This window comes from Pseudomonas sp. 10S5 (assembly GCF_035019745.1).
Lineage (GTDB): Bacteria > Pseudomonadota > Gammaproteobacteria > Pseudomonadales > Pseudomonadaceae > Aquipseudomonas.
Map to the genome: position 1 here is coordinate 1 of NZ_JASJVL010000011.1, position 115343 is coordinate 115343.

A 115343-nucleotide genomic window follows, 5' to 3' on the forward strand; every position below is an offset into this window, starting at 1 on the left:
GCGGTAGGGACGGCAGTTGCCTGCCGCCCCCCGCCCAGATCCGTACGTGCGGAACTACCGCATACGGCTCCTGCCTTAGGTACGTGACGCGAAGCGATCCTCAGGATAAGGATGTGCATTTCTGGGTTTTGGTATGTAGAGGTCGGCAAGGCGTCCGTAGCGTGACCATTGAAGCCGATGACGCTGGCTGCGACGTTTGGTCGCGGTAGGGACGGCAGTTGCCTGCCGCCCCCCGCCCAGATCCGTACGTGCGGAACTACCGCATACGGCTCCTGCCTTGGGTACGTGACGCGAAGCGATCCTCAGGATAAGGATGTGCATTTCTAGGTTTTGGTTTGTAGAGGTCGGCAAGGCGTCCGTAGCGTGACCATTGAAGCCGATGACGCTGGCTGCGACGTTTGAGGGCTTGCCGCCATAGACGGCAAACCGCCGAACGAAAACCACCAAGACGTATCAGGTTTCCCGGCACCGCGTGGTAATTGAAGTAGCCCCTGACCACCCGGGTAAGCCACTGACCCACGACTTGAACAGATTCGTGGCGTCGGCGTTTCAGCTCATCCCGAATTGCCAGCAGCGTCGCACGCATTCGCTTCTTGACCGTCAGTCGCAGTATTTGAAAACCACCGCTTCTGTTGGTACTGCAACAGTGCGTGAAGCCCAGGAAGTCAAAAAACTCCGGTTTACCTAACCCTCTCTTTCTGCGATTTCTCTCAGCAAAACGACCAAACTCAATCAGTCGTGTCTTCGAGGCATTGAGAGATAAACCGAAACGGGCCAAGCGTTCCTGCAACTGCACCAGAAACTGATGAGTCTGCCATTGCGTCCTGAAACCCACCACGCTGTCGTCCGCGTAGCGCACAACGATCACATCGCCACGGGCGTGGCGTTGGCGCCACTGCCTTGCCCACAGATCCAGCACGTAGTAAAGATAGATATTCGCCAACAACGGCGATATCACTGCGCCTTGGGGAGTCCCCTTGGTCGCAGCCACCCTACGGCCGTCGTCCATTACGCCTGCCTGAAGCCATTTGCAGATCAGTCCGAGCAGGCGCCGGTCTGCAACCCGGTGTCCCAGAAACATCAGCATCCATTCATGGTCGATCTCATCAAAGAACGACGTGATATCTGCATCCAATATCCAGTTCACCTTCTGGCCTTTCAGCGCGACCGTCAATGCATCCAGCGCATCGTGCTGGCTCCGCCCCGGCCGAAACCCATACGAGAATCCTAGAAAGTCCTCTTCATAGATCGCATTCAGAACGGTAACAACCGCCTGCTGAACGATCTTGTCCTCCAGAGAGGCAATGCCCAATGGGCGCAGTCTACCGTCGGCTTTGGGTATGAAAACCCGCCGCGACGGCGTTGCCCGATAGGCTCCAGTGTGGAGCCTTGCGTGCAAATTGGTCACACGCTGGAGAAGACCTTCCTCATATTCTCGCCACGACATGCCGTCCACGCCCACCGCAGCATCGCGGCGCAGTGCATAGAAGCTCTGCGCCAATAACTGCGGTGTGATGTGGTGCAGCAATGCCGTGAACTGCATGCCCTTTTCCCTTCGGGCTGCTTCACGTACACCTTCAAGTCCCATCGACGCGCAACTAATCCGACTCTGTGTTCGGGGCGCGGGGGACGTGTCGGTGTTTCCCTTGGCTACGTCCCTTTCCTCCACCATCTCCGCAGGGCTCGGCCCTTTGTTCGACGGCTTCTCAGGTACTACGGACGTATCCGACTTCTCAGCGACGTAGACAGCAGGGTTACGGCTTTTGGCCTTTCCTACTCCGCCCGGTGCTTGCGCACCGGGCATCGCTGAGATCTCCCAGTTTCTGTGCGAAGGACTTCCCGACGTGCACAGGGTCTCCGACCGCGCGGGATCAGAGCATGACTGGCGTATAACGCCATGCTCCGTGTTGCCTTCTGCTTCGCTTAACAGCATCGGCATCCCGGACTTGTGATTTCGCGGCTCAATGGCTGGCCCATCGGTTTCCCCTGTCAACGCTTCACCCTGCACCTCACGGTGCAACATGCATGACTCGGGGTCTGGTTGATTCGCCATTTCTTACCAGTATCGAACTTTCATCGACTATCCTCCGCCAGCTTTAACTGGCGCACTAAGCGATCCATCACACCCACATTCAAAGCCGCCACTTATTAGCTGACGCTGTGCTCCCGATCTCTTTCTGGAGCCTGCACTCATGATGCGACCCGACGCTAAAGTTGAAAAAGTCTACCTCTACCCCAAGCCGGTGGACTTTCGAAAATCCATTGACGGCCTCTCGGCTCTGGTCGAACTGGATATCAAAGTGACAGTGTTCGATCCGGTACTTTTTGTCTTCCTTAATAAACCCCGTAATCGCGTGAAAATTCTTTATTGGGAGCGCAACGGCTTTTGCCTGTGGCTTAAGCGTTTGGAGTCCGAACGTTTCAAAACCTCACCCGATATCACTGACGAAGCCATCGTGCTGACCGTTCAGGAACTGAACTGGTTATTGGATGGTTTTGACCTGTGGCGCAACCGTCCACATCAAGTTTTGACGCCGCGATTTGTCGCATAGTTGGTATAATCCTCGGCATGGTGCGACACGAGATCGCGTGTTCAACTGTTTAACTTCAATAGGTTAGCAGTCAAACACGAGTCGTAAGCTCTGGATCTCATTGCTCAACTCCGCTTTCTGGAGTAACGAGCCTGACGTGTATCCGTCAGTTCACTAGATCGGCATGCGTCAGGAGCCAATCTTGGGGTGTGAAGCCCGATCAACAATGTCCCTCCCGCAAGAGAGTGCAACCCGGTAACGGGATGCGCAGCACAACCGAATTGCACGGTAGTACGGGGACTAGTGACCCAACCCGCATGGCTAACATATGTGAATCGTCGACAGAACCCTCGTAAGGATTGACGGGCCTACGGCAATTATCGGCCCCAGCCAAAATGGCATTGTAGCCAGCCATTCCTGTCATGTAATGGGATGCGGTACTAGAAGCGCTGCCGGGGGATAGACGAAGCCTAAACGGGGAATTGATGCGATTCAGGGAACGTGGCAATCCCGACCACTCGCCTTACCAGCCACATCGGCGGCAGACTTTCCGCAAGGGACGTTGATGAGTGTGGGGAATAGGAGGATGCAAAAAGCAAAGGACCGTCTGTAACGGATGGCATACCGGTTTCAACATTACCGGCAGGGGAAACCCTGGCTGACGTGCATCTGGTTTACGAGCGCAAATACAACTGTTGATTCCGTCGAACTATGAAGTTGGCACGGGTACACGCTAAGAGATCCTGTGCAAACAGTTTCTAACTTCGAGCAGGACTGTATGAATACGCAACCACCGACTTCGGTTACGTCTGCGTCCTTGGATGGGGCCATGAATTGGTACGGTCTTGATTGGGCCAGAATTCAAACCTCCGTTCGGAAAACACAGTTGAAAATTGCGCAGGCAACAAGGAAGGCCGACTGGCGAAAGGTGAAGCGCCTGCAACGCATGCTGACTCACTCGTTTCATGGGCGATGCTTAGCTGTGCGGCGAGTCACGGAGAACCGGGGTCGCAGGACGCCGGGGGTCGATGGCGAAACGTGGGAGACGCCCCAAGCCAAACTTCGAGGGGTGATGTGTCTATCGATCAAGCGGGGTTACTGTTCTAAACCGTTGAGGCGGGTATGGATACCGAAACCTGGTAAACAGGAGAAACGCCCACTCGGAATTCCCACGATGTTGGATCGGGCCATGCAAGCGCTTCATCTGCTGGCAATTGAACCTGTTGTAGAGAGCCAGAGCGACCCCCGAAGCTACGGCTTCCGACCAGATCGCTCGACGGCCGACGCAATGGTAGAGCTGTTTCATTTGCTGGCCGCCCAAGTAGCCCCTGTCTGGATTCTGGAAGGGGACATCAAAGGTTTTTTCGATAACATCAGCCATGATTGGCTTTGTCAAAATATCCCAATGGATAAGACGATACTGCGCAAATGGCTGAAAACCGGGGTTGTTGACCGGGGGCAATTTGTTGCTACGGAGGAAGGCACGCCACAGGGCGGTATCATCTCTCCCTGTCTGGCAAACGCCACCTTGAATGGTTTGGAGCTTTTGCTGAAAGATCACTTGAAAAAACGCTTTGGCACCATGGAAGCGAAGAAAACCAAGGTTCAGGTTGTGCGCTATGCAGATGACTTTGTGGTTTTGGCAAACTCGAAAGAGTTGCTTGAAAACGAAATCAAGCCTTGGATAGAGCAATTTCTGTCTGTACGAGGGGTTGCATTATCGCAAGAAAAAACGCGCATCGCACACATCCATCAAGGCTTTGATTTTCTTGGGTGGAATTTTAGGAAGTACGTCCCGAAGTCGCCGCACAGAAAGGCAAAGCTGTTTATCAAGCCTGCGAAGAAGAATGTTTCAACGTTCTATCGGAAAGTGCGAGATATTATAAAAAACAGCGGAACCCTTACTCAGGGCGCACTGATGGGGCGACTGAACCCAGTGCTGCGAGGGTGGGCGCAATATCACTCCCCGGTTGTGGCGAAAGCCACCTTTAACAAGCTGGACCTTATCTTCTGGCGGATCTTGAGGTGGGCAAAGCGTCGGCATCCGAGGAAGTCTGTTGGTTGGCTTAAACGACGATATTACTGTTCCGGAATTCACCGGGCATTTGTATACCCAGTAAAGGGGATCGACGGGACAGTAAAGTTTCGCCAGCTATACATGCTGGCGGATACCGTAATCGTTCGTCACAAGCGCTTGCCGGGTGCGTATCAGCCGTACGATGCAGAACAGGAGTTCAAGTGGGAAGCATTAAGGGTTCAACGGATGCTACATAAGCTCCGGTATCGGCGGCAGGTACTGAGTCTTTTCAGGCGGCAACAGGGTAAATGTGCTTTATGCGGGCATGCCATCAGCAAGGATACCGGCTGGCACGATCACCACGTTGTCAGGCGGGTGGATGGCGGCCCGGATAAACTAAATAACCGTGTACTGCTCCATCCCGACTGCCACTTACAGTGCCACAAGCAGGGATTCAAGGAGCCACTTAAGCATAGCGGTTTGCAAAAACCACCTTCCGCGTGACCGGCCAGTAATAGACTGGCTTTCGTAAGCTTGAGCCGTATGCGGGGAAACTCGCACGTACGGTTCTAAGGGGGCCCCGGATCAGTAATGATCTGGGGCTACCCGACATTACCATGCCCAACAGCCTTCCAGAAGACCCGACTGTGCTCAAGCAATTGCTTGCTCAGCTGCAGTCTAAGGTCGTTCATCTTGAAGAAGAAAATGCGCTGCTTCGCCAGCGCCTGTTCGGACGTAAATCAGAACAAACGGTTGATGCCCTGACGCCACAATTGGCGCTTTTTAATGAGGCTGAAAGTGCTGCCGAACCTGCGGCAGAAGAATCAGAGGAAGAAGTCGTAGCGCCGATCAAGCGCCGTGGAAAACGCAAGGCTCTTCCCGCTGATCTGCCACGTATCGAAGTTATTCACGAGCTTCCTGAGCACGAACTGACCTGTGCTTGCGGTTGCCGCAAGCACGCCATCGGTGAAGAGACCAGCGAGCAGCTGGAGATCGTGCCGATGCAAATCCGCGTGATCAAACACATCCGTAAAGTGTACGGCTGCCGAGGGTGCGAAGCGGCGCCAGTGACGGCTGATAAGCCGGCGCAGCTGATTGAAAAAAGTATGGCCAGTCCAAGTATCTTCGCGATGTTGCTGACCACTAAGTATGTTGATGGTCTGCCACTTCATCGTTTCGAGAAAGTTCTGGGTCGTCACGGTATTGATATCCCACGTCAGACTTTGGCCCGCTGGGTCATCCAATGCGGCACACATCTGCAACCGCTGCTCAATTTGATGCGCGACCGGCTATTGGAAAGCCGCGTCATTCATTGCGATGAAACGCGGGTACAGGTGATGAAAGAGCCTGGTCGGGAGCCGACCAGTCAATCTTGGATGTGGGTACAAACAGGAGGACCGCCGGACAAGCCTGTCATCCTGTTTGACTACTCGACCAGCCGTGCGCAAGAGGTGCCGTCGCGCCTGCTTGAAGGCTATCAGGGTTATTTGATGACCGATGATTATGCCGGTTACAACGCATTAGGTGCGCGAGCTGGAGTTGAACGACTTGGGTGCTGGGCCCATGCCCGGCGTAAGTTCGTGGAAGCACAAAAAGTACAACCGAAGGGTAAGACGGGTCGTGCCGATATGGCACTGAACTGGATTAATAAGCTGTACGGTATCGAGCGCGACTTAAAAGACGTCGGCGATGAACTTCGCTACAAAAGCCGACAGGAACAAAGTCTTCCTGTGCTGACGCAGCTACACGCATGGCTAGAGAAAACAAAGCCCCAAGTGACCGCGCAAAACGCGCTGGGGAAAGCGATCAGCTATCTGGCCAGCAACTGGCATAAATTGGTGCGCTATACCGAAGCCGGATATTTGCCGATAGACAATAACCCAGCAGAGCGTGCCATCAGGCCTTTTGTGATTGGTCGCAAGAACTGGCTGTTCAGTGACACGCCCAAAGGCGCGACGGCAAGTGCTCAACTGTACAGTCTGGTCGAAACGGCTAAAGCCAACGGCCAGGAACCCTATGCCTGGCTGCGCCACGCACTTGAGCGGTTGCCACAGGCCCAGACGGTAGAAGACTTCGAAGCGCTGTTGCCATGGAATTGCACACCAGCGATTTCACGGTAACCCATCCAGCCCACCCTTGTTAGGTGGGGTTTATGGAGCGGTTACAATCGAGCGCGATCTCAAAGACGTCAGCGTCGAGCAGCGCTTTATCGGGCGTCAGGAATTAAGCCTGCCGGTATTGGCACAGTTAAAAAGCTGGCTGGATAAAACACAACCGCACGTCACGCCGCAAAGCGTGTTGGGTCGTGCAGTTAATTATCTGGCGAACAACTGGAGCCGGTTGAAGCGCTATGTGGAGGCGGGCTTTTTACCCATAGACAACAACGCAGCTGAGCGCGCGATAAAACCGTTTGTCATCGGAAGGAAAAACTGGACCTTTAGCGACACGCCCAACGGCGCCACCGCCAGCGCTCAAATCTATAGCCTGGTCGAGACCGCCAAGGCTAACGGCTAGGAACCTTATTCGTGGTTGCGCCACGTACTCGAGCGCTTGCCGCAAGCCGCTTCGGTTGAAGACTACGAAGCACTGCTGCCATGGAATTGCTCACCAGAGATGCCAAGATAAACGAACCGCCAATCTTGCGACAGGTGTGGTTTATGGATCGCTTACAAATTAATGACGCTCCCGATATGGTGGATCGCTTACTACTCTTTTGCCCCTCCCTCAAACTTATACGCCAACACAATCAACGGCAAATAAGCTAGCAGAAGGCCAAACAAGCCATCCAACCCACCAAGCCCCACCCAAATGGAAATCGGCAGTAGCCAGAATAGGTTGATAGTCGCCACCGCCAATGTCACCGGAGAGTGCTTACCCACTTTGCGGGAAGCAAATTGATAGGCGTGGCTGCGATGAGCTTCGTAAACCTTGTCACCGCGTAATAAACGCCGAAGCAACGTCCAAGTGGCGTCTACGACAAATACCCCGAGTAGAATCAACCAACTCCAAAATAACTGCGACGCAACCCATGCAGCTTGCAAGGACAACACACCTAGCGCTATTCCCAAGAAGCCGCTGCCGGCGTCACCCATGAATATCCGTGCTTTCGGAAAGTTCCAGTACAGGAAACCTGCTACAGCACAAGCTAGGAGCAGAGGCAGTAACGCTAACTCACCATGACCCATTAGCCAGTACAGCAGCGCGCCGCCCAAGCACACGCAAATAGCCTCGAGGCTGGCAATGCCGTCGATGCCATCCATGAAGTTGTACAGATTCAGCAACCACACTAGGTAAACCGCTGCCAACACATGACCAACCCAACCCAGGTCAAGTGCGAAACCAAAAAGCAGCAATGGAGGTAAACCGCCTAGCCACAACAACCCCCAAGAAGCCCCGATGAAGTGTCCCAGCAGCCGCCATCTTGCGACGATATGACCGTGATCATCAAGAAAACCCAGCAGAGCCACTCCGGCTCCGGCCCCAAGCAATGCCCAAAGCAAAGATGAGGCGACAAAGCCTTCGCTCGCGGCCAATATCAGGGCCAACAAAAAGCTGATGACAATGGCGACTCCGCCTCCCCGCGGGGTGGGCACTACATGTGAGCTCCGAGCGTTAGGTATATCGATCAAGCTTCGAGCCAATGCATATCGACGCAGGGCACCCGTCAACATAAGTGCAACGACCGCTACAACCGGTAAAAGCCACCAGATACTCATTTAGTATTGTTATCCAAAAAATGTTTAGCCGTTTTGCGTAAGGCTTCTTCAACGCTGACCGGCGGCGTCCAACCTAATAGTTCACGCGTCTTACTAATGTCGACCTGTAGTGAGCCGCACAACCTCTGCGCTAGCGCCTGCTTACCCAATAATGTTGCGCCCATTTCAAGCATCCAACTGGGTACCGGCAGTAAACGCGCTCGCTTATTCAATGCACTGCCCATTCTGCGCAGGAGCATAGTCGTGGACATATCGTCTCCGTCGCTCACCAGAAAGGCTTGGTTTGCTGCCGCTGGGTGATCGACGCACGTTACAATCAAATCAATCAGATTGTCCAAAGCAACCAGACTGCGTCGGTTATTAATTGCACCCAAGGGTAAAGGCACACCTTTGGACAACCAACGCATCATGCTCAGGAAATTGGCCTGCACACCGGGGCCATAGACCAATACCGGGCGAATGATCACCACTTCTATACCAGTCTGAGCAGCCAAGGTTTGCAATCCTTGCTCAGCTTCCAATTTAGAGATTCCATATGGATCCGAGGGTGCTGCTTTAGCATCGGGAATGTAGGACGCACCTAACGTGGTGCCTTCACCATTCACTTTGATGGAGCTGATAAAAATAAAACGTTTCACACCGGCTGAAGCCGCCTGTCGTGCGAGATTAAGCGTCCCTTCAACGTTGATCTTACGGAACTCGGCAAGCGGATCGGACGACTCCTCATTCATAACATGGACGCGGGCAGCGACGTGGATGACCAACTGCTGACCAGCCAGCACCGACTGCCAGTCTTGTCGGCCTGACATCCCTTCTATTACACGCTGCGTCACACGCGAATCCAAATTGGTCTGTTGCGAGCGCATCGCAGCGGTAACCTGATGACCGCGTTCGAGTAGGGGAGCAATCAACCCGCCGCCAACAAAACCGCTGGCGCCTGTCAAAACAACGCGCATGATCACACCCCTTCGATTACAGACATTATGTCTTTTGCCATATCGCGCTGAATGTTTGCACGGGCGAAACGCTCAACGAAGGTCACTCGTGGGCAAGTTACCATCTGCAGACGCTCAAAAGACTTTGCTGCACCCACCACATCACAAGGCGCAAATACCGCCGAATTATCAATGTGCTCCGATACGAAATCAGCTGCATAGCCAGCAACACCCGACCAAATGGGTTTGCCTAGTGCTGCATATTCAAACAATTTGGAAGGTAAAACCTTGCGAAAGGCATCGTAGTCATTGAGGTGTAAGAACAACACATCTGCTGACTTATAAACCTGAATCAATTCATCGCGCTTGACCGGACTCAATAGCTCGACGTTGGTACAACCCATCGCGGTGATAGCCTCTCTTAGCTGTGGGAGTCTACCGCCATCACCGATGAGCCGAAACCGCAATTTACCTTCAAACTGCTTGGCCAGTTGCGGAATGATATTATGCAATCCCTGCCCTTCACCTATGTTTCCCGCGTAGACGACTTCCAAAACCTGATTCGTGTTCGACGTCTCTTGTACCGGCTGAACGCTCAGAAATTCATCATCGATTCCATTGGTAAATACCGAATACACTTGATTGGGATAGTGGGCCTTGAAGTAAGGCAAGAAGCCGGCCGAAACCAGATTGACCTTTTTTGCGGTTTTAATCGTAAAGCGTTCAACCAGGGAGAAGAAAGGTTTGACCAGCCAAATTAGTTTCTTGGGCAGAACGTCCTTGATCGTATCAACAAAAATATCCCGAATATCCAGGTACAGCGGTATCCTCAGACGACGAGCTATGACAGCCCCCAGCGAAGCAGACATCAAACGTGATGAGGTAGCGTAGACAAGGTCATAGTTCTGCCTCTGAGCGATGCCCCGCACACGATTCGCATAGACGAGAAAAGCCTTGGCTTGATCGAGCATACCGCTCTTGTGGGCTGGCAAAGCAATACGGCGGACAGTCAGACGTGGAAACTCTTCCAGCTCTGGCGCTTCGCTGCTGAACGAGCTATAGCGGTTGGGTAAGGTAGTCACCAACTCAATATGGGCATCCGCGGGCAATTCATCCAAAAGAGCCTTGACCAGCGCTGTAGTACGAAACGAACCAGCTGAGAGATCGGGCTGATAGTAGAAGCTCAAGATTAAAATTTTCAAATAAACATTACCAGCTTATGGTTGTCGTAAGGGTTTCCGATGAAAGACCAGCAATAATACACTTGTTGGAAACTGACTTACCAAACTCAGGATGCCATGTAGAGTCAACCAGATTGATGCTGGAAGCCCCCCCAATACAAATACTGACTACCTCTCCCCTAGGCAGCGTTGCAATCAGATTTTCGCCATTTTGTACAACGCGGACCTCGGGGTGTACGAAAAGTCTGGCGACAGCCTGACCAAAAACCCCAGTGAGTCGATCAGTAACCTGCAGTTCCCCTACCTTCCCCAGCCATTCTCGGGCGTGTAGATTTTTGCCCTTTAAGCGCACGTAACCGTCGTGATGACAACTGATTCGCGCGCTATCAGCAGAAGACTCAAAAGTGTCCAACATGGCACGCGCGCGTCGAGCCACCCGGAACCCAGCCCACACCTCAGACGAATTTTGACCGTCGACTTCGACCGTGTTGTGCGCTGCAGTACTACGCTGACGTTTACGCTCGCTGTCTTCACCGTATTGGGAAGTTCCAGAATTGACAAAAATGCGTTGTCCGAAAAGGCTGAGTTCAAAACTGAGCGTATCAGCGTGGCTGTGTCCGGGCTGATAATCAGGGGCGATTTGAGCAAAATTCAACAGCGCTTTGCAGCTATCGCCGAAATCCATGACGGCATATCCACTTTCGATGTGGCATCTCATCGACACGGATGACCTGTCAGAATCACTATCATCCGGAAGGCAACCAATCAGCCTCGCATAGCCCTCCAGATCGTTTAACGTCGGTGCGATGCCAAATGCGGCGTCGTTAAAGAAGGGAATACCACCATCCGGGTGCTGAATGCTACGTAGCCACAAGATGCCAAGTTTGACAACTTGCTGCCATCGAACCAACCGTGACCTCAACGGAGCCAGTGGAGTGTGAAGCGCCAAATTAACCAGATCACACATGTCCCATAACAACGAAGCGTGATACATGGGTGAAAGTTCGAAGTGTGCTCCATCCGCCAGGAATTGCTCGGAGACTTCAGCGTCTAGTATCTTCAATCCTAGCGCTTGCCAGGATTCAGCCTGGGTGCCCTCCATAAAACAGCCAGCAATTACCAAGGCCTTCCCGTTTACAAACAGATGATTTGCCAGGATGTGGTATTCAACCTGTTCCGATAATGCATGGGTTTGGGCGGCCAAGCTGTCTAGCCACCGCGCCTGTAACGTCGATTGACGTTGAAACCACTTGATCAGATTCACAATGCGTAGCGAAAGCGGGTAAGGCTCCCATCCGATACCGACAAACGGAGGGTTACCCGAAATCCAGCTGTTGACCAAGTCGCCAGCCGCCGAGACGTCTTCATCTGAAGAAGCCAAATTGTCGAGATAGTGCAAATTGTAGAGCCAGATTTTTGGAAGGTTCGTGTTATCCCACTCCACCGGGCCTTGAATACCCATGAAGTTAAACTCTCCATTCGCCAAATAACGGGAAGCGTTCCACTTCGGAACCGCAGACAAACTAAATAAATCCCGTTTGCTGAAACCCGTCGAGGTAAATGGCGACACTTTGAAAAAGCGGTAGTAGATCCGGTAAAAAATCTGCTTGGACCTCAACATTTTAACCGTATAATAAAATTTCAGAAGTCGAGACATCAATGTTCTGTTCATAATAATACCGTAGCGCTGGCTAAAAACTTAATACCCTTCGAAATTCAGTTTTAACCAGCGTTCGAAATATAACAACTGCCACAGCTTGTACGTATTATTTACACCGCCAGAAAAGTGATTTTTTACCAATTTCGCTACCTCCTCGCGCCCGACATACTGATAGACCCGGTCGAACTCGGAAGATAACCGATCCAGGCCAATTCGACGGATCAGACCGTCCAAAGGAGGGTTAAACCCGGTTTTAGGTCGATCCACCAGAGAGGCAGGAAGCAGCTTTTTCAGGAGATGTTTAAGCGGTGCTTTTGTTTCACCACCCTCTAGCAGCTCATTACTTTTGGCAGTCAATCCATTAGCAAACACCCGTTCATCCAGCAAAGGGACACGTAATTCGATGCTAGCCAACATACTGGCCTTATCGGAAACGCTCAAGTTATGGCTTAAAAACCCGGTTTGATCCAGGTGCTGAGCGCACTTTACCTTATCGTCCGGATCCCCTTTATATTTAAGGATCAAGCTATCAAGCCTTTTGATATAGGTCTGCTCCAACCTCGAATATTCAGGAAAAAAACCTACCAATTCTTGTTTGGAAAAATACCCTAGCATACGAGAATAAGCCAATGGCCAGTAAGTCTCTTGAGCATAAGAGACAAGCCGCTCAAACTTTTTGTCCAAACGTTTGGGGAACAGCTTCATTTTCAACGCAAGCCGAAATATAGGATATAAAAGTCGAATTAGTTTGTGATGCTTAAGGACTGTGTACCGAGGATATCCGGCAAACGCCTCATCTCCCCCCATGCCGCTGAGCATGACCGTGTACCCATTTTTTCTAGCAGCAGCAGATAACTGGTACGTCGCCCAGAATGTATAGTCCGACACCAGTTCCTCAGTGTTTGCCGCGACGAAATCTATAGACTTAAAAACATCTTCATCTGAGTCCGACACCTCAGTCACGACAAGCTTTTTGCCCAGATACTTGGCAATATCACCTGAAAACCGCATATCAATAGCAGAATCCGCAGTTGCTTCGTATTTGGCAAAAAACAGATCTGCATTACCGGTGAAGCTGGCGAGGATACTCGAATCCGCCCCACCGCTGAAAAAAACACCAACAGGAACGTCTGCGACCAACTGTCGCTGGATAGCAAATTTCACACTATCGTATAAAATGTTTTCAGACTTAAAGTTCAATATGTCTTGATAAACCTTTGCCTGGCATTCGCCGGTTGTTAAGTCATATTCAAGATACGATCCCGGCAGCACTTTTTTAATAGCTTTATAACCGGTGTTTGGCTCATATAGGAAGCCATTATTAAAGAACTCAAACACATCGTCGCGATCGACGTCCGCGACCACTTCCGAGTAACTTTTTAGCCCTCGAATTTCTGAGCAACCATATATACCATTGACGTCGGAATAATAATAAACAGGCTTAATACCCACAACATCCCGGACAATGAACGTCTTCTTTCTGAGCTCGTCGAGAATAACGAATGTAAACATACCTTCAAGAAGCTTAAACGCGTGCTCTTTATACTCAACATAGAGCTTAAGGATGACTTCAGTGTCCGAACTACCATTGAAGCTGTAGCCTTTGCCTATCAAGTCGTTACGCAATGCACGAAAGTTGAAGACCTCACCATTGAAAATAATACTAATCCCACTACCGGAAAACATCGGCTGACTGCCTGCCGCCGATAGATCCAAAATGCTCAACCTGTTGTGGCCGATACCCACCTGGTAATCATCGACGCTAGTGAAGTAGGTCCCGGAGGCATCTGGCCCACGATGTTTCGTGACGGCCAGACTTGCCGCCATTTGCCCCTCCAAGCCTATAACATCACTCTTTACACAAAAGAAGCTTAGACCACACATTATAAGGATGCTCCCGCATTCTTTTGGTTTACAGACTCTGACCCAGGGAGTACAGCTTCAACCGGGTGCAAAATACGACCTGAGTTATTATCGTTATTAACGCTGCCCTGCGTCTTTTGATGACGGGTCAATAGTTGCGAAAATACGGTTCCCCAAGCCGCCGCAAGTAATAGATTGAAGGTAATCAGACGAAAGACAGCAAAAAACAAGCCATATACGACCATTGTTAAAATAGTCACGCGAATAACTGTCCAGTGACTTGATTCAGACCTGATTGAACTTAAGCGAAAAAGAGCCGGCCCCAATAAAACCAGTCCATAAATCAGTAGGCCCACTCCGCCACCGACCATCAATATGTACAACGGCCAGTTATGCACATAAGCGACGAATTGAGTAAATGAAACACCCTCCGACGTTTCCCAACGCATCTCGTGCTTAGCGCCAAGCCCATTCCCCAGAAACGGGTGCGACAAGAACATTTTCCAAGCAATGCGATATTCATCGAGGCGGGACGAGACGTTAAAATCAGTAGTTACTTTTTCAGGCGCTGGGGCGTCTCCAGTATTCGATACATCAAGTTTTGAAATACTAAGTTTTGGACCCACAGCTTCAATAACTGTTTCAGCTCCCGACTCCATCAACAGGCTCATCCGCCCGAACCATATTTCTTGCATGCCGGTAGCAAAAATGAATAAAAACCCAAGTACGCTCATCGCAGCTAAGGTCGTTAATACCTTCACTCGCAATGCCTGGCGGTAGTGCATGACGAAGACCAAAAACAAAACCAGTACCAAAAGCGCACTCAGTAACATACTTCTCGTGAAAGTGATAAGTACCGCAAACATAGAAACAACAGACATCAATAGTCCAACTAAAGCAATGATTCTACTGCGCGCTAATGTACTGATCACGACTCCTGCAACCAACCCCGCCGGCAAAAACACGTCTGTGGCTTGTGCGACCAACATTGTTATCCGATCCCGCATTGGACCTACGGCCTTTAAATTATCCAGCGCCGCTTCCTGGGAAATTCTTACGGACTCCCCATTGACTGAAACAAGCCAGTATGGTTGCCATATACGATGATAGAAATAATAAAAAACTACAAAACCAGCTACCAAAAAACCCAACGTAACAACAGAGCCTCCAAGCCAGCGGATTCTACTTTCATTGCTGCCAACCAGCACCGATATAGGCAACAGAGTAAATAAAAACAAAAATGGAATAACCCCTCGGACCCAATCTACCAGCGGGACGTTATTATTTACGGCTACCGCTAGGTTGACACATAATATTACCAGCCCGATCAGAACAGGGTAAAAGTAAAACTCACCCACAGACCTTATTTCTGAGGAGCGCAAGACCCTCACGAACGTGCCAATAAATATTACCGCCAAAAGCGCGACAAAGGTAAGTTCCGGTAACCCCATAGAAGTCGGCGCTGGGGGCAGCATGAATGCGAGAGGATAAAGTGCTAACAAACCTAACCAAGGTGAAACGGCAGCCATCAAAAGTAAAAAACAAATCCCGACTATACCCGCGTAAAAAAGACTACCATTTCCCTGCAAAATAAGAATGGCAACACAGGCTGCAAGCGCTATTGCCAACCCATTTTTAATACGATCATTAGCATCTGTCATAACATTCACCCTTCGTATTAAGAGCGTATAGCCTTAAATTCAATTGAAGTCTGCCCCACCACGCGGGCAGGAATACCAACAACGATAGCGTTGTCGGGTACGTCCTTTAGCACCACCGCGGAGGCGCCTATTTGACAGTTATTGCCGACCTTTATGTCGCCGATAATTTTTGCACCCGCCCCAATGTAACAATTATCTCCAACAACAGGGCACCGATTGATCTCACGTGACACGTAACCTTCGGCGGCTCCGACAGTGACACCTTGGCCGATGACACAACCGCGGCCGATCTGCGCATTTGCGTGCAATACCACTCCAATTGCACCGTAAGCAAAGATTGAATCCCTTCCTATAGTGGCCGAGACCGGAATATACGAGTTAAACAACAAAAATATTAAATTACGCACGATACCGGGGACGAATGGAATTCGCTTCTTATAGAACCAGTTCCCTATACGATACAGTTTCACTGCATTCATTATTAAAACCTCAAATTAAGAATGTCTCTCGGTCGAAGGCGAAGAATCCCGACCGAAATAATGAAGAGTGAGCACATGTAGGCCGCCCCCCCCATCAGGTTAATATTCTTCATGAAGATTGCCAGCGGCGAAAGTAAGGCCACCCAGCAAACGACCATGAGATTGACCCCCGGCCGACAAACCAAGTGTAAAAGTAATAAATAGGTGGAAAACCCTAATGCATATAGTAATTCTGCGTGTTTAACTTCCTGAGCGTAAACAACCATGAACAGCACGGCAATCACACCTATAACCAAATTTATAACCATGACCTTCCGATAAAACCCGGAGGCGACGAGGTATCTCTCTGACACTACGGCCCAATAGAGAACCGGAAGGCAAGGCAGCATCGCCAGATACGGCGTAAATTTCGGGAACAGCCAACCCACCGCATAGCCACACAGCCCTAGTAGGGCAAAATAGCAGATGGCAACAGACATGATCGTTTTAAACTGGACCTGACGCTGCTCACTGTGAACAAAGGAAACAAACACGGCCCGCACGTTTACAGGAAACAGGCTAGTAGCCGCTTGAATTATGGAAACGACGACACGAAAAAGCCCAAGGTCTCGACTGGAAAGACTCCGGGAAAGGATATAAGGGAGAATATTAGTAAACAGGTTGAAGACTAGGGTAATCGAAATCATACGGGGTAATAACATGGCAACTTGTCTGAATGTAGATAGCCACTGCCGGCCTAACGGCAACCTTGCGCCATTGAAAATCAATACAACAAAAGCAAACGCACAGGGAACCAAATTGGTAAGAATTAGAACCTCAACAATACTCAGTGGAAAAAAATTCTGATAACTTATAATTAAGGATATAGAAAAAATACCGAGAAACAAAACAAGGTATCCGACAATCCAACTGTAAAGCCTTAGACCAAATAATGAGAGCAGGCAGGCCGAACTCAACAACATTACACTTAGCATCCAAGGGTTCCCGATCTCGCTCACTGCATTGAATGCACTAAATCCGCAAAAAACTAAGACAGCCATGCATAATGACATCGCAAAAATATACTGGGCTTCCACACTACCCAAGAGCTGCTCGTTTATTATGTCCAACAGTTTCTGGAATAAAAAAACGAGTACGTTAGCCTTGATGAACTCGCCATAAGCGTCCAAGCCATAAAGGCCAGGTATGACAAAATTTACAACAAGACCACTTATCAGCGTCAGCACCTGAATCAGCAGATTGACCATCGTAGAATCCTTTCAGCTTCATCAGAGCACATTCGAAGACACCATCATTTACGTTAAGAATTATAGTGACGTTGTGGCGCGGAATGAAGCGCAGCGCCACATCTATCATCCGCACGATTGTCAGAAGCTCAAATCAAGTCCAGATACCCCGAGTATCGATAAGCTCAACCGAACTCAAACGGTTCTTCGGGATTGCCTTGAACACACTGTGGTCAACGAGCAGAACGACGATATCTGCATGTGACAACGCATGGTCAATATCGCACAGCGTTGCTTTGCCCTTTAAAGAATCAGGAAGGCTGTCAATATTGGGTTCTACGGCCAAAACTGCACCCGGATGGGCTTTTATTATCCGTCGGGTAATCTCCAAGGATGGGCTTTCGCGAAGGTCATCGATGTCCGGCTTGAACGCCAGACCTAGACAAGCAACAGTGGTATCTGCAGATGTCTTGGATGGATTCTCTTGAAGAAATTTACCTATTGCTAGTCGAACCTGATCAAGTACCCATTCAGGCTTGCTCTCGTTTACTTCCCGGGCTGCACGTATCAACCTTGCTTCGTCTGGAGTTTTACTCACGATAAACCAAGGGTCAACAGCGATACAGTGTCCTCCAACTCCTGGCCCGGGCTGAAGGATATTAACTCGCGGATGATGGTTAGCTAGACGAATCAGTTCCCAGACGCTTATATCAATCTTATTGCAGATCATCGACAATTCGTTGGCGAATGCAATATTCACATCGCGGAAACTATTTTCCGTAAGTTTGCACATCTCTGCTGTACGGGCATCAGTTGTGATGCACTCTCCTTCGACGAAGGTTTTGTACAAGCGTACGGCAGCGGCAGAACACTTTGCAGTCAAACCGCCAATAATTCGGTCATTCTCAATCAGCTCGCGCAATACATGACCTGGTAACACGCGCTCGGGGCAGTGGGCCAAGCGAATGTCTGAATCTTCGCCATGAGTCCGCGGAAAGCTCAGATCTGGCCGTGCGTCTGCAAGCCAAGCTGCCATTTGCTCAGTTGCGCCTACCGGTGAAGTTGACTCGAGTATGACTAGATCACCTTTTTTCAGAACGGGAGCGATAGCTTTGCTAGCCGACTCGATATAAGACAGGTCGGGTTCGTGATTACCTTTGAAGGGCGTCGGTACAGCGATCAGAAAAGCATCGGCCGGCTCAGGAGTTGTGGTAGCTCGCAGATACCCGCCATTCACAGCTGCCCGTACAACGATATCCAGGTCGGGTTCAATAATATGAATTTCGCCACGATTTATCGTATTAACAGCGTGCTGATTTACATCAACACCTATGACTTTCTTTTTACGTGCTGCAAAAACAGCCGCTGTGGGCAACCCAATATAGCCAAGGCCGACTACAGAAATAGTTTCAAAGCTCATAGTTTCGCCCTACTAAATTTTGGAAAGAGTTTCAAGAATACGAGCACAAGCTTTACCGTCACCATAAGGATTGTGGGCAAAGCTCATCCGTGTATAGGCTTCGGTATCTGTAAGCAGATACTTCAAGCTATCCTTGATGACTTTGACGTCTGTGCCAACCAGCTTCACAGTACCCGCCTCAATAGCCTCCGGACGCTCGGTGGTGTCACGCATTACAAGGACTGGCTTGCCCAGCGATGGAGCCTCTTCCTGTATGCCGCCTGAATCACTCAGGATCAAATAGGCGCGATTCATCAAATAAACAAATGGCAAATAGTCCAGCGGTTCAATCAGGTAAATATTTTTGACGTCCGCCAAGAGTCGATTCACGGGCTCGCGCACGTTCGGATTAAGGTGTACGGGATATACGATCTCGACATTGGGAAATGCTGTTGCCGTTTCAAGTAGCGCTTGGCAGATATTCTCGAAGCCCCCCCCAAAACTTTCGCGACGGTGGCCCGTTACAAGGACGATACGCTTCCCGTCACCGAGAAATGAGAATTGTTCGTGAAACTGCTTTTGAAGGATTGGACTGTCAGTAACCCTCGCGACTACGCCCAGTAAAGCGTCAATAACAGTATTACCAGTAACATGAATGCACGCTGGATCAACGCCCTCCCTCAGTAAATTCTGTTTAGACGTCTCTGTTGGCGCGAAATGCAAAGCTGCCAACGCACCGGTCAACTTGCGATTAGCCTCTTCCGGCCAAGGCGAATAGAGGTTGCCCGTACGAAGCCCTGCTTCAACGTGAGCCACGGGAATCTGCTGATAGTAAGCCGCCAAGGTAACTGCAAACGTAGTGGCAGTATCACCGTGTACAAGAACTAGATCAGGCTTGAACCTCGCAAAGACTGCTTTCATTCCCTGCAAAATAGCAGTAGTCACGTCTGTCAAATCTTGGCCAGGCTTCATGACATTTAAATCGAAGTCAGGCGTCAGTTCAAATAAATCCAAAACCTGATCCAGCATCTCACGATGCTGTCCGGTTACGCACAGCTTTGCTTCGAAGCGTTCGTCGGCCGCAAGACTCAAGGCTAAAGGAGCCATTTTTATTGCTTCAGGTCGCGTGCCAAACACACATAAGGTTTTCAAGGTCATCGCTACACCACTATTAAGAGAACACGCGCCACGGATAGACTGGGACCGACACCATATACTTCACCATCAAACGGCGCTCACCGGGTATTCGTTTACTCTCGCCAGTGCACTTGACATCAGGAGAATCATTCTCACCTACGGTATTGTCCCGAGGGTGACGAAAAATGTATTCATCAAGGCTATACATTCATTCGAAAGCCCTGAATGCAATCAATGGTCGCTAGGTTGACACCCCGGATAGGCGGAAGAAGCCGGAGATGTATACAATCGGACAATGGCTGTCGCCTACATGAAAAGATAATGATTTACTAAGAACGGCATTTTCACTCCAAGTCTCCCTAAGCCAGAAAGCAGAGGGATCCTTCCCTACAACCTGGTCGTTAACATCGCCCTGTGGGAGCATTAGCTTTCAAAGTTCTGAGCGGCGCTGCTGATAAATCCAGTCAACGATTTCTCCCTCCGGTGAATAACCGCTCACCGTTTCCCGCAACAGCTGACGAACTTTATTGTAATCGTCATTTTCAACAGCACCAAGAAGCTCTGATAGCTTCACTTTTAGCACGTCCCAAGGTAGATGATCCTCGTTAGCGCTCATGATCATAGGGTGCTTTGTGGCGACTACATTTTCCCCAATCAGAAGCTCCTCGTAGAGTTTCTCGCCAGGGCGCAGGCCACTAAATTCAATAGCAATATCACCGTGTGGATTTCTTTCAGACCGGATGCTAAGCCCTGACAAATGGACCATTTTTTCAGCAAGTTCAATTATTTTGACCGGCTCGCCCATATCCAGCACAAATACGTCGCCACCCAACCCCATCGAACCGGCCTGGATGACCAGCTGTGCCGCTTCGGGTATGGTCATAAAATAACGGGTTATTTTGGGATGGGTGACTGTCAAAGGCCCCCCGGACTTGATTTGCTTATAAAACAGCGGGATGACGGAGCCAGAGGACCCGAGAACGTTTCCGAAGCGAACCATCGTAAATCTTGTTTTGTTGACCCGAGAGACATTCGATTTATCGCCAAACATTACCGGTGCAAGCTCGCGGCTTAATGCCTGTAGCGTAAGCTCCGCTAGCCGCTTTGTGCTTCCCATCACGTTAGTCGGTCGGACAGCCTTATCCGTAGAGATGAGTACGAAGTTAGAAACCCCGGCCTGCACAGCCGCTTGAGCAGTGTTCAGTGTGCCTATGACATTATTCAGTACACCCTCAGCAATATTGTGCTCCACCATCGGCACATGCTTGTAGGCGGCAGCGTGGTAAACAGTGTCTACCTGCCAGGTCTTCATCACACTTAAGATCTTATCCTTATTTCGAACGGAACCTAGGATCGGCAGCAGTTTAACCTCAAGAGATTCGCGCGCCACGTGCTGCTCAAGCTCTGAAAGAATACTGTAAAGGTTGAACTCACTGTGTTCGAACAATAGCAGTATGGTTGGCTTAAGCGTAAGGATCTGGCGACAAAGTTCCGAGCCAATCGAACCTCCGGCCCCCGTTACAAGTACCACTTGCCCTGTTATGCAATGCTCAAGCAGATCATCTTGGGCAGGCACAGAGTCCCTACCGAGCAAATCGGCGATATTGACCTCTTGAATATCGTCCACCTTGACCCTACCGCTGGCCAAGTCCATGAAGCCTGGCACGCTTCGCACATGCAAAGGGAAGCCTTCCAGGTAACCTAATATTTCCCGGCGACGACCGCGAGAGCAAGAGGGAACGGCAAGCAGTATTTCCTGCGCCCCAGTAACTTCAAGCATCCTCTGAATATGACGAGGCTTATAAACTTGAAGACCCGAAATTATACGATTTGAGATACTGTGATCGTCGTCGATAAAGGCAACAGGTCGCATCAAACGTCCCATTCGCAACGCAGCCACTAGTTGATTACCAGCGGCACCCGCCCCATAAATTGCAACCTTGGGAAGGCCATCATCCCTACTGGTAAACGGGACGTGTCGCACGGCTGCAAACCAATCACCCAAAAAATATTGGCGCATCGCTAAACGCAATCCACCAATCATGACCATGCTCAACCACCAGTAATTAAAAATTATAGAGCGCGGCACAATATTATGATGGTCACCAAACAAATAAACTACTAATGCGAGTATAAGGGAAGAAAGACTCACGGCCTTAATGATTGCTATTAAGGCATCATTACCAAAATAACGCATTACCGCTCTGTACATGCCAATACGAATAAATAGGGAAACGGCCACTACCGGTGCACTGAGGAACAACCAAAGATAATCAACCGGATTTATGAGATCGTCGATGCCCAATCGAACGACAAACGACAGCCACAAAGCCGTCCAGATCAAAATGACGTCCGTAAATACTTGGATCATCCGTTTCCGGCGGCGTGGCAGGCCTAGAAGTCCTGTCCGTATCCTATCCATAACACCTTCACTCACCTCGAACAACTCCTCTGGCTGATTCCAGCCTCTCTATCGCCCGTATTTGAACATCTCAGAACACTTTTCAAAACAAAAAATTCATCATTTTGAGTCCGATCAAGCTGGATAGTTTCAAGCTAACCTGCAGGAACTCCCGAGCCCGGGCATCCAAACACACGACTGGCACAATCAAATTAATAGGCCCAACCGTCAACGTCAGTAGCTGGTTACGTCGCCAAGACTGTAGATCGCCGGGCGGCATTCTAGGATCAACCCTGCATCGACAGGCCTCACGAGTCCTTCAGTTGACTGCAATCACAATCGCATGAGCGCGCTTTTCTAATTGATACTTTCTTTGCAATATTCTCTGGAGCTCCCTCGTTGCCTTAGGCTCCCATGTACCAACCTAATATCCGCAGGCCCTTCCTGCATCCCCTTCACAAAATCCACCAGCCCTTGCTGACCGGCATGCGCCGAGTAGCCACCTAGCGTGGTGACACCAGCCCGGACCGGGTAGCGCTCGGGATCAAGTTCTACATAGCCGCCTTTGGGCTCATGAGCCGGAAGGGCTGCGCCGGGGGTGCATTTGGCCTGGTAGCCGCCAAAAACCACGTTATAACGGTTATCGCCGAGCATGGCTTTCAGGTAGTTTATGATTCGGCCGCCGGCGCACATGCCACTACCTGCGATCACAATAGCAGGACGCCCAGTGCGGGAAGGTAGTTAACCATCTGTAAATGCCGGGCGTGGCTGTCGATCTTGATCAAATGTTCGAACTGCAGAGGTCGATGATCGCTGCTGAGGCGCTCCTGCGCATCGTCATCCCAGATGTCGTTGAATGCCCGGTATACCTGGGTGAAGCGGCTTGCTAGGGGTGAGTCGAGAATTATCCGCAGTTGCGGCCAATCGATGGTCAGGACCGCACTGTCGTTGTCGTCTTCTGCATGGATCTTCTCGGGTAGCGCCTTGCGATGCAGGATGTCTTCAATCTCGTACAGCAACTCTTGGGTGCACCTAGGCTGAATGCCGGAATCAGTATCGTGCCGCGGTCGGCCGAAGCTTTATCGATGACCTGTTCCAGTCGCACTTGTCGCGTGTTGCGGTCTTCGTGCAAGTGATCGCCATAGGTGCTCTCCAATACCAGGATGTCGGCGCGCTCGGGTGACCGAGGGCTCGGCAATATCTGGGCATGGGAAGAACCGAGGTCACCCGAGAACACGATGCGTCGGGTTTTATTTTCCAGGTGGTAAGCCAAGTCAAACTCGACGTAGGCCGATCCGAGGACGTGCCCTGCTCGTTGCAATCGAACGCGACAATTGAGTTCGGGGGTTTGCAGGATGTCGAACCAGGAATCGAACGACAGGGCGATGGTGCTTAACGCTACGCGTTTGAGGTAGTGATCAATATCGTCCTGGCTGCAACCGCGTTCGAGCTTGAATGCATCTCCCAGGACCAACGGCAGCAGTTGCGCTGAAGGTTCGCTGCAGAGGATCAGACTGGTATAACCTGCCGCCAGTAGCTGGGGAATTCGACCGACGTGGTCGGCGTGGACGTGGACGTGGGTCACGATCAGCGCTTTGAGGGTGTCGGGGGATAATCCTAGGGCAGCGCGATCTGCGTTGGGCCTTGCATCGCTGTCCGCTTCGTGGCCTTGAAACAAACCGCAGTCAATCAAGTAGCTGCAATCGGCACTGACGCTCAGTTGGTGACATGAGCCGGTCATGCTTTCAATAGCGCCGTGATGAAGTATTTCTGGGTAGAGCATTCGACTTCCTTGCGAGGGACCATGAAGGGACGCGATTACCCCATAAAAAGCCAACCAATGCAGCCGAGGCAGGCTTAAATGGGTTCCTTAACGTTTTGCAAGATTTTTCTAAGCGGGGCGGATAAAGACGTCAGAAGATCAGACGGGTCTGATCCTTGGCTTTGCTTTTTTGCCTAACGATAAGACGGCGCTGATGACAGGCCCAATCACCATCCCAACCAGCAACGCCAAAATAACTGGTACTGCCACCGACATCTGCGGACCTGTCCAACCCAAAAACACCAACGCAATGGGCTGTTGGTTTTCTAACAGAAACACTACCGTTGCCAAAGCAATCAGCAGAATAACTGTGACCAATATAATGCGCATTAAGTTCCGCATCTGCACCTCCTGCCATCAAGGGTATTCATAGCCCTCTTCCTCTTCTTCGTTGACCCTGTCACGCAGTTCTTTACCCGGCTTGAAGTGAGGGACGAATTTGCCGTCCAGACTGACTGACTGACCGGTCTTGGGGTTGCGTCCGACGCGTGGTGAGCGGTAGTGGAGGGAGAAGCTGCCAAAACCACGTATCTCGATGCGATCACCAGTGGCAAGGCATTGGGACATTTGCTCAAGCATTGTCTTGATGGCCAGCTCTACATCCTTGGATGACAGCAGCCCTTGATGGGTGACAATTCGTTCGATCAACTCCGACTTCGTCATATTTTTCCCTTCTTTTTCAAGCAGCTAGGTAAAGCGCTTCAAAGGTTTTAGCATGACTTGAGGGATTTGAACAGTCTAAGCATTGACTTATGTGAATTGATGAGTCGGAGCAGGTATTTGATTTGCGGCGTCAATGCTGAGTACAGGCTGGCACGATTACCTGCAGATGATCAGCATGCGACGACTAAAGTAGCCCGCAGGATTCCAGCCAAACGGATAGTCTTCGGGATCTTCTTTCACATCGCTAGACTTGGCGACGACTTTGAACGTGCCTGGACGACATTCGTGGGCAGCCCTTGTGTAGCAACGATCCCAGTTTGAAAACATTCCCGAACACTCAATCCGCAAGCCGCTCTGGCCTCGTATTGCTTTAGTTTTGTGGGCCGTAGAACAGCCTGCAAGGGCGATGATGATCAATACGACTATTACTTGGCGCATGTATTCCCTTATGCGAGCGTGAGCCCAGCGACTGCCCGGAGACAGCCAGAGTCTAGCCGCGTATGGGCCGCGTTGTCTGCATCGGAAATTTCAGCGTGTAGATGAGGATAGGTCTGACAGACAGAATTGCAAGGCATCCATCTGGGTTACCACAGGAATTGTAGGCACAAAAAAGGGCGACCGAAGTCACCCTTTTTCTAATGGTTAATCAGAACTTAGTTCTGTTTTTCCATTTGTGCGCGAAGCAGGTCACCAATAGTGGTAGGACCTGTGCTTTCCGCAGCTTCTGGCTTAGTGCGCAGACTTTGGATTGCTTCCTTCTCGTCTTCAACGTCTTTCGACTTGATGGACAATTGGATTACGCGGCTCTTGCGATCAACGCTGATGATCTTGGCTTCAACTTCTTCGCCTTCTTTCAGAACGTTACGCGCGTCTTCAACGCGGTCACGGCTGATTTCGGAGGCTTTCAGAGTAGCTTCGATGTCGTCGGCCAAAGTGATGATGGCGCCTTTGGCATCTACTTCTTTAACGATACCGCGAACGATAGCGCCTTTGTCGTTGACCATCACGTACTCAGAGAACGGATCGCTTTCCAGCTGCTTGATACCGAGCGAGATGCGTTCGCGCTCTGGATCAACAGACAGGATGACGGTGTCGAGCTCGTCGCCCTTCTTGAAGCGACGCACGGCTTCTTCGCCCACTTCGTTCCACGAGATGTCGGACAGGTGAACCAGGCCGTCGATGCCGCCGTCCAGACCAATGAAGATACCGAAATCGGTGATCGACTTGATGGTGCCGGAGATTTTATCGCCCTTGTTGAACTGGCCAGAGAAATCTTCCCATGGGTTAGATTTGCACTGCTTGATGCCGAGGGAGATACGACGACGCTCTTCGTCGATGTCCAGAACCATAACTTCCACTTCGTCGCCAACTTGTACGACTTTTGAAGGGTGGATGTTTTTGTTGGTCCAGTCCATTTCGGAAACGTGTACCAGGCCTTCAACGCCTTCTTCCAGCTCAGCGAAGCAGCCGTAGTCGGTCAGGTTGGTAACACGGGCGGTAACGCGAGTGCCTTCTGGGTAGCGAGCTTTGATAGCGACCCATGGATCTTCGCCCAACTGCTTCAGACCCAAGGAAACACGATTGCGTTCGCGATCGTACTTCAGGACTTTTACATCGATCTCATCGCCAACATTGACGATTTCCGATGGATGCTTGATACGTTTCCAAGCCATGTCGGTAATGTGCAGCAGGCCATCGACGCCACCCAGATCGACGAATGCGCCGTAATCGGTGAGGTTTTTGACGATACCTTTGACTTGTTGGCCTTCCTGCAAGGATTCCAGCAGAGCTTCACGCTCAGCGCTGTTCTCAGCTTCAAGGACGCTACGGCGAGAAACGACAACGTTGTTGCGTTTCTGGTCGAGTTTGATGACCTTGAATTCGAGTTCTTTACCTTCCAGGTGAGTCGTGTCACGCACTGGGCGGACGTCAACCAGAGAACCAGGCAGGAACGCACGGATGCCGTTAACGTCGACAGTAAAGCCGCCTTTAACCTTACCGTTGATAACGCCCTTGACCACTTCTTCAGCTGCGAAAGCCGCTTCCAGAACGATCCAGCACTCAGCACGCTTGGCTTTTTCGCGGGACAGCTTGGTTTCGCCAAAGCCATCTTCGACCGCGTCCAGTGCAACGTGCACTTCGTCGCCGATCTTGATGGTCAGCTCGCCAGCATCGTTGTGGAACTGCTCTAGCGGGATGAGGCCTTCAGATTTGAGACCGGCGTGAACCGTAACCCAACCTGCTTGGTAATCGATATCAACGATGATCGCGGTGATAATCGAGCCAGCCTGAAGGTTCAGGGTCTTTAGGCTTTCTTCAAAAAGTTCTGCAAAGCTTTCGCTCATTTTAATTCCTGTTGATCAAGGGCGAAGAATACGCCCATCTGCCACATTCCAGACAACGTGGGTTTCGTTCAAGTAAAAGAAGCCTGTGGGACTATGACTGGTCTCCCACACGCTTCTTCTCGTCATCCGGCGATATCGCGAATCGCGACTTCACTCAAGATGCGTTCCAACACCTGCTCAATCGATAATTCGGTGGAATCCAGCTGAATGGCGTCGTGCGCCGGCTTTAGCGGGGCTACCGCTCGCTGGGTGTCACGCTTATCGCGTGCACATATCTCATCTAGCAGACTCGACAGACTAACATCATCACCCTTGGCCTTCAACTGCAAGTAACGGCGGCGTGCACGCTCTTCGGGCGTAGCAGTCAGAAAAATCTTCAGCGGCGCATCAGGAAAAACTACCGTACCCATGTCGCGACCGTCTGCGACAAGGCCCGGCATTTCAAGGAAGGCACGCTGACGCTGGAGCAAAGCGTCGCGCACCGCCGGCAGTGAAGCGACTTGCGAGGCCCCATTGCCGATCGTTTCGTTGCGAATGGCGTGGGTAACGTCCTCACCTTCAAGGGTAATGCGCTGCCCGTGATCGTCGTTGCCCGCGTTGAATTGCACATCCAGATGAGCGGCCAGAAGTTTCAACGCTTCTTCGTTGGTCAGGTCGACCCCATGGTTGCGCGCTGCGAAAGCCAAAAGACGATAAAGCGCCCCGGAATCGAGCAGACACCAGCCCAAATGCTTGGCTAACCTGCCCGCGACTGTGCCTTTGCCAGACCCACTAGGCCCATCGATGGTAATAACTGGCGGCTGAACCTTCACGACTGTGCCTCTTGTGCTAAACGCATGCCGACTTGGGCGCACAGTGCAAGAAAGTTGGGGAAAGATGTGGCAACGTTGGCGCAATCATGAATACGGATGGGCGCCGATGCGCGCAAAGAAGCAACGCTGAAGGCCATGGCAATCCGGTGATCACCGTGACCGTTCACTTCACCGCCGCTGAACGCTTCAGCACCGAAACCGGCGCCATCAATGATAATGCCATCCGTTGTCGGTTCGGCTTTAACGCCCAACGCGAGTAAGCCATCGGCCATTACTTGAATGCGGTCCGACTCTTTGACGCGTAATTCTTCCGCGCCACGCAATACGGTCCTTCCGTCGGCACAGGCTGCGGCAACGAACAGCACCGGAAATTCGTCGATTGCCAAGGGCACCAGCTCTTCCGGAATGTCGATACCTTTAAGCTTGGCCGAGCGCACGCGCAGGTCAGCCACAGGCTCGCCGCCGACTTCACGCTGATTTTCAAGCGTGATGTCAGCACCCATCAAACGAAGGATGTCTATGACGCCAGTACGGGTCGGATTGATGCCGACGTGTTCCAGCAGCAAGTCCGAGCCCTGCGCAATAGATGCCGCGACCAGAAAGAACGCAGCCGACGAAATATCTGCGGGCACTTCGATGTGGGTAGCGGTCAGCGTATGGCCGGACTCTACCGAAGCAGTGCTGCCCTGGGTGCTGACGGGATAGCCGAAACCACGCAACATGCGTTCGGTATGATCGCGGGTCGGGGCAGGCTCGGTCACACGAGTCTCGCCGTCGGCATACAAACCTGCCAGCAACAGGCAAGATTTAACCTGCGCACTGGCCATAGGCATGCTGTACGTCAGCCCAGTCAAACGCTGGCCACCACGAATAGTCATCGGTGGACGACCTTCGGCGGCGGTCTCGATTACTGCGCCCATTTCCCGCAAAGGATTGGCCACGCGATTCATCGGACGTTTGGACAGTGACGCGTCGCCGGTCAGGGTGCTGTCGAAGCTTTGAGCTGAGAGCAAACCAGAGAGCAGGCGCATCGAGGTGCCGGAGTTGCCCAGATAGATGGGGCCCGGGGCTGCTTTCAGGCCGTGCAAGCCAACACCGTGAATAGTCACGCGGCCATGGTTCGGGCCTTCGATAACCACGCCCATGTCTCGGAATGCTTGCAGGGTTGCCAGCGCGTCTTCGCCTTCGAGGAAGCCTTCGACTTCGGTCGTGCCTTCAGCCAGTGAGCCGAGCATGATCGAGCGGTGGGAAATTGATTTATCGCCTGGAACTCGGATACGTCCGCAAACGCGTCCACCAGGGTTAGCCAGGAAAATCAGGTCGTTGGTGTTCATAGCGTCCACATAGGCCCGACGGGCCAGGATTTTACTGAAATGCTCGCGAGCAACACGGGCGCGGGTGAAAACGCCCAACAATTGATGCCCATCCCCTGCATCGACCGCGTCGCGCAAGGCGTCGAGGTCGCTGCGAAATGTATCTAATGTGCGTAACACCGCTTCGCGATTGGCGAGAAAGATGTCGTGCCACATCACCGGGTCACTGCCCGCGATCCTTGTGAAATCGCGGAAACCTCCCGCAGCGTATCGAAAGATGTCTAGATTCTCGTTGCGCTTGGCCAGCGAATCCACTAAACCAAACGCCAGCAAATGCGGCAAATGACTGGTGGCGGCCAACACTTCGTCGTGGCGCTCGACCTGCATGTGCTCGACATCTGCCCCCAGCTCGGACCATAACCGGTCGATAAGGGCCACTGCCACTGGGTCAGTATCGACCAGCGGTGTCAAAATCACTTTATGCCGACGGAATAACTGCGCGTTGGACGCCTCCACTCCACTCTGCTCAGATCCCGCAATCGGATGCCCCGGCACAAAGCGCGCAGGACAATCACCAAACGCCAGCTGCGCGGCCCGAACTACATTGCCCTTGGCACTGCCTACATCAGTCAACACCGCATCACCCAAGTCGAAGGTGGCCAATAACGTCAGCAGTTTTTCCATCGCCAGAATAGGCACAGCGAGCATTATCACGTCAGCGCCGCGACAAGCGGCAGCAATGTCTTCCTCGCAGCGATCCACAATGCCCAGCTCAACGGCCATTAAACGGGAGCGAGGGTCCAGATCGACGCCGACGACTTCACCGCACAGCCCGCTTTCACGCAGACCTTTGGCAAACGAACCGCCGATCAAACCGAGGCCGATTACCACCAGGCGCCCGATCATAGGACGGACTGATTGCAGGGACGTGACATCAACCACGCGCGAGAACCTTCGCCAACGCGTCGAGAAAACGCAGGTTTTCGCTCGGCAACCCAATGCTTACCCGCAAGTGGTTGGGCATGCCATAACCGCCGATCGGACGCACGATCACACCTTCATTAAGCAGCCCCTGATAAACCGATGCGCTTTCACGACCCAGATCAATGGCCAGGAAGTTGGCTTTCGACGCAATCCAGCTCAAGCCCAGCTCGCGCAACCCTTGTTCTAAAAGATTCATGCCCACTTCGTTGAGGCGGCGACTTTCGGCCACGTATTCGACATCGTCCAGCGCGGCACAAGCGGCAGCCAGCGCAAGGCTGTTTACATTGAACGGCTGGCGGACGCGATTGAGTACGTCCGCCACCGCTGGCGACGAAAGGCCATAGCCGACGCGCAACGACGCCAAGCCGTAGGCTTTGGAGAATGTCCGCGAGACCAGCAAATTGGGATACTGCGCCAAATAATCCAGGCCGTTTGGCAAATCTGTGCCGGCGGCGTATTCGATGTAGGCCTCATCCAGCACCACAAACACGTTTGCCGGAACATCGGCGAGGAAATCAGCCAAGGCGCTCGGACCGAACCAGGTGCCGGTGGGGTTATTTGGGTTAGCGATAAATACGACACGGGTGTTGCTATCAATAGCAGCCAGCATGGCAGGCAGGTCGTGACCCCAGTCTCTGGCGGGCGCGACGTGGGCGTCAGCACCTACCGCTTGGGTGACGATGGGATAAATGGCGAACGCGTGTTCACTGAACACTGCGTTTAGTCCCGGCGCCAAGTAAGCGCGGGCGACCAATTCAAGAATGTCGTTAGAGCCATTGCCCAACGTCACCTGATTTGCCTGCACCCCACAGCGCTCAGACAGCCGAGCCTTAAGGTTGAAACCATTGCCATCCGGGTAGCGCGTCAGGCCTGTCAATTCGCGTTGAATCGCCGCCAGTGCCTTGGGGCTAGCACCTAACGGGTTTTCGTTGCTGGCCAGCTTGATGATGCTGGCCGGGTCTATATTCAGCTCACGCGCCAGTTCGTCCACAGGCTTTCCCGGGACGTAGGGTGAAAGTTTTTGCACGCCCGGCTGTGCCAGGGCAAGGAAGTCGCCGCTCATATCACTACCCTTTAAAGAACCGCTTTCGGGTATGAACCGAGCACTTTGAGTGCCACTGCTTCCTGACTGATCTGCTCTAGCACGGCTTTGATCAGTGGGTCGCGGTGATGACCGACGAAGTCGATAAAGAACACGTAGGTCCATTTACCGCTGCGTGAAGGCCGAGTCTCGATGCGCGTCAGGTCAATGCCGTTCTGATGGAACGGCACCAACAACTCATGCAACGCGCCAGGTTTGTTGCTCATCGAAACAATGATCGAGGTTTTATCGTCGCCCGTAGGCGGCACTTCTTGGCTGCCAATGATCAGGAAACGCGTAGCATTGTCTGGACGATCTTCGATTTTTTCGGCGATACGCGTCAGACCATACAGTCCAGCGGCCATATCACCGGCAATCGCGGCTGAACTCCACTCACCCTTCACCCGCTTGGCGGCTTCGGCGTTACTGGCAACCGCAATGCGCTCGACATTCGGGTAGTGCGCGTCCAGCCACTTGCGGCACTGAGCCAGCGACTGAGCGTGGGAGTAGATGCGGCTAATGCTGTCGGTCTTGGTGTTTTCACCGATCAGCAAATGATGGTGAATACGCAGCTCGACTTCGCCACAGATCACCATGTCGTGTTCAAGAAAGCTGTCGAGGGTGTGATTGACCGCACCTTCGGTGGAGTTTTCTACCGGCACCACGCCAAAATTCACGGCACCCGCCGCGACCTCACGGAACACTTCGTCGATGGCCGCCATCGGCAAGCTAATCACCGCATGACCAAAATGCTTCATAGCCGCCGCTTGGGTAAAAGTGCCTTCCGGACCGAGGTACGACACTTTCAATGGCTGCTCAAGCGCCAGACAGGAAGACATGATTTCGCGGAACAAACGCGCCATTTCTTCGTTGCCCAACGGCCCTTTGTTGCGCTCCATGACGCGCTTGAGTACTTGTGCTTCGCGCTCTGGACGATAGAAGACCGGCACTTCGCCTTCCGCCAGCGAGGCCATTTTCACCCGCGCAACTTCTTGCGCGCAGCGGGCACGCTCACTGATCAGCTCCAGGACTTTTTCATCCAGGCTGTCGATGCGTATCCGCAGCGCCTTGAGTTCTTCCTCAGACATTAGCCGTGTTCCTTCTCGAACTCTGCCATGTAAGCCACCAAGGCATTAACCCCGTGGATATCAACGGCGTTATAGATGGAGGCACGCATGCCGCCTACCGATCGATGGCCCTTGAGGTTGAGCAGGCTGCGCGCTTCTGCGCCTGCAAGAAACGGCTTGTCCAAACGGTCGTCGGCCAGGCGAAAAGGCACGTTCATCCACGAGCGGTCGGTTTTGTTGATTGGGTTGCTGTACAGCCCGCTAGCGTCGATGAAGTCGTACAGCGTGCGCTGTTTGAGGTCATTGCGCATACCCATGGCCTCGACACCGCCTTGTTCCTTGAGCCACTCAAATACCAAACCCGACAGGTACCAGGACAAGGTAGGAGGCGTGTTGTACATCGACGCGTTATCGGCAGCGACTTTGTAATTGAGCATCGTCGGGCAGATTGAACGGGCGCGCCCGAGCAAGTCTTCACGAATGATCACGACGACGATACCGCTAGGCCCGATGTTCTTTTGTGCACCGGCGTAAATCATGCCGAACTTGGAGACGTCCACCGGGCGCGACAGGATATCCGAGGACATATCAGCTACTAGCGGTACATCGCCAGTCTCGGGGATCCAATTAAATTCCAGACCGCCGATGGTTTCGTTGGGTGCGTAGTGAACGTAGGCGGCGTCTGTGGACAGCTTCCACTCGTTCTGACCCGGAATTGCGAAATAGTCATAAGGCTTGGCGCTGGCAGCGACGTTGACGTTGCCAAAGCGCGAAGCTTCTTCGATTGCTTTCTGCGACCAGATACCGGTGTCGATATAATCGGCGGTGGCGTCTTCAGGCAGCAGGTTAAGCGGAATTTGTGCAAATTGCTGGCTTGCGCCGCCTTGCAGGAACAACACTTTATAGTTTGAGGGAACATTCAACAGGTCGCGCAGATCTTGCTCGGCCTTATTGGCAATGGAGACGAATTCATCGCTGCGATGACTCATTTCCATGACGGACAGGCCTTTACCATGCCAGTCCAACAGTTCCGCCTGGGCGCGCAGCAGAACAGCTTCAGGGAGCGCGGCAGGGCCTGCGCAGAAGTTAAAAGCTCGCTTGCTCATATCCACTCTCGTCAAAGGCTTGGGCCTGTATCGAACCATTCGCAGGCAAGCCTGCTCCCACAGGGTCATGTGGGGCAGGAGATCACATTTCAATTGTAGGAGCGGGCTTGCTCGCGATCTACAGGTTTCAATCTTCTTCTGGGGTGTCGGCTTGCAGGGTATCGGAGGCTTCGTCAGCATCCAGGACGATCAAATCATCGTCGCCTTCCAGCACTTCGCCGTCGAACTCTTCACCTTCGAGCTCTTCGCCTTCAACTTCTGAAGGCTCCTGAACACGCTCAAGGCCAACCAGCTTCTCATCATTGGCCAGCTTGATAAGGGTCACGCCCTGGGTGTTACGCCCCAGACTTGAAACTTCATCGACACGGGTGCGAACCAAGGTGCCCTGGTCGGAAATCAGCATGATTTCTTCGCCATCGAGCACTTGTACCGCGCCGACCAGACGGCCGTTACGCTCGTTGCTGACCATGGCGATCACGCCCTGCCCGCCACGCTTGTACTCAGGGAACTCGGTAATCGCTGTACGCTTGCCGAAACCACGTTCGGATGCGGTCAGGATCTGGCTACCCTCTTCTGGGATCAACATCGAGATCAGTTTCTGACCCTCTGGCAGACGCATGCCGCGCACACCGCGAGCAGTGCGACCCATGGCGCGAACGTCGGATTCTTTAAAGCGCGTGACCTTGCCGCCGTCGGAGAACAGCATGACTTCGCGCTCGCCGTCGGTGATGGCGGCAGAAATCAAAATGTCGCCTTCGTCTAGCTCAAGGGCGATCAGGCCAACACTGCGTTGACGGCTGAACTGCACCAGCGGGGTTTTCTTTACCGTACCGTTGGCGGTCGACATAAAGATGAACGGTGCTTTCTTCCGGTCTTCGGCTTTGATGCGTACTTTGCGTTCTTCTTCGGTTTCGCCGGTCGCGGTTTCGTCCGATTCCACGGTGATAACGTCGTCACCGCCTTCTTCTTCGGACTTCTTGCGCATGGCTTCCATGTCTACCGGCAGCATGGTGGTGATGTATTCACCCTCACTCAACGGCAGCAGGTTGACCAGCGGACGACCACGGGCAGCGCGGGACGCTTCCGGAATCTCGTAAGTCTTGAGCCAGTAAACCTTGCCCTTGCTGGAGAACATCAACAGCGTGGTGTGGCTGTTGGCGACCAGCAGGTGCGCGATGTAGTCCTCGTCCTTGACGCCAGTAGCCGACTTGCCTTTGCCGCCACGGCGCTGTGCCTGATAGACGGCCAATGGCTGGGTTTTGGCGTAACCACCGTGAGAGATGGTGACAACCCGCTCCTCTTCGGTGATCAAGTCGCCCAAGGTCAGGTCCAGACGGGCATCGAGAATCTCGGTGCGACGCACATCGCCGTATTCTGCGCGGATCAGCTCAAGCTCTTCGCGGATGATTTCCATCAAACGCTCTGCGCTGTTGAGGATGCGCAGCAGCTCGCCGATCTGGCTCAGGATTTCCTGATATTCGGTCAGCAGTTTTTCGTGTTCCAGACCGGTCAAACGGTGCAGACGCAGTTCCAGAATCGCTTGAGCCTGCTCTGGCGACAGGAAATACTTTCCATCGCGCAGGCCGTATTGCGGATCAAGGTTATCCGGGCGGCAAGAATCAGCGCCGGCACGTTCAACCATTTCGACCACAGCGCTGGATTCCCACGGGGTCGCGATCAACGCCACTTTGGCTTCGGCAGGTGTCGGCGAGGCCTTGATCAGCGCGATAACCGGGTCGATGTTCGACAAGGCAACGGCCTGACCTTCCAGCAAATGCCCCCGTTCACGGGCCTTACGCAGCTCGAAAACGGTACGACGGGTAACCACTTCACGGCGGTGACGAACGAAGGCTTCCAGCAAATCCTTGAGGTTCAGGATCCGTGGACGGCCATCGATCAACGCAACAATGTTGATACCGAAAACGCTTTGCAGCTGGGTTTGGGCGTAGAGGTTGTTAAGTACAACCTCAGGCACTTCGCCACGACGCAGTTCGATCACGACGCGCATACCGTCTTTATCAGACTCGTCGCGCAGTTCGGTAATACCTTCGAGCTTCTTCTCTTTGACCAGCTCAGCGATCTTCTCGATCAGACGGGCCTTGTTCAACTGGTACGGCAATTCAGTAATAACGATTTGCTGACGACCACCGACCTTGTCGATGTCTTCGATCATTGAGCGCGCACGCATGTAAATGCGCCCGCGACCGGTGCGATAGGCTTCGACGATACCGGCGCGACCGTTGATGATCGCGGCAGTCGGGAAGTCAGGACCGGGGATGAACTGCATCAGCTCATCAATGGTGATGTCAGCGTTATCGATCAGCGCCAGGCAACCGTCGATGACTTCACCGAGGTTGTGCGGCGGAATGTTGGTCGCCATGCCCACGGCGATGCCGCTGGAGCCGTTGACCAGCAGGTTGGGAATGCGGGTCGGCATGACCGCAGGGATCATCTCGGTGCCGTCGTAGTTCGGCACCCAGTCCACGGTTTCTTTATGCAGGTCGGCCAGCAGTTCGTGGGCCAACTTTGTCATGCGCACTTCGGTGTATCGCATGGCCGCAGCGTTATCGCCATCGACCGAACCGAAGTTGCCTTGACCGTCTACCAGCAAGTAGCGCAGGGAAAATGGCTGCGCCATCCGTACGATCGTGTCGTAAACGGCAGTGTCGCCATGCGGGTGATACTTACCGATAACGTCGCCGACCACACGAGCAGATTTCTTGTACGGCTTGTTCCAATCGTTACCCAATTCGCTCATTGCGAACAGTACACGCCGATGCACAGGCTTCAAGCCGTCGCGCGCATCCGGCAATGCTCGACCGACGATGACGCTCATCGCGTAGTCGAGGTAGGACTGTTTCAGCTCGTCTTCGATATTGACCGGGAGGATTTCTTTGGCCAGTTCGCCCATGAGAAGCCTGATTCCTTTTTCTGGTGAAACTTCGTCATCCATGCGGGAAGAACGAAGCTAGCCGCTGCAGGCGTTTGCCATGCAGCGACTTACGGCAAATTAACGAGTTGTGCCATGGATCTGCGCATTAAAGGCAGGCGCATCGCGCGACCTTGGGAACCGCCGGATATTATCACAATGGCGATCAGGGACCTATCCCTTGAAAACCTGCCCAACCACTAATCGATGAGTGATCGGCCTTTATAGCGCCTCTGAGGGGCTTGGAGCCTATCAATGAAGGGCTTAACCTCTGCAGCGCCACTTGTTGTCGACAGGCCTGCCTCCACACGGCTTCAAAAGCTCACCACCCGCTGGCTCCTGGGGCGCACTCAATGCAGCCGCTTGCGGCACATAAGTAGCGCCATTTTTGCAGTATCTGGCCGCTCGACGATGCCTTTTTCGGTAACGATGGCGTCAATCAAATCGGCCGGGGTGACATCGAAGACCGGGTTGAAAGCGTCAACATCAGCCCCTACACGCTGGCCACCAACTTCCAGCAGTTCTCGACCGTCACGCTCTTCGATAGGAATGTCATCGCCGCTTTCGAGGGTCATGTCGATGGTTGAACTTGGCGCGACTACCATAAAACGCACCCCATGGTGCATCGCTGCGACGGCCAGTTGATAAGTGCCGATTTTGTTTGCCACGTCGCCATTGGCGGTGATGCGGTCGGCACCGACGATGACCCAGGTAATCCCTTTGGTTTTCATCAGATGCGCAGCCGCCGAGTCGGCGTTGACGGTGACCGGAATCCCTTCGTTAGCCAATTCCCAAGCGGTCAATCGCGAACCTTGCAACCACGGCCGGGTTTCATCGGCATAGACGCGTTCGATCATGCCTTCAAGGTGCGCTGCTCGAATAACGCCCAGCGCAGTGCCAAAACCACCCGTGGCCAGCGCGCCAGTATTGCAGTGAGTCAACACGGTTTGTAGGTTGCCCTGATGCTTGCGAATCAGATCGGCACCGAGCTGAGCCATGGTCAAGTTGGCTTCGCGGTCGCTGAGGTGGATGGCCACTGCTTCGGCTTCCAAAGCAGCCAGCGCCGATTCATTGCCCTTGAGTCGCGCCAAGCGATCGCGCATACGGTTGAGCGCCCAGAAAAGATTGACCGCCGTGGGGCGTGAATTGGCGAGTACCGTAAAATCTGCTACCAATGCCATGGCCCAGTCGCCGCCTTCGGCTATCCGCTGCCGTGCCGCCAACACAATGCCGTACGCCGCACAGATACCAATCGCTGGCGCGCCGCGTACGACCATTGAGCGAATCGCCTCTGCGACTCCAGCTGCCGTTGTGTAGGCGTGCCAGGTTTCCTCAAACGGAAGCGCACGCTGATCAAGCAAATGCAGGGCGTCGTCCTGCCAATCGATGGCTTTCACTTTCTCTGCAGCCAATAGTCGATCGCGCATCTCTCACCCCATACTCAAGAAACAAAAAACAAAAAACTAGAAGTCAAAAACCGCCGATTATAGCGAGCCGTCCGTCAAGACGCTCGGGTATACTTTGCCGCTTGTGTGTCTACCCCGCTATATAAAGAAAACCAAGCCACGGATGCCCGCCATGCCCAACGCTGCCACCCCCCTCGACCTGCTGCTCTTGCCCACTTGGCTGGTGCCGGTCGAACCTGCTGGCGTGGTGCTTAAAGAACATGGGCTGGGCATTCGCGATGGCCTTATCGTCTACATTGGCCCGCGAGCTGAAGCGCTTAAACAAAACGTTCTCGAGGTCCGTGAACTGCCGGGAATGCTGCTCAGCCCCGGCCTGATCAATGCTCATGGGCATGCCGCAATGACCCTGTTTCGCGGCTTGGCTGACGACTTGCCGCTGATGACTTGGCTGGAAAACCATATTTGGCCCGCCGAAGCCAAATGGGTCGATGAGGCGTTTGTCCGTGACGGCACCGACCTGGCAATCGCCGAGCAACTTAAAGGCGGCATCACGTGCTTTTCTGACATGTACTTTTACCCGCACGTGGCCAGCGAGCGTGTGCACAATAGTGGTATCCGCGCTCAAATTACTGTGCCGATACTGGATTTCCCTATTCCTGGCGCACGTACCACGGATGAAGCGCTGCACAAAGGCGTCGAGCTGTTCAACGATCTAAAACTCCATCCGCGGATCAAAATCGCTTTTGGCCCCCACGCGCCGTACACCATCTGCGATGACAATCTGGAAAAAATTCGCGTCCTCGCTGACGAACTCGATGCGATGATTCATATGCACATGCATGAGACCGCCTTTGAAGTAGAACAATCCGTTGAGCAACTTGATGAGCGGCCGCTCGCGCGCCTGAACCGACTTGGCCTCTTGGGTCCACGCTTTCAAGCGGTGCACATGACCCAAGTCAGCGACGAAGACCTCGCCTTGCTGGTAGAAAGTAATTCCAGCGTGATTCATTGCCCCGAATCGAACCTGAAACTGGCTAGCGGCTTTTGTCCGGTAGAACGGCTGTGGCAGGCGGGCATCAATGTCGCCATCGGTACGGACGGCGCTGCCAGCAACAATGATTTGGACTTGCTGGGCGAAACACGCACTGCGGCCTTGCTGGCCAAAGCAGTCGCCGGCTCGGCGACCGCACTGGATGCCCACCGGGCCTTGCGCATGGCGACGCTCAATGGCGCACGGGCCATGGGCATTCAGTCTGAGACAGGCTCATTGGAAATCGGCAAAGCCGCCGATATCGTCGCGTTCGACCTATCTGGGCTAGCCCAACAACCGGTATATGATCCGGTGTCGCAGCTCATCTATGCTACCGGCCGCGATTGTGTGACCCATGTGTGGGTTGCCGGCAGACAGTTGCTTGATGACAAACGCCTGACACGCATGGATGAACAGGCTCTGTGTGAAACCGCTAAGGCTTGGGGCCAGCGAATATCGGGGCATCAAAGCCAGATCGAACAATGACCGTGCGGGTCTAATTGCCCGGACAGGACGAAAGAATCGAGTTTTTGAGGATTACCCATGAGCAACGTCGACCACGCAGAAATCGCCAAATTCGAAGCATTGGCCCATCGCTGGTGGGACCGCAACAGCGAATTCAAACCGCTGCATGACATCAATCCGCTGCGGGTCAACTGGATCGACGAACGCGTTAATCTGGCTGGCAAAACCGTGTTGGATGTCGGTTGCGGCGGCGGTATCCTCAGCGAAGCCATGGCCCAGCGCGGCGCCATAGTGATGGGGATAGACATGGGTGAAGCACCCCTGGCCGTGGCGCGCTTGCACCAGTTGGAGTCGGGAGTGACCGTAGATTACCGCCAGATCACCGCCGAAGATCTCGCCGACGAAATGCCCGAACAGTTTGATGTCGTGACGTGCCTGGAAATGCTGGAACACGTACCTGACCCGTCATCAGTCATTCGTGCCTGCTTTCGTATGGTCAAGCCCGGCGGCCAAGTCTTCTTCTCCACCCTGAACCGCAATCCCAAGGCGTTCCTGTTTGCCATTGTTGGCGCCGAATACATTATGGGCTTGTTGCCGCGCGGCACTCACGACTTCAAGAAATTTATCCGCCCGTCGGAACTGGGCGCCTGGAGTCGCGAGGCGGGTTTGCAGGTCAAGGACATCATTGGCCTGACCTACAACCCTCTGACCAAGCATTACAAGCTGGCGTCCAACGTCGACGTCAACTACATGATCCAGACCCTCCGAGAGGCATAACTCCATGCGTTTGAGAGCGGTTTTATTCGACATGGACGGCACCCTGCTCGATACCGCGCCGGATTTCATCGCGATCTGCCAGAGCATGTTAGCTGACCGAGGTTTTGCGCCGGTGGCGGACAAGCTGATTCGTGATGAAATCTCCGGTGGCGCCAGGGCAATGGTTGCAGCCACTTTCGCGCTTTCCCCGACCGCACCTGAATTCGAAGCATTGCGTCTGGAGTTTCTCGAACGCTATCAAATTGACTGCGCTGTAAATAGCAAACTGTTCGATGGCATGGCCGAACTGTTGGCTGACATCGAAAAAGCCAATCTGATCTGGGGCGTGGTGACCAACAAACCTTTGCGATTTGCTCGACCTATCATGGAGCAACTGGGCTTGGCTGACCGTTCGGCCATCCTCATTTGTCCCGACCATGTCACTTATAGCAAGCCTCACCCAGAGCCGCTGATACTTGCTTGCCAGATGCTCGACCTGGACCCTGCCAGCGTCCTGTTTGTCGGCGACGACCTGCGCGATATCGAATCGGGCCGCGACGCTGGAACCAAGACGGCGGCAGTCCGCTATGGCTACATTCATCCGCACGACAATCCAAATCATTGGGGCGCCGACATCGTGGTCGACCACCCTTTGGATCTGCGCAAAGTGCTCGACAACGCCCTATGTAGCTGCTGACCCCGTCGCGTATGAAGGCAACCCGGTCTATCTGGATTTGTATATTTTCCACTGAGGTTTTTCATGTTTGATTATTCTGCACGCCCTGCACTGCTCAAGGACCGGGTAATCCTGGTAACCGGCGCAGGTCGGGGCATAGGGGCCGCTGCCGCCAAAACGTATGCGGCACATGGCGCCACTGTTCTGTTGCTGGGCAAGACCGAAGCCAATCTGACCCAGGTCTACGACGAAATCGAAGCGGCGGGCCATCCTCAGCCAGCGGTTATCCCCTTTAACCTCGAAACGGCCCTGCCGCATCAATACGATGAGTTGGCTGCGATGATCGAAACTGAGTTCGGTCATTTGGACGGCTTGTTGCACAACGCATCGATCATTGGCCCGCGAACGCCTATAGAGCAGCTGTCTGGCGAAAATTTCATGCGTGTTATGCACGTCAACGTCAATGCCATGTTCATGCTTACCAGTACGCTGCTGCCACTGCTTAAGTTATCCGCCGACGGGTCAGTCATCTTCACGTCAAGCAGCGTCGGACGCAAAGGACGCGCTTACTGGGGCGGCTACGGCGTATCCAAGTTTGCCACCGAAGGTCTGATGCAAACCTTGGCTGATGAGCTTGAAAACGTCGCGCCAGTTCGGTCCAACAGCATCAACCCCGGTGCCACGCGTACCAGCATGCGGGCCCACGCTTATCCGGGTGAAAACCCCAACGATAATCCCGCCCCCGAAGCCATCATGCCGGTGTATCTGTATTTGATGGGTCCAGACAGTAGAGGCATCAACGGTCAGGCCTTCGACGCTCAGTAAGCTGAGGTGCGTTAACCGCAAACGCTGCCCGCCCACCGACGGATTTATGTCTCTAGCCGGGCAGCTGTATTAAAGGGTGGATTCTTAAGTCAAATTAACGTCGTGTTTCACCGGACGCGTCTCATCATGGGACGTTAAGTCACTGTATTCTATTCGTTTTATTTAAGTGAACTGATTGGCACGACTTTCGCTCTAAGAAAGACCATTAAACACGGCCTTATCTGTTTTAGGAGTGTAAAGATGAGCTTAGCCACCCAGCCCCGCGCAATCGATTTTGACCATGCTAAATTGCAACGTCTGGGCTTTTGTCAGTTGCAGAGTGCAGCGCTGCCCCCTATTGACGTTACTGAACTACGCCAACAATTAGGTCTTCAACTGCAAACGAGTCTAGATGCAGAAAAAATTCTGACGATTTTTTTTCGCGGTATTAAACGCTTGATTGCCCTCGATGGTCTGACCTATGGGCATCGTTCATCTGACCTGCATCTGAAAATGGGTGAACGTGCCCATCATTTTGCGAGTTACACATTGAGCAGCGAAGGTGAACACCTAGGTGAACTGGTGTTTCAACGCAGCCACCGTTTCTTGGAACTCGAACTGACGCAAATAGAATCATTGCTTCCCAGTTTGCTGTTCCCCCTGCGCAACGCCCTGCTTTATCGCTCAGCGACCCAAAGTGCCCTGCGCGACCCGCTTACAAATACGGGTAATCGCGTCGCCATGGATCAGACCTTAGCTAGAGAGATCGAACTGGCGATTCGGCATAAAGGTTCGCTGTCGGTGCTGATGCTCGACATTGATCACTTCAAGCGGGTAAACGACATGCATGGGCACGCCGTTGGCGATGAGGTCCTTAAAGCCGTAGCAGGTTCAATCAAAAGTCAGTTACGCAATGTCGATAGGGTATTCAGGTTTGGCGGGGAAGAGTTTTTTATCGTGCTCTCTAACACGGACCGCGAAGCCGCAGCGATGGTAGGCGAACGGCTACGCCAGGCAGCGCAGCAACTGACGTGTTCACCCGATCATCCGATCAAATTGACGGTCAGCCTCGGAGGTGCAGCCTTGTTACCAGCTGAATCGGCCACCAGCCTTCAGCTCAGAGCTGACAGTGCTTTGTACGTGGCCAAGCGCGAAGGGCGTAATCGCCTGGAGATGGCAGGTTAAGCACCGGTTGCCCCGCGCGTTTAACCTGCTAGCCGTTGGATGTGCCTCCAGCGATGCAAATGCCTAATCGGTTTCAACCAATGCCATATTCTCGCGCAGCTGTGGCGTCATTTCCTGCTGCATGCAGCTCTCTAGAAACAGGAACATGTACTCGTAGCTTTTGGTGACGGCTTGGCGCAGCTCTGTCTGCAGCTGAACAGTTGGGTTATTGCCGGCCAGCGTGCAAATAATTTCCAACGCCTCCCACGGGTGTGCATCGTCATACTGCGCGTGCATGTTCAGCCACTTCATTGCGCGCTTGCGCTGGTCTTCCGGGAAACCCGCAGCATAGGCATCGCTGGAACAAACGATCGCTGACCACTCGCCAGTGGCACCTTCGATGGCGTAGTTGGTGGCGGCAACCGCAACAATCAACGAATCCGATGCGCTGGTGTGCCAGCACCAATGGCTGAGTGCATGCAACTGCGGCGACACATGCTGAGCCTGCAAATCTCCCAAACTAACGCCATGCGCGAGACTCCAGTTCACCCAATAATCAGCATGATTGAGCTCCACCCGAATATTACGCATCAACCAGCGACGCGCCATGTCTTCACCGGGGTGACGGGCGAAACGGGTTTTGGCCAGATTTTGTGCCATATAGACGGCAAACTGCTCGACCACTGGCCAGCCGCCAATCAAATATTGGCGCATGGTTTGAGGACTAAGACAGCCGTCACGCATCCGTTGATAAAGCACATGTTCTACCACCCGGCGCTTGGCATCACTGCAATTTTTAATCAATTGCTGTGCCCAGCCTGGGTAGCTGGTTGCTTCCATGAGAGGACCGGTTCGGTTAAAGGTATCGATCACAGTTAGGGCTCCTTTTTTATGTGGGGTAGTCCCACCAGCACTATGTTTAGCGAAAAATCCCGGGCGCCCGAAACATCAAAGGAGCAGGCCTGACTGGCCTAGAATGCAGACTTTCACACGTAAACAATTGCGGGCGTTGAATAATGTAGCCTTGTGCAAAATCAACGCCAATCTCAAGCAGTGCCTGCTCGATCTGCGGCGTCTCAACAAATTCGGCAATTGTCCTTTTCCCCATAACATGACCAATATGGTTGATCACTTCAACCATGGCTCGATTAATCGGGTCATCAAGCATGTCTTTAACAAAGCTGCCGTCTATCTTAAGAAAGTCTACAGGCAAATGTTTAAGGTACGCGAACGACGACATCCCAGCACAAAAGTCATCAAGCGAAAACAGGCAACCTAAACCTTTTAATTCATTAATAAATCGGATGGCGCTGCCCAAATCAGAGATTGCACTGGTTTCGGTAATTTCAAAACAAATCAGATCGGGGGGTATTTGATAAGTGTCAAATTGCGCCTTCAGATATCCAAGAAAGGCATCGTCTCCGATGCTGGTCCCTGACAGGTTGATGGCACACATAGCCATGGGGCCGCTGTGTTTATTCTCGTGCAAGCACTGGGAAATGATCTTAAACACGTTTCGAACCACCCAGCGGTCCAACGTTGTCATAAGACCATAACGCTCCGCCGCTGGTATAAAACTATCTGGCAGCACCATGCGCCCGGTTTCATCGTGCAATCGCAGAAGAATTTCAATATGTCCACCTGCGTGCTCGGTAACACCCCCTAAGTTTGCAATTTCTTGGGAATACAAACAGAACCGGTTCTCTTCCAGCGCCATGTGTAACCTTTGAATCCAGGCCATCTCACCGACACGTAAAGACAGTTCAGAGTCATCCGCATGATAAACCTGCACCCGGTTGCGACCTTTTTCCTTGGCCATATAACACGCCATGTCAGCCGCACGTAATGAGCCTTCTAGCGTAGCGGGGCTTTGGGCAATATTGACTAAACCGATACTGACCGTCGTCACAAAAGGTCGGCCCTTCCAAACAAAATGCAGACTTTGTACTGTCTGACGCAGGGACTCGGCAATTTTTTCAGCTACATCAGAGGGGCAATTCTTTAGAAGAATACCGAACTCATCGCCACCCAACCGCGCCAACGTGTCACCTTCACGCAGCCCCTGTTGCAGCAGTGCACAAATATGTCTAAGCAACTCGTCCCCGGCTGCGTGTCCGCTGGTGTCATTTACCAGTTTGAATTGATCAAGATCGAGGAACATCAGCGTGTGACGTCCGGACTGGCGCGAAAGATTATTGAGGGTCTGTTCTAGTCGAAACTCAAATTCACGCCGGTTAACCAGTCCGGTCAATGCATCGTGAGTTGCCTGCCAAGACAAATTAGCAATGTACTGCCGCTCCTGCGTCATATCATGCAGTACTAGTACAGTGCCGCTAGTCTTGCCTTCCGTTTGAATCGATGAACCGACCAGCGCCACCGACACCGTGCTGCCATCCAACCGTTGAATCAGTCGAGAATGCTCACTGCCGCCACTTAGCGTGCCACTGAGGATGTGCTCGATGAGTGTGAAACTGTCTTTCTGATCGTTTTCGTCCAACACGTTGAACAGTGCGGCCAACGGCAAACCTTGAGCCTGATCACTCTTCCAATGTGTCAATTGCTCGGCAGCCGGATTCATATAAGCTATTGAGCCTTCTACATCGGTAGTAATGACCCCATCGCCAATCGATTCGAGCGTGACTTGAGCGCGTTCTTTTTCCTGCTGTAAAGCGCTGGCAAACGCTTGTCGCTGCGCCAACAGTTTGTGGGCCCGCAGTAGAGCCAGCAGAATCAACACCACGGCGGTGGCTAAGTTTGTGATCAACAGCAATCGCAGAATAAACCGCGACCCCTCCCCTAGAGCATCGCTAAACGCTTTAGCCGCTGGCGTTACCTCTTCGTTGATGGCGTTAATTTGCGACTTCCAACCAGAAACGGCAGCGGCGCTGGCATTACTTTGCGTAAGGCTGCTATGCATCTGCTGGGCAATAGCATCCAATTGCACCAGATACCCATCACCGACCTTCCATAGCTCGATGGCTTTTTCAAGGTAGCTGAAATGGCGAAAATTCAAATAAAGCCAAATGATGCTCATTGCATCATCGGGATGATTTCCCCCTTGCAGTAGGCCGGCACGGGCAGCCGCCAGGTCTGGAATCGGTCGTTCAAGTGCCACGCGCAAGTCATGACCACCCTGAGGAATAGCAATCGCCTCTTTGTATCTAAGGTAGCTCTGTTCATCCCCGCCGCTGGCATACAAATTCAAGTAATAAATGGCGTCCTTTTGCCCTTTGGACCAAAGGCTTTCGCCCGCAACATAGCCCCGGACGGCCGATAACGTGTACAAGCTCACGCACCCTAGAAGCGCCTGAAAAAGCACAACTGCAATAAAGGGCCAAACAATGCCCAATAATCGAGGCTCAAGAATCAGCTTTTGCTTCATGGATTCCCTTAATAAGCGTTCCTGACTACCCACCATGCAACAGCAAAAAACTAAGTGAGCTTAGGTTAAAAAGAGACAACACCAAGGATGTTTTTATCTCAAATTTGACACACGCTACCGCCGCATCAAGAGTGATCAGCCTAAAGGTAAGAATATAAGAAGTTTGAAAAAGTTCGGTATATCAATGCTTTCATAAAAACGACGTCGGGATGCGTGATTTCCGGTATCAGATTTGCTGTAGATGGCCGTAAAGTTTTGCATACAACCCGCCGTCAGCGATCAACTGTTGATGGTCGCCCTCCTCAACGATTCGCCCTCCATCAAAAACCAATACGCGGTCCGCCTGTTTAACCGCGGACAAGCGATGCGCAATGATTAATGTTGTGCGTCCGTTAAGAAAGCGGGACAGGGCTTGATGCAAATTGTATTCGGTAGCGGCATCGAGGGCCGAAGTAGCCTCATCAAGGATCACCACTTTGGGGTCGGCCAATACCATCCGGGCAATGGCCAGTCGTTGCCGCTGACCACCGGATAAACGCACCCCTGAGCGGCCCAGAACGCTATCCAGCCCTTGGGGCAAGCCCTGGATAGTTACATCGAGCTGCGCGATTTCCAACGCCCGCCAACAGGCGTCATCCGTGCGCTCGCGGCCCATAGTCAAGTTGGCGCGTACGCTGTCATTGAACAGCGCAGGATGTTGCAAGACCACCGACACATGCTCGCGCACCGTTTCGAAACCGATTTCCTGCTGAGTCAAACCACCGAAACGGATACTGCCTGATTGCGCGGTGTACAGCCCCAGCAACAGTTGCACCAAGGTACTTTTACCACCACCGCTGGCACCGACGATTGCTACTTTTTCTCCCGGTGCAATGGACAGCTTCAACTGATTCAGCACCGGCTCTTCGCCGTAACCGAATGTCAGGTTGCGCACCTCGATGCCAACCGTTTCGCGCCCTGTGAACGGATCACCGCCACCGGGGTATTGAGGTTCATCAGCACGCGCAAGCAGCTCATTGATCCGCGTCAGCGCCCCTCCTGCAGCGTAGTAGGCATACTGCAGATTGAGCAGCTGTTCAACCGGTCCAATCATGAACCATAGATAACTGAACACCGCCAACATCTGGCCAATTGAAAGATCAGAGAACAGCACTGTGAGCATCGCTGCCGCGCGAAAAATATCGATTCCGAACTGAAATAACAGGCCGCTCGCTCGATTGGAGGCATCGCTTTTCCATTGTGAGGCAACAGCGTAATCGCGCACTTCCTTCGCCCGCATACCCAGCCTGCCGAGAAAATAACCTTGGCGGTTGCCAGCCCGAATCTCCTGAATGGCATCCAGGGTTTCAGTCAACGCCTGGGTGAAACGCGAAGTGCTATCGTTTTCCTGTTTTTTCAGGTGTTTAACGCGCTTGCCCAGCTGGACTGTGGCGTAGATTACCAGTGGATTGAAAAGCAAAATCAGCAACGCCAATTGCCAATGCATCCATAACAGAATGCCTGCCGTGCCTACCAGCGTCAGCATGGCCACTAGAAAGCGGCTCAAGGTTTCGCCGACAAACTTATCCAGGGTGTCAAGGTCGGTCACTAAGTGCGTGGTCACCGTGCCACTGCCCAGACTTTCATATTCGCCGAGAGAGATGCGCTTGAGGCGTTCGATCAGACGAATGCGAATCCGATAGACAATATCTTTGGCTAGTCGGGCAAATAGCCTCGCCTGCACAACGTTGAATACCAGCGAACCCAGACGCAAAGTAAACGTGACCAACAACATCAGGCCGATGTAACCAATCGCTTGTTGAAGCCCCTCCGGCAGCACGTGATTCATGAACTTGAGGGCTGAGTCGCCGTGCCCGAGCAGTACTTCATCGACCAACAACGGCAACAGCAACGGAATCGGCACGCTGCATAACGTTGCCAGCACAGCTACGCCATTGGCAATCCACAGCGCTTTGCGGTGATGCAGTGCCAGTCGACGAATTTCGGCCCAGCTTAATCGATCGGTACGCGGTGAGGATTGGGGGTGAACCGACTGCTCAGGCACAGGCTGCACGCTCCAACCAACGACCCAATAGCGGAGCCAATGCCTCAAGAGGCTGATAGCCATTGGTCAACAACGCCAACTGACCATTATGCTCGGCAAGCAAGGTCGGAAAGCCCGCAATACCCAAGTCTTGTACCCACGTGAAATCCGCAGCGGTGGCGGTGAGTTGTTCGACGCTATCAAACGCCTCAGCGAACACGATGCGCGGCAAACCGGCCTGATCGGCTAATTCCACCAGAACCGAAGCCTGAGTGACGTCGCGGCCCTGGGTATAAAAGGCCTGCTGAATTAATCTAGCCAAAATCCAGGCACAGTGTGGATCTAGGCTTCGTGCTGCCACTACGGCGCGGCACGCCGGCTCGGTGTCATAAACAAACCCTGTAGGCAACGCGCCTTCGAAACGAAACGGCTGACCGGTGGTGTCTGCCACAGCTTGCCAGTGTTCAAGAATGTAGCGCCGCGCGGTCGGCTCCAGCGCTGCGCCACTACCTGTGCGTAAACCACCCACCACCAGGTGCAGCTCCACGCCCGCCGTTTGTGCTTGCTGCATCAGGGCTTGTGCTACCGGGGCGAAGCCCCAGCACCAGGAACACATTGGATCCATGACATAAAGCAGCCGCGCTTGCATGGCTTAAGCCTCGGTTGGAAGACGGTAATTGCGACCAATGGGATGTGGCTCGTTTCGCGCTTTGGCCAGTTCGATCTGCTTCTGACGATCAATAGCGCTGCGTCGGGTTTTCTCGCTTAAGTTATCCCAACAGTGCGGGCAACTAATACCCGGCAAATAGTGTTCACTGTTGCGTTCATCAATGCTGATCGGCGTCCGACAAGCGTGACATTGGTCGTAATCACCTTCAGTCAGGTCGTGGCGCACGGTAACGCGATTGTCGAAAACAAAGCAGTCACCGCGCCACTGGCTTTCTTCTTGCGGGACTTTTTCCAGATATTTAAGGATGCCACCCTTGAGGTGATAGACCTCATCAAAGCCTTGGCTGAGCATGTAGCTCGAAGCTTTTTCACAGCGAATGCCGCCGGTGCAGAACATCGCGACTTTCTTGTGTTTGGCCGGATTGAAGTGAGCTTTGATGTAAGCCGGGAATTCACGAAAGCTAGTAGTCTTCGGGTCAATGGCGCCTTCAAAGGTGCCAATCGATACTTCATAGTCGTTGCGGGTATCGATCAGCAGAACTTCAGGGTCGCTGATTAGCGCATTCCAGTTTTCAGGGTCGACGTAGGTTCCGACCTGTTTGTTCGGGTCAACACCCTCAACGCCGAGCGTGACGATTTCTTTCTTGAGCTTGACCTTGGTCCGGTAGAACGGCTGATCGTCGCAATAAGATTCTTTGTGATCGATATCGTCCATGCGCGGATCATTTTTCAGCCAGGCCATCAAGCCGTCGATGCCTTCACGGCTACCGGAAATGGTGCCATTGATGCCTTCTTCGGCGATGAGCAAGGTGCCCTTGATGCCGTTGTCGACCATTGCTTGCTGCAAGGGCTCGCGCAGGTCAACGTAATCAGTGAGCGTGACGAATTTATACAGTGCCGCCACGACAATTTTTTGAGTCATGTTGCGTCTCCAGGTGGGTGCTCTCGCAAAGAGCCGACCCGATATAAAAAAAGCGCCGACTAAGCGGCGCGATCAAGATTCTAACAAAGTTTCTGCACTCCCTTCACCCTGAGTGCCCTCCACCGGCACAGGTGGGTGAATCGGGTGCGGCACCGATCTTTGCCCATTCTTCAGGCGTATAGGTGTGCAACGCCAACGCATGGAACTCGCCCATCAAATCGCCCAGCGCGGCATAGACCCTCTGGTGGCGTTTGACCGCATTCAAGCCAGTGAACTGATCGCTGACCAGCACTGCCTTGAAATGAGTCTGCAAGCCACGACTGTGCATGTGGCTTTCATCAAGCACTTTCAAGTGCTGCGGCTGAAAGGCGGCCAGCGTGGCTTCTATTCGCTGCTGCATGGTCATGTCGTCAGGCTTCGCTTAAGGCTTTTTGGCGGGTGCAGGAGGAGCAACGGCGTTCTTGCTCGGGTCCAGCTCATTGGTCATGTCGGCTAGCAGCTTATTGACAACAGGCACGGCGGCTTCCAGCTTGCCTTGAGTCAACTGAGCCGATTGCTGAGTCAGCTCAGGCATTTTAGTCAGCACTTTCTTGCCCAACGGGGACTGATAAAACGCAACCAGCTCCTTCAATTCGCCTTCAGTAAAGTTAGCGGTGTAAAGCTTGACCATATCAGGCTTGAGCTTGTCCCAACCGATGGACTGATCCAATGCAGCATTGGCCTTGGCCTGGTAAGTCTCAAGCAGAGCCTTTTTCGCCGCTGGGGCTTTGGATTCATCAAAGCGCTGCTGGAACATCTGCTGAACTTGCATGTACACCGGGGTGCCAAGCTTGTCGGCATGAGCCAGCTTGAGGAAAGTTTCGGCACTGGCGTTGTGGCTAGCGGTATCGGCAAAAACCTGGCCGCTGGCGCATACCAGAGCAACCGCAGTACAGATGGCACGAAGACGGGTCATCGAGTGTCCTTTATCATCTAGCAGGCGAGGCATAACCCCAAGGCCGGACATTCTGCGCTCATGTCAGCGTGTGGCTCAACCCCTGACTGCCTGAGTGGTTAGTTGGGGGCTAAAAAGGCCATCGAGGGAACCCATGAGGATTAACTAAGCCTAAACTGCGCAAACAGCCTAGAGGAGCAAGCCCGATGAGCCGTATCGAAACCGACAGCATTGGTCAGATCGACGTCCCCGATGATGCTTACTGGGGCGCCCAGACTCAACGCTCGTTGATCAACTTCGCTATTGGCGACCAGCGCATGCCGCTCGCGGTGTTGCACTCGTTGGCCCTGATCAAGAAAGCGGCCGCACGGGTCAATGACCGCAACGGTAGCCTGCCTGCTGACATTGCTCGCCTGATCGAACAGTCCGCTGACGAAGTGCTAGATGGCCAGCTGGATGAACAATTCCCGTTAGTGGTCTGGCAAACCGGCAGCGGCACCCAAAGCAATATGAACGTCAATGAAGTTATTGCCGGACGCGCTAACGAGCTGGCCGGCAACGGCCGTGGCGGTAAAATGCCGGTACACCCGAACGATCATGTAAACCGCTCGCAAAGCTCCAACGACTGCTTCCCGACGGCGATGCACATTGCCGCAGCGCAAGCAGTAAATGAGCATCTGCTGCCCGCTATTGTTCAATTGTCCGATGGATTAGCCGAGCAATCAGCGCGGCACATGAAGCTGGTCAAGACTGGCCGCACTCATATGATGGACGCGACGCCGATCACCTTTGGCCAAGAACTTTCGGCTTATGTGGCTCAACTTGATTATTCAGCGAAAGCCATTCGTCATACCTTGCCCGCCGTCTATGAATTGGCGCAAGGCGGCACCGCCGTAGGAACCGGTCTAAACGCGCCGCACGGATTTTCCGAGGCGGTTGCTGCCGAACTGGCCGCCCTTTCCGGTTTACCGTTTGTCACAGCACCGAACAAGTTCGCCGCCCTCGCAGGACATGAACCTCTGACCGCATTGTCTGGCGCGCTTAAAACCTTGGCGGTGACACTCATGAAAATCGCCAACGATCTGCGTTTGCTGGGTTCTGGCCCAAGAGCCGGGCTTGCCGAGGTCAAGTTGCCAGCTAACGAGCCTGGCAGTTCGATCATGCCGGGCAAGGTCAACCCGACCCAATGTGAAGCGCTGTCTATGCTCGCCTGCCAAGTGCTGGGCAATGACGTCACGATTGGTTTCGCTGCCAGTCAGGGCCATTTACAGTTAAACGTATTCAAGCCAGTAATCATCCACAACCTCCTGCAGTCGATTCGCTTGTTAGCCGATGGCTGCAATAACTTTCAGGAACATTGCGTCTCAGGCATGGAGCCTGATGCGGCGAAGATGGCTGAACACTTAGAGCGTGGTTTGATGCTGGTGACAGCCCTTAATCCGCACATTGGTTACGATAAATCAGCGCAAATCGCTAAAAAAGCCTACAGCGAGGGTTTAACCTTGCGCCAAGCGTCGTTAGCGTTAGGGTATCTGACGCAAGCAGAGTTCGATGCGTGGGTACGCCCCGAAAAAATGCTGGGAGCGGGTAATGACTGAAGTTATGCGGCGTACCCTCTGTGAGAGAGGGCACGTCTCATTTTTTTTGCTTTAAGCCTCAGCCAACCTCGCCCGTCGTGCCCGCAGGCCCGCGATCAAGGAAGGGCCTAGGGCGGTGAGTGCCGAGCCAAGCACTACCAATACTGCTCCGCTGTAACCCAATCCGTTTAGGTCTTCTGCCTGCACATAATCGGGCCATAACCAAGCCGCAGTTGCCACTGAAGCGAGGGTGACCAGAGGCGTCAGCGCCAGCGTGGCGCTGACTCGCGATGCCTCCCAATGCGCCAACGCTTCGGCAAATGCGCCATATGCCACCAACGTATTGAGGCAGCACGCTAACAATAACCAACCCTGTAACCGGCTAAGCTGCAAGGCTTCGGACGGGTGTGCCCAAGGCGTGATTAATAGCGCACAAAACAGGTAAATGATCATCATCACTTGCAGTGAATTCCAGACGGTGAGCAACTGCTTCTGACTTAATCCATAAAACGTCCAGACAGCTGACGCCAGTAATACCGTGAGTATTCCCGCCGTGTAATCACTTAACGAGGTCAACAGTTCCTCCAAGCGCTGGTTGAAGAACAGACCAAACCCCATCAACAACACCAGCAGCCCGATCCCCTGGCCAATACCGAAACGTTCCTTGAACAGAAAAATGCTGCTGATGAGCAATAAGATCGGCCCTACTTGAATAACCAACTGCGTAGTACCAGGGCTGAGCATTCTTAAACCGATCAGATAAAGCACATAGTTGCCAACCAATCCAAAAACAGACAATGCCAACAAAATCTTGCCCTTGCGGCCAAGGAGTTTGAAGCTGGGCAAACGCCTCACCGATGCTAGCCAGATGAATAACAGCGACCCTGAGACTAAAAGCCGGAACCACGTCACCGTGATGGGGTCCATCGCTTGGAGTACCTGCTTGAGTTTCACCGGCAGAACGCCCCACAGCACCGCTGTTACAAGAGCCAAAGACAAGCCATATAACCATCGGCCAGATGAAACATGCATGAGCGTGCTCTCTGTAAAGGCAAAAACGGAAAATGCAGCAGTGATCGCCATTCTAGGCGCGGATGAACGAACGACACAGTGACAGTTGAGAGGGGAGATTCCCGAAAACTGTGTTCCGTTCTCTGTGACGTGCGGCCGCTTGACGCTTTTGTGCCACTAATGGCCAGTTTCGAGTTACTGTTTTAGCCACTAGACTTATCAGAAGGTCCAGACTCAGGATATCGACCATGTTCGGAAAGCGCTTGCAAGACCCAATCCCTACCGTTCATTACCGCAGTGATCGTGTTTCGTTGGTTAATGGGAAGTACTTTTTCAGCACCCGGGAAAATACCCTGGAAGGCCCTTACTTCACTCGTATTGATGCTGAACGCGAGACGGAGGCATATATCAACCGGATGATCGAATCCAAGGCCGCCCGCCAGTCATCACTGAACGGCTGAAGCTATAGGTGGTGGCGCTGATAAGTATCTTCGCCCATTGCTGCAATTTGACCGTCGATCAACGCATCGAAGGGCCGTAAGAGCAGCGTGAATGTCTTGGGCGACTCTAGCGTATTGAGGGCCTGCGCGATGGCTTCTATGGTCGATAACGCACTTGGATCTGGCGCTTTGCGCAGCCGATAGCGCGAGGCAACGGCTTGCCCGATCGTAACCCTTGGTAGCGCTGCTAACGCAGGATTCATATGCAGTAACTTACGCGCTTTGCGCCACGTGCCATCCGGTACGACCAATAGCAGTGGATGATCATCTTTATATTCTGCGACATTCTGATAAGCGACCAATGCCTGCGCACCCTCCCCTGGAAACAGTAGCCGCGCGTGGTAACCCGGCCGATCTAACAATATCGGCAAATCATCGAATACCTCGCCTACAACCAACTCGGCATTGATGAGTCCCAACGCCGCTAGACGGGCGGTATTGAGGGCGTGGCCTACTTCGCTGGGATGCTGGAGAATCAGCACTCTAGTATGACTGTCGAGCTGCGGAATCAATGTACACAGGCAGTGAGTCTCGGGACGCAGACAACGAGCGCATTGGGTACGGGACATAGTATTTCTCAGCTCTGCTGTTGATTGAGCTGCGTTTTCAGCAGATCACGGAAAGTCTGGATCAACGGCTCACGGCTGCGGCCACGGCGCACAATCATCGAAAACGGCGCCTGATAGCCAAAGGTCGCGGGCAACAGCACCCGTAGATGACCTGAGTCGGCCCACGCTTGCGCATAGTGCTCGGGCAAATAACCAATGTATGCGCCTGACAGCACCAATATTAGCTGGGCCTCCATACTTTCCACTGTAGCTGCGCTGTGTTTGAAACCGTGTCGCGCCAGCTCCGCTTGGCTCCAGTAACCCCGACCAACCATACGCTGCTGTGCGATGACCGGCTCGGGAACACGTCGCTCGCTAAACAAGGGATGGCGGTTGCTGCAATAAAGCCAGTGTTGCTCGCGATAGAGCGGCTGATAAACCAGTCCACTCATTCGCGTAGAGAACGCGCCTATCGCCAGGTCGAGTCGATTGTCCTGGACACCGAGTTGCAACTCATACGGACTCATAACCGACAGGTGTAAATGCACGGCCGGGTGTTCTTGACTGTAGGCGCCAATAGCTTCGGCGAAGGGCAACGCTCGATCACTCACGGTGGAATCAATCACGCCCAGATTAAGCGTTCCGCGCAGCTCGCCCTTGAGGGACGCCGCGTACTGCTCGAAACCTTCAAGCTCACCCAGCAGGCGCAAGGTTTCCTGATGAAACAACTCGCCCTTGCTGGTCAAACTGAATCCGCCACGCCCTCGATGGCAAAGTATCAGACCCAAGGCCGTCTCTAGCTGGCTCATGTACGTACTAATGGCCGAAGTAGAGAGGTTAAGTTCTTGCTGGGCGCTGGAAAACCCCTGGTGACGCACCACGCTGGCGAAGATACGCAGGAGTTTCAGGTCGGGTAACGTGCTGGCCATTAAAAATCCGTAGGCGTGATCAAATGAGTACCAGACTCCTACAGAAGAGAGTGGAATCTAAGGTGAGGAGGCCAAAAAACAGACTTAGTTTAGCGTTAGTTCCGATTTCTCTGAACTAAGTATTTTGCGTCAGCGATTCTTTCCACAGGCCAGCCTTTGCACAATCAACCTACACGACAATAACGATGAGGCAATCCTGTGGAAAAGATTTTGCACCAACCACTGGGCGGGAATGAAATGCCGCGTTTCGCCGGTATCGCCACCATGATGCGTTTACCTCACTTGCAGTCGGCGGCTGGCTTGGATGCCGCTTTCATCGGCGTCCCGCTTGACATCGGTACGTCGCTGCGCCCCGGCACTCGCTTCGGGCCACGTGAAATTCGTGCCGAGTCCGTGATGATTCGCCCCTACAACATGGCTACTGGCGCTGCTCCGTTCGATTCGCTTTCCGTGGCCGATATCGGCGATGTGGCGATCAATACCTTCAATTTGCTGGACGCCGTACGCATCATCGAGGAATCCTATGACCAGATCCTCGAACACAATGTCATCCCGCTGACCCTGGGCGGCGATCACACCATCACATTGCCCATCTTGCGGGCGATGCATAAAAAGCACGGCAAAGTCGGGTTGGTGCATATCGACGCCCATGCTGACGTCAATGACCATATGTTCGGCGAGAAAATTGCTCACGGCACGACGTTCCGCCGCGCGGTAGAAGAAGGCCTGCTCGATTGTCAGCGGGTTGTTCAGATCGGTTTGCGAGCTCAGGGATATACCGCTGAAGACTTCAACTGGAGTCGCAAACAAGGCTTCCGCGTGGTCCAGGCCGAAGAGTGCTGGCACAAATCTCTGTCCCAACTGATGGAAGAAGTCCGCGAAAAAGTCGGGGGCGGCCCGGTTTATCTCAGCTTCGATATCGACGGTATCGATCCGGCCTGGGCGCCAGGTACTGGCACTCCTGAAATCGGTGGTTTGACTACAATTCAGGCCATTGAAATCATCCGGGGCTGCCAAGGTCTTGAATTGGTCGGATGCGATCTGGTAGAAATCTCGCCGCCTTATGACACCACCGGTAATACCTCATTGCTGGGCGCCAACTTGCTTTACGAAATGCTTTGCGTGTTGCCTGGCGTAGCGCACCGCTGAAACATCACAGCCTGATTCCGCTACACGATCGACTGGGCTTCCTCGAATGCAAGCAATTTGCCGGCGGGGGCGTCTGAATGAAGACTGCGCTCGACAGTCGACGAACCACTATAAAAATAATGATTGGAGACACCCTGCCATGGCTTTAGATATTTTCGTTGTCCTCATATATGCCGCCGGCATGTTGGTGCTCGGCTGGTACGGTATGCGCAAAGCAAAAACTCACGAAGACTACTTGGTCGCAGGACGCAACCTCGGCCCCACTTTGTATATGGGCACGATGGCCGCCACAGTACTCGGTGGCGCGTCAACGGTTGGCACCGTTCGCCTGGGTTACGTCCACGGGATTTCCGGTTTTTGGCTATGCGCAGCCTTGGGCCTGGGCATTATCGCGCTCAACTTGTTTCTTGCTAAACCGCTACTTAAATTACGCATTTTTACCGTCACTCAAGTGTTGGAAAAACGCTACAACGCGACGGCCCGCCAGGCCAGTGCAGTGATCATGCTCGCCTATGCACTGATGATCGGCGTGACCTCGATTCTGGCCATAGGCACAGTGATGCAAGTGTTATTCGGGTTGCCATTTTGGGTGTCGGTATTACTCGGCGGTGGCGTGGTGGTGGTGTATTCGGCGATTGGTGGCATGTGGTCACTGACTCTGACCGATATTGTCCAGTTCGTGATCAAGACCGTCGGCCTGATGTTCATCCTATTACCCATCTGCCTGTACCGCGTTGGCGGTTGGGACCAGTTGGTGGCCAAGCTTCCAGCGTCGAGTTTCAGCTGGACGACTATTGGCTGGGACACGATCATCACTTACTTCTTGATTTACTTTTTCGGAATCCTGATCGGCCAGGACATCTGGCAGCGCGTGTTCACTGCGCGCACGGACAAAATCGCCAAATACGCAGGGACCGTCGCAGGTGTGTACTGCATTTTTTATGGCTTGGCCTGCGCGCTGATCGGCATGGCTGCCCACGTTTTACTGCCCAATCTGGACAATGTTAACAACGCTTTTGCGGCCATTGTTAAAGTCTCACTGCCCGATGGCGTGCGTGGTTTGGTGATCGCTGCTGCGTTGGCGGCCATGATGTCCACCGCCAGTGCTGGCCTGCTTGCAGCATCGACCACTCTGACCGAAGACCTGCTGCCACGCTTGCGTGGCGGCAGACAATCGAGCCTGGGCGTCAACCGGCTGTTCACTGCGTTGACAGGCTTGGCAGTACTCGCTATTGCGCTGGTAGTTCATGACGTGATAAGCGCGCTGACTCTAGCCTACAACCTGTTGGTAGGCGGCATGCTGGTTCCATTGATTGGTGCGATTTACTGGAAACGGGCGACCACCGCAGGCGCGATAACCAGCATGGTCCTCGGGTTTTTGACGGCGTTGGCTTTTATGCTCAAGGACGGATTCGATGCCAACACACCGATTTACTACAGCTTATCGGTGGGCCTGATCAGTTTCGTAGTGGTCAGCCTGTTGTCACCGCGACCGGCAGCCGTCGCGCAGCCTATTTAAGGCGCAAAGCCCCTGGAGTTACCCTGTGGTTGCTGCGCCTCGGCCAACAATCACAGAGTGAGCTAGCCTTACTGACGAGGGCCTTGGGCAGGAAAGTACGAGGCTCATTTCTGTCAGTGACGGAAGCGGAATTGTCATGGAGCGACTAGATATTCAGCAACACCTCTACAACACGCTGGGCGTGATGCTAATTGACAAGCAAGAAATTCACGAAAACGCAACGCTCAAAGACTTGGCGTTGGAACACCCCGAGATCGAGGATCTGCTCGATCGACTGGAATCCGAGTTTGATATCGTCTTTCCCACCCGAATCAAAGTCCGAATCCACAAGGCGCCTGAATACCTAACGCTGCAAATTCTAGTGGATGTGATTCTGGTACTCACCGGAACCGATTGAATGCCGAGCAGCTATCGACGAGGGCGCCGACGCTCTTCATCCGTACGAACCGGGATAGGCTGTAGCTTTGGCCGCTCGATCAGGCCAAGGGCAACGCCGAAATCATGGAGCCATTCTTGCAATTTACTGTTCATAACGCCCCCCTTCAGGGAAATGCTCCGCGACTGACATACGCCTTGCCGCGTCTTACTAATCATAGTGCGATGTCGTACTTTACGCCTGCTTCCGAATGTCGCGGGAAGAATTTGTGACATAACGTCTCAACGACTAAGCCACTCGTCGACTAGTACAGCCGCAATTCAGCAATTTTCATTTCACTCCGGCAACTGCCGTCCACCGTCTTCGTCGGTCATGGCTTTTTCCAGCAAATCAGCGGGAAGGTTTTTACTGGCGCGCGCGCCGAGCAACTTCAATTGCTCGCTGCGGCTGACCAGATTACCCCGGCCATCAGTCAGCTTGTTACGAGCTGCACCGTAGGCTTTATCGAGTTGCTGCAAGCGATTGCCCACTTCGTCCAGGTCCTGGATAAACAACACAAACTTGTCGTAGAGCCAGCCCGCACGCTCTGCAATTTCGCGGGCGTTCTGGCTTTGCCGCTCTTGCTTCCATAAGCTGTCAATCACGCGCAGTGTCGCAAGCAAGGTAGTCGGACTGACAATAACGATATTACGGTCGAACGCTTCTTGAAACAGGTTCGGCTCCGCTTGCAGCGCAGCAGAAAAGGCCGCCTCGATGGGCACAAACAGCAGGACGAAATCTAGGCTGTGCAGACCTTCGAGACGCTTGTAATCCTTGCCTGAGAGGCCTTTGACATGGTTACGCAAGGACAGCACGTGTTGTTTCAGCGCAGCTTGGCCTATCTCCTCATCATCGGCTGATACGTATTGCTGATACGCAGTCAAGCTGACCTTGGCGTCTACCACTACTTGCTTATCGCCAGGCAGCATAATCAAAACATCCGGCTGAAAACGCTCGCCGTCCGGCCCTTTAAGGCTGACCTGAGTTTGATATTCACGGCCTTTTTCCAAACCAGCGTGTTCCAAAACTCGCTCAAGAATCAGCTCGCCCCAGTTACCTTGAGTTTTTTGCCCTTTGAGCGCGCGCGTGAGGTTGGTAGCTTCATCGCTTAGACGCTGATTCAGCTGCTGGAGACGCTCCAGCTCCTTACCAAGCGAAAACCGCTCACGCGCTTCCTGCTGATAACTTTCCTCAACGCGTTTTTCAAACAACTGAATGCGTTCTTTTAACGGATTGAGCAACTGCCCAAGTTGTTGCTGACTCGTTTCAGCAAAACGCTGCTCCCGTTCGTCGAATATCTTGCTGGCCAATTCGGCAAATTGCGCACGCAATTCATCCCTTGATCCTTGAAGATCGCTTAAGCGCTGCTGATGGCTTTCCTGTTGCTCGCGTAACTCGGCGTCCAGCGATGCACACCGCGCACCCAGATGTCGAAGCTCAGACTCTTTACTCGCTTTCTCCAGATTCCAGTTTTGGGCAACGTCGCGCGCAAAGGCACGGTCCTGCTGCAATAGCTCAACCTCGCGACGCGTAGCTGCAAGGTCTGCTTGCTTTGCGGCGTTAGCGTGGCTCAAGTCACTGATTTCGTCGCGAGAAGCGTCAAGTTGAGCATTGAGGCCGGCCTGCGCCATTTGCGCGGTAATCAAGCGCTCGTCAAGCAAGGCAGCCTCGACGAGCTGTCGAGCTAGCCGCCGCTGCAGTTGCCACGCAAGCGCCAATAATGGCAACGCCGCCACACCCAGGCCTAGCCATACGCTGGTCAGCTCCAAAGCCATAAGAACTCCAAAACACCATCATCGAACGGGCCAGGCAAGGATACCCGCCGTTTTTGGTCACGGCGGTTCATATCCGCCGCGGGCGTGAATAAAAGCGCGCGACTGTACGCTATTTTCCAACGGAGTAAAGTCCACAACCAAATTCACCAGCACAGTGCGACATTGGTAATCATCCCAAAGACTTAATAGCGAAAATTTATACCTGTCTCCCTCTTAAAAAATGATTCCGATTTATATAATGCCGATTTGTAAAAAAACACGTGGCACCCCCGAGCTAGAGCAAGCGCTTGGGACAATCCACAGAAGCTGTGGATAACTCAGTGGACAACCCGCCTTAAACCCTCGCTAACGCAGGTGATACGGGGCCTGCGTTTAAACTGACGATTTTTTCACCAGTAAAAAAAGACGATATTTTTCATTGACTTAATTATTTGTACAATAAAACAAACCTTGGTCGTCTCGCTAAATAACGTCATTACAGAAATGAAGGGCCATGTGTGCAAATCGATTACCGGAAGTTATAACAAGGTCGATTTACCGGCAAAGGCTTGTCCGCAAGCGGTACGACGCCACAGCACTGTCGGGGGATCGAGAAGATCATTTGCATTATTTATAAGGAGGCTCTTCCCTTAATTGAATCGATCCGTTAGAATCCGCGCCGTTAGTACCAAGCTGAAAGTCAATTCTGGTCGAACAAATCCCTCGGCAAAAGCGTTTAGAACGTGAAAATATTGCTGAACAAAGGGATCGACCACCTCGATGGTTTCCAGGCGTGAACTCGATACACTGCCTTCCTCAATAACAGGAAGGGTGTTAGCAGCTCTGATGACCTGACAAAACCAGCCTGCAAATTGATCAGGATCTCCACCTCTGGCGTCGAACCTTTGCCATTGTTGTGCCGCCTGCCCTCCTAAGTACCTACCGGTCAGTCCGAGCGCCATACGATTAAGCGCGCTTCAGCTGTCTGCTTTGTTCCAGTCAGGTTAATTCGCCTTACCACGTGTATTTGTATGCACGGGCCCGCGTTTACTGGAACCTTTTATTTTTGCACGGTTCTATGCTGTGTCGCTTGTTAGGAAACACCCAACCATGACTACTCATACCCAGACCCAGGACGCCATTCGCACCCTGACTAACGCTTTTGCTCCGATGAACTGCCTTATCATGGCCGCTCGCAAAGGCTGTTTCAGTTTCACCATCGTCAATGAACACGGTATCGCTCGTCACAGCGAACGCCTGTATCCCGATCAGTATTCCAGCGCAGAGCCGCTGCAAGCCGTGATCGAACGCACCCGCCAGGCCCTGGTTGCCTGATGCAGTGACGCCTTGGCTGCTTGAAGCAGCCATCCACGAAGCCTCGCCCTTCAAAGCGGGGCTTTTTATTGGCAGCGATTTGACACATCGCGCGAATTTCTACCCTTTCACTTTACGCACACCTTGGCATTAGCTAAGCACCAAGAGATATATGAAGGATATTTGGCGGCGGTAAATGTTTTAAAAACAGTCTTTTACGGGCGCAATTTGACACTACACTTCAACTTAAGCGGCTAATAGCTGCTTCCGGCGGGTTCTATCCGATCCACTGCTGCCAAGCACCAGAGCCACGCCGGCCACTACGCAGTCCAAAGATGCCAAGAGGGCTTTATGGGAATCGCTGCCAGTGAGTTGAGTCAACATGTCATCCGTCCCACGTTGATCTATCTCGGTTGCCATAGCCTCTGTGCTGAGTCCTTACTGCTCGGAGTTGCTGCCAGCCAATCGGCGCTGGGTGACGCGCTCGATAGCCGTCGAGGTCATGGGCTCTACCGCATCACCGAATCACGTCATCAGCAGCTTTGGGACAACTATCTGGCGCTAGACCCGGATAGAGCTAGCCTGGTTCGCGGTCTCGCCAGTCAGCACGCTTTTCTAAAAGGCCCTCACCTAGAACTCACGGTCAATATGCGTTATGCCACCGCCATTGCTTGGTTGCTCATCGAGGCACAAGGGTCACCCTTACCTGCGACTTGCGATGTGTTGAGCATGGCCAGAATCTGGCGTCAGACGTTCCAACCTCAAGGTCGTTTGCGCGACTTCGCGATGGCTTGGCAAAATTGTGTAACTTCACGTCAGCAACTTGCTTGAAATTTCCGTCGACTGGACGGATTCACTGCGAATCAACGCAGTTTGGGCAAATTGTCCTACAAAAAGGCTCTATCTCGGGCAATTCAGACTATAGCGCTAAGGCGAAAATCTTGGTAATTTCCGCCCGGTGATCAACAAGGAGTTCTAATAATGAAAAAAGTAATGCTCAAGACCACACTTAGCCTCGCTGTAGGCCTTATCTCCACCCAGCTCTTTGCAAGCGGCTTCGCCCTCAACGAACAAAGCGTTAGTGGAATGGGAACCGGTTTTGCTGGACGCTCCTCCGCCGCTGAAGATGCGAGCACTATTGTCGGTAACCCGGCCGGTATGTCGAAGATCAAGCGCGAACAAGTCAGCTTGGGAGCGGCTGCTATCGATGCCAGCACCGACCTCAAACACACCAGCGGCCAACCTGGCAGCACCAACAATGGCGACATGGTTCCGTTTACCGTTGTGCCTTTTGGTTACTACGTTAAACCGATCGACGAGCACTGGGCCTTTGGTTTGGGCATCTATGCACCGTTCGGCCTCGTGACCGACTACGAAAAAAGCTTCCAGGGTCGCTATTACGGTGACAAGAGCAAGGTCTCGGTCATCACGGTTCAACCCACCGTCAGCTATGCATTCAACGACTACGTATCGATCGGTATCGGTCCGACCTTCAACCACATCAAAGGTGAGTTGACCTCGGCCATACAATTGAATCCTGCCGGCACCAACGATGGCAAAGCGCGCATCAATGGTGAAGACAACGCCTGGGGTTACAACGTCGGTATCCTCGTCACGCCGACTGCGACCACCAACTTAGGCTTGACCTACCACTCCAAGGTTAGCTACGGCCTGGAAGGTAACACCAAGTACTCTGGCGCGAATTTCGGCCCTAACGGCCTTAAGTTCGACGGCGGCCTGGATCTGACCACGCCAGAATCGGTTGACTTCTCGATCACCCAGAAGCTCAACCAAGACTGGACTGTGTACGCTGGCAGCACCTGGACACGTTGGAGCCGCCTCAAAGACATCACCGTCAACAACGAAGGTGTTCCAGCGCAGCTGGGCGGTAACGCGGGTCCTCTTGGAACGATTAGCGAGCCGGAAAACTGGCACAACACCTGGGCTCACGCCATCGGTGCTTCTTACCAGTTGAACAAAGAGATCGTGCTGCGTGCCGGTTTCTCGGTTGACCAATCGCCTACCAACAACGTTAATCGTTCGGTACGGATTCCAACAGGCGACCGCCGCATATTCAGCTTGGGCGCTGGCTGGAGCCCAACCGATAACATCACCATCGACGTTGCTTATTCTTACTTGAAAGAAGAAAGCGTGTCGGTCAATGACACCGGTAAGGGCGCGCCCTATAACGCCACGTACCACAACAGCGCCAACGGCTTCGGTTCGTCTGTGACTTACCGCTTCTGATGCTCCCATTCGCGGTAGGCTGAAAAGCCTAACAGGCGAATACGAGAAAGCCCTACCGCCAGTCATGGCGGTAGGGCTTTTTCATGGCTGCGTTTTAACCGGCTCAAGGCTTGGACGCGATAGCCTTCTCGACAGCAGCAATCATCGCGGGATCATCCGGCTTGGTTAGGCTGGAAAAATTCGCGATCACATTGCCCTGCCGGTCGATGACGTATTTATAGAAATTCCAACGCGGCGCGCTGCTTTGTTCAGCTAGCACTTTGAATAGATGCGTTGCGTCAGGCCCCTTGACCGTTTGCGGATCGGTCATGGTGAAGGTCACACCATAATTCACATAACAAACCTTGGCGGTTTCGGCGCCATCTTTTGACTCCTGCTTGAAGTCGTTTGATGGCACGCCAATCACTTCAAGACCCTCCGATTTGTAGCGTTGGTTCAAGGCCTCAAGACTTTTAAACTGAGGTGCGAATCCACAAAAGCTCGCGGTGTTAACCACCACAAGGGGCTTGCCCTCAAAACGCTTGCATAGGTCGATATTTTCTTTAGCGCGCAATTTCGGTAGCTCACCCTGCAATAGCGGGGGGCATTCGGCGGCCATTGCCGTTCCGCTAATCGCGAACAGCAATACCGGAAGTGAAAACCAATGAATTGTCATGACAGCATCCCTTGCATCGTAGAGGTCAATGTGCCTGAAAAATAAAATACTCCTTGCCGCTTAACCTGCCTAGCACAGGCTCATCCCCAGCTGCAGCGCGCCCAAGCCGACACGCTGCCAGCCCCACCACACCAACGCCAGCAGCACAACCCCAAGGGTCATGCTAGCGATCCAAGGCCAGAGCCTGTTCACGCGGGGCTGCCTATAGCCTGCAACCGCGCCACAGGCCGCTCGCGCACCGGCCAGTTCAGGGCGGCGGCCAGTACACTGAGCAAAATCGAAACCTGCCAGATCAAATCGTAGCTCCCAGTGCGGTCATACACGACACCACCCAACCAACCACCCAGGAAGGCGCCCAACTGGTGGAATAAGAAAACGATACCGCCGAGCATCGACAAATTACGCACCCCGAACAATGTCGCGACGGTACCGTTTGTCAGCGGCACGGTAGACAGCCACAGTAGCCCCATGGTGACACCGAACAGGTAGGCGGTAGTTTCAGTCACCGGCACCCACACAAACACGGTAATTACTACTGCGCGCAACAGGTACAAACTGGTCAGCAAACGCGGCTTGGATATACGTCCGCCGAGCCAACCGGCGGTGTAAGTGCCAAATACATTAAACAAACCGATCAGCGCTAGCACGGTTGTGCCAACTTTGGCAGGCAGGTGTTGGTCAACCAGGTAAGAGGGCAGATGCACGCCAATAAACACCACTTGGAAACCGCAGACAAAAAATCCCAAGGCCAGGAGCCAAAAACCCGAATGGGTGCATGCTTCGTGCAACGCTTCACGCAGTGTCTGCTCGCCACCGGTCTTGGGCAATGGCACATCCTTGAGCATGGTTACTAACGGCAGGATCAAGGCCACGAGCAAGCCCAGCGCCAACAATGCGGCGGACCAGCCGAGCCAACCAATCAGGCCAAGAGTACCGGGGAGCATGGCGAATTGGCCAAACGAGCCTGCCGCGCTGGCAACGCCCATGCCCATGCTGCGTTTCTCGGCAGGCAGTGCCCGACCTACCACCCCGAGGATCACCGAGAATGAGGTACCTGACAGGCCGATACCGATCAGTAAACCTGCGCTCAGTGATAACGACAGCGGCGAATCGGCCATGCCCATGCAGGCCAACCCCAGCGCATAAAGCACGCCTCCGACAAACACCACCTTCGAGGCACCAAATCGGTCTGCAAGCGCGCCGGCAAAAGGTTGGGCCAAGCCCCATATCAAGTTTTGAAATGCGATGGCGAACGCAAAAACCTCACGACCCCAGCCGAACTGCGCACTCATCGGCGCTAGAAACAAACCAAAACCGTGCCGCACGCCCAAGGACAACGCAAGAATTAGCGCACTCCCCAGTAAAACCCATCCACTGGCACGCAAAGCCGATGTCATTTTTCATTCTCCGACCTAATTAGGCTTATATGCCCGCAAGACAAGTGCAAGAAATTACCGGTGGATGGAGGGGGGTGTCAATAATTCCTGTAGGAGATGCCACCCGTCATCGACGCCGCGATGTCGCGCAACAAACCCACACCACGTAGGTAGCTGCCGAAGGCTGCGATAAGGTTCGAAGTATTGGCTCCGGTTCAGATATTTAAACCAACGCCAGAACCACCAGAACCGCCATTTCCAGCAACTCCAACAGCGCGCCCGCCGTGTCGCCGGTGCTGCCACCGAGCCGACGCAGCATCAGATGCCGCAGCCAGAAGAAGCAGACGCCTGCCGTCAGCAGTGCAATCAGGCCACTGAACCCCGCCACCAACAGGCAGCCCATCGCACTGATCAACAGCACCTGCCTTCCCATCGTGCGGGGAAGGTGATCAGCCAACGCTTGCCCTAACCCGCCCGCACGCACGTAAGGCGTGCCAAGGAACAAACCGAGCATGGCGCTACGGCCAATGACCGGGGCCAATAACAGGCCTACGCTGCGATGGCTTTCGATTAACGCCATCAGCGCACAGAATTTCAGCAGTAGCACCATCACCAAGGTAATCACCGCAATCGGTCCGCTGCGGGGATCTTTCATGATGCTCAGCGTACGCTCGCGGTCTCCGAAGCCCCCCAGCCAAGCATCAGCGCTGTCAGCCAGGCCGTCGAGGTGCAATCCGCCGCTGAGCAAAACCCAAGCGGTCAGTAACAGCGCGGCGTGCAACATCAATGGCGCACCGGCCAAGAGGCTGTCGAGGACCATCAACAGCAAGCCAAACACAACGCCTACCAACGGATAGAACAACAATGAGCGGCCCAACTCTTCAGATTTCGGCATGTCGGGCAAACGAATTGGCAAGCTGCTGAGAAATTGTAGGGCAATCCACATTGGCAACAGATTCATTCGCTCAATACGCCTTGGGCATTGACTTCAACCGAGAGTAGCGCGCCGTGACCGACTTCGACTTGCAATAACTGCTCACGTGGCAACCCCCGCGCTTGAGCCAATAACAAGCGCATTACCCCGCCATGGGTGACCAGCAATATCCGCTCGGTGGCGTATGTCAAGTGCAGACGTTCGACCACCGACACTACTCGAGCAGAGAACGCCAGCAGCGGTTCACCGCCCGGCGGTGTGAAAGCATACGGATTGGCCCAAAACAGCCCCAAATCTTGCGCGTGGGTTTCCATCAACTGCGCTGCGCTGCGCCCTTCCCACTCACCAAAATGCAGCTCTTGCAGACCCGATTCCATGTGCAGCGGCACTCTCAGCGTCTCGGCCAGTTCTTCGGCGAAGCGCGCACAACGTTGCAAGGGCGAACTCACTATGCGATCCCATGGTCCGCCCTCAGTCACCGCCGCACGCATTTGCGCCCAGCCAATATCCGTCAGCGCGTCATCCAGGCTGCCGCGCAAGCCGCCGCCCAACTCGGTTTCGCCGTGGCGCAACATGTCCAGGCGCACTGTCACGCCGGGCGGTCCGCTACCGCAGCTTCAGCGAACGTCGCCATGCCGTTATGCAGTTCGCAGGCCAAGCGCAGCAACGGCACCGCCAACGCCGCACCACTACCTTCGCCCAAGCGCAAGCCAAGGTCGAGGAGCGGTTCAGCCTGCAACACTTCCAACACATGGCGGTGACCGGGTTCGGCGCCACGGTGAGCAAATAGTAGCCAATCGCGGCACGACGGGTTCAAGCGCACAGCGACCAAGGCCGCGACACTGCAAATAAAACCGTCAACCAACACCGCGACGCCTTCTTGAGCACACGCTATATAAGCGCCGACCAAGGCGGCAATTTCATAGCCGCCCACACAAAACATACCGTGCAGCGGGTCACCCGCGTGATCGGCGTGCAGGGCCAACGCACGCTCAATCACCAATGATTTATGAGTAACGCCCGCCGCGTTTAAACCGGTGCCGGGACCGACCAAGAGACTGGCCGGGCGATCCAACAGCAGGCACGCCAACGCACTGGCTGCCGTGGTGTTGCCGATGCCCATCTCGCCCCCGATAAACAATTCAGCGCCGGACGCCACAGCTCGGCGCACGCTATCGCGCCCTGCGTCCATCGCCAGCAAGCCTTGGGCCTTAGTCATGGCCGGACCTTCAACGAAGTTCGCGGTGCCCGCGCCCAAATTCAAATGGCGGACGCCTGGCAGGTTCATCGGCGCAATCGTACCCAAATCCACCACGTCCAACTGTGCTGACAGTTGTTTGGCCAGCACGCTGATTGCTGCGCCTCCGGTTACGAAGTTGTGCAGCATCTGCCCGGTGACTTCTTGGGGAAACGCAGAAACGCCTTCAGCAACGACGCCATGATCGCCGGCAAAAATGGCGATCCACAGGTTATCGACCGCAGGCTTGGTCCGCCCTTGCAGGCCGGCCAGTTGCACCGCGATCCGCTCCAGTTGCCCGAGCGAGCCGGCCGGTTTGGTCAGTTGCTGCTGACGTGCCAAAGCGCTTTCGCGCGTTGGGACGCTGATTGCTTTTGCCGGTTTAAGCCACCAGGAATTAGTCATAATGCGGGTCCTTTCAACGTCAGGGGCAAGCCAGCAACCGTTAACACCACGCGTTGACAACGTTCGGCCAAGGCTTGATGCAGCCATCCGGCTTCGTCGACATAGCGGCGGGTCAGTTCACCGAGGGGCACAACGCCGAGCCCGGTTTCGTTACTGACAAAAATGATTTCGCCCGGAAGTTCAGCAAGGCAGCTCAACAGCGCCTCGCGCTCAACAACCAAGCGTTCGCGATCTTCAAGCATCAACAGGTTGGTCAACCACAGGGTTAAACAATCCACCAACAACAAGCGGTCGGTGTTTGCGTTTTCTCGCAAGACCCGCGCCAGTTCGATTGGCTCTTCAATCAGTCGCCACTGCTCAGGGCGGCGCTGACGATGGAGGGCGATGCGCTGATTCATCTCGCCGTCCAGCGATTGGCTAGTGGCGATGTACGTAACCTCAAGGCAGCTTTTGCCCGCCAAGCCCTCCGCCAAGCAGCTTTTACCAGAACGCGCGCCACCGAGGATTAATTGCAGCATGTCAGCCGACCTCCACCGGAGAATGGGCCAGACCACATAATTCAAGTAACAGCCTGCCATCCAAGTGACTTTCCACCAGATCCGCCAATCGTTCGATATCCCGCTCGCGCATGGCGTGATAATCGACCGCTTGCACATTCTCCAACCCCGCCCAGCGCAACAAGGCGCTACAGGCAGCAGGGGCCTCGAACAGGCCGTGCAAGTAAGTGCCGAGAATTTGCCCGTCTGCGCTTTGCGCGCCATCGCGCCGACCATCATCCAGTTGCACCACCGGGTGTTCCATCGCCTCACCACAAGTCACTCCGGCATGAATTTCATAACCGCTGACCGGCGCGTCCTCCAAAGCAAGCCGACCTTGCACATTGCGCAGTTGTTTCTCTTGTTCTAATACCGTGCTGATGTCCAGCAGGGCCAAACCGGCACTAGATCCCGCAGCACCTTCGAGACCTAGAGGATCGTGGACCTGCTGACCCAGCATTTGCAGCCCACCACAAATACCGATCACTTTGCCGCCATAACGCAGATGACGAACAATGGCGGTGTCCCAACCCTGACTGCGTAAATAAGCCAGATCGCTGCGCACACTTTTTGAGCCCGGCAAGATGATCAAGTCGGCGGCGGGGATGCTCTGACCGGGACCGATAAATTGCAAATTGACCTGTGGGTGCAAGCGCAACGGGTCGAAATCAGTGTGGTTGCTAATGCGCGGCAATACCGGCACCAGCACATTCAGGACTTGTTCGACTTTCTGGGTTTGGCGCTGATCAAGGCCGTCCTCGGCCTCAAGGTGCAGGTCCATAACGTAAGGCAAAACGCCCACTACCGGTTTTCCAGTGCGGGCTTCGAGCCAGTCAAGACCGGGTTGCAGCAGCGCAATGTCGCCGCGAAAGCGGTTGATGACGAAGCCTTTTACCCGTGCTTGTTCGCTGGGAGACAGCAACTCCAGAGTCCCAACCAAATGGGCAAACACGCCGCCGCGATTAATATCAGCGATCAACAAAACCGGGCAATCCACCGCTTCGGCAAAGCCCATGTTGGCGATGTCTCCCGCACGCAAATTAATTTCCGCAGGCGACCCCGCGCCTTCGACCATGACCACGGGGTAAGCCGCACTCAAACGTTGATGGGAGGCCAGCACCGCTTGCATCGCAATCTGTTTATAGGCGTGATACGCCACCGCGTTCATGGTGGTGACCACACGGCCGTGGATGATCACCTGGGCGCCGGTGTCGCTGTTAGGTTTGAGCAGCACCGGATTCATGTCAGTGTGCGGCTCAAGGCCTGCCGCTTGCGCTTGCACTGCCTGTGCTCGGCCAATCTCACCGCCGTCTGCGGTCACTGCGCTGTTGAGTGCCATGTTTTGCGGTTTGAATGGCACGACACTGACACCCTGGCGGGTCAGCCAACGGCACAACGCCGTTACCAGCGTGCTTTTGCCGGCATCAGACGTTGTGCCTTGCACCATCAGCGTGGTCATTGTGCTTCCTTGTTGTAGTCACTGAGCACCTGCTCAAGTCGTTGCCACTGCGCTTCTTGCGCCGGCAGGCCGAACCTTAAACTGCTGTGTTGCGGAGTTTGTGTGTTCATAAATAATCGCAACAGGACGCCACGGCTCCCGCAGAACTCATGCACAGAAATCGCCGATGGGGTAATAAGCCATTGAAACAGCGCACAACCGCCATCCGGCATCAGGCCGTATTGCGTCATCAGCGCAGCCAGTCGTTCGCTGGCCTGCTGCGTGCGTAAACGCTGCTGCCTGTGACCTTCGACATCGCTGAGACACGCCTGCCCAAGCACCCGCGTTGGTCCACTGATGGCCCAAGGGCCGATGTGGCGTTCCAGCACTTTAAGAAACTGCGGTTCGGCAATCACAAACCCTAGACGCGCACCCGCCAGACCGAAGAACTTACCGAACGAACGCAATACGATTAGCCCGACGCGCCAAGTCTCGGCGCTCAAACTTAACTGCGGCGTATTGTCCATAAATGCTTCATCAACTACCAGCCAGCCCCCACGCTCGGCCAACCGCGCATGCCACTCCAAGAGGCGCTCGGGCGCGATGTTTAAGCCAGTGGGGTTGTTGGGATTAACGACGACCAGCACATTAATGCTGTCGAGAAAATAATCCACTTCGTGTTCGAGCATTTCGCGGACTAGAAAACCGCTGCTGCGCCAAGCTTCAGCGTGTTCGGCGTAACAGGGGGACAACACACCGACTTTACCTGACCGACGCAAACGCGGCAGCGCTTGGATCGCACATTGGGAACCAGGCACCGGCAACACATGTTTGGCACCGTAATAAACACAGGCGGCCGCTTCAAGACCGTCCCCAGTTTCCGGCAAGCGTGCCCATGCACGTGTCGGGATCTCGGGAATTGGCCACGGCCACGGCGCAATGCCACTGGACAAGTCCAGCCAATGCTCTTCGGCGATGCCATAGCGCACAGCCGCCTCTTTCAAGCGGCCCCCGTGTTCAAGCATAAAACTCAGCTCCCACGCACACGATCAACAACCATAACCAGACTCCGCGCTGGACCAGTTGCCAGCCACGATCAATCGATTGGGCATCGGCCGCAGCGCCTTCGCCTAGCTGTGGACGCTGATGCAGCTCGCCGTGATAAATCGCCGCCCCGCCTAGCTCCACATTCAATGCTCCAGCGCCAGCGGCCATTACCGGGCCGGCATTGGGACTGTCCCAGAGTGGCGCTTGATCACGCCAGCAGCGTAACGCCAGCCGAGTGTTGCCCAACACGGCGTAGGTCAACGCCACCAACCGTGCCGGAAGGTAATTTAAAAGATCATCGATTTTCGCCGCCGCCCAGCCAAAACGCTCGAAACGTTCGTTGCGATACCCCCACATTGCATCCAGAGTATTGCTCAGGCGGTACAACACTACGCCCGGCACACCGGCAATCAAAAACCAGAACAATGCAGCGAACACTGCATCGCTGCCATTTTCCAACACCGATTCAGTCGCGGCGCGGGCCACTTCAGTTGAGTCCAGCTCCGCCGTCTGTCGGCTGACCAAGTACGATACCCGGCGCCGCGCTTCATTCAAATCATCGCCACGCAACGCCTTGGCCACCGGCTCTACATGCTCGCCAAGGCTGCGCAAACCCAGCGCGCAATACAGCGCTGTCACGTCTACCAGCCAACCGACATAGGGCAACCAACTTAACGCCGTCGCCAGCAACGTCAACGGCACAACCGCAATGAACCAGGCGGTAACGCCATGGCTGCGCCATCCACGTCCAGCCGCATTGAAGCGCTGCTCAATTCGATCGGCAAAGCGCCCGAAGGCCACCAACGGGTGTGCGCGTTTCGGCTCGCCCAGCAGCGCATCCAACGCGACCCCGGCGACGCTCAATAACGCAACACTCATCGGGTCACACCCCACTGGTTCTCATACAGCAACTCGCTCAATGGCCGTATCTGCGCCCAACCTTCCAAGGCCAGCATCGGCGCCGGATAGAATTCGGCCACCGGTCCCAGGCATAGAACTGCCAGTGGTTTGGCCCCGGCTGGCATGCCCAGTAAGTCAGCCAATGCCTGGGGCTCGAACAACGACACCCAACCCATGCCCAATCCTTCGGCGCGAGAGGCTAGCCACAGATTTTGAATCGCACAAGACAAGGACGCCATGTCCATTTCCGGCAAGGTACGGCGACCAAAAATATGCCGTTCGCGGTCGTCCATCAACGCGGCGACCAAGACTTCCGCGCATTCATTGATGCCTTCGACTTTGAGCTTCATGAAGTCGTCCGCGCGCTCGCCCAGGGCTTGAGCGGTACGAATTCGCTCTTCCTCGACTTGCGCCTGAATACGCGCGCGCAACTGCGGGTCGCTGATTCGAATAAAGCGCCACGGCTGCATCAAGCCCACGCTGGGCGCCTGATGGGCCGCTTCCAAAAGACGCGCCAACAATTGGGGGGCCACTTCGCCGCCGATGAAGTGCCGCATGTCTCGGCGTTCGGCAATTGCACGGTACACCGCTGCACGTTCGTCAGGGCTGAAAGCCAGATCATTCATGGTTTGAAAAGCGCCGCAACCGCGTGGGGGTTGGAAGGAAAATAGAAGTGGACATAAGACGCAGTCATCCGACCGTCACGGTAAACCGCCTCGGCACCGCGCCCACCGTTGGGGCTCAGGCCACGGGCGATGGGTTGCAACTCGGTGCTGGTCAGCGAATGGTGATACGTGTGCCCGCGCAAGACGCCTTCGGGCAATTCGACAGCTTGTAAGGCTAACGCGGCTAAACGCTTCTGCATCACCGCTTCGCCGGTCAATAGACCCACCAATTCGGCACGTTGGCCGTCGACGTCGGTCAATGCGTCGAGCAGATAAAGCATGCCGCCGCACTCCGCCAACAACGGCTTGCCAGCCACATGGTGCGCACGTATGGCCGCCAGCATGGGCCGGTTTTGTCCCAGTGTTACGTGGTGCAACTCCGGGTAACCGCCGGGTAGATACAGGCTGTCAGCAGCGGGAATCCGAGTGTCACGGATAGGCGAGAAAAACGACAGCTCGGCACCCATAGCCCGCAGTAAATCGAGGTTAGCGCCGTAGAGAAAGGCAAACGCCTCGTCATGGGCGACAGCAATCGTGATGCCTGCCAGCGACGGTTCAGTCTCGACAACTTTGGGGGCTGCGAACTCGACCGGCGGTGGCAAAGCTACCTCACAGGTGCTGGCTAATGCAGCTGCGGCTGCATCAAGGCGGGCGTCCAGATCATTCAGTTCGCTGGCCTGGACCAAGCCCAAATGACGGCTCGGCAATTCGATCCCGGTTTCCCGCGATAAAGCGCCATACCAACGCAATCCTTCGGTGAGGCTGCCTTCCAGCAATTGCGCATGCCGCACAGTGCCAACCCTATTGGCCAACACCCCAGCAAACGGCAGGTCCGGTTGATAAAGCGCCAGACCCAAGGCTAATGCACCAAAGGTTTGGGCCATCGCCGTGCCGTCGATCACCGCCAACACCGGCACCCCGAAGTGGCGCGCCAGGTCGGCACTTGAGGGTGTGCCGTCGAACAGTCCCATGACGCCCTCAATCAGAATCAGGTCAGCTTCGCCCGCAGCCTCCCACAACAGACGGCGACTTTCATCGGCACCGACCATCCATAAATCCAGCTGATAAACCGGCGCGCCACTGGCCCGCTCAAGGATCATCGGGTCGAGAAAGTCCGGGCCGCATTTGAATACGCGCACGGTGCGCCCTTGATTGCGGTGCAGACGCGCTAAGGCAGCGGTGACCGTGGTTTTACCCTGACCAGAGGCAGGCGCGGCGATTAACACCGCCGGGCAATGACGCGGCGCTCTCATAAAAGGTTACTCACAACTCAATGCCTTTCTGTGCGCGGATTCCGGCCTGAAAAGCGTGCTTGACGACGCTAATGTCAGAAACAGTGTCGGCCAAGTCGATCATTTCAGGTTTGGCACCGCGACCGGTTACCAGCACGTGCTGCATGGGCGGGCGGCCTTGCAGATCGCTGAGTACTTTTTCCAGATCCAGGTAACCATGTTTGAGGGCGATGTTCAGCTCATCGAGCACGATCAGACCGATGGTCGGATCACGGAGCATTTCTTGTGACACTGCCCAAGCGGCTTCTGCGGCGGTGATGTCGCGCTGGCGATCCTGTGTTTCCCAAGTAAAGCCTTCGCCCATGACGTGATACCGAACCTGCTCAGGGAAACGTCGGAAAAACAACTCTTCCCCCGTGCTGTTGCGGCCTTTGATGAACTGCACAACGCCGCATTGCATACCGTGCCCCATGGCCCGGGCGAGCATGCCAAATGCAGAGCTGCTTTTACCTTTGCCATTACCGGTCAATACCAGCAACAGACCGCACTCGTCAGGTGAACTGGCGATGCGTTCGTCGATCACGGCTTTTTTGCGCTGCATGCGCGCCAAATGGCGTTCGTCACGTTCGGGGGATTCGTTCATCTCAGCTCTCCGCTTGAGCAGGGCACGCGATAGCAAACGGAAGGCACAGAAATTGACTGCCAGCACGGCCAATGAAAAGCCCTGCGCAGAGCATCGCCCGCCGTGATGCTGTTGGATGGATCAGGCCGGTCTCCGGGCTCATGAGTGGGAACGCCCCGCTATGCGCCTTCCCATGTCTTTTTCGGACACAGTGGCTGAGTGCATAGCTTCGACTCATTTACCGTTGCGGGGGCAGCGCCGGGATCGACCGCTTGACGCGTCCTCACCGGCTTCCCTGTTTCACTTCGCCAATCGTAGATTGCGAAGCACCTGAAACATGTCGCGAAGGGTAGAGGGTTGGGGGTATAGCGTCAATCAACGCGCCATGTGCTTTGTTCACCCAGCGGTCAAAACCAGGCAGCAAGCCGTTGTTGGCTAATTTGATATCAAAAGGCCATACTTCTGATAGCATCCAAAAAACAAGGTAGGCGCCATGCGCGGCTTGATCATCAGCAACCCGAGACTGGAATTCCTTCGTCCCGCCTTAGAATGCTGGTTCGATTGCATCGACCGTTACAGTCAGGTCATGGGAGAAGGTGAATGCACGCATTGGTTTGACGAACGCACCAACCTCGGCATGCTCTCCAGCGCCGCGTGGATGGCCCGGATGGTCACGCTAGAACATGCCCCCAGTAAGAAACAACAGGACGATGGTAATCGAAGCGCCCGAACTGGCCTGTTTGTTGCGACATCGGATGACAGCGCATATATCCAAGCCACTCAACGCTGGCCATATTTTGGCGAAATAAACCTGACCCCCGCGCTGCTGGATATCGTCGGTGATGCCAAAAAAACCAGTTATGCAAACCACCTCAAACTCGGCGGTCTCTTCGTTACACCACGTAAAATCATGCAGAGCGTCACAGTCGAAGAGCTGGAAGATTTCGTCGAAGATTTGCAAAAACAACACGCCTGCGCCGTCGTGTGGTATTTCCCTTATGGTTACCGCAACCTGCACAACGAAGAGGGCCAATACTTCCCCGGCCTCGCACTGTTATTAAGAGCAGCCTGATCAGCGCTTTTCTTGCTTGATGACAAATGGATCGGAGCTCTGCGATCCATGGCTTAAACGCCGACCCACCTCTCACTCAGCCAATCCCGCGAGAAAGGTTGAACCTCGACGGTTTAATTGCCTCTATCTCCTTACGCGCCCCTTCGCCTTTATGGAGTTCAATATGCCCCTGCTCAGACCCCAGATAGTTGTTTTTTTGCTAATGGCCCTTGGCATTACTGCATGCGGTGAAACGTCCCAACTTAAAGTAGCCGATGGCATGGGTCCGACGCCGATGTTGCCAGAGCCCAACAAAACACTGATTCCGACGGTCAATATTGCCCCCGCCGTGGGCTGGGCCAAGGGCGCGAAACCGGTCGCGGCAGCAGGCACCCAGGTATCTGCGTTTGCCGAAGACTTGGACCATCCACGCTGGCTATACGTCCTGCCTAACGGCGACGTACTGGTCGCCGAAACCAATTCGCCCGCCAAACCCGATGATTCTCCGGGTATTCGCGGTTGGATCATGAGAAAAGTCATGGGCCGTGCAGGTGCAGGCGTACCTAGCGCTAACCGGATCACCCTGCTGCGAGACAGCAACCATAGTGGCGTGGCTGACACGCGCACGGTTTTTTTGCAGGGCCTTAATTCGCCGTTCGGTATGACGCTGGTGGGTAACGATTTTTATGTCGCCGACACTGACAAATTGCTGCGTTATCACTATGAAAACGGCCAGACCGCTATCCGTGGTGAACCGACAACCGTGACCGATCTGCCGGCAGGTACGATCAATCACCACTGGACCAAAAATGTCATTGCCAGCAAGGACGGCAAGAAGCTCTACGTCACCGTGGGTTCTAACAGTAACGTCGGGGAAAACGGCCTCGACAAAGAGCTAGGTCGAGCGTCGATCTGGGAAGTTGATGCCGCCACCGGAGCCCACAGAATCTTCGCCTCCGGCCTTCGCAACCCTAATGGCATGGATTGGGAGCCGCAGACCGGGAAATTATGGACTGCGGTTAATGAGCGCGATGAGATTGGCAGCGATCTGGTGCCTGACTATGTGACCTCGGTCAAAGACGGCGCCTTTTATGGCTGGCCATTCAGTTACTACGGCCAACATGTCGACATCCGCGTTAAACCACAGAACCCGCAACTGGTGGCCACGGCCATTTCGCCCGATTATGCGGTGGGCCCGCACACTGCATCATTGGGCATGACTTTCGCTGACGGAAAATCTTTACCAGCACCCTTCAACCAAGGGATGTTCATCGGCCAACACGGCTCCTGGAACCGCAATCCGCACAGCGGTTATAAAGTACTGTTCGTTCCGTTCGCCAATGGCAAACCATCTGGAACGCCGGTGGACCTCTTGAGCGGCTTTTTAAACAATGACGACAACGCCCAAGGCCGCCCGGTTGGGGTTGTCAATGATCAACATGGCGGAGTATTGGTAGCGGACGATGTGGGTAACAAAGTTTGGCGGGTGACGGCGGCCAAAACACAACAAGCAGTCGCTACGCCTTAATAGTTTGACTATCGCTGGGCCGGCTAGCTCAATGGACCGATCTTGAGCAAGCCCGCCCTTTGGTCACTGCGCAACTGCATGCGACGACGGAGCGGCAGAAGTCGTTGCTAAGGATTACGCGCCAAGTGCTCTGGATGGATCACCCGCTTGGCGTTGAGGTAGGCTTTTTGCCAATAAGGTTTGGACAAACTATCTAGCCGCACCGTGCCGCCTGTAGCGGGTGCGTGCACGAAACGCCCTTCTCCGACGTAGATTCCGGCGTGGCTCACGGTTGAGCCGCCGCCGGTGGCGAAGAACAGCAGATCACCCGACTGCAAAGCATCGCGGTCTACATTGGGCGCATGCATGCTGAGCATTTCGTGGGTCGAACGCGGTAGCGCAATGCCAGCCGCGTCACGGTAGACGTAACCAATCAAACCACTGCAATCAAATCCTGAATCGGGAGTGTTACCGCCCCAATGATAGGGCGTGCCGACCAATCCCAGTGCACGAAAGAGCACATCTTCGGCAGCCGGAGAAGAGTATTCGGAAGGGGCATAAGCCACGGACTGGATCACCCGTGGAGTTTGAGGCGACGGAGCATGGCCAGCGCACGCGCTAAGCAATGCCACCAAAACACCTAATGAGCCAAGACGTAACCTATTCGACATAAACACAACAACCTGATCTGGATGCGGCTTACTGTGCCAAGAGCCGAAAGCGCGCATAGTAAGCCGGTAGCGGCTTACCCGCCCCGGCCATTTACTGGTGTCGGGTCTGAATTGTAGTCGGAGCCATGGCTAACGCACGTTTGGCTTCGATAAATGTCTTTTTCCAGTAACTGTCATCCAGGCTATCTACCCGAACACCGCCGCTGCGCGTGCTGCTGGAATGAATGAATTGGTCATCACCCAAGTAAATACCTGCATGACTGACGCGACCACGGCCTTTGGTACTGAAGAACAGGAGGTCGCCCGGCTTGAGGTCGTTACGCGCTACCAAAGGCGCTTTTACGTTGATCATTTCGCGCGTGGAACGCGGTAGAGTCATGCCCGCTTGTTCGCGGAACAGGTACCCGATGAAACCGCTGCAATCGAAACCGGACTCCGAGCTGCCGCCTGCACGGTATCGCGTACCAATCAGCGACATCCCGCGCTCAAGAATGCTGTCCGCTAGAACGGGCATCCGATAAGGCTTACTGCTTGCGAATTCGGCCAGTTCTTTTTCGGTAATTAGCTCATCCGAGAACAAGGCGCCAGCATTATCAGACCCATCGGCGATCTGCGAAATATGTGCAGACTGCGCGGTCATTGAACCCTGAGAGTGCTGCTGTTGTTGCTGTTGCGAGACGGGCATCTGTGCCGCGCAACCAAAAAGGAATGTAACCAGTGCGAGGGGCACGAGGGGTGCGAACCGAGTTAGCATGTGCACGACCGTGGTTGATATGTAAAGAAGCCGAGACTATGCCCTCTATCGACCTCATTTGCAAATTCAATCGATCTAGATGTGACTTATCAGCGACTCCATAACCTCTAAGGCTCTACAGCCCAGAAACACATCCATTGCGGCGCTGTGATCGGTGCGCTGTGGATTTATCTCTGCGGTAAAGCCTCCGGCAACCCTTGCGCGCAATACCGGCTCGTGGATGTAAGGAAAGCTGGCTGTGGTGCCGATCGTCAATACGGCATCAAATCCCTTGCCCATCTCTTCGTACAACGTCTCTAGCGCCCGCTCGGGTAGCATTTCCTGAAACAGCACCACTGGCGGACGCAGTACCCCCTGGCACTTTTTGCACAGCGGCGGTAACGGTCGTTGCAGGTGCTCACTCAATTCGGAATCGACTTCGCCGCAGGATTGGCAAAACAACGGGGACAGCTGGCCGTGGATTTCAATCAAGCGCTCAGACGGACTGCCCGCCGCCCGATGATAGCCATCGACATTTTGCGTCAACACCCAGCATTCAGGCTTGAGTCGCTGCAACTGAGCGATAGCGTAATGTGCGGCATTGGGTTTTGCGCCGAGACAGGCTCTCCCAGCTCCGCGATGTATTTCCAGCACAAGGCGGGATCGCGGTGCAGCATCGGCCCGGACAGCGCCATTTCGATAGGCAGACCGTCCGCCGTCGTGCCGTTATAAAGACCGCCTAAACCGCGGTAGGTAGGCAAACCAGAATCAGCCGACAAGCCAGCTCCAGTTATCACCAATATGCGCTGAGCGTGCCGAAGCGCCGCCGCCGTTTGCAACAGCAGATCGCGTGCTACTACCACAGGTTTACCAACCCAGCGTCTCTTTCAAAAAAGGAATGGTCAGCTTGCGCTGTGCCTGCAACGACGCCTGATCCAGGCGCTCCAACAGCTCGAACAATGCGCTCATGCTGCGAGTGCCACGGGTCAGAATGAAATGACCGACTTCATCAGTCAGGTGCAAGCCACGGCGTGAGGCACGAAGCTGAAGGGCGCGCAGCTTGTCTTCGTCAGACAACCCGCGCATCTGGAAAACCAGGGCCATGGTCAGACGTGATTTCAGATCCAGCAGCTTGATCGGTAACTCCCGGGGCGATTGAGACGCCGCAATTAGCAAACGGCGGCCGCTATCGCGCAGGCGATTGAACAGGTGAAATAACGCCTCTTCCCATTCTGGCTTGCCAACCACCGCTTGCAGATCATCCAGACACACCAGCTCGTACCGCTCAAGGCTATCGAGGAGCTTGACCCCTTCACCGATTAGGTCCGCCAATGGCAAATAAACTGCCTGCTCGCCCAGTTGCTCGAATCGCAGGCAAGCGGCTTGCAGCAGATGAGTACGGCCGACGCCGTCTTTGCCCCATAAATAAATCAGGCTTTCGGTCCAGCCGGCATCGGCTTCGCAAAGTCGCTCGACATAGCCGAGTGCTGCGGCATTAGCGCCGGGATAATAATTGATGAAAGTGGCGTCATCACGCAGACGCACACCCAAGGGCAGCTGAATCGGTTTCATGCTGGCTGAACGGTTCAGGCGAACCGTTGGGGGCCTCTGTGTAAAGTGCGCAAAGTTTATACCGGTGACGCTGGGCACACAATGCGGTAGCAAAATCAAAGGTTTGCCAAGCCTGTCGTAACGGCGCTCATCTGTAAAAAGTGCCGAAGGCTGCGATAAGGGCGGCACCACCTTCAGTGGCGTCGCTAAAACCGACAGTGCCGTTGAATTGCAGCCTTTGGCGGTTCCTACATAGCGCTCTGATAATTCAAAAGATTGAGATTACGGAGAAATTTATCTCTACAAATCAAGATCTTCCGTTCCGTCATAGATGTCCGACTTTTTATAAGCGTCATGAGCATGGCGCACGACAACCATAATCACGGCTGCTACCGGCAGCGCCAGCAACACCCCGGTAAATCCAAATAACTCACCACCCGCCAGAATCGCAAAAATGACCGCAACCGGGTGCAGGCCGATTCGGTCGCCCACCAGCAACGGCGTCAGCACCATGCCTTCGAGCGCCTGCCCTATGAGGAATACCGCAACAATGCCAATCATCGGGTACAGATCGCCGCCAAACTGAAATAACCCGGCAATTATCGCCGCGCCGATCCCAATCACGAACCCCATGTACGGGACGATGGCGGCGAGACCGGCAATCACGCCAATCAATAGCCCCAACTCCAGCCCGACCAACATCAAGCCCGCTGCGTAAATAAATCCCAAGGCGACCATGACCAACAACTGCCCGCGAATAAATGCGCCTAAGACTTCGTGGCATTCGCCGGCCAACTTGACGATTTGTCCTTCGCGATGACGCGGCAACAGGCTACGCACTTTTGCCATCATCACGTCCCAGTCCCGCAACAGGTAGAAGCACACCACCGGGATCAGCACCAGATTGGTGAGCAACCCTATCAGCGCCAAGCTTGATGCAGTGGCTTGCGCCAGGACGACACCAACAATGTCGCCGGTCTGGCCCATGTGTTCCGAGATAGCGGACTTGACCTTATCGAACTTCCAGAAACCCTCCGCCAGACCCAACTTGGCCTGCGTCCACGGCAATGCCGTGTGCTGCAACCAATCGAGAATTTGCGGGGCAAGTTGATACAGTCGAAACAGTTGCTTGGCGAGCATGGGTACTAACACCAACAACAAAGTCATGAACACCAAGGTGAACAGCGTAAACACCACTACTACGCCCAGCGTGCGCGATAATCCGACGGTTTCCAGGCGATCGACCAAAGGGTCTGCCATGTACGCCAGAAGTAGCGCGATCAAAAACGGAGTCAGAATCGGGTGCAGCAAAAATACAAATACGCACAGCAGGGCAACCCCACCAATCCAGAACCAACGACGTGTATCAGCCATTACCGCCCCTTAACACCCGAGAATTAAAACGTTATGCAACATTCGTATCTACCAGCGGAAATTTAACTGCTGCGATGAGGACGACGGCTGTGCGGGCACAACAGGCGCTATTGCGCCAGCAACGACAGGCTGGATTGGTGCCAATGGCACTATCTCGCTGGCCGGAACTTCTTGTAACTTAGCCAGTGACAACTGTGACCGCAATTGGTCAGCACTGCCGCTAAGGTCATAGGTAATGGAATCCCCCTCCACGGTTTTCAGCTTCGCACCAAACGGATCCAGCAACCGGCCCAATTGCGCGTAGCGCTCCAGAGTCATGCCTTGCACGTGCAACACCAAACCGGTCGATATTCCGGGCTTGACCACAAAATGCGGGGCAAGGCGCTCGCTCACCGCTAGCATCACCGCGTCGGCCAATGCTGCGGTATCTACACCCGTGGCGGTGCCTTGCTCACGTTGTGACCCCAGCCATAGACGCCATACCCCCTGCCACTTCCCGTTATCTTCACGGGCATGCACGGCAAGCAAGGCATCAGCGCCGTATCGATCGGAGGCGGACTTTAAAGGAGCGGAGTCTGTGCCTTCGAGGTTCTTCGCGGTGGCGACAATTTGCTCACTCAAGTCAGCCAGTGGTAAACGTAGCGGCAGGCCACGGTGCTGCGCAGCGCGGCGCAGGGGTTCAGCCAACGCCTGTCCATCGCCAACCAAATTAGAACCGTCCGATGCATCGTTCAACCACCAGCCTAAAATGGTCGGGCGGTTAGTGCCCCACAATGGAAGGCCTGCTTTGCGTAACGAATTGTCGGCACTGACCGGGTCGAAATCCACCAGCAAGCTTTCCGGCGGGCCTGCTTCATAGCCATATTTGCTAATGATCTGCTGCGGATCTTTGCGCACCTCAGACAAACCGGCACTTTGCGCAGCCTTCGGGTCTCCGGTCAGGCGCAAAACCAGGGTTTCGAGGGCGCGCTGGGTCGCTTGCGTGCGCTCTTCAGGAGATTGCCCGGTAACCGGTTCGCGCACTTGGTACAGATTGCTGACGGTTTCGGCAAAGCCGGGCAGGCTGACAAGCGAGAGGCAGCTGGCAAACAGCAGCTTAGAAAAACACTGGGTAGGAAGACGCATTGAGGATTCCCGAAGGCCAAAAATGACAAAAAATTAAACGCATGAGACAACTAGTGCGGTTGAGACCACGCAGCAGGACGAATCATTCACAAATAATCATAGCCACACCTTATACAGGCGCCGACGAACGAGCCAGCGCGAGTACATAGATGAATTATTTTCTTCTCAGAAGCCTGTCGGTCGGCCTAAGGATGGCCGCTGCTCTGTAAGCCTGATAAAATCGCGCGCCTTCACAGACTGACGAAGGCTGCGGCCCCTAAAATAAAGCGTTATCTTGCACGCATTGTTTTTTGAACGGCCCTGTTTCGCCAGTCGAATCCCCGAATCCCCCCTAAAGGCCTGGATTATGAGCAAGCAACCCTCCCTGAGCTACAAAGACGCCGGTGTAGACATCGACGCCGGTGAAGCATTGGTTGAGCGCATCAAAAGCGTTGCCAAGCGCACCAAGCGTCCGGAAGTCATGGGCGGCCTGGGTGGTTTCGGCGCCCTTTGCGAAATCCCGGCTGGGTACAAGCAACCGGTATTGGTTTCCGGCACAGATGGCGTGGGCACCAAGCTGCGTCTGGCGCTGAACCTCAATAAACACGACACCATCGGCATTGACCTCGTGGCGATGTGCGTCAACGATCTGATTGTATGTGGTGCAGAGCCGCTGTTCTTCCTTGATTACTACGCCACCGGCAAGCTAAACGTCGAAACGGCGACCCAAGTCGTGACCGGCATTGGCGCAGGCTGCGAACTGGCAGGTTGCTCGCTGGTAGGCGGCGAAACGGCTGAAATGCCAGGCATGTACGAAGGCGAAGATTACGATCTGGCCGGCTTCTGCGTTGGCGTTGTGGAAAAAGCCGACATCATCGATGGCTCGAAGGTCGCGGTTGGTGACGCACTGCTGGCCCTGCCGTCTTCCGGCCCGCACTCGAACGGCTACTCGCTGATCCGCAAGATTATCGAAGTCGCCGGTGCCGATATCGAAGCCATCCAGCTCGACGGCAAGCCGCTGACCGATCTGTTGATGGCGCCGACTCGTATCTACGTCAAGCAGTTGCTCAAGTTGATCAAGGACACAGGCGCAATCAAGGCGATGGCGCATATCACGGGCGGCGGTCTGCTGGACAACATCCCGCGCGTATTGCCCAAGGGGACTCAGGCCGTGGTCGACGTTGCCAGCTGGCAACGTCCGGCGGTATTCGACTGGTTGCAACAGCAAGGCAATGTCGCTGAAACAGAAATGCACCGTGTCCTCAACTGCGGCGTTGGCATGGTCATCTGCGTTGCTCAAGAACACGTCGACATCGCATTGCACGTGCTGCGTGAAGCAGGAGAGCAGCCATGGGTTATTGGTCAGATCGCGAAAGCCGTTGAAGGCCAAGCGCAGGTCGAGTTAAAAAACCTCAAGGCACACTGATGTCAACGTGTGATGTGGTGGTGCTGTTATCCGGCACCGGCAGTAACTTGCAAGCCATGATCGACCGCCTCCAAGGCGTCGATCAACCGGCCAGGATCTGCGCGGTGATCTCCAACCGTGCAGATGCCTTCGGGCTGCAGCGCGCCAAAGCCGCAGGCATCGAAACCCGTGTTCTGGACCACACGGCATTTGAGTGTCGTGAGGCCTTCGATGCCGCACTGATCGAGTTGATTGACACCTTCGAACCTAAGCTCGTAGTACTGGCCGGCTTCATGCGAATCTTGAGCACCACGTTCGTTCGCCACTATCACGGCCGCTTGATCAATATTCACCCATCCCTGCTTCCACGCTATAAAGGCTTGCACACTCACCAGCGGGTATTGGAAGCTGGCGACAACGAGCACGGCTGCAGCGTGCATTTCGTGACGGAGGAACTCGATGGAGGTCCTCTGGTCGTACAGGCAGTCGTTTCGGTTAAGTCGGATGATTCAACCAGCAGCCTGGCGCTGCGCGTTCATGCTCAGGAACATGAAATTTATCCGCTAGCCATTCGCTGGTTTGCCGAAGGCCGATTGAGGCTTGGCGAACATGGCGTCTCGCTGGACGGCCAGTTACTTGAGGCCCGTGGCCACTTGATTCGAACTTAGGAGATACTATGCGTCGCGCTTTGCTGTTCGCTTTCGCCTTGCTCGCACTGCCTGCTGTTCAGGCCACTGACCTGCAACCCTACTCTGCTTCGTACACTGCTGACTGGAAGCAACTGCCCATTAGCGGCGGCACCGCTCAACGCAGCCTAGTAAAAAATGCCAACGACACTTGGACCTTGAGCTTCAAGGCTTCGATGATGATCGCTAGCCTGACTGAAGGCAGCACGCTGAAAATCGACAAAGACACGCTGCTACCTCAGACCTACAATTTTGAGCGCGGCGGCCTGGGTAAATCCAAGACCATTGAAATGAACTTCGACTGGGCGGCGAAAGTAATCAACGGCACAGACCGCGGCACCGCGTTCACCGTTCCGCTCAACCGCGGCATTCTCGACAAATCGACGTATCAGTTGGCATTGCAGAACGATGTCGCCGCGGGCAAAAAAAGCATGAGCTATCAGGTCGTCGATGGCGATGAGGTCGATACCTATGACTTCCGAGTGCTGGGCTCAGAAAAGGTTTCCACCAAGGCGGGCCAAGTTCAGGCAATCAAAGTTGAGCGCGTGCGTGATCCAACACAAAGCAAACGCACCACGGTGATGTGGTTCGCTAAAGATTGGGACTACCTGCTGGTCCGCTTGCAACAGGTTGAAACCGATGGCAAGGAATACAACATCATGCTGCAAGACGGGACTGTAAACGGCCGGACAGTCAAAGGCAGTTAATTGACTTGAAAACACGCGACTCCAGGGCCCCGCTTTTTAGCGGGGCTTTTTATGACTGCAACTTAAGCACATATTTAGAACATGCCGAAGGCTGACGATTCGTCAGGACCCCGGTGGATGGCTTAAACCGCTGGAGGTCATGCCGAGCTTATCGCGGCCTTCGGCAGCTCGCTAAATGTCCAGGGTTCGCCGCACAACAGCGCGGTGTCGAAAACGGGGCAGCATCTCCCACGTGACTTTGGCCGAAACTGACCGAGAGCTGTTTGAGTAAACTTTTCTTCATACTGACTTCTTCTGCCGCGCGCCCTTACATCTCGCGACCCAGAGCTATTTTTTCATTTTTTGCAAAGGTGAATTGCAAATAAAAGCTATTTACTTAGGTTGCTAACAAAATATATAAAAGACCCCTGCGACGCGTTGTCGCAGACATAAGTGTTAGGAGTCTTCTAGATGACCGTAAAAGTTACTGAACGCGACTTTTCCCACCTTTCCCATGAAAGCCAGGCCTCTGGCCAGCAGGTCTGGGATGTACATCAACAGGACTTGTTGGTTGGGATGTTCCATAACGAGACGGAAGCTCATCAATACAAAGCCGAGTTGGAAGACCTGGAAAGCCAGCGCACATCGTAAGACGTCATTTCGGAATCGCATTAAAAACAAAACCCGCCGCGGCGGGTTTCGTTTATTTGGCACAGAGGCTTACCACATCAGGTCATCAGGCACCTGATAAGCCGCGTACGGGTCATCCGCATCTGGCGCTTCCGTTGGCACGTTAAGCAATACAATTCGGCGTGGATCGCGCTCCTGAATCTTCAGCGCAGCTTCACGAGGGATAATCTCGTAAGCGCCCGCGTGATGAACGATGGCCAACGAACCTGCACTGAGCTTGTTACGCATCAAGGCATTGACCGAGATACGCTTGACCTTCTTATCGTCGACAAAGTTGTAATAGTCTTCGGTGGTCAGCTTCGGCAAGCGCGACACTTCGATCAACTGCTTGACCTGGGCGGCACGAGCTTTTTGCTCGACCTTCTCCTGCTGTTGACGATTGAGCTCCTGATCCCGCTTGGCCTTCTCAGCCATGACCTCCTGGGCCGCACGCTTCTGGGAATCATCAGCGTCTATCTGGCCCTTGTGCACCAGACGCTGTTCTTTCTGCTTATCTTTGCCGACCTGCTTGGCCTGCTTTTGATTGACCAAGCCTGCTTTGAGCAACTGATCGCGAAGGGAAATACTCATGGTGCGTTCTTTTCCTGACGTTTGGCTTCGCCCCACAGAGCGTCCAATTCTTCGAGGGTGCAATTTTCTATGGGACGGTGGGTTTCGCGCAATACCTGTTCGATGAATCGAAAGCGTCTTTCGAATTTAGCGTTGGCTGCACGCAAGGCCGTTTCTGGATCGATTTTGAGGTGACGGGCCAAGTTGACCACCGAAAACAGCAAATCGCCGATCTCTTCGGCAACCCTCTCGGTATCGTCATCAGCCATGGACTCCAGCACTTCGTCGAGCTCTTCGCGAACCTTGTCGAGCACCGGCAAGGCATCGGGCCAGTCGAATCCAACCTGGGCTGCGCGCTTCTGCAATTTTACCGACCGAGACAAAGCTGGCAATGCGTTTGGCACATCGTCCAGCAGCGATAATTGCTCCGGCGCCTCGGCCTTTTCCGCACGCTCTTGAGCCTTGATTTCTTCCCAGCGCTGTTTGACCTGGGCTTCGTCCAAGCGGGGAGCTTCCAGAGGCGTATATATATCGCCCGTGGGGAACACATGCGGATGACGACGTATCAGTTTGCGCGTAATGCTGTCGACCACACCGTCGAATTCGAAGCGACCTTCTTCACGGGCCAGCTGGCTGTAATACACCACCTGAAACAACAAATCGCCCAACTCGCCCTGTAAATGATCAAAGTCACCGCGCTCAATCGCATCGGCAACTTCATATGCTTCTTCCAGGGTATGCGGAACAATGCTGGCGTAAGTCTGTTTGATATCCCACGGACAGCCGAATTGCGGATCACGCAGTCGGGCCATGAGGTGCAGTAAGTCTTGGAGGTTATGCATGAACTTCCCTTCAGTTACTGCCTCAAGCGGCAATCTTCAAGCGGCAAGTTGAGGCTGTTTATTCCTTTCTTGCAGCTTAAAGCTTGCCACTTGATGCTGCTTTTAAGGCGTTCTGTTACGCCGGGTTTCGATGATGTTTGGCAACTGGGAAATTCGCCCCAGCAAACGCCCTAATGCGTCCAGCCCCGGAATCTCGATCGTCAGCGACATGAGTGCCGTGTTGTCTTCCTTGTTTGAGCGGGTGTTGACCGCCAATACGTTGATCCGCTCGTTGAGCAGAACCTGGGAAACGTCACGCAGCAAACCGGAGCGATCGTAGGCGCGGATAACGATGTCCACCGGGTAAGTGAGCACTGGCACCGGCCCCCAACTGACCTGAATAATCCGCTCAGGCTCGCGGCCACCCAATTGCAGTACCGACGCACAATCCTGACGGTGAATGCTGACGCCACGGCCTTGTGTAATGTAACCGACGATCGCATCGCCAGGCAGTGGCTGGCAACAACCGGCCATTTGCGTCATCAGGTTGCCGACGCCCTGAATTTGAATATCACCGCGTTTGCCTGGCTTGTATCCGGTGGCCTTGCGGGGGATCAGTTCAATCTGTTCGTTGCCACGTTCCGGCTCGACTAACTGCTGCGCCAAGTTGACCAATTGCGCTAAACGCAGATCGCCAGCCCCCAGAGCGGCAAACATGTCATCGGCAATTTTCAGGTTGGCTTTTTCCGCCAACTTGTCGAAGTCCACTTGCGGCAGCGCCAGTCGCGCGAGTTCACGTTCAAGCAGTGTCTTACCAGCAGCGACGTTTTGATCGCGGGCCTGTAGTTTGAACCAGTGTACGATCTTGGCTCGCGCCCGAGACGTGGTGATGTAACCCAGGTTCGAGTTCAACCAATCACGACTCGGTGTTCCGTGTTTTCTGGTGATAATCTCGACCTGCTCACCAGTCTGCAGGCTGTAGTTGAGCGGCACGATGCGCCCGTTGATCTTCGCCCCGCGACAGTTATGGCCAATCTCGGTGTGCACCCGATAAGCGAAGTCCAGCGGCGTTGAGCCTCTGGGCAAGTCAATGGCGTGGCCATCCGGGGTGAACACATAAACCCGGTCCGGCTCGATATCGACCCGCAACTGGTCTGCCAAGCCACCGATATCGCCCAGCTCTTCATGCCACTCAAGAACCTGACGAAGCCAGGAGATTTTTTCCTCGTAATGATTTGACCCGGATTTGACGTCGGTACCTTTGTAGCGCCAGTGCGCGCAAACTCCCAGCTCCGCCTCCTCATGCATGGCGTGAGTGCGGATTTGCACTTCCAATACCTTACCTTCAGGGCCAATAACCGCCGTGTGCAGCGAGCGGTAGCCATTTTCCTTGGGGTTGGCGATATAGTCGTCGAATTCTTTGGGAATGTGCCGCCACAGCGTATGCACGATACCCAACGCGGTGTAGCAATCGCGCACCTCGGGTACCAGCACCCGTAACGCACGCACGTCATAGATCTGGCTGAATTCCAGCCCTTTGCGCTGCATTTTGCGCCAGATCGAATAAATGTGCTTGGCACGACCGCTAATGTTGGACTTCACACCGGTGGCCAGCAGCTCGTTTTCAAGTTGACCCATAACATCGCTGATAAACCGCTCGCGGTCGAGACGACGTTCATGGAGCAGTTTGGCAATCTGTTTGTACTGATCAGGCTCCAAGTAGCGGAATGACAGATCCTCCAACTCCCACTTGATGTGACCAATGCCTAAACGGTGAGCCAGCGGTGCATAAATATCGAATACTTCCCGGGCAACCCGGTTGCGCTTTTCCTCAGCAGCGTTTTTCACCGCACGAATAGCGCAAGTGCGTTCCGCTAGCTTGATCAGCGCAACACGTACGTCATCGACCATGGCCACAAGCATCTTGCGCAGGTTTTCTACCTGCGCTTGGCTGCCCAGTACCAAAGACTGACGAGGACTGAGACTGGCGCTGATTGCGGCCATACGCAGCACGCCGTCGATCAGTTTCGAGACCGTCGGGCCGAAGCGTTGGGTGACCTCTGGTAGTTGAATCTTGCCTTCACGCACCCCTCGGTAGATGACCGCAGCTATCAAGGAGTCTTGATCCAGTTTGAGGTCCGCGAGGATTTCGGCGATTTCCAGGCCAGCCTGAAAACTTGAGGTGCCTTCTGCCCAAAGATTTTTTGAGGCATTGTCTTGCTGCTCGGCATGACGGGCAAACTCGCACGCTTCCTTCAATGCTTGTCGGTCTAATGCGAGGTCGACGCTGACTACATGATCGAGCCATGCATCGAGATTGATACTGCCATCGGTGTTGATCGGCTGGTGCGCTCTCACCTGTACCATGTTGCTTACCTTCCCTACGGCGCGATGAAAAGCGCCTTTAGTCGCTGACCTTCTTGAGCAAACGCTCCCTGCTAGGCTGGCGGGGGCTGTGCGTTCGCGGGTCAGTCGGATTAAACGAGATTCCCTGTAGACGGTCGACTCATTTCCTTAAGCCGTACTGCTTACTTACTCGTCTCAAATAAAGCCATCGCCTCGACATGTGCCGTCTGCGGAAACATATCGAGGATACCGGCACGTTTTAATCGGTAGCCTTGCTTGATCAATTCGACAGTGTCGCGCGCTAAAGTTGCCGGGTTGCATGACACATAAAGCAACCGTTGGGCACCTAAAGTAGAAACCTTGCGCACGACCTCAAAAGCACCATCGCGCGGCGGGTCCAAGAGTACCGCAGAAAAACGCTCTGCGGCCCAGCTTGCGTCTGCCAGCGGTTGCGATAAATCCGACTGAACGAACATCACGTTATGCAGATCATTACTCACCGCATTGGCACAAGCCCGCTCCACCATGGTCGCAACACCTTCTACCGCCACCACTTGCCGGGCTTGTTTGGCCAGCGGTAAGGCAAAATTACCCAATCCACAGAACAGATCGAGAATACGCTCATCGGCCTTCGGTGCCAGCCATTCCATCGCCTGCGCAATCATCGCCGCGTTAACAGCAGCGTTGACCTGAATGAAGTCGCCAGGCCGGTACGCCAGCTGCAAATCCCACTGTTCGAGTCGATAGCCCAAAGCTTGCGTAGGGTCCACCGGTTGCGGCGCCCCCTCACCGTGCAACCACAGCTGCGATTGATGTGCAGCGCAAAACCTGTGCAACAACGCCAGATCTGCCTCGGCTAGCGGTGCAGTATGGCGTAACAACACGGCCGTCGATGAACCACTGAACAACTCAACGTGACCCAACACCTGAGGCTTGCTGAACTGCCGCAACATGGCCGGTAACTGCGCCATGATCGGCTGCAAAGCGTGTACCAACACCGGACATTCGTCGATACCCACGATGTCTTGACTCGATGCCGCACGGAACCCCACGTCCAATCGCTTTGTTTTAGCGTCCCAACGTACGGCCACTCGCGCCCGGCGACGGTAGGCAAACTCAGGACCGGTCAACGGCACCGCCCACTCATCGGGCTCGACGCCCGCGACGCGGGTCAATTGCTCGGCGAGCATGCGCTGTTTGAGGGCAAGTTGTTCGTCATGGGATATATGCTGAACGCTGCAACCGCCACAACGACCGAAATGCACGCATGGGGCCAACCGGCGCATGGCGCTGGCTTGAAACACCCGTTCAGTGCGCGCTTCAACGACTTTGCCGTGAGCATTCAGCACACGGGCTTCCACTTCTTCTCCGGCCAGGCTACCGCTAACAAACCAGGTGCGGCCTTCAAAAAAAGCAATGCCACGGCCGTCATTAGCTAATCGCTCAATGGTCAGGCGTTGTTTTTTACCGGTAGGCACTTGCGGCGCTTTGGTGCCGCCAGTGGGCTGAAAACGAAGGCCACGTTCTTGCTTGGCCATCAGTTAGGTTCGTCGTAGACGCCGGTCGACAAGTAACGGTCGCCTCGGTCACAAATAATAGCGACCATGACCGCATTCTCGACTTCACGGGATAACCGCAACATGCCGGCCACCGCTCCGCCTGAAGACACACCGCAAAAAATCCCCTCCTCCCGAGCCAGCTTACGCATAACGTCTTCGGCTTCGGCCTGGGCCATATCGACAATCCGGTCCACGCGATCCGCTTGATAGATGCGCGGTAAATACTCTTGCGGCCAGCGCCGAATACCGGGGATCGACGCACCGTCCATGGGCTGCAAGCCGATGATCTGTACGTCGGGATTTTGCTCCTTGAGGTATCGGGAGACACCCATGATAGTGCCTGTCGTGCCCATGGAACTGATGAAGTGGGTAATGGTGCCACCCGTCTGCTGCCAGATTTCCGGGCCGGTGCTGGTGTAATGCGCTTCGGGGTTATCACCGTTTGCGAATTGATCAAGCACCTTGCCACGGCCTTCGGCCTCCATACGTTCAGCCAAGTCGCGGGCGCCTTCCATGCCCTGCTCCTTACTGACTAAAATTAACTCGGCGCCATAGGCAGTCATTGCAGCTTTACGCTCGGCGCTGGCGTTGCTCGGCATGATCAAAATCATCCGATAGCCTTTGATCGCAGCGGCCATGGCCAATGCGATGCCCGTATTGCCCGAGGTCGCTTCGATTAGCGTATCGCCCTGATGGATCTGCCCGCGTAGTTCGGCGCGGGTAATCATCGACAGCGCCGGGCGGTCTTTCACCGAGCCGGCGGGGTTGTTGCCCTCAAGCTTTAACAGCAGGGTGTTAGAGGTTTCACCGGCCAAACGTTGTAAACGCACCAGTGGGGTGTTGCCGACGCAATCGGCGATGGTTTGATACTGCAAGGTCATGGCGTTTTCGCAATCCAGACTGCGGGGCGCCTATCATAACGGCAAACGTCAAAACCCCATATCACGCAAAATGTGCGGCCTATAACTGAACGCTATAACGCAGCGTAGGTGCTCACTTTCTGTAGGGGATGCCCTAGCGTCTTCGCCGCCGCTCTGTCGCGCAACAAACGCAGGACAACTGTAGAAGCAGGCTTGTCTGCGAAAAGGTCCATCCATCGCGCCGCCGATGTCGACCTGAAACCTGGGTCGCCTGCATGGGTGCCGTCGTTGGCAAGCCACACACAGAGTTCGGCAAAGATTTGCCGAGATAGCGCGCAAGCAACTCGCTACACTGCGGTCTTGAACATGTTGGCTTGGATGCTGGAGAAATAGCGTGCTGAACAAGCTGGGTATTAAAGGCCGTGTATTGCTGTTAACCCTCGTTCCTGCCCTGCTGATGGCGGGGGTTCTTGGCGGTTACTTCACGTGGATGCAACTTTCGGACCTGCAAGCTCAGCTCATGCAGCGCGGCGAAATGATCGCCGAAGAGCTGGCACCGCTGGCCGCCCCTGCATTGGGCCGCAACGACCATGTGTTGCTCGAACGCATTGCGGGACAAGCTTTGGAAATCGGTGACGTGCGATCCGTCTCGTTTCTGGATGCAGACCGCACCTTGCTGTCCCATGCGGGGCCCAGCATGATCAATCAACAACCGGTTGGAAACAGCACACACTTGCTGCAACGCTCAGGCAACGACGCCACGCGATTTTTATTGCCGGTGTTTGGCCGCCAACGCCACCTGACGGGCGAGGTGATCCCCGCGGAGGCTGATCGCCTGCTGGGCTGGGTAGAACTTGAACTGTCCCATAACGGAACATTGCTAAGAGGCTATCGCAGCCTGTTCGCCAGCTTGTTATTGATCGCCACCGGCCTGATGCTGACCGCAATTGTAGCGTTGCGCATGAGCCGCACCATCAGCGTGCCCATTAACCGTATCAAAGTTGCCGTGGCGCAACTCAAGGACGGCAATCTGGAAGTCCGATTGCCCCCATTGGGCAGTTTGGAGCTAGACGAGCTAGCCTCGGGCATTAACCGCATGGCCGCCACCCTGCAAAATGCGCAGGAAGAACTGCAACACAGCATTGATCAGGCCACGGAAGACGTTCGGCAAAATCTGGAAACCATCGAAATCCAGAACATTGAACTGGACTTGGCGCGCAAAGAAGCACTGGAAGCAAGTCGGATCAAATCCGAATTTCTCGCCAACATGAGCCACGAGATTCGCACGCCACTCAACGGGATTCTCGGCTTCACTCATTTGCTGCAGAAAAGTGAGATGACTCCGCGTCAGCTGGACTATCTGGGCACCATCGAAAAATCCGCCGATAGCCTGCTGAGCATTATTAACGAGATTCTCGACTTTTCGAAAATCGAAGCTGGCAAGTTGGTCCTGGACAGCATTCCTTTCAATTTGCGTGATCTGCTCCAGGATACCCTGACCATTCTCGCCCCGGCCGCCCACGCCAAACAGCTGGAGCTGGTGAGTCTGGTTTACCGCGACACGCCTTTGGCGTTGCTGGGTGACCCGCTGCGACTCAAACAAATTCTCACAAACCTGGTCAGCAACGCGATTAAGTTCACTCGGGAAGGCACCATTGTCGCCCGCGCCATGCTCGAAGATGAGCAGGAAGACAGTGTACAACTGCGTATCAGCGTGCAAGACACCGGCATCGGCCTCTCCAGCCAGGACGTGCGTGCGCTGTTCCAGGCATTCAGCCAGGCGGACAACTCGCTGTCCCGACAGCCGGGCGGCACCGGACTCGGACTGGTGATTTCCAAGCGACTAATTGAACAAATGGGCGGAGAAATAGGCGTCGACAGTACGCCGGGTGAAGGGTCGGAATTCTGGATCAGCTTGAACCTGCCGAAAACTCGAGGCGATTTAGAGGACTTACCCTCTGCGCCGTTGTTAGGGCGGCGAGTCGCGGTGCTGGAAAATCACGAATTGGCGCGCCAGGCCTTGCAACATCAACTGGAAGATTGTGGCCTCGAAGCACTCACCTTCAGCAACCTCGAAAGCCTAATCAACGGCGTCACCGCCGCCCACGAAACACCCCAAGGCATTGACTTGGCCGTCTTGGGCATCACTGCCCATGAATTGCCACCTGAGCGCTTGCGTCAGCATATTTGGGACTTGGAAAACTTGGGCTGCAAGGTTTTGGTGCTTTGCCCAACCACAGAGCAGGCACAGTTCCAGTTGGCCGTGCCCAATGCCCATAGTCAGCTGCAGGCCAAGCCCGCGTGTACGCGTAAATTACGTCGTGCCCTATCTGAATTGATCCAACCGCGACAGCAACGCAGCGATACCTCCGAGCCGTTATCGAGTCGGGCGCCGCGCCTGCTGTGTGTTGACGACAACCCGGCCAATCTGCTGTTAGTGCAAACGTTGCTCGAAGACATGGGCGCTAATGTTGTAGCGGTCGACAGCGGCTACGCAGCGGTATATGCCGTGCAGAAGGAGGCGTTCGACTTGGTGCTGATGGACGTACAAATGCCAGGCATGGACGGGCGCCAAGCCACTGAAGCGATTCGCGCCTGGGAGGTTGAGCGTCAGAGCACTTCGCTGCCGATTGTCGCTCTCACCGCCCACGCCATGGCGAATGAAAAGCGCGCATTGTTGCAAAGCGGTATGGACGACTACCTGACCAAGCCGATCAGTGAGCGGCAACTGGCGCAGGTGGTACTCAAATGGACAGGTCTCGCATTGCGCAACCAAGCGCCTGAGCGCACTAATGAAAACGCACGAAACGGTGTCGACCTGCATGTGCTGGACCATGAGGAAGGTTTGCGCCTGGCGGCGGGAAAAGCCGATCTAGCGGCAGACATGCTGGCCATGCTCCTTGCATCGCTGGACACCGACCGCGAAGCGATTCGCAACGCCCGGGAATCCAACGACAAATCGGCACTGATCGAACGTGTGCATCGACTACACGGTGCGACCCGTTACTGCGGGGTCCCGCAATTGCGCGCCGCGTGTCAACGCAGTGAAACCCTGCTAAAAAAAGACGCCCCCGAAGCCGACGCAGCCCTCGACGAACTGGCCATGGCGATCAATAGGCTGGCCATAGAAGCCCGCGTGAGCGCTTGATCCAAAGCAACAACCGCGTCAAATGAATCGGTTATACCTTGTGCCGAACGAAATACTTGTGTGGCTTGCCGACGAAGGCGGTTTATCAGGCAAATCTCATTAAGCCATTCGCAGGCAAGCCTGCTCCCACCATCGACCGGGTGCCTGCGAAAAAACATCATCGCCAATGAGGTTTAGTTATGCGCACGCTCGTCTTCAGCAGCCAGAACTATGATCGCGAAAGCTTTCTCGCCGCCACGTTACCCAGCGGCGTGGACCTGCACTTTCAACCTGCACGGCTGAACCTGGACACCGTTGCGCTGGCAGACCACCACCCGGTGGTGTGCGCATTCATCAATGATGACCTCAGTGCTCCGGTATTGGAGCAATTGGCCGCAGGCGGCACGCGCTTGATAGCCTTGCGCTCAGCAGGTTTCAACCACGTCGATTTACCGGCCGCGCAAAAGCTGGGCCTCAGCGTGGTGCGAGTTCCGGCGTATTCTCCCCATGCCGTGGCCGAACACGCCGTGGCTTTGATTCTGGCGTTGAATCGACACCTGCACCGCGCCTACAACCGTACCCGCGACGGGGACTTTAGCCTGCATGGGCTGACCGGATTCGACCTGGTGGGTAAAACGGTCGGCATCGTCGGAACAGGTCAGATTGGCGCAACCTTCGCCCGAATCATGGCCGGATTTGGCTGCACCCTGCTCGCCTATGACCCTTATCCAAATCCTGTCGTTATGGCACTGGGCGCCCGATACCTGAGCCTGCCGGAGTTGCTGGGGCAAGCACAGATCATCAGCCTGCATTGCCCGCTGACCCCTCAAAGCAAACATTTGATTAACAGCGCAACATTGGCGCAGGTGCAGCCCGGCGCCATGTTGATCAATACCGGTCGCGGCGCACTGGTCGACACGCCAGCCTTGATCGAAGCACTGAAAAGCGGGCAACTGGGTTACCTGGGGCTGGATGTCTATGAAGAAGAGGCAAAACTGTTCTTCGAAGATCGCTCTGATCAACCGTTGCAAGACGATGTGCTAGCGCGCCTGCTGACATTCCCTAACGTGATTATTACCGCGCATCAAGCGTTCTTGACCCGCGAGGCGTTGGGCGCTATTGCCCAAACAACCTTGGACAACATTGCCCGCTGGGCGGAGGGGTCACCACAGAATCTGGTAGAGGGCTAAAAACTGGTAGGATGCGCGCAGATTTGGAGGACCCATGGTCGAACACGATTTCCGCTACAGCCTGCTTAACCCACAACACACCTTGACCGAAGTCCGTGCACTGGCGCCAGGGCGTTATCAAGTCACCGGCAACGGCGGCTCGATTCACGCCGACGATGTTCTTTTGGTCACGCTTAAAGGCAGCAAGGAGTTGTCCATGCGCCTGACCGTTGAAAAGGTCCGGCACTTGATCAATCCTCGTGGCCAATGGGTCGCGGTGGCTCAAGGTCCGGCATTCGCAGAATTGGCGATCCACCAATGGCAGGTCAACTGCAACGGGTGCCAGGTCGAATTGAAGTTCGAGTTTGCAGTCGACGCCAAGCTGGGCACCAAAGCACAAAAACCGGCAGCCGCTGCTCGCATTGCCGAGTTGGGCTGGAAAACCGAGGGCGATAAGCACCTTTGCCGTAAATGCCAGGAGCAAGCCGCATGAGAGGGGCCGTTTTTCTTGGTTTACTTGGCAGCACGCTGTTGGGCTGCGTTGCCCAGCCTCCAGGCGTGCAGCAAGATCAGAGCTATTTACTGGAATGGATTGGCGACCGTCCTTTGGTCGACCGTAGCCACCTGACCATGACTTTAGGCAAAGATGGCCGCGCCTATGGCAACGCCGGCTGTAACCATTGGTTCGCGCCATACGCGCAAGAAGGCGAGAAGTTTCACTTTGGCATGGTTGGCAGCACCCGTAGAGTCTGCTCACCCGCGGTGATGGAGCAAGAACAACGCTTTCTCGACGCCCTGACCAAAGTTCAACGCTGGGACATTTCCCCTATCGAGCAACTGCGTCTTTGGCCCGAACAAGGCAAACCGCTGCGGTTCTGGTTGGAGGACAGCTGATTCAGCATTGCTTGGTCTGACGCCCTCGCGAACAAGTTCGCGAAGGCCATCTCGCGGTTTACCTGCCAAACATCTCACCCCTCGCCGCGCAACGCCGCTAACCGCTGGCTTACACCTGCCGCCGTCTGCTCACCCAACAACGTTTCGCGCACTTTGCCCTTGTCGTCGATGATGTAGGTCACTGGCAGCGCTTCGCTGTGGGGCAAGTCGTAATGATCCGCCGGATCTAGCGCCAGCACCGTGAATCCAATGCCCAGCGCAGCGCTGGCTGACTTCAAATCTTCGCCCTGCAAGCCATCAAAATTAACTCCGAAAACGCTGACATGCTGATCTTTAAGCTGCTTTGCCAACGCATTGAGCTCAGGAATCTCAGTGCGGCAGGGACCACACCACTCCGCCCAATAGTTAATAACTAACCAATGCTTATCGACCTGCTCGCTAGCGACCTTCTGCCCGTTCTGATCAGGCCCTAGATCCACGCCACATCCGCTAAGCAATACACTACCTAGAAGCGTCATTATTGCTACCCATTGCCTCGCCATATGATCTTCCTTCATCAAGGTATTCACGTTAACTGTGACCAATTAACGCCCCGGCCGCCAGCAAGGTTCAGGAGCGGACGCCACGTATGTAGAATAGCCGCCACCTTACGCAAGATGCGACCCGCCAATGACCGACATGACGCTTTATCACAACCCGCGCTGTTCGAAATCTCGCGGGGCGCTGGAATTGCTCGAAGCGCGCGGCCTCACGCCGACCATCATCCGCTACCTGGACACCCCCCCGGACGCCGCGCAGCTGCGCGATCTACTGCGCAAGCTGGGTCTGAGTGCGAGGGCATTACTGCGTACTGGCGAAGACGACTATAAAACCCTCAACCTGGTCGATTCCAGCCTGACCGACGAGCAGTTGATCGCAGCCATGGCCTCACATCCAAAATTGATCGAACGGCCGATTCTAGTGGTCGGTGATAAAGCAGCAATCGGCCGTCCGCCAGAACGCGTGTTGGAGATTCTCTTGTGATTGCGCCTTATATTTTGGTTTTGTACTACAGCCGCAATGGTTCAACCGGTGAGATGGCCCGGCAGATCGGCCGCGGTGTCGAGTTAGGCGGCATGGAAGCGCGATTGCGTACCGTGCCGGCGATTTCTTCCGAGATAGAGGCCGTTGCACCCAGCATTCCAGAGACGGGCGCGTTATACGCCAGCCTCGACGATCTGAAAAACTGCTCTGGTTTAGCACTGGGCAGCCCGACACGCTTCGGTAACATGGCCGCACCGCTGAAATACTTTATTGACGGCACCAGTACCTTGTGGCTGACCGGCGCGTTGGTGGGTAAACCGGCCAGTGTGTTCACCTCCACCGCCAGCCTGCACGGCGGCCAGGAAACAACGCTGATATCGATGCTGTTGCCGTTGCTGCACCATGGCATGCTCGTGGCCGGTTTGCCTTACAGCGAAGCCGCGCTGCTGGAAACCAACGGCGGCGGCACGCCCTATGGCGCCAGCCACCATGCCGGCGCCGACGGCAAACGCCCGCTGGACCCCCACGAAATAACCTTGTGTCGAGCCTTGGGCCAACGCTTGGCTAAAACCGCCTTACTGCTGGAGAGGCCACGTGGCTAAATCACCAAAAGTACTGCCTGCGCTGGAATGGCTGGAGCCACGGGTTCGATTGACACGGGTTGTCAGCCTGATCTGTTTTTTGGGTCTGATGCTGCTGCTAACGGGGTATTACCTGATCTTTGCCGACCTGCATGGTGCCCGTCCGTGGGTCATCCTGAGCATTGAGCTGGTGCCGTTGCTTCTGCTGTTACCCGGCATGCTCACGGGCAGTGCGCGTGGCCATTCGTGGACATGCTTTGTGGTCAATCTGTACTTCATCAAAGGTGCACTGGCGATTTATGACCCCCATCGCAACGTCTTCGGCGCACTTGAAATGCTCGCCAGCGTGGCCGTGTTCACCAGCGCGTTGCTGTACGTCAGGTGGCGCTTTCAGTACAACCGCAAGTTGGCGGGTGAAGGGGAGGCGTAATGTATTTGGCTCAGAGTGCGGCGATCAATGATTCACCGTATACGCCAGCATCATCGACAACTGACACATCGGCCGCCCACTTTCGGCGTGCCATTGATTGAAGGCGCCCTGCACCGCCGCCAAGTCTTTGAGGCTGGTGGGCACACGGTCGATGATGTCCTGAGCGTTGAGCCCGGCCACCATGTCGTAGGTCGGGATGAAGGTGTCTTTGCCCACCATCCGCAAAAAACTCGGCGCCGACATGCCGCCCAACTGATAGCCGTGTTTGGACAGATACTTCCACAGGCCAACAATATCGGTCACCGGCCAGTTAGCGATGAAGTTACCAAAGCTGCCGTGTTCTTTGCTGATGTCTAGAGTCATTTGGGCATTGCGTGGCACGCTCTTCAGTTTGCCCAAATGCCGAATGATCCGCGCATCTTGCATCAAACGCTCAAGGTGTTCGGCGCCCATCAAGACGACTTTCTCGGGATCGAAACGGAAGAATACTTCTTCGAATGTTGGCCACTTGGCGTCGACCAGACTGTGCTTTAGGCCTGCGCGAAAAACGCGCTGCGCCAATGCAGACAAATAACGGTCGTTGCCGATCTTGCGCAATTGCGAGGGGGTTCTAGGGTGCGGTAGATGCGCTTCAAGGGCAGCAGACGAGCCAAAGCGATTCAGGTTGTATTCAAGTAGCCATTTGTAATCGCGCATGCCGTTCCTAAAGGTTCGTAACGTTGACGAAGCGCGAAGCTGCGGTTTCATCGATACGCAGTTGAGTGAAATCGAACAGGTTACGGTCCGCCAGTTGCGACGGCTGGACGTTTTGTAGCGCCCGAAAAATACTCTCAGTACGTCCGGGAGTTTTGCTTTCCCATTCGGACAGCATGTCTTTGACTACTTGGCGCTGCAGGTGCTCTTGAGATCCGCAGAGGTTGCAAGGGATGATCGGAAAATTCTTGAAGTCAGAAAATGCCTGAATGTCCTTTTCAGTGCAGTACGCCAACGGCCGAATCACCACGTTGCGACCATCATCAGCCCGTAGCTTGGGCGGCATAGCCTTGAGTGCACCGTTAAAGAACAGGTTCAGGAAGAAGGTTTCAATGATGTCATCGCGATGATGACCCAGCGCCATCTTTGTCGCGCCAATTTCGTCGGCATAGGTGTAAAGCGTCCCACGCCGCAGGCGTGAGCACAGCGAACAGGTGGTTTTACCTTCCGGGATCAGCTTCTTAACCACCGAATAAGTGTCTTTCTCGATGATGTGGTACTCGACGCCCAGCTTCTCGAAATACTCAGGCAGCACGTGCTCGGGAAACCCCGGCTGCTTTTGATCCATGTTCACCGCAACGATGTCGAATGTGATCGGAGCGACTTTCTGAAAATGCATTAGCACATCGAGTAATGTGTAACTGTCTTTACCGCCCGACAGACACACCATCACCTTGTCGCCCTCTTCAATCATCTTGAAGTCAGCCACTGCTTCGCCAGCGAGGCGGCGTAGACGCTTCTGCACTTGATTGTGGTGAACGCACAGCATGCCCATGGTGTTGATATCTCTAATGATCACTCAAAAAAAGTACGCATTTTACGCGACACCTCTAATGGGCGCATGTGGGAATCGTCTTATCCGATATTTGGCTTTAGCCACTTGCGCTGAACTTACTCTCAGACCAGCCACTAAGTTACACACGGCTAAATAGCGTGTCGCGATTAACAGCATCGGTTAGAGCGCGAATTGCTCTAAAGAAGCGCTATTCGCGTCCCTATACTGCGACATAAGGTCGCACACGTTTTTTTGTATGAACGCCGGGCCCTATAACTGTCGAGCGCTTGGCTCGACGGGCGCTCCGCTGGGGGGCGACAGTAAATAATAATAAAAGGAGTAACAGTATGATGAATCACGTTTTGGGATTGTTTACCCATCCTGGTCGCGAGTGGCAACAAATACGCGGTGATAAAGAAGAATCCATCGGCCACATGTACTTGACTCACACGTTGATTCTGGCAGCGATTCCCGCTGTAGCCGCTTACATAGGCACTACACAAGTGGGCTGGGTCATTGGAAGTCGAGCGCCAGTGATGTTGACCCATGAAAGCGCACTATGGATGACCGTTATGTCCTACTTTGCCATGCTGGGAGGAGTGGCGGTCATGGGCGGGTTCATCCACTGGATGGCACGTACGTATGATGCCAATCCGAGCTTGTCTCGTTGCATCGCATTTGCAACCTATACTGCATCACCGCTGTTCGTCGGTGGACTGGCCGCAATTTATCCTCATATGTGGCTGGGAATGCTCATAGGATTGGCTGCGATCTGCTACACGGTCTATCTACTGTATGTTGGATTGCCAACCTTTATGAATATCCACGCCGATGAAGGCTTTATGTTTTCGACGTCAGTACTGGCCGTAGGCCTGGTGGTACTGGTCGCAATCATGGCGTTCACCGTCGTATTGTGGGGTATCGGTGTAGGCCCCGAATACACCAACTGATTTTAATCGCAAGCCCTCACGCACGGTGACGAGCCGCCTCTTTAGGCGGCTCGGCTATTTTTGATGACCATTGGGCAGCTTCAGTTTTCAGCGGACCGGAGCTTTACGGCATACTTGCCACCTCTGGAGAGCCATTAAGAATGCCCGAGCACATCACATCCCGTGTCGAGGTCTGTTATCAGCAAGCCGAAGCCTTTTTCAAGCGAACCTTTAAACGCCCGGTGGTCAGCCTAAAACTGCGTGGTCAAAAAGCCGGCGTGGCCCATTTGCATGAAAATTTGCTGCGCTTCAATCCCCAGCTTTACCGAGAAAACCGTGATGATTTTCTTAAGCAAACGGTGGCCCACGAAGTGGCACATCTGATCGCTCATCAGTTGTTCGGCGAACGTATTCAGCCCCATGGCGAAGAGTGGCAGCTGATCATGCGAGGGGTGTATGAGTTGCCGCCTAATCGCTGTCACACCTACGCCATCCAACGCCGTAGCGTCACTCGCTACATTTACCGCTGTCCCTGCGCCAACAACGATTTTGCGTTTTCCGCGCAACGTCATTCGCTGGTTCGCCAAGGCCGAAGGTATCTGTGTCGGCGCTGTCGCGAAACGTTAGTGTTCAGTGGTGAGATGCGGGTTGAGTGAGAGTGAGACTGACCGAAACCCGTACGTAAAAAACCCATCAAAGATGGGTTTTTTTTATTGCTTGGCTTACTGAGTGTTAAACAGTTTCGCGCGATGCAGCAGATGTCGGGATCTTACCTTCGGCCACACCCAAATCGTCTTCTGGACCGGTATTGGTGATGGGACGACCACCGGAAGCCAACTCAACTTGCAACTGGGTTTCGTCCAGCTCACCGACCCACTTGGCCACGACCAGTGTCGCTACGGCGTTACCAACCAGGTTGGTCAAGGCGCGGGCTTCTGACATGAAGCGGTCGATGCCGAGAATCAGCGCCAGACCGGCAACCGGCAAGGTGCCCACAGCGGACAGCGTTGCAGCCAACACGATAAAGCCGCTCCCGGTTACACCGGCGGCGCCTTTGGACGACAACAAAAGCACAACCAACAACGTGATCTGGTGAGTGATATCCATGTGGGTGTCAGTCGCCTGAGCGATGAACACGGCGGCCATGGTCAGATAAATCGCGGTGCCGTCGAGGTTGAACGAGTAACCCGTCGGAATGACAAGACCTACGACCGACTTCTTGGCGCCCAGGCGCTCCATCTTCACCAACATGCGCGGCAAGGCGGATTCCGAAGAAGAAGTGCCGAGCACAATCAGCAGTTCTTCACGGATATAACGTATGACCTTGACAACACTGAAGCCGTGCGCACGAGCGATAGCGCCTAGTACGACCAATACGAACACTACGCAGGTGATATAGAAGCACAGCATCAACTGACCGAGCTGCACCAGCGAACCGACACCATAAGCCCCTATGGTGAAGGCCATTGCGCCAAATGCGCCCAGTGGGGCGAGCTTCATGATCATATTGATGATGTTGAACATCACGTGAGCAAAGCGATCAATGAAGTCCAGCAGCGGCTTGCCGTAGGCACCCAGGCGGTGCAGGGCGAAACCGAAGATCACCGAGAACATCAGCACTTGGAGGATATCGCCGGTGGCGAACGCACTGAAAATGGTGTTCGGGATGATGTTCAAGATAAAGCTGATAACGCTTTGATCTGCACCGGCAGCGACATAAGCCGCAACTTTGGAAGCATCGAGCGTTGCGACGTCGATGTGCATACCGGCACCCGGCTGCACCACGTTGACCACGACCAGACCTACAAGCAGGGCAATGGTGGACACAACTTCGAAGTACAGCAACGCGAAACCGCCGGTCTTGCCTACAGACTTCATGGTCTGCATGCCGGCAATACCGCTGACAACCGTACAAAAGATGATCGGGGCGATGATCATTTTGATCAGCTTGATGAACCCGTCACCCAGTGGCTTTAGCGCAACGCCGGTATGAGGGTAAAAGTGACCGATTAGAACGCCGATAATTATCGCTACGATCACCTGAAAATACAGGGATTTATACAAGGGCTGACGAGTCGTCATTGCGAAGTTCCTCAGGAGCGCTGCGGGCATCATCCATCTGATACGCGCGGCACTAAACCGCTTAACCCTCCTGCACTGGAGGGATTTGTTTTGGCGAGTTGCGGGGGCAGGCCGTTCGCAAACCTCTACGCCCTATCGCAAAGCGTGTGCCACCTTTTGAAAATGTCCTGTAAACCAATGAATCCTAGGCAAGTGTTGCCAGAGACCGCAGCTGTCGATTAAAACCGTGGCGGTTTTCCGCCGCTCGCTGCAAATATAGCACTCGCATTGGCGGATATCCGCCTCGGCCACCGCCAGAAATGAGTGATCCCCACGCTTAAGTTTACGTCGCGAGGGTGACTGGTAACGACGGAGCAATCAGAGGCATCGACTTGGCCAGCCGTGATTACTGCGGTCCATATTAAAGTGCAGGACTGTGTTTCTTTGTCTGCTGTTAACGGCACACCTCTAACAAGCTTTACTTGGCTAGAAACTGAATATAAAACGCCGCGCCACCTAATGGGGAGTCGCTCAAGGTTAAACGCGCGTTGTAGCTTTCGATGATGTCTTTGACCACTGCCAGGCCGATACCTTGGCCCGGGTTTTGTCGATCAAGGCGCTCCCCGCGTTGCAGAATTCGCGCCCGCTGACTTTCCGGGACACCAGGACCGTCGTCCTCGATGCACAGTTCATCGCCAATCGTTGATAGACGCAAGCTGATGCGCACCCGGCCGAGGCACAGGCGATAGGCGTTTTCCAACAGATTACCCAGCATTTCCAACAAAGCGCCCTGCTCCATCGGCACAAGGTAGTCGTCAGGCAGGTCCACAACCACATTTACCTGTTTGTCTCGATACACTTTTTCCAAGGTGTTACACAAGCTCTCCACCACTGGTCTAAGGCTGACGTGGTGGCGGACCAACCCACTTTTGCGCAAACTGGCGCGTTGTAATTGGTAGTCGATTTGCTGGCTCATGCGCTCAATCTGGGATTGCAAAATACGCGCTTGCTCCAAATCTTCAGGGCGCTTGGCAATGATTTCACTGACGCCTTGGAGCACCGCCAGCGGCGTCTTCAGACTGTGGGCCAGATCGCCAAGCGAGTCGCGATAACGGATGCGTTGCTCACGCTCGCTGAGCAGCAACCGGTTAAGAGAGCCCGTTAGGCGCAACAATTCTCGCGGGTGTTCTTCACTCAGGCTTTCGCGAGAGCCAGCCTCCACCTGGTCCAACTCCCGACTCAAGCCTTTCAACGCTTTCAGGCCCCAGGTCAAACCGGCCCAGAGCAACACTAGCAACACCAGCAACGCCGCGCCGAAGCCCAAGTAAAGCTTCTCTCGCAGGCCAGCGATGATCACCTGATATTCGCGAACCGGCTGCAAGGCAACGATACTGAAGGCAGCATCGCGCCCGCCCAACAGTTTGATTTCAACGTCGTAGACGAAAAATTCTTCACCATTGGGTTCTTTGATCTTGGCAAACTCGTTACCAGAGCCGTCGTACCGAGGGTGATAGTTGATGTTTTCGTCTTCGGTGGCCCGCGAACGCCAGACCAGCCGACCTTCCCGGTCGTATATATAGCCCAGCAGACGGCTGTCCGGCAGATTGAACTGCTCACCCGGCAACATCAACGGCATCATCAAATGGCCGTCTTCGATTCTGGCGGCGGAAATCAAGGTAGTGACATCTGACGCCAAGCGCTGCTCTATAGCGTCTTCCAATGCAATGCTGTAGGCACCTTGGAGCGCCGGTAATGTAGCGAGCATGAAAATCACGGCCAGCATCGCTGCCGCCAGCATCAATCGCACGCGCAGCGATCGAATCATTTACAGCGCTCTGTGAACAAGTATCCCAAGCCCCGCACGGTTTCGATGGGTCTGAAGCCTGACTTGCCTTCCAATTTGCGGCGTAGGCGACCGACCAGCACTTCGATCACGTTAGGATCGCGTTCGTCATCATCAGGATAGAGTTGCTCCATCAACCGCTCCTTGGCCACCACTTGCTGATGGTGACGCATCAGGTATTCGAGAATTCGATATTCGTAGGCTGTCAGGGGCAAAGGCTGCTCATCAAGGGACGCTTGCTTGCGATTTAAATCCAGCAGCAAAGGCCCGGCAGTAATGGTCGATTGAGTAAAACCACTGGAGCGGCGCAGCAGTGCATTAAGGCGTGCCTCCAGCTCTTCGAACTGGAACGGCTTAACCACGTAATCATCTGCACCTGCAGCGAGTCCTTCAACTTTGTCTTGCCAATTGCCTCGCGCCGTCAGAATCAAGATAGGAAACGCCTTACCTTGGGCGCGAAACTGGCGAATCAGGTCGAGTCCGCCCATACCGGGTAAACCCAGGTCGATTACCGCTAGGTCATGGTTGAACTGCTCTGCTTGGTACAACGCTTCTTCGGCATTGGCCACAGCTTCGACCACATGACCACTTTCGGTCAGGCGTGTCTGCAGGTGATGGCGTAGTAACGCCTCATCCTCTACCACCATCAGTTTCATGAGGCTCTCCCAGGCAAAATCATACCTCTCAAGACTTAGGCTAATTCAACAAAACTATGGTCCTGCGCCCAGGGCGCTGAGTTTGCGGGCTGAGCGTCAAATGTCCAGCAACAGTCTGGTTAACGTTTAAAAGATATACGTCTGGCGGTGCTTGGGATCGAAGCTGCCAAGCAACGCGGACTGATTCACCTTAGTACTGTTAAATGCCAGAAATGTACCGGGAGGTCGACTCCTCTCGCACAAGCGCATTTGGGACGCGTTCAGACTAATCACTGCGCCCTGAACCCATCCTGAACGTGCGCTGAACTTATCTGAAGCAACTCCGGCCCAAACTGTACGTAACGATCGTCTAGGCTGTTTGACGAAGCAAAGCCGGAATAGCGTTATAAAACCACAGGGGAATCAATCATGCGTTTCTGGACAGTGTTAGCAATGATGGGCTTGGCCAGCGTGGCCCAAGCCCAGGTAAAGACCGAAACCATTAACTATCAAAGCAGTGACGGCACCCAGCTTGTCGGTTATTACGCTTACGACGACGCGATCAAGGGTCAGCGCCCCGGCGTGCTGGTGGTACATGAATGGTGGGGGCTGAACGATTACGCCAAAGGTCGCGCTCGCGAGCTTGCCGCGCTGGGCTACAGTGCCATGGCTGTCGACATGTACGGCAAAGGTAAGCACACCGAACACCCTAAAGACGCCATGGCGTTCATGATGGAAGCGATGAATAACAGTACCGGCGCTGCTCAGCGCTTTGACGCCGGGCTTGCTCAGTTGAAAAAACAACCGCAGACCAACCCGGCAAAAATTGCCGCGATCGGTTACTGCTTCGGTGGTGGCGTGGTGCTGGATGCGGCCCGTCGTGGTGAGCCGTTGGTGGGCGTAGTAAGTTTCCACGGCATGCTGGCCACCAAGATACCGGCCACTTCTGGGAGCATCAGAACCAAGATTCTGGTTGAGCACGGCAATAACGACACCATGGTAACGCCGGACAGCGTCGTGGCCTTCAAGTCTGAAATGGACAAAGCCGGGGCAGATTACACATTCGTCGGTATCGATGGCGCTAAACATGGCTTCAGCAACCCTGATGCGGATCGTCTAGGCAAAGGCGATAACGCGCCGGACATCGCCTACGACAAAGCCGCAGACCAAAGTTCTTGGGCCGATATGCAGGCCTTCTTGAAGAAGGTGTTTGGTTAATTCTGTAGAGCCCACTTGTCGGCGAAAAGCTTGGTGCGGTCTGTCTGACACTCTGCTTCGTCAACAGGTTGGCTCTACAGATAGGTGACCTACCCAACTGGCCGCTGACACGGCAAAATGCCGAGCATGACTCAGCCTACGACGCTTCCCGCTTGTTGCCCCGCATTAATCACCCATTGGCCACTACCTAACGCCCTACCTGGGGTAGTGCTGGTCAGCGGAGTGTTTGATTCACTGCGCCTGTCGGAGGACGATTTCCAGCACTGCGCCATTGCCCCACCCGCGAGCATCCAGCGCTCCGTTGCCAAACGGCAGGCCGAATTTCTCGCCGGCCGTCTCTGCGCCCGGGAAGCGTTGCAGCAGCTGGACGGCCGCAATTACGTGCCTGCTATTGGCCAAGACCGCGCGCCTGTCTGGCCGAGTGACATCTGTGGGTCGATCACCCACAGCCACGGCTGGGCGGCGGCAGTGGTCGGGCAACGGCAGCATTGGCGGGGTTTGGGGCTGGATCTGGAAAATGTCCTCGACAGCGAACGCGCTCAACGTCTGGCCGGGGAGATTCTCACTGCTGATGAGCTACAGCGCATGGCCAAAGGCCCCGCCGAGCAGATTGCTTTGCTGGTAACCCTGACGTTTTCGGTGAAAGAAAGCCTGTTCAAAGCGCTCTACCCTCTGGTGCAAAAGCGCTTTTACTTCGAAGACGCTCAATTGTTGGAGTGGTCAACCGACGGCAGCGCTCGCCTGCGTTTGCTGATCGATTTGTCCAACGAATGGCGCAGCGGCAGGGAACTCGACGCCCAATTCAGCCTTCAGGACGGCCAACTGCTGAGCCTGATCAGCATCGCCGCAAATTGAATCAAGGTTTCCCCTGCTGACGGGGCCACGCAAGGCTGAAACAGGCACCGCCCAAGTTAGTACTTTTACCGATTAACGCCCGACCGCCGTGCCAGTGGATAATCCGCCGTACAATCGACAAGCCCAGCCCATGGCCCCCTGATGCTCGGGTACGACTGTCGTCCAGACGCATGAACGGTGTAAAAATTCTCTCCCAAGCGCTTTCAGGAACACCGGGGCCGTCGTCTTCAATATCGATGCGACAACGCAAATTCTCCACGTGATAACTCACACTGACCCTTGAGTCCGCATGGCGCATGGCGTTGCTCACCAGATTCTGCAGGGCGCGGTGCAGATAGCGCGGCTCAGCCTCGACCCAAACGCCGCCACCATCATCATCGGCTACTGCGAGGCATTGCCCGCGACTAACGGTGACGTTGGCGCGCAAGGGCGCCAACTCCGCGATCACTTGATTGACCAAGGCATCCAAATCAATGCGTTGGTAGTGCAAGGTAGGCGAACCTTGCTCAAGTCGAGCGTATGTCAGCATCTCGTCCACTAGCTTATCGAGGTCCTGAATGTCGTTGTCCATGCCGACTCGATATTTATCTCGTGCCTCTTCGGTAGTGGCTTCGCCAATCATCTCCAGGCCGAAACGCAAACGTGCCACCGGCGTACGTAATTCGTGGGAGACCGCGCGCACCAGCTCTCGCTGTATGGCCAATGAACGCTGCAAATGTTCAGCCATGCCGTTAAAAGCCGACGCTAATCGTCCGACCGAGTCCGCGCCCGACGATTGCACACGGGTTTCCAGGCTGCCTTTGGCGATCCGCGTAACGGCGGCTTCCAACCCCAGTAAACGCCGTTCGAGGCGACGCACTAACAAGTACACCACCAGACCGATCAGGCACAGGCCAAGAAAGCCAATCAACACCAGCAACTCAGGGGGATAGGGGTTCATCTGATACAGCGGGCCGATTTCCAGCACCCACGGCGTGTTGACCATGCCAGCGAACACGCGAATAGAATCGCCGCCCTTGCCCAACGCCATCACCGTGTCGCCTTCGTTGACCCGGCGCCGCTGATCGTCGTCGACATCAGCCTTGTCGAGACGAATCAGGCGCATATCAAAGCCAAAACCTTTTTCAGATTTCAGGGCGTCCAAACGCTGCGGTTGTTCTTCAACAGGAACCCGCACCAATTCGTCGATCAATAGGTAAATCGTCGCTCGGGCCAGTTGTTCACTGATTTGCTGCACTTCGCCGCTCAATACCAACGGCTCGGTATCACTGCTAATCAGACGATATACCTTGGCCGAGTGGGGCCCGGTCTGCTCGACCACCACTTGGCCCCGCAACAGGCGGCTTTGATCGCCGCTGTCGAGCTGTGTTTTATTGAGGCTTTGCAGCGCCAACGGAATCCCCATTAACCGCTGCCACGCAAACAATGCGCGCTGGCGATCAATGGCAATCATCGGCTTCAAGTTGTCGGCCATCAGCGTGAACGTACCGTGGGCCAGCTGCTCACGGTATTGCGAGCCGCGTACTTGATTGACCAAATTCAAGGTCAGAACACCCAGCAGGGCCACCAGCACCAACACGCCTAGCATGCCGCCATAAATACGCAGGAAGATTGAATTCATGGCGTCAGGGGTTCATCACGTAACACGTCGGGTCTTGCGCGGCTTCCGGCACGAACAAATAGCCTTTGCTGCGGATGGTTTTTATCAGACGCGGATGAATCGGGTCGTCGCCGATCTTTGGTCGAATCCGCGAGATACGCACATCAATAGACCGATCCTGGCCGTCGTAGCCAAACCCGCGCAGCGCGGTAAAAATTTCTTCCCGGGACAAAATGCGTCCAGCGTTAGCGACCAGAAGCCAGAGCAAGTCGAACTCAGCACTAGTCAATTCGATGCTGTTGTCACGCAGCCAAGCTTCGCGCAAAGCGTCATCGACAACTAGCGGCCCAAACACCAGGCGCCGTGGTTTTTCTTCGGATTTAAGTACCCATTCAGGTTCAAGCGCTTCGCTGCGCCGCAACAGCGCATGAATCCGCGCCAATAACACGCGCGGGTGCACCGGTTTGCAGACAAAATCGTCTGCACCCATGTCCAGGCCCAGTATTTGATCGGTGTCGTCGGTGCGCGCAGTAAGCATCAGGATAGGCCCGTCGTATTGATCGCGGACCCTTCGACAAATGCTCAAGCCGTCTTCCCCAGGCAACATTAGATCGAGAATGACCAAGTCGGGCTGCTCGGCAACGATGCGGGCCACTGCCAAGGCCCCATCACCTTCGATACTGACTCGCAGGCCATTGGACTGGAGGTAGTCACGGGTCAGTTCAGCCAGACGTTGATCGTCCTCGATGATCAGCACCTGCCAGGCTTCTTGCTCCACGGGTAACCTCTTCTGCCATTGTTCTTATTAATTGAGACAGCGTACGAATCTGACGTCAGAACGCCGGTTATCGAAGGCGAGTTTAGCAACACCTCGCGCTAAGCACACGACATGCCAATTTGCACTCCATATCGCTGTTTTATGTGATGAACTTCGCGCTCGCAAAAACCTGCTCAGGACCAAAAAAACAGTGACAGACGGTAGAGTCCAGCAGTTCTGCGGCTTACACGGGCTTTCCCGATTTCATACACGATTTACCCACAGATTTATCCACAGGGGCTCGTTGCAATTAAGCCCCAAAACGCATTATCTTGTAGCTCGGCGCGAAAAAAACCCTACATGTAGGGTTTACCACCTAAAACCAAACACAACTCAATCGAGAATTTCAAGCTATTTTCTTGCGTCAGTTTGGTTGATATTCAGCATTTTTCAGTAGGCAAAACCACTTGTGTGGATGTCAGCCGCTTTACCTCAACATTCGAGCCAATCGGCACACGTGTTGCAACAAATGACGAGCATTCTACATTCGATTTTTGGTAGCGGGCATTGATCCGAAACCTATGACTTCAAGGCCAGGGAATGGCAACAAAAGCCTTCCTTATCCGTTTTGAAGTCTTTGCAGCCGACGCTTGTCGGCTAACTGCCTCAAAACGGAACGGTGGGCACGTAATCAGTGCCCAAACAAACATAAAGAACGTGGAGACACCCATGCAAACAGACACAACTCGCGAGAATTCGCCGACCAATGCGCCGCATGCCGACCAGTCCCATCAGGATTTGTCCGCCACGGCTCCAGGTCAGCTGCGCGTGATCAAGCGCAACGGCACTGTCGTTCCTTATACCGATGACAAAATCACCGTCGCCATCACCAAAGCGTTCCTCGCAGTTGAAGGCGGCACCGCTGCTGCCTCGTCACGTATTCATGACACCGTCGCACGCCTGACCGAACAGGTCAGCACCACGTTCAAGCGTCGCATGCCTTCGGGCGGCACTATCCACATCGAAGAAATCCAGGATCAGGTCGAATTGGCCCTGATGCGCGCCGGCGAACAGAAAGTCGCCCGTGACTACGTGATCTACCGTGATTCTCGCGCTAAAGAGCGTGCCGTTCGCTCCACGGGTGAGCCGGTACAAGCTCACCCATCGATTCGCATTACCCGCGCCGACGGCAGTCTTGCTCCGCTGGACATGGGTCGCTTGAACACGATTGTCACCGAGGCCTGCGAAGGTCTGGCGGAAGTGGACGCGAACCTGATTCAAAGCGAAACCCTGAAAAACCTGTACGACGGCGTCGCGCTCAAAGACGTCAACACCGCCTTGGTGATGACTGCGCGCACCCTGGTAGAACGTGAGCCCAACTACTCGTTCGTCACCGCTCGCCTGCTGATGGACACCTTGCGTGCCGAAGGCTTGAGCTTCCTGGAAGTGGCCGACAGTGCTACTCACCACGAAATGGTCGACCTGTATGCCAAAGCACTACCGTCCTACATCGCCAAAGGCATTCAGTTCGATTTGCTGAACCCGATTCTGGCAACCTTCGACCTGGAGAAGCTGGGCAAGGCGATCAACCACGAGCGCGATCAGCAGTTCACCTACCTGGGCCTGCAAACCCTGTACGACCGTTACTTCATCCACAAGGATGGCGTGCGTTTCGAACTGCCGCAGATCTTCTTCATGCGCGTGGCCATGGGCCTGGCGATTGAAGAGAAGCAAAAAGAAGACCGTGCCATTGAGTTCTACAACCTGTTGTCGTCGTTCGACTACATGTCGTCGACCCCAACCTTGTTCAACGCTGGCACTCAGCGTCCACAGCTTTCCAGCTGCTACCTGACCACTGTTCCAGATGACCTGTCGGGCATTTATCACGCCATCCACGACAACGCCATGCTCTCCAAATTCGCGGGCGGTCTGGGTAACGACTGGACGCCGGTTCGTGCGCTGGGCTCTTACATCAAGGGCACCAACGGTAAATCCCAAGGCGTAGTGCCGTTCCTCAAAGTGGTTAACGACACCGCCGTTGCAGTTAATCAGGGCGGCAAACGCAAAGGCGCGGTCTGTGCCTACCTGGAAACCTGGCACATGGACATTGAAGAGTTCATCGAGCTACGCAAGAACACCGGTGATGATCGTCGTCGTACCCACGACATGAATACCGCCAACTGGATCCCTGACCTGTTCATGAAGCGCGTCTTCGATGACGGCCCGTGGACCCTGTTCTCGCCTTCCGAAGTACCGGACCTGCACGACCTGACCGGCAAGGCATTCCAAGAGCGTTACGAGTACTACGAAGCGCTGACCCAGTACGGTAACAACATCAAGTTGTTCAAGACCATCCAAGCCAAAGATTTGTGGCGCAAGATGCTCTCAATGCTGTTCGAAACCGGCCACCCTTGGTTGACCTTCAAAGACCCGTGCAACCTGCGCAGCCCGCAGCAGCACGTCGGCGTGGTTCACAGCTCGAACCTGTGCACTGAAATCACCTTGAACACCAACAAGGACGAAATCGCCGTTTGCAACCTGGGCTCGATCAACCTGCCGAACCACATCGTTGACGGCAAGCTGGACACCACCAAACTCAAGCGCACCATCGACACCGCCGTTCGCATGCTCGATAACGTTATCGACATCAACTACTATTCAGTGCCGCAAGCCCGCAACTCGAACCTCAAGCACCGCCCGGTCGGCTTGGGCATCATGGGCTTCCAGGACGCGCTGTACCTGCAACACCTGCCGTATGGTTCCGACGCTGCCGTCGAGTTTGCCGACCGTTCCATGGAAGCTGTCAGCTACTACGCGATCCAGGCGTCTTGCGACTTGGCCGACGAGCGCGGCGCTTATGAGACGTTCCCGGGCTCACTGTGGTCCAAAGGCATTCTGCCGCTGGATTCGCAACAGATCCTGATCGAGCAGCGTGGCCAGAAGTACATCGACGTTGACCTGAACGAAACCCTGGATTGGGCGCCAGTACGTGCCCGTGTGCAGAAAGGTATTCGTAACTCCAACATCATGGCCATCGCACCGACCGCGACCATCGCCAACATCACTGGCGTATCGCAGTCCATCGAACCGACGTATCAAAACCTGTACGTGAAATCGAACCTATCCGGCGAGTTCACCGTGATCAACCCGTACCTGGTTCGCGACCTTAAAGCTCGCAACCTGTGGGACTCGGTCATGATCAACGACCTGAAGTACTACGACGGCTCCGTACAGCAAATCGAACGCATCCCGCAGGAACTCAAAGAGCTGTATGCCACTGCGTTCGAAGTGGAAACCAAGTGGATCGTCGACGCGGCCAGCCGCCGTCAAAAGTGGATCGACCAGGCTCAATCACTGAACCTGTATATCGCTGGCGCATCAGGCAAGAAACTCGACGTGACCTACCGCATGGCTTGGTACCGCGGCCTGAAAACCACGTATTACCTCCGTGCCCTGGCCGCGACCAGCACCGAGAAATCGACCATCAGCACCAGCAAGCTCAACGCAGTGTCGAGCGGCAACCACGGTGACGACTCGATTCTGGCGGCACCAAAGCCGTCGGAATTCACCTCCGCCGGTCCAGCGCCAGTACCTAAGGCCTGCGCCATTGATGAGCCCGATTGCGAGGCTTGTCAGTAAGAAAAACGCTGAACCCACAGCTGGCTCCCCTGTAGGAGCCAACTTGTTGGCGAGCTTTACTGAACTGTAGTCTCGCGTAACAACCAACAAAATTTCATGCTTTTTGCGTGCAGCACCGTACCGCAAGCAACGCACCCCATGATCCACCGGCCAGTCCACCCGACTGACCCTCACGCAGGAGACGCATACCATGCTGAACTGGGATGAATTCCATAAAGAAGACGGCGAAACCGCCGCGCGCGCGACCAACGCCGGTCACGCCAACGAAGCCAACATGGACCGCCTCGACAGCGCCGGTGGCGCCGCCGCACTCGAAGCCCGTGCAGTCACCGCCAACGACTCGGCTGCGATCATTCGCGCCAAGGCCGCTCTGGACGGCCTCGACGTAGCCGAAGGTTTGGCTGAACTCGAAGGCGCCAGTGCCCGCGTTGCCGTTGACGAAAAAATGATGATCAACTGCCGCGCCGACCTGAACCAACTCGTGCCGTTCAAGTACGACTGGGCCTGGCAGAAATACCTCGACGGCTGCGCCAACCACTGGATGCCGCAAGAGGTCAACATGACCGCCGACATCGCCGTGTGGCGCGATCCGGAAGGCCTGACTGATGACGAGCGCCGCATCGTCATGCGCAACCTCGGCTTCTTCTCCACCGCCGACTCCTTGGTGGCCAACAACCTGGTACTGGCTGTTTATCGCCTGATCACCAACCCGGAATGCCGTCAGTACATCCTGCGCCAAGCGTTCGAAGAAGCGATCCACACCCACGCCTACCAGTACTGCATCGAGTCACTGGGCATGGACGAAGGCGAGATCTTCAACATGTACCACGAGATTCCATCGGTCGCCAAAAAGGCAGCCTGGGGCCTCAAGTACACCCGCTCGATCTCCGAT

Annotated in this window: 101 protein-coding genes, 3 pseudogenes and 1 riboswitch (1 of these 105 running past the window's edge); of the genes and pseudogenes, 36 read left to right on the forward strand and 68 right to left on the reverse strand. The window is 54.5% G+C overall.

The genetic code is table 11. The features are described 5' to 3' along the window. Nucleotides 1-256: 256 nt before the first annotated feature. Nucleotides 257-1543, reverse strand: coding sequence for a group II intron reverse transcriptase/maturase (gene ltrA, locus QN378_RS13570; RefSeq protein ID WP_416350622.1), 1287 nt, complete (start codon nucleotides 1541-1543; stop codon nucleotides 257-259). 649 nt (nucleotides 1544-2192) lie between these two features. Here ltrA (QN378_RS13570) and tnpB point away from each other — a divergent pair. The 4 genes and pseudogenes from tnpB to QN378_RS13590 all read left to right on the forward strand — a co-directional run. Further along, nucleotides 2193-2552 (forward strand): IS66 family insertion sequence element accessory protein TnpB, encoded by a 360-nt coding sequence (gene tnpB, locus QN378_RS13575; protein ID WP_323547157.1) that lies wholly within the window; start codon nucleotides 2193-2195, stop codon nucleotides 2550-2552. Between the two features lie 757 nt (nucleotides 2553-3309). Next, nucleotides 3310-5052 (forward strand): group II intron reverse transcriptase/maturase, encoded by a 1743-nt coding sequence (gene ltrA, locus QN378_RS13580; protein ID WP_323547156.1) that lies wholly within the window; start codon nucleotides 3310-3312, stop codon nucleotides 5050-5052. Nucleotides 5053-5165: 113 nt separating this feature from the next. Then, nucleotides 5166-6668: an IS66 family transposase gene (gene tnpC, locus QN378_RS13585; protein ID WP_323547154.1), complete on the forward strand. Its 1503-nt coding sequence runs from the start codon at nucleotides 5166-5168 to the stop codon at nucleotides 6666-6668. A gap of 46 nt (nucleotides 6669-6714) precedes the next feature. Then, nucleotides 6715-7173 (forward strand): annotated as a pseudogene (locus QN378_RS13590) (IS66 family transposase); the annotation flags it as partial. Nucleotides 7174-7253: 80 nt separating this feature from the next. Here QN378_RS13590 and QN378_RS13595 read toward each other — a convergent pair. The 23 genes and pseudogenes from QN378_RS13595 to mtnA form a co-directional block, all read right to left on the reverse strand. Further along, nucleotides 7254-8264, reverse strand: coding sequence for a glycosyltransferase family 4 protein (locus QN378_RS13595; RefSeq protein ID WP_323547152.1), 1011 nt, complete (start codon nucleotides 8262-8264; stop codon nucleotides 7254-7256). Further along, nucleotides 8261-9220, reverse strand: coding sequence for an SDR family oxidoreductase (locus QN378_RS13600; RefSeq protein WP_323547151.1), 960 nt, complete (start codon nucleotides 9218-9220; stop codon nucleotides 8261-8263). Before QN378_RS13600 ends, QN378_RS13595 begins: the two co-directional genes overlap by 4 nt. A 2-nt stretch (nucleotides 9221-9222) precedes the next feature. After that, nucleotides 9223-10401 (reverse strand): glycosyltransferase family 4 protein, encoded by a 1179-nt coding sequence (locus tag QN378_RS13605; RefSeq protein WP_323547149.1) that lies wholly within the window; start codon nucleotides 10399-10401, stop codon nucleotides 9223-9225. A gap of 7 nt (nucleotides 10402-10408) precedes the next feature. After that, nucleotides 10409-12037, reverse strand: coding sequence for an alginate lyase family protein (locus QN378_RS13610; protein ID WP_323547147.1), 1629 nt, complete (start codon nucleotides 12035-12037; stop codon nucleotides 10409-10411). A 42-nt stretch (nucleotides 12038-12079) separates the two neighbouring features. Then, nucleotides 12080-13924, reverse strand: coding sequence for an asparagine synthase (glutamine-hydrolyzing) (asnB, locus tag QN378_RS13615; RefSeq protein WP_323547145.1), 1845 nt, complete (start codon nucleotides 13922-13924; stop codon nucleotides 12080-12082). Further along, nucleotides 13924-15564 (reverse strand): O-antigen ligase family protein, encoded by a 1641-nt coding sequence (locus QN378_RS13620; protein ID WP_323547144.1) that lies wholly within the window; start codon nucleotides 15562-15564, stop codon nucleotides 13924-13926. Before QN378_RS13620 ends, asnB begins: the two co-directional genes overlap by 1 nt. Nucleotides 15565-15581: 17 nt before the next feature. Beyond that, nucleotides 15582-16043, reverse strand: a complete 462-nt coding sequence (locus tag QN378_RS13625; RefSeq protein WP_323547142.1) for a serine acetyltransferase — start codon at nucleotides 16041-16043, stop codon at nucleotides 15582-15584. 2 nt (nucleotides 16044-16045) lie between these two features. Next, nucleotides 16046-17290 carry a hypothetical protein gene (locus QN378_RS13630; protein WP_323547139.1) on the reverse strand — a complete coding sequence of 415 codons (1245 nt, stop codon included), beginning with the start codon at nucleotides 17288-17290 and terminating at the stop codon, nucleotides 16046-16048. A gap of 133 nt (nucleotides 17291-17423) precedes the next feature. After that, nucleotides 17424-18689, reverse strand: a complete 1266-nt coding sequence (wecC, locus tag QN378_RS13635; RefSeq protein WP_323547137.1) for a UDP-N-acetyl-D-mannosamine dehydrogenase — start codon at nucleotides 18687-18689, stop codon at nucleotides 17424-17426. 12 nt (nucleotides 18690-18701) lie between these two features. Continuing rightward, on the reverse strand, nucleotides 18702-19826 hold the full coding sequence (gene wecB, locus QN378_RS13640; protein WP_323547135.1) for a non-hydrolyzing UDP-N-acetylglucosamine 2-epimerase: 1125 nt from the start codon (nucleotides 19824-19826) through the stop codon (nucleotides 18702-18704). Between the two features lie 409 nt (nucleotides 19827-20235). Then, nucleotides 20236-22227, reverse strand: a complete 1992-nt coding sequence (locus tag QN378_RS13645; protein WP_323547166.1) for a nucleoside-diphosphate sugar epimerase/dehydratase — start codon at nucleotides 22225-22227, stop codon at nucleotides 20236-20238. Between the two features lie 298 nt (nucleotides 22228-22525). Beyond that, nucleotides 22526-23989, reverse strand: a pseudogene (locus QN378_RS13650) (MBL fold metallo-hydrolase RNA specificity domain-containing protein). Between the two features lie 138 nt (nucleotides 23990-24127). Continuing rightward, nucleotides 24128-24370 (reverse strand): lipopolysaccharide assembly protein LapA domain-containing protein, encoded by a 243-nt coding sequence (locus QN378_RS13655; protein ID WP_323547133.1) that lies wholly within the window; start codon nucleotides 24368-24370, stop codon nucleotides 24128-24130. 15 nt (nucleotides 24371-24385) lie between these two features. After that, nucleotides 24386-24691 (reverse strand): integration host factor subunit beta, encoded by a 306-nt coding sequence (gene ihfB, locus QN378_RS13660; RefSeq protein ID WP_322204964.1) that lies wholly within the window; start codon nucleotides 24689-24691, stop codon nucleotides 24386-24388. A 156-nt stretch (nucleotides 24692-24847) separates the two neighbouring features. After that, nucleotides 24848-25129: a hypothetical protein gene (locus QN378_RS13665; protein ID WP_322204965.1), complete on the reverse strand. Its 282-nt coding sequence runs from the start codon at nucleotides 25127-25129 to the stop codon at nucleotides 24848-24850. A gap of 215 nt (nucleotides 25130-25344) precedes the next feature. Then, on the reverse strand, nucleotides 25345-27036 hold the full coding sequence (gene rpsA / locus QN378_RS13670; RefSeq protein WP_322165580.1) for a 30S ribosomal protein S1: 1692 nt from the start codon (nucleotides 27034-27036) through the stop codon (nucleotides 25345-25347). Nucleotides 27037-27158: 122 nt separating this feature from the next. After that, nucleotides 27159-27848, reverse strand: coding sequence for a (d)CMP kinase (gene cmk, locus QN378_RS13675; protein ID WP_322204966.1), 690 nt, complete (start codon nucleotides 27846-27848; stop codon nucleotides 27159-27161). Beyond that, on the reverse strand, nucleotides 27845-30067 hold the full coding sequence (locus tag QN378_RS13680) for a bifunctional prephenate dehydrogenase/3-phosphoshikimate 1-carboxyvinyltransferase (protein ID WP_323547164.1): 2223 nt from the start codon (nucleotides 30065-30067) through the stop codon (nucleotides 27845-27847). Before QN378_RS13680 ends, cmk begins: the two co-directional genes overlap by 4 nt. Nucleotides 30068-30095: 28 nt before the next feature. Next, entirely contained in the window at nucleotides 30096-31208 is a 1113-nt protein-coding gene (hisC, locus tag QN378_RS13685; RefSeq protein ID WP_323547130.1) for a histidinol-phosphate transaminase, read from the reverse strand. An 11-nt stretch (nucleotides 31209-31219) separates the two neighbouring features. Beyond that, nucleotides 31220-32314, reverse strand: coding sequence for a prephenate dehydratase (gene pheA / locus QN378_RS13690; protein WP_322204968.1), 1095 nt, complete (start codon nucleotides 32312-32314; stop codon nucleotides 31220-31222). Then, nucleotides 32314-33399, reverse strand: coding sequence for a 3-phosphoserine/phosphohydroxythreonine transaminase (gene serC / locus QN378_RS13695; RefSeq protein ID WP_322204969.1), 1086 nt, complete (start codon nucleotides 33397-33399; stop codon nucleotides 32314-32316). Before serC ends, pheA begins: the two co-directional genes overlap by 1 nt. 127 nt (nucleotides 33400-33526) lie before the next feature. After that, a complete protein-coding gene (gene gyrA, locus QN378_RS13700) occupies nucleotides 33527-36310 on the reverse strand; it encodes a DNA gyrase subunit A (protein WP_323547128.1) in 2784 nt (927 codons plus the stop codon). 368 nt (nucleotides 36311-36678) lie between these two features. Continuing rightward, nucleotides 36679-37755 carry an S-methyl-5-thioribose-1-phosphate isomerase gene (gene mtnA / locus QN378_RS13705; RefSeq protein ID WP_323547126.1) on the reverse strand — a complete coding sequence of 359 codons (1077 nt, stop codon included), beginning with the start codon at nucleotides 37753-37755 and terminating at the stop codon, nucleotides 36679-36681. A 151-nt stretch (nucleotides 37756-37906) separates the two neighbouring features. Between mtnA and QN378_RS13710 the strand changes: the two genes are divergently transcribed. The 5 genes from QN378_RS13710 (at nucleotide 37907) to QN378_RS13730 (ending at nucleotide 42650) form a co-directional block, all read left to right on the forward strand. Then, the gene (locus QN378_RS13710) at nucleotides 37907-39250 is read left to right on the forward strand and encodes a TRZ/ATZ family hydrolase (RefSeq protein ID WP_322204972.1); all 1344 of its coding nucleotides are present in this window, start codon (nucleotides 37907-37909) and stop codon (nucleotides 39248-39250) included. Between the two features lie 57 nt (nucleotides 39251-39307). After that, a complete protein-coding gene (gene ubiG / locus QN378_RS13715; RefSeq protein ID WP_322204973.1) occupies nucleotides 39308-40006 on the forward strand; it encodes a bifunctional 2-polyprenyl-6-hydroxyphenol methylase/3-demethylubiquinol 3-O-methyltransferase UbiG in 699 nt (232 codons plus the stop codon). A gap of 4 nt (nucleotides 40007-40010) precedes the next feature. Then, a complete protein-coding gene (mupP, locus tag QN378_RS13720) occupies nucleotides 40011-40682 on the forward strand; it encodes an N-acetylmuramic acid 6-phosphate phosphatase MupP (RefSeq protein ID WP_322204974.1) in 672 nt (223 codons plus the stop codon). Between the two features lie 63 nt (nucleotides 40683-40745). Further along, the gene (locus tag QN378_RS13725) at nucleotides 40746-41486 is read left to right on the forward strand and encodes a YciK family oxidoreductase (RefSeq protein ID WP_323547123.1); all 741 of its coding nucleotides are present in this window, start codon (nucleotides 40746-40748) and stop codon (nucleotides 41484-41486) included. Nucleotides 41487-41726: 240 nt separating this feature from the next. After that, nucleotides 41727-42650, forward strand: a complete 924-nt coding sequence (locus tag QN378_RS13730; protein WP_323547121.1) for a GGDEF domain-containing protein — start codon at nucleotides 41727-41729, stop codon at nucleotides 42648-42650. A gap of 63 nt (nucleotides 42651-42713) precedes the next feature. Here QN378_RS13730 and QN378_RS13735 read toward each other — a convergent pair whose 3' ends face one another. The 7 genes from QN378_RS13735 to QN378_RS13765 form a co-directional block, all read right to left on the reverse strand. Then, complete coding sequence (locus QN378_RS13735; protein ID WP_322204977.1) at nucleotides 42714-43502, reverse strand: TenA family transcriptional regulator; 789 nt, start codon at nucleotides 43500-43502, stop codon at nucleotides 42714-42716. Nucleotides 43503-43548: 46 nt separating this feature from the next. Then, on the reverse strand, nucleotides 43549-46011 hold the full coding sequence (locus tag QN378_RS13740; RefSeq protein WP_322204978.1) for an EAL domain-containing protein: 2463 nt from the start codon (nucleotides 46009-46011) through the stop codon (nucleotides 43549-43551). A 226-nt stretch (nucleotides 46012-46237) separates the two neighbouring features. Beyond that, nucleotides 46238-48118, reverse strand: a complete 1881-nt coding sequence (locus QN378_RS13745) for an ABC transporter ATP-binding protein (protein ID WP_407074050.1) — start codon at nucleotides 48116-48118, stop codon at nucleotides 46238-46240. Beyond that, entirely contained in the window at nucleotides 48048-48650 is a 603-nt protein-coding gene (locus tag QN378_RS13750; RefSeq protein WP_323547163.1) for a DsbA family protein, read from the reverse strand. Before QN378_RS13750 ends, QN378_RS13745 begins: the two co-directional genes overlap by 71 nt. A 36-nt stretch (nucleotides 48651-48686) precedes the next feature. Next, entirely contained in the window at nucleotides 48687-49625 is a 939-nt protein-coding gene (locus QN378_RS13755; protein ID WP_322204981.1) for a rhodanese-related sulfurtransferase, read from the reverse strand. 103 nt (nucleotides 49626-49728) lie between these two features. Next, nucleotides 49729-50031 (reverse strand): BolA family protein, encoded by a 303-nt coding sequence (locus QN378_RS13760; protein WP_322204982.1) that lies wholly within the window; start codon nucleotides 50029-50031, stop codon nucleotides 49729-49731. Nucleotides 50032-50046: 15 nt separating this feature from the next. Next, nucleotides 50047-50580 (reverse strand): DUF2059 domain-containing protein, encoded by a 534-nt coding sequence (locus QN378_RS13765; RefSeq protein ID WP_322204983.1) that lies wholly within the window; start codon nucleotides 50578-50580, stop codon nucleotides 50047-50049. Nucleotides 50581-50765: 185 nt separating this feature from the next. On the opposite strand from QN378_RS13765, the gene QN378_RS13770 reads away from it, so the two are divergent. Further along, nucleotides 50766-52157 carry a class II fumarate hydratase gene (locus tag QN378_RS13770; RefSeq protein WP_323547117.1) on the forward strand — a complete coding sequence of 464 codons (1392 nt, stop codon included), beginning with the start codon at nucleotides 50766-50768 and terminating at the stop codon, nucleotides 52155-52157. Between the two features lie 51 nt (nucleotides 52158-52208). On the opposite strand, the gene QN378_RS13775 is transcribed toward QN378_RS13770, so the two are convergent. Continuing rightward, on the reverse strand, nucleotides 52209-53168 hold the full coding sequence (locus tag QN378_RS13775) for a DMT family transporter (RefSeq protein WP_322204985.1): 960 nt from the start codon (nucleotides 53166-53168) through the stop codon (nucleotides 52209-52211). Nucleotides 53169-53395: 227 nt separating this feature from the next. Here QN378_RS13775 and QN378_RS13780 point away from each other — a divergent pair, with 227 nt between their 5' ends. Beyond that, entirely contained in the window at nucleotides 53396-53608 is a 213-nt protein-coding gene (locus tag QN378_RS13780; RefSeq protein ID WP_322204986.1) for a DUF6316 family protein, read from the forward strand. A 2-nt stretch (nucleotides 53609-53610) separates the two neighbouring features. Here QN378_RS13780 and QN378_RS13785 read toward each other — a convergent pair whose 3' ends face one another. Both QN378_RS13785 and QN378_RS13790 read right to left on the reverse strand, forming a co-directional pair. Then, nucleotides 53611-54216: a tRNA-uridine aminocarboxypropyltransferase gene (locus tag QN378_RS13785; RefSeq protein ID WP_322204987.1), complete on the reverse strand. Its 606-nt coding sequence runs from the start codon at nucleotides 54214-54216 to the stop codon at nucleotides 53611-53613. An 8-nt stretch (nucleotides 54217-54224) separates the two neighbouring features. Continuing rightward, a complete protein-coding gene (locus QN378_RS13790) occupies nucleotides 54225-55124 on the reverse strand; it encodes a LysR family transcriptional regulator (protein ID WP_322204988.1) in 900 nt (299 codons plus the stop codon). Between the two features lie 198 nt (nucleotides 55125-55322). On the opposite strand from QN378_RS13790, the gene speB reads away from it, so the two are divergent. The 3 genes from speB to QN378_RS13805 all read left to right on the forward strand — a co-directional run bounded on the left by speB (nucleotide 55323) and on the right by QN378_RS13805 (nucleotide 58189). Beyond that, the gene (speB, locus tag QN378_RS13795) at nucleotides 55323-56273 is read left to right on the forward strand and encodes an agmatinase (RefSeq protein ID WP_322204989.1); all 951 of its coding nucleotides are present in this window, start codon (nucleotides 55323-55325) and stop codon (nucleotides 56271-56273) included. 139 nt (nucleotides 56274-56412) lie between these two features. Next, complete coding sequence (locus tag QN378_RS13800; protein ID WP_322204990.1) at nucleotides 56413-57792, forward strand: sodium:solute symporter; 1380 nt, start codon at nucleotides 56413-56415, stop codon at nucleotides 57790-57792. Nucleotides 57793-57928: 136 nt separating this feature from the next. Continuing rightward, entirely contained in the window at nucleotides 57929-58189 is a 261-nt protein-coding gene (locus tag QN378_RS13805) for a hypothetical protein (protein WP_322204991.1), read from the forward strand. 11 nt (nucleotides 58190-58200) lie between these two features. Here QN378_RS13805 and QN378_RS13810 read toward each other — a convergent pair whose 3' ends face one another. The 3 genes from QN378_RS13810 to QN378_RS13820 form a co-directional block, all read right to left on the reverse strand. Further along, the gene (locus tag QN378_RS13810; protein ID WP_322165608.1) at nucleotides 58201-58323 is read right to left on the reverse strand and encodes a PA1414 family protein; all 123 of its coding nucleotides are present in this window, start codon (nucleotides 58321-58323) and stop codon (nucleotides 58201-58203) included. Nucleotides 58324-58503: 180 nt separating this feature from the next. Then, nucleotides 58504-59982, reverse strand: coding sequence for a DNA recombination protein RmuC (gene rmuC / locus QN378_RS13815; RefSeq protein WP_407074051.1), 1479 nt, complete (start codon nucleotides 59980-59982; stop codon nucleotides 58504-58506). A gap of 629 nt (nucleotides 59983-60611) precedes the next feature. Then, a complete protein-coding gene (locus tag QN378_RS13820; RefSeq protein ID WP_322204992.1) occupies nucleotides 60612-60923 on the reverse strand; it encodes a hypothetical protein in 312 nt (103 codons plus the stop codon). 148 nt (nucleotides 60924-61071) lie between these two features. On the opposite strand from QN378_RS13820, the gene QN378_RS13825 reads away from it, so the two are divergent. The 3 genes from QN378_RS13825 to QN378_RS13835 all read left to right on the forward strand — a co-directional run bounded on the left by QN378_RS13825 (nucleotide 61072) and on the right by QN378_RS13835 (nucleotide 63522). Next, nucleotides 61072-61296 carry a hypothetical protein gene (locus QN378_RS13825; RefSeq protein WP_322204993.1) on the forward strand — a complete coding sequence of 75 codons (225 nt, stop codon included), beginning with the start codon at nucleotides 61072-61074 and terminating at the stop codon, nucleotides 61294-61296. Nucleotides 61297-61626: 330 nt separating this feature from the next. Then, a complete protein-coding gene (locus QN378_RS13830) occupies nucleotides 61627-62106 on the forward strand; it encodes a hypothetical protein (RefSeq protein WP_322204994.1) in 480 nt (159 codons plus the stop codon). Between the two features lie 150 nt (nucleotides 62107-62256). Beyond that, on the forward strand, nucleotides 62257-63522 hold the full coding sequence (locus QN378_RS13835; protein ID WP_322204995.1) for an OmpP1/FadL family transporter: 1266 nt from the start codon (nucleotides 62257-62259) through the stop codon (nucleotides 63520-63522). A 103-nt stretch (nucleotides 63523-63625) separates the two neighbouring features. Here QN378_RS13835 and QN378_RS13840 read toward each other — a convergent pair whose 3' ends face one another. From QN378_RS13840 to cobO, 12 genes are all read right to left on the reverse strand, one after another. Beyond that, complete coding sequence (locus QN378_RS13840; RefSeq protein WP_322206911.1) at nucleotides 63626-64177, reverse strand: glutathione peroxidase; 552 nt, start codon at nucleotides 64175-64177, stop codon at nucleotides 63626-63628. Between the two features lie 188 nt (nucleotides 64178-64365). Beyond that, nucleotides 64366-65574: an MFS transporter gene (locus QN378_RS13845; protein ID WP_323547110.1), complete on the reverse strand. Its 1209-nt coding sequence runs from the start codon at nucleotides 65572-65574 to the stop codon at nucleotides 64366-64368. 202 nt (nucleotides 65575-65776) lie between these two features. Next, entirely contained in the window at nucleotides 65777-66508 is a 732-nt protein-coding gene (locus tag QN378_RS13850; protein WP_323547161.1) for an adenosylcobinamide-GDP ribazoletransferase, read from the reverse strand. 2 nt (nucleotides 66509-66510) lie between these two features. Then, nucleotides 66511-67080 (reverse strand): alpha-ribazole phosphatase family protein, encoded by a 570-nt coding sequence (gene cobC / locus QN378_RS13855; RefSeq protein ID WP_322204997.1) that lies wholly within the window; start codon nucleotides 67078-67080, stop codon nucleotides 66511-66513. Continuing rightward, nucleotides 67077-68129, reverse strand: coding sequence for a nicotinate-nucleotide--dimethylbenzimidazole phosphoribosyltransferase (gene cobT, locus QN378_RS13860; RefSeq protein WP_322204998.1), 1053 nt, complete (start codon nucleotides 68127-68129; stop codon nucleotides 67077-67079). The genes cobC and cobT overlap by 4 nt, the downstream gene beginning before the upstream one ends. After that, entirely contained in the window at nucleotides 68126-68647 is a 522-nt protein-coding gene (gene cobU, locus QN378_RS13865) for a bifunctional adenosylcobinamide kinase/adenosylcobinamide-phosphate guanylyltransferase (protein WP_322204999.1), read from the reverse strand. Before cobU ends, cobT begins: the two co-directional genes overlap by 4 nt. 1 nt (nucleotide 68648) lies before the next feature. Continuing rightward, complete coding sequence (locus tag QN378_RS13870; RefSeq protein WP_323547108.1) at nucleotides 68649-70124, reverse strand: cobyric acid synthase; 1476 nt, start codon at nucleotides 70122-70124, stop codon at nucleotides 68649-68651. Next, nucleotides 70121-71128 carry a threonine-phosphate decarboxylase CobD gene (cobD, locus tag QN378_RS13875; RefSeq protein WP_322205001.1) on the reverse strand — a complete coding sequence of 336 codons (1008 nt, stop codon included), beginning with the start codon at nucleotides 71126-71128 and terminating at the stop codon, nucleotides 70121-70123. The genes QN378_RS13870 and cobD overlap by 4 nt, the downstream gene beginning before the upstream one ends. Further along, complete coding sequence (gene cbiB, locus QN378_RS13880; protein ID WP_323547106.1) at nucleotides 71121-72029, reverse strand: adenosylcobinamide-phosphate synthase CbiB; 909 nt, start codon at nucleotides 72027-72029, stop codon at nucleotides 71121-71123. The genes cobD and cbiB overlap by 8 nt, the downstream gene beginning before the upstream one ends. Then, complete coding sequence (bluB, locus tag QN378_RS13885; RefSeq protein WP_322205003.1) at nucleotides 72026-72676, reverse strand: 5,6-dimethylbenzimidazole synthase; 651 nt, start codon at nucleotides 72674-72676, stop codon at nucleotides 72026-72028. Before bluB ends, cbiB begins: the two co-directional genes overlap by 4 nt. Further along, nucleotides 72673-73968 carry a cobyrinate a,c-diamide synthase gene (locus QN378_RS13890; RefSeq protein ID WP_323547104.1) on the reverse strand — a complete coding sequence of 432 codons (1296 nt, stop codon included), beginning with the start codon at nucleotides 73966-73968 and terminating at the stop codon, nucleotides 72673-72675. The genes bluB and QN378_RS13890 overlap by 4 nt, the downstream gene beginning before the upstream one ends. A 10-nt stretch (nucleotides 73969-73978) precedes the next feature. After that, the gene (gene cobO / locus QN378_RS13895) at nucleotides 73979-74590 is read right to left on the reverse strand and encodes a cob(I)yrinic acid a,c-diamide adenosyltransferase (protein ID WP_322205005.1); all 612 of its coding nucleotides are present in this window, start codon (nucleotides 74588-74590) and stop codon (nucleotides 73979-73981) included. A gap of 105 nt (nucleotides 74591-74695) precedes the next feature. Continuing rightward, a riboswitch (cobalamin riboswitch) is annotated at nucleotides 74696-74918 on the reverse strand. 144 nt (nucleotides 74919-75062) lie between these two features. Here cobO and QN378_RS13900 point away from each other — a divergent pair. Continuing rightward, entirely contained in the window at nucleotides 75063-75641 is a 579-nt protein-coding gene (locus tag QN378_RS13900; RefSeq protein WP_323547101.1) for a hypothetical protein, read from the forward strand. A 163-nt stretch (nucleotides 75642-75804) separates the two neighbouring features. After that, complete coding sequence (locus QN378_RS13905) at nucleotides 75805-77148, forward strand: sorbosone dehydrogenase family protein (RefSeq protein ID WP_322205007.1); 1344 nt, start codon at nucleotides 75805-75807, stop codon at nucleotides 77146-77148. Nucleotides 77149-77255: 107 nt separating this feature from the next. Here QN378_RS13905 and QN378_RS13910 read toward each other — a convergent pair whose 3' ends face one another. The 6 genes and pseudogenes from QN378_RS13910 to QN378_RS13935 form a co-directional block, all read right to left on the reverse strand. Continuing rightward, on the reverse strand, nucleotides 77256-77798 hold the full coding sequence (locus QN378_RS13910; protein ID WP_322205008.1) for a C40 family peptidase: 543 nt from the start codon (nucleotides 77796-77798) through the stop codon (nucleotides 77256-77258). 91 nt (nucleotides 77799-77889) lie between these two features. Next, a complete protein-coding gene (locus QN378_RS13915) occupies nucleotides 77890-78552 on the reverse strand; it encodes a C40 family peptidase (protein WP_322205009.1) in 663 nt (220 codons plus the stop codon). A gap of 75 nt (nucleotides 78553-78627) precedes the next feature. Then, nucleotides 78628-79394 (reverse strand): annotated as a pseudogene (locus tag QN378_RS13920) (NAD-dependent deacylase). Between the two features lie 4 nt (nucleotides 79395-79398). Beyond that, nucleotides 79399-80103 carry a DnaA regulatory inactivator Hda gene (hda, locus tag QN378_RS13925; RefSeq protein ID WP_322205011.1) on the reverse strand — a complete coding sequence of 235 codons (705 nt, stop codon included), beginning with the start codon at nucleotides 80101-80103 and terminating at the stop codon, nucleotides 79399-79401. Nucleotides 80104-80382: 279 nt separating this feature from the next. Then, the gene (locus QN378_RS13930; RefSeq protein WP_323547098.1) at nucleotides 80383-81456 is read right to left on the reverse strand and encodes an AI-2E family transporter; all 1074 of its coding nucleotides are present in this window, start codon (nucleotides 81454-81456) and stop codon (nucleotides 80383-80385) included. Between the two features lie 48 nt (nucleotides 81457-81504). Beyond that, entirely contained in the window at nucleotides 81505-82581 is a 1077-nt protein-coding gene (locus QN378_RS13935) for a DUF2066 domain-containing protein (protein ID WP_322205013.1), read from the reverse strand. A gap of 346 nt (nucleotides 82582-82927) precedes the next feature. On the opposite strand from QN378_RS13935, the gene purM reads away from it, so the two are divergent. The 4 genes from purM to QN378_RS13955 all read left to right on the forward strand — a co-directional run bounded on the left by purM (nucleotide 82928) and on the right by QN378_RS13955 (nucleotide 85988). Next, complete coding sequence (purM, locus tag QN378_RS13940; RefSeq protein WP_323547096.1) at nucleotides 82928-83986, forward strand: phosphoribosylformylglycinamidine cyclo-ligase; 1059 nt, start codon at nucleotides 82928-82930, stop codon at nucleotides 83984-83986. Beyond that, a complete protein-coding gene (gene purN, locus QN378_RS13945; RefSeq protein WP_322206913.1) occupies nucleotides 83983-84633 on the forward strand; it encodes a phosphoribosylglycinamide formyltransferase in 651 nt (216 codons plus the stop codon). The genes purM and purN overlap by 4 nt, the downstream gene beginning before the upstream one ends. 8 nt (nucleotides 84634-84641) lie before the next feature. Then, nucleotides 84642-85358 carry a DUF3108 domain-containing protein gene (locus QN378_RS13950; protein WP_322205015.1) on the forward strand — a complete coding sequence of 239 codons (717 nt, stop codon included), beginning with the start codon at nucleotides 84642-84644 and terminating at the stop codon, nucleotides 85356-85358. 450 nt (nucleotides 85359-85808) lie between these two features. Next, nucleotides 85809-85988: a hypothetical protein gene (locus QN378_RS13955; RefSeq protein WP_322165636.1), complete on the forward strand. Its 180-nt coding sequence runs from the start codon at nucleotides 85809-85811 to the stop codon at nucleotides 85986-85988. A 69-nt stretch (nucleotides 85989-86057) separates the two neighbouring features. Here the strand turns inward: QN378_RS13955 and QN378_RS13960 are convergent, their stop codons facing one another. The 5 genes from QN378_RS13960 to cysM all read right to left on the reverse strand — a co-directional run bounded on the left by QN378_RS13960 (nucleotide 86058) and on the right by cysM (nucleotide 92183). After that, nucleotides 86058-86597, reverse strand: coding sequence for a DUF2058 domain-containing protein (locus QN378_RS13960; RefSeq protein WP_322205016.1), 540 nt, complete (start codon nucleotides 86595-86597; stop codon nucleotides 86058-86060). Next, entirely contained in the window at nucleotides 86594-87418 is an 825-nt protein-coding gene (mazG, locus tag QN378_RS13965) for a nucleoside triphosphate pyrophosphohydrolase (RefSeq protein ID WP_323547092.1), read from the reverse strand. Before mazG ends, QN378_RS13960 begins: the two co-directional genes overlap by 4 nt. 102 nt (nucleotides 87419-87520) lie before the next feature. Continuing rightward, nucleotides 87521-89764 (reverse strand): GTP diphosphokinase, encoded by a 2244-nt coding sequence (gene relA, locus QN378_RS13970; RefSeq protein ID WP_322205018.1) that lies wholly within the window; start codon nucleotides 89762-89764, stop codon nucleotides 87521-87523. 161 nt (nucleotides 89765-89925) lie between these two features. Continuing rightward, nucleotides 89926-91281: a 23S rRNA (uracil(1939)-C(5))-methyltransferase RlmD gene (gene rlmD / locus QN378_RS13975; protein WP_323547090.1), complete on the reverse strand. Its 1356-nt coding sequence runs from the start codon at nucleotides 91279-91281 to the stop codon at nucleotides 89926-89928. After that, on the reverse strand, nucleotides 91281-92183 hold the full coding sequence (gene cysM, locus QN378_RS13980) for a cysteine synthase CysM (RefSeq protein WP_323547088.1): 903 nt from the start codon (nucleotides 92181-92183) through the stop codon (nucleotides 91281-91283). Before cysM ends, rlmD begins: the two co-directional genes overlap by 1 nt. 373 nt (nucleotides 92184-92556) lie before the next feature. On the opposite strand from cysM, the gene QN378_RS13985 reads away from it, so the two are divergent. The 4 genes from QN378_RS13985 to QN378_RS14000 all read left to right on the forward strand — a co-directional run bounded on the left by QN378_RS13985 (nucleotide 92557) and on the right by QN378_RS14000 (nucleotide 97352). Continuing rightward, complete coding sequence (locus QN378_RS13985) at nucleotides 92557-95310, forward strand: response regulator (protein ID WP_322205021.1); 2754 nt, start codon at nucleotides 92557-92559, stop codon at nucleotides 95308-95310. A gap of 179 nt (nucleotides 95311-95489) precedes the next feature. Continuing rightward, nucleotides 95490-96479, forward strand: coding sequence for a 2-hydroxyacid dehydrogenase (locus QN378_RS13990; RefSeq protein WP_322205022.1), 990 nt, complete (start codon nucleotides 95490-95492; stop codon nucleotides 96477-96479). A 34-nt stretch (nucleotides 96480-96513) separates the two neighbouring features. Further along, the gene (locus tag QN378_RS13995; protein WP_322205023.1) at nucleotides 96514-96951 is read left to right on the forward strand and encodes a hypothetical protein; all 438 of its coding nucleotides are present in this window, start codon (nucleotides 96514-96516) and stop codon (nucleotides 96949-96951) included. Continuing rightward, entirely contained in the window at nucleotides 96948-97352 is a 405-nt protein-coding gene (locus tag QN378_RS14000) for an META domain-containing protein (protein ID WP_322205024.1), read from the forward strand. The genes QN378_RS13995 and QN378_RS14000 overlap by 4 nt, the downstream gene beginning before the upstream one ends. A 74-nt stretch (nucleotides 97353-97426) precedes the next feature. Here the strand turns inward: QN378_RS14000 and QN378_RS14005 are convergent, their stop codons facing one another. Beyond that, nucleotides 97427-97894, reverse strand: a complete 468-nt coding sequence (locus QN378_RS14005; RefSeq protein WP_322205025.1) for a TlpA disulfide reductase family protein — start codon at nucleotides 97892-97894, stop codon at nucleotides 97427-97429. Between the two features lie 127 nt (nucleotides 97895-98021). Here QN378_RS14005 and arsC point away from each other — a divergent pair, with 127 nt between their 5' ends. The 3 genes from arsC to QN378_RS14020 are packed head-to-tail and all read left to right on the forward strand — an operon-like array spanning nucleotide 98022 to nucleotide 99386. Further along, nucleotides 98022-98375, forward strand: a complete 354-nt coding sequence (gene arsC, locus QN378_RS14010) for an arsenate reductase (glutaredoxin) (protein WP_322205026.1) — start codon at nucleotides 98022-98024, stop codon at nucleotides 98373-98375. Beyond that, on the forward strand, nucleotides 98372-98977 hold the full coding sequence (gene wrbA, locus QN378_RS14015; RefSeq protein ID WP_322205027.1) for an NAD(P)H:quinone oxidoreductase: 606 nt from the start codon (nucleotides 98372-98374) through the stop codon (nucleotides 98975-98977). The genes arsC and wrbA overlap by 4 nt, the downstream gene beginning before the upstream one ends. Next, entirely contained in the window at nucleotides 98970-99386 is a 417-nt protein-coding gene (locus QN378_RS14020; RefSeq protein WP_322205028.1) for a DUF2069 domain-containing protein, read from the forward strand. The genes wrbA and QN378_RS14020 overlap by 8 nt, the downstream gene beginning before the upstream one ends. Before the next feature lie 24 nt (nucleotides 99387-99410). Here the strand turns inward: QN378_RS14020 and QN378_RS14025 are convergent, their stop codons facing one another. Both QN378_RS14025 and ttcA read right to left on the reverse strand, forming a co-directional pair. Then, the gene (locus tag QN378_RS14025) at nucleotides 99411-100082 is read right to left on the reverse strand and encodes a DNA-3-methyladenine glycosylase I (RefSeq protein WP_322205029.1); all 672 of its coding nucleotides are present in this window, start codon (nucleotides 100080-100082) and stop codon (nucleotides 99411-99413) included. A gap of 7 nt (nucleotides 100083-100089) precedes the next feature. Next, the gene (ttcA, locus tag QN378_RS14030) at nucleotides 100090-100914 is read right to left on the reverse strand and encodes a tRNA 2-thiocytidine(32) synthetase TtcA (RefSeq protein ID WP_323547159.1); all 825 of its coding nucleotides are present in this window, start codon (nucleotides 100912-100914) and stop codon (nucleotides 100090-100092) included. Between the two features lie 347 nt (nucleotides 100915-101261). Here ttcA and QN378_RS14035 point away from each other — a divergent pair, with 347 nt between their 5' ends. Continuing rightward, nucleotides 101262-101864 (forward strand): Yip1 family protein, encoded by a 603-nt coding sequence (locus QN378_RS14035; protein WP_322205030.1) that lies wholly within the window; start codon nucleotides 101262-101264, stop codon nucleotides 101862-101864. A 140-nt stretch (nucleotides 101865-102004) separates the two neighbouring features. Then, complete coding sequence (locus QN378_RS14040; RefSeq protein ID WP_322205031.1) at nucleotides 102005-102499, forward strand: SprT family zinc-dependent metalloprotease; 495 nt, start codon at nucleotides 102005-102007, stop codon at nucleotides 102497-102499. 76 nt (nucleotides 102500-102575) lie between these two features. Here the strand turns inward: QN378_RS14040 and QN378_RS14045 are convergent, their stop codons facing one another. The 3 genes from QN378_RS14045 to QN378_RS14055 all read right to left on the reverse strand — a co-directional run bounded on the left by QN378_RS14045 (nucleotide 102576) and on the right by QN378_RS14055 (nucleotide 106403). Further along, nucleotides 102576-103925, reverse strand: coding sequence for a dicarboxylate/amino acid:cation symporter (locus QN378_RS14045; protein WP_322205032.1), 1350 nt, complete (start codon nucleotides 103923-103925; stop codon nucleotides 102576-102578). A gap of 457 nt (nucleotides 103926-104382) precedes the next feature. Then, complete coding sequence (locus tag QN378_RS14050; protein WP_322205033.1) at nucleotides 104383-105729, reverse strand: ATP-binding protein; 1347 nt, start codon at nucleotides 105727-105729, stop codon at nucleotides 104383-104385. Then, a complete protein-coding gene (locus QN378_RS14055; protein ID WP_322205034.1) occupies nucleotides 105726-106403 on the reverse strand; it encodes a response regulator in 678 nt (225 codons plus the stop codon). The genes QN378_RS14050 and QN378_RS14055 overlap by 4 nt, the downstream gene beginning before the upstream one ends. A gap of 408 nt (nucleotides 106404-106811) precedes the next feature. Between QN378_RS14055 and QN378_RS14060 the strand changes: the two genes are divergently transcribed. Continuing rightward, on the forward strand, nucleotides 106812-107600 hold the full coding sequence (locus tag QN378_RS14060; protein WP_322205035.1) for a dienelactone hydrolase family protein: 789 nt from the start codon (nucleotides 106812-106814) through the stop codon (nucleotides 107598-107600). A gap of 126 nt (nucleotides 107601-107726) precedes the next feature. Next, nucleotides 107727-108455: a 4'-phosphopantetheinyl transferase gene (locus tag QN378_RS14065; RefSeq protein ID WP_322205036.1), complete on the forward strand. Its 729-nt coding sequence runs from the start codon at nucleotides 107727-107729 to the stop codon at nucleotides 108453-108455. A gap of 1 nt (nucleotide 108456) precedes the next feature. Here QN378_RS14065 and QN378_RS14070 read toward each other — a convergent pair whose 3' ends face one another. Both QN378_RS14070 and QN378_RS14075 read right to left on the reverse strand, forming a co-directional pair. Further along, complete coding sequence (locus QN378_RS14070; protein ID WP_322205037.1) at nucleotides 108457-110076, reverse strand: ATP-binding protein; 1620 nt, start codon at nucleotides 110074-110076, stop codon at nucleotides 108457-108459. Between the two features lie 4 nt (nucleotides 110077-110080). After that, nucleotides 110081-110833, reverse strand: a complete 753-nt coding sequence (locus QN378_RS14075; protein WP_322205038.1) for a response regulator — start codon at nucleotides 110831-110833, stop codon at nucleotides 110081-110083. A gap of 708 nt (nucleotides 110834-111541) precedes the next feature. Here QN378_RS14075 and QN378_RS14080 point away from each other — a divergent pair. Next, the gene (locus QN378_RS14080; protein ID WP_322205039.1) at nucleotides 111542-114451 is read left to right on the forward strand and encodes a ribonucleoside-diphosphate reductase subunit alpha; all 2910 of its coding nucleotides are present in this window, start codon (nucleotides 111542-111544) and stop codon (nucleotides 114449-114451) included. Between the two features lie 190 nt (nucleotides 114452-114641). Further along, nucleotides 114642-115343, forward strand: partial view of a ribonucleotide-diphosphate reductase subunit beta gene (locus tag QN378_RS14085; RefSeq protein ID WP_322205040.1) — the 5' portion only. 546 nt of this gene lie beyond the right edge of the window; the window shows 702 of its 1248 coding nt (coding positions 1-702); the start codon lies at nucleotides 114642-114644; its stop codon lies beyond the right edge, outside the window.

Excerpts from the sequence above, each read along its gene's own strand:
- hda (WP_322205011.1), bottom strand. The coding sequence starts at position 80,103 with ATGAAACCGATTCAGCTGCCCTTGGGTGTGCGTCTGCGTGATGACGCC.
- QN378_RS13800 (WP_322204990.1), top strand. The coding sequence starts at position 56,413 with ATGGCTTTAGATATTTTCGTTGTCCTCATATATGCCGCCGGCATGTTG.
- QN378_RS14035 (WP_322205030.1), top strand. The coding sequence starts at position 101,262 with ATGATGAATCACGTTTTGGGATTGTTTACCCATCCTGGTCGCGAGTGG.
- QN378_RS13625 (WP_323547142.1), bottom strand. The coding sequence starts at position 16,043 with ATGAATGCAGTGAAACTGTATCGTATAGGGAACTGGTTCTATAAGAAG.
- mtnA (WP_323547126.1), bottom strand. The coding sequence starts at position 37,755 with ATGCGCGATCGACTATTGGCTGCAGAGAAAGTGAAAGCCATCGATTGG.
- purM (WP_323547096.1), top strand. The coding sequence starts at position 82,928 with ATGAGCAAGCAACCCTCCCTGAGCTACAAAGACGCCGGTGTAGACATC.
- rlmD (WP_323547090.1), bottom strand. The coding sequence starts at position 91,281 with ATGGCCAAGCAAGAACGTGGCCTTCGTTTTCAGCCCACTGGCGGCACC.
- tnpC (WP_323547154.1), top strand. The coding sequence starts at position 5,166 with ATGCCCAACAGCCTTCCAGAAGACCCGACTGTGCTCAAGCAATTGCTT.
- QN378_RS13910 (WP_322205008.1), bottom strand. The coding sequence starts at position 77,798 with ATGTCGAATAGGTTACGTCTTGGCTCATTAGGTGTTTTGGTGGCATTG.
- cbiB (WP_323547106.1), bottom strand. The coding sequence starts at position 72,029 with ATGAGTGTTGCGTTATTGAGCGTCGCCGGGGTCGCGTTGGATGCGCTG.
- QN378_RS13610 (WP_323547147.1), bottom strand. The coding sequence starts at position 12,037 with ATGTCTCGACTTCTGAAATTTTATTATACGGTTAAAATGTTGAGGTCC.
- QN378_RS13915 (WP_322205009.1), bottom strand. The coding sequence starts at position 78,552 with ATGCTAACTCGGTTCGCACCCCTCGTGCCCCTCGCACTGGTTACATTC.
- QN378_RS13785 (WP_322204987.1), bottom strand. The coding sequence starts at position 54,216 with ATGTCCCGTACCCAATGCGCTCGTTGTCTGCGTCCCGAGACTCACTGC.
- QN378_RS13745 (WP_407074050.1), bottom strand. The coding sequence starts at position 48,118 with ATGGCTATCAGCCTCTTGAGGCATTGGCTCCGCTATTGGGTCGTTGGT.
- QN378_RS13820 (WP_322204992.1), bottom strand. The coding sequence starts at position 60,923 with ATGGCGCTCGGACTGACCGGTAGGTACTTAGGAGGGCAGGCGGCACAA.
- QN378_RS13995 (WP_322205023.1), top strand. The coding sequence starts at position 96,514 with ATGGTCGAACACGATTTCCGCTACAGCCTGCTTAACCCACAACACACC.
- pheA (WP_322204968.1), bottom strand. The coding sequence starts at position 32,314 with ATGTCTGAGGAAGAACTCAAGGCGCTGCGGATACGCATCGACAGCCTG.
- arsC (WP_322205026.1), top strand. The coding sequence starts at position 98,022 with ATGACCGACATGACGCTTTATCACAACCCGCGCTGTTCGAAATCTCGC.
- QN378_RS13990 (WP_322205022.1), top strand. The coding sequence starts at position 95,490 with ATGCGCACGCTCGTCTTCAGCAGCCAGAACTATGATCGCGAAAGCTTT.
- QN378_RS13595 (WP_323547152.1), bottom strand. The coding sequence starts at position 8,264 with ATGAGTATCTGGTGGCTTTTACCGGTTGTAGCGGTCGTTGCACTTATG.
- QN378_RS13655 (WP_323547133.1), bottom strand. The coding sequence starts at position 24,370 with ATGCGGAACTTAATGCGCATTATATTGGTCACAGTTATTCTGCTGATT.
- ttcA (WP_323547159.1), bottom strand. The coding sequence starts at position 100,914 with ATGGGCATGCTGTGCGTTCACCACAATCAAGTGCAGAAGCGTCTACGC.
- bluB (WP_322205003.1), bottom strand. The coding sequence starts at position 72,676 with ATGAATGATCTGGCTTTCAGCCCTGACGAACGTGCAGCGGTGTACCGT.
- QN378_RS13955 (WP_322165636.1), top strand. The coding sequence starts at position 85,809 with ATGACCGTAAAAGTTACTGAACGCGACTTTTCCCACCTTTCCCATGAA.
- QN378_RS13790 (WP_322204988.1), bottom strand. The coding sequence starts at position 55,124 with ATGGCCAGCACGTTACCCGACCTGAAACTCCTGCGTATCTTCGCCAGC.
- cobT (WP_322204998.1), bottom strand. The coding sequence starts at position 68,129 with ATGACTAATTCCTGGTGGCTTAAACCGGCAAAAGCAATCAGCGTCCCA.
- QN378_RS13725 (WP_323547123.1), top strand. The coding sequence starts at position 40,746 with ATGTTTGATTATTCTGCACGCCCTGCACTGCTCAAGGACCGGGTAATC.
- QN378_RS13730 (WP_323547121.1), top strand. The coding sequence starts at position 41,727 with ATGAGCTTAGCCACCCAGCCCCGCGCAATCGATTTTGACCATGCTAAA.
- QN378_RS14065 (WP_322205036.1), top strand. The coding sequence starts at position 107,727 with ATGACTCAGCCTACGACGCTTCCCGCTTGTTGCCCCGCATTAATCACC.
- QN378_RS13810 (WP_322165608.1), bottom strand. The coding sequence starts at position 58,323 with ATGAACAGTAAATTGCAAGAATGGCTCCATGATTTCGGCGTTGCCCTT.
- QN378_RS13950 (WP_322205015.1), top strand. The coding sequence starts at position 84,642 with ATGCGTCGCGCTTTGCTGTTCGCTTTCGCCTTGCTCGCACTGCCTGCT.
- QN378_RS13630 (WP_323547139.1), bottom strand. The coding sequence starts at position 17,290 with ATGGTCAATCTGCTGATTCAGGTGCTGACGCTGATAAGTGGTCTTGTT.
- QN378_RS13930 (WP_323547098.1), bottom strand. The coding sequence starts at position 81,456 with ATGGCTGATACACGTCGTTGGTTCTGGATTGGTGGGGTTGCCCTGCTG.
- QN378_RS13750 (WP_323547163.1), bottom strand. The coding sequence starts at position 48,650 with ATGTGTTCCTGGTGCTGGGGCTTCGCCCCGGTAGCACAAGCCCTGATG.
- cysM (WP_323547088.1), bottom strand. The coding sequence starts at position 92,183 with ATGACCTTGCAGTATCAAACCATCGCCGATTGCGTCGGCAACACCCCA.
- QN378_RS13710 (WP_322204972.1), top strand. The coding sequence starts at position 37,907 with ATGCCCAACGCTGCCACCCCCCTCGACCTGCTGCTCTTGCCCACTTGG.
- QN378_RS14025 (WP_322205029.1), bottom strand. The coding sequence starts at position 100,082 with ATGCGCGATTACAAATGGCTACTTGAATACAACCTGAATCGCTTTGGC.
- QN378_RS13780 (WP_322204986.1), top strand. The coding sequence starts at position 53,396 with ATGTTCGGAAAGCGCTTGCAAGACCCAATCCCTACCGTTCATTACCGC.
- QN378_RS14055 (WP_322205034.1), bottom strand. The coding sequence starts at position 106,403 with ATGAAACTGATGGTGGTAGAGGATGAGGCGTTACTACGCCATCACCTG.
- ubiG (WP_322204973.1), top strand. The coding sequence starts at position 39,308 with ATGAGCAACGTCGACCACGCAGAAATCGCCAAATTCGAAGCATTGGCC.
- QN378_RS14045 (WP_322205032.1), bottom strand. The coding sequence starts at position 103,925 with ATGACGACTCGTCAGCCCTTGTATAAATCCCTGTATTTTCAGGTGATC.
- ltrA (WP_323547156.1), top strand. The coding sequence starts at position 3,310 with ATGAATACGCAACCACCGACTTCGGTTACGTCTGCGTCCTTGGATGGG.
- QN378_RS13805 (WP_322204991.1), top strand. The coding sequence starts at position 57,929 with ATGGAGCGACTAGATATTCAGCAACACCTCTACAACACGCTGGGCGTG.
- QN378_RS13905 (WP_322205007.1), top strand. The coding sequence starts at position 75,805 with ATGCCCCTGCTCAGACCCCAGATAGTTGTTTTTTTGCTAATGGCCCTT.
- gyrA (WP_323547128.1), bottom strand. The coding sequence starts at position 36,310 with ATGGGCGAACTGGCCAAAGAAATCCTCCCGGTCAATATCGAAGACGAG.
- QN378_RS13755 (WP_322204981.1), bottom strand. The coding sequence starts at position 49,625 with ATGACTCAAAAAATTGTCGTGGCGGCACTGTATAAATTCGTCACGCTC.
- QN378_RS13600 (WP_323547151.1), bottom strand. The coding sequence starts at position 9,220 with ATGCGCGTTGTTTTGACAGGCGCCAGCGGTTTTGTTGGCGGCGGGTTG.
- cobU (WP_322204999.1), bottom strand. The coding sequence starts at position 68,647 with ATGCTGCAATTAATCCTCGGTGGCGCGCGTTCTGGTAAAAGCTGCTTG.
- rmuC (WP_407074051.1), bottom strand. The coding sequence starts at position 59,982 with ATGGCTTTGGAGCTGACCAGCGTATGGCTAGGCCTGGGTGTGGCGGCG.
- QN378_RS13825 (WP_322204993.1), top strand. The coding sequence starts at position 61,072 with ATGACTACTCATACCCAGACCCAGGACGCCATTCGCACCCTGACTAAC.
- QN378_RS14000 (WP_322205024.1), top strand. The coding sequence starts at position 96,948 with ATGAGAGGGGCCGTTTTTCTTGGTTTACTTGGCAGCACGCTGTTGGGC.
- QN378_RS13890 (WP_323547104.1), bottom strand. The coding sequence starts at position 73,968 with ATGAGAGCGCCGCGTCATTGCCCGGCGGTGTTAATCGCCGCGCCTGCC.
- QN378_RS13765 (WP_322204983.1), bottom strand. The coding sequence starts at position 50,580 with ATGACCCGTCTTCGTGCCATCTGTACTGCGGTTGCTCTGGTATGCGCC.
- mupP (WP_322204974.1), top strand. The coding sequence starts at position 40,011 with ATGCGTTTGAGAGCGGTTTTATTCGACATGGACGGCACCCTGCTCGAT.
- QN378_RS13680 (WP_323547164.1), bottom strand. The coding sequence starts at position 30,067 with ATGATCGGGCGCCTGGTGGTAATCGGCCTCGGTTTGATCGGCGGTTCG.
- mazG (WP_323547092.1), bottom strand. The coding sequence starts at position 87,418 with ATGCATAACCTCCAAGACTTACTGCACCTCATGGCCCGACTGCGTGAT.
- QN378_RS13840 (WP_322206911.1), bottom strand. The coding sequence starts at position 64,177 with ATGACAATTCATTGGTTTTCACTTCCGGTATTGCTGTTCGCGATTAGC.
- wecB (WP_323547135.1), bottom strand. The coding sequence starts at position 19,826 with ATGACCTTGAAAACCTTATGTGTGTTTGGCACGCGACCTGAAGCAATA.
- QN378_RS14050 (WP_322205033.1), bottom strand. The coding sequence starts at position 105,729 with ATGATTCGATCGCTGCGCGTGCGATTGATGCTGGCGGCAGCGATGCTG.
- QN378_RS13775 (WP_322204985.1), bottom strand. The coding sequence starts at position 53,168 with ATGCATGTTTCATCTGGCCGATGGTTATATGGCTTGTCTTTGGCTCTT.
- QN378_RS14080 (WP_322205039.1), top strand. The coding sequence starts at position 111,542 with ATGCAAACAGACACAACTCGCGAGAATTCGCCGACCAATGCGCCGCAT.
- QN378_RS13960 (WP_322205016.1), bottom strand. The coding sequence starts at position 86,597 with ATGAGTATTTCCCTTCGCGATCAGTTGCTCAAAGCAGGCTTGGTCAAT.
- ltrA (WP_416350622.1), bottom strand. The coding sequence starts at position 1,543 with ATGCAGTTCACGGCATTGCTGCACCACATCACACCGCAGTTATTGGCG.
- QN378_RS13835 (WP_322204995.1), top strand. The coding sequence starts at position 62,257 with ATGAAAAAAGTAATGCTCAAGACCACACTTAGCCTCGCTGTAGGCCTT.
- QN378_RS13935 (WP_322205013.1), bottom strand. The coding sequence starts at position 82,581 with ATGCGTCTTCCTACCCAGTGTTTTTCTAAGCTGCTGTTTGCCAGCTGC.
- QN378_RS13830 (WP_322204994.1), top strand. The coding sequence starts at position 61,627 with ATGGGAATCGCTGCCAGTGAGTTGAGTCAACATGTCATCCGTCCCACG.
- serC (WP_322204969.1), bottom strand. The coding sequence starts at position 33,399 with ATGAGCAAGCGAGCTTTTAACTTCTGCGCAGGCCCTGCCGCGCTCCCT.
- hisC (WP_323547130.1), bottom strand. The coding sequence starts at position 31,208 with ATGAGCGGCGACTTCCTTGCCCTGGCACAGCCGGGCGTGCAAAAACTT.
- ihfB (WP_322204964.1), bottom strand. The coding sequence starts at position 24,691 with ATGACGAAGTCGGAGTTGATCGAACGAATTGTCACCCATCAAGGGCTG.
- QN378_RS13770 (WP_323547117.1), top strand. The coding sequence starts at position 50,766 with ATGAGCCGTATCGAAACCGACAGCATTGGTCAGATCGACGTCCCCGAT.
- QN378_RS13870 (WP_323547108.1), bottom strand. The coding sequence starts at position 70,124 with ATGACCACGCTGATGGTGCAAGGCACAACGTCTGATGCCGGCAAAAGC.
- relA (WP_322205018.1), bottom strand. The coding sequence starts at position 89,764 with ATGGTACAGGTGAGAGCGCACCAGCCGATCAACACCGATGGCAGTATC.
- QN378_RS13845 (WP_323547110.1), bottom strand. The coding sequence starts at position 65,574 with ATGACATCGGCTTTGCGTGCCAGTGGATGGGTTTTACTGGGGAGTGCG.
- cobO (WP_322205005.1), bottom strand. The coding sequence starts at position 74,590 with ATGAACGAATCCCCCGAACGTGACGAACGCCATTTGGCGCGCATGCAG.
- QN378_RS13620 (WP_323547144.1), bottom strand. The coding sequence starts at position 15,564 with ATGACAGATGCTAATGATCGTATTAAAAATGGGTTGGCAATAGCGCTT.
- rpsA (WP_322165580.1), bottom strand. The coding sequence starts at position 27,036 with ATGAGCGAAAGCTTTGCAGAACTTTTTGAAGAAAGCCTAAAGACCCTG.
- cobD (WP_322205001.1), bottom strand. The coding sequence starts at position 71,128 with ATGCTTGAACACGGGGGCCGCTTGAAAGAGGCGGCTGTGCGCTATGGC.
- QN378_RS13665 (WP_322204965.1), bottom strand. The coding sequence starts at position 25,129 with ATGCGCCAAGTAATAGTCGTATTGATCATCATCGCCCTTGCAGGCTGT.
- QN378_RS14060 (WP_322205035.1), top strand. The coding sequence starts at position 106,812 with ATGCGTTTCTGGACAGTGTTAGCAATGATGGGCTTGGCCAGCGTGGCC.
- asnB (WP_323547145.1), bottom strand. The coding sequence starts at position 13,924 with ATGTGTGGTCTAAGCTTCTTTTGTGTAAAGAGTGATGTTATAGGCTTG.
- QN378_RS14070 (WP_322205037.1), bottom strand. The coding sequence starts at position 110,076 with ATGAATTCAATCTTCCTGCGTATTTATGGCGGCATGCTAGGCGTGTTG.
- tnpB (WP_323547157.1), top strand. The coding sequence starts at position 2,193 with ATGATGCGACCCGACGCTAAAGTTGAAAAAGTCTACCTCTACCCCAAG.
- QN378_RS14005 (WP_322205025.1), bottom strand. The coding sequence starts at position 97,894 with ATGGCGAGGCAATGGGTAGCAATAATGACGCTTCTAGGTAGTGTATTG.
- wecC (WP_323547137.1), bottom strand. The coding sequence starts at position 18,689 with ATGAGCTTTGAAACTATTTCTGTAGTCGGCCTTGGCTATATTGGGTTG.
- QN378_RS13740 (WP_322204978.1), bottom strand. The coding sequence starts at position 46,011 with ATGAAGCAAAAGCTGATTCTTGAGCCTCGATTATTGGGCATTGTTTGG.
- QN378_RS13760 (WP_322204982.1), bottom strand. The coding sequence starts at position 50,031 with ATGACCATGCAGCAGCGAATAGAAGCCACGCTGGCCGCCTTTCAGCCG.
- QN378_RS14040 (WP_322205031.1), top strand. The coding sequence starts at position 102,005 with ATGCCCGAGCACATCACATCCCGTGTCGAGGTCTGTTATCAGCAAGCC.
- QN378_RS13900 (WP_323547101.1), top strand. The coding sequence starts at position 75,063 with ATGCGCGGCTTGATCATCAGCAACCCGAGACTGGAATTCCTTCGTCCC.
- QN378_RS13645 (WP_323547166.1), bottom strand. The coding sequence starts at position 22,227 with ATGGATAGGATACGGACAGGACTTCTAGGCCTGCCACGCCGCCGGAAA.